At 41.6% G+C, this 83344-nt stretch carries 70 protein-coding genes, 1 tRNA gene and 3 pseudogenes; 41 read left to right on the plus strand and 33 right to left on the minus strand.

From position 1 onward, the window contains the following. Positions 1 to 191: 191 nt before the first annotated feature. From cysS to HWQ40_RS07675, 3 genes are all read left to right on the plus strand, one after another. The gene (cysS, locus tag HWQ40_RS07665) at positions 192 to 1637 is read left to right on the plus strand and encodes a cysteine--tRNA ligase (protein ID WP_292776208.1); all 1446 of its coding nucleotides are present in this window, start codon (positions 192 to 194) and stop codon (positions 1635 to 1637) included. An 81-nt stretch (positions 1638 to 1718) separates the two neighbouring features. Then, positions 1719 to 3158: a TldD/PmbA family protein gene (locus HWQ40_RS07670; protein WP_292776210.1), complete on the plus strand. Its 1440-nt coding sequence runs from the start codon at positions 1719 to 1721 to the stop codon at positions 3156 to 3158. 459 nt (positions 3159 to 3617) lie between these two features. Beyond that, the gene (locus tag HWQ40_RS07675) at positions 3618 to 4964 is read left to right on the plus strand and encodes a TldD/PmbA family protein (RefSeq protein ID WP_292776212.1); all 1347 of its coding nucleotides are present in this window, start codon (positions 3618 to 3620) and stop codon (positions 4962 to 4964) included. A 146-nt stretch (positions 4965 to 5110) separates the two neighbouring features. On the opposite strand, the gene HWQ40_RS07680 is transcribed toward HWQ40_RS07675, so the two are convergent. The 4 genes from HWQ40_RS07680 to coaD form a co-directional block, all read right to left on the minus strand. Then, complete coding sequence (locus HWQ40_RS07680; RefSeq protein ID WP_292776214.1) at positions 5111 to 5725, minus strand: hypothetical protein; 615 nt, start codon at positions 5723 to 5725, stop codon at positions 5111 to 5113. A 50-nt stretch (positions 5726 to 5775) separates the two neighbouring features. Next, positions 5776 to 7308, minus strand: coding sequence for an AAA family ATPase (locus HWQ40_RS07685; protein WP_292776217.1), 1533 nt, complete (start codon positions 7306 to 7308; stop codon positions 5776 to 5778). 292 nt (positions 7309 to 7600) lie between these two features. Continuing rightward, positions 7601 to 8269 carry a DivIVA domain-containing protein gene (locus tag HWQ40_RS07690; RefSeq protein WP_292776219.1) on the minus strand — a complete coding sequence of 223 codons (669 nt, stop codon included), beginning with the start codon at positions 8267 to 8269 and terminating at the stop codon, positions 7601 to 7603. After that, the gene (gene coaD, locus HWQ40_RS07695; RefSeq protein ID WP_292776221.1) at positions 8179 to 8730 is read right to left on the minus strand and encodes a pantetheine-phosphate adenylyltransferase; all 552 of its coding nucleotides are present in this window, start codon (positions 8728 to 8730) and stop codon (positions 8179 to 8181) included. Before coaD ends, HWQ40_RS07690 begins: the two co-directional genes overlap by 91 nt. Before the next feature lie 295 nt (positions 8731 to 9025). Between coaD and lgt the strand changes: the two genes are divergently transcribed. Together lgt and cobM are read left to right on the plus strand one after the other, a co-directional pair. Further along, the gene (gene lgt / locus HWQ40_RS07700) at positions 9026 to 9901 is read left to right on the plus strand and encodes a prolipoprotein diacylglyceryl transferase (protein WP_292776223.1); all 876 of its coding nucleotides are present in this window, start codon (positions 9026 to 9028) and stop codon (positions 9899 to 9901) included. A gap of 234 nt (positions 9902 to 10135) precedes the next feature. Further along, the gene (gene cobM, locus HWQ40_RS07705; protein WP_292776225.1) at positions 10136 to 10960 is read left to right on the plus strand and encodes a precorrin-4 C(11)-methyltransferase; all 825 of its coding nucleotides are present in this window, start codon (positions 10136 to 10138) and stop codon (positions 10958 to 10960) included. 73 nt (positions 10961 to 11033) lie between these two features. Here the strand turns inward: cobM and HWQ40_RS07710 are convergent, their stop codons facing one another. Then, complete coding sequence (locus tag HWQ40_RS07710; RefSeq protein WP_292776228.1) at positions 11034 to 12005, minus strand: DMT family transporter; 972 nt, start codon at positions 12003 to 12005, stop codon at positions 11034 to 11036. An 898-nt stretch (positions 12006 to 12903) separates the two neighbouring features. On the opposite strand from HWQ40_RS07710, the gene HWQ40_RS07715 reads away from it, so the two are divergent. The 6 genes and pseudogenes from HWQ40_RS07715 to HWQ40_RS07740 all read left to right on the plus strand — a co-directional run bounded on the left by HWQ40_RS07715 (position 12904) and on the right by HWQ40_RS07740 (position 17816). Further along, positions 12904 to 13992: a DegT/DnrJ/EryC1/StrS aminotransferase family protein gene (locus HWQ40_RS07715; protein WP_292776230.1), complete on the plus strand. Its 1089-nt coding sequence runs from the start codon at positions 12904 to 12906 to the stop codon at positions 13990 to 13992. After that, positions 13992 to 14942, plus strand: a complete 951-nt coding sequence (locus HWQ40_RS07720; protein ID WP_292776232.1) for a hypothetical protein — start codon at positions 13992 to 13994, stop codon at positions 14940 to 14942. The genes HWQ40_RS07715 and HWQ40_RS07720 overlap by 1 nt, the downstream gene beginning before the upstream one ends. Before the next feature lie 44 nt (positions 14943 to 14986). Next, positions 14987 to 15085: pseudogene (locus tag HWQ40_RS07725) on the plus strand (phenylpyruvate tautomerase MIF-related protein); the annotation flags it as partial. 79 nt (positions 15086 to 15164) lie between these two features. After that, positions 15165 to 16256, plus strand: coding sequence for a 23S rRNA (adenine(2503)-C(2))-methyltransferase RlmN (gene rlmN, locus HWQ40_RS07730; protein WP_292776234.1), 1092 nt, complete (start codon positions 15165 to 15167; stop codon positions 16254 to 16256). Between the two features lie 144 nt (positions 16257 to 16400). Then, positions 16401 to 17066 carry a bifunctional 2-polyprenyl-6-hydroxyphenol methylase/3-demethylubiquinol 3-O-methyltransferase UbiG gene (locus HWQ40_RS07735; RefSeq protein WP_292776236.1) on the plus strand — a complete coding sequence of 222 codons (666 nt, stop codon included), beginning with the start codon at positions 16401 to 16403 and terminating at the stop codon, positions 17064 to 17066. 288 nt (positions 17067 to 17354) lie between these two features. After that, on the plus strand, positions 17355 to 17816 hold the full coding sequence (locus HWQ40_RS07740) for a hypothetical protein (RefSeq protein WP_292776238.1): 462 nt from the start codon (positions 17355 to 17357) through the stop codon (positions 17814 to 17816). Positions 17817 to 18251: 435 nt separating this feature from the next. On the opposite strand, the gene HWQ40_RS07745 is transcribed toward HWQ40_RS07740, so the two are convergent. Beyond that, entirely contained in the window at positions 18252 to 18449 is a 198-nt protein-coding gene (locus tag HWQ40_RS07745; RefSeq protein WP_292776241.1) for a replication restart DNA helicase PriA, read from the minus strand. Positions 18450 to 19004: 555 nt separating this feature from the next. Beyond that, positions 19005 to 20882 (minus strand): excinuclease ABC subunit UvrC, encoded by a 1878-nt coding sequence (gene uvrC / locus HWQ40_RS07750; RefSeq protein ID WP_292776243.1) that lies wholly within the window; start codon positions 20880 to 20882, stop codon positions 19005 to 19007. Positions 20883 to 21543: 661 nt separating this feature from the next. On the opposite strand from uvrC, the gene HWQ40_RS07755 reads away from it, so the two are divergent. Then, a complete protein-coding gene (locus HWQ40_RS07755) occupies positions 21544 to 21723 on the plus strand; it encodes a hypothetical protein (protein WP_292776245.1) in 180 nt (59 codons plus the stop codon). 21 nt (positions 21724 to 21744) lie between these two features. On the opposite strand, the gene HWQ40_RS07760 is transcribed toward HWQ40_RS07755, so the two are convergent. From HWQ40_RS07760 to HWQ40_RS07795, 8 genes and pseudogenes are all read right to left on the minus strand, one after another. Beyond that, the gene (locus HWQ40_RS07760; protein ID WP_292776248.1) at positions 21745 to 22167 is read right to left on the minus strand and encodes a response regulator; all 423 of its coding nucleotides are present in this window, start codon (positions 22165 to 22167) and stop codon (positions 21745 to 21747) included. Positions 22168 to 22723: 556 nt separating this feature from the next. Next, the gene (locus tag HWQ40_RS07765) at positions 22724 to 24346 is read right to left on the minus strand and encodes an NF038130 family PEP-CTERM protein (protein ID WP_292776251.1); all 1623 of its coding nucleotides are present in this window, start codon (positions 24344 to 24346) and stop codon (positions 22724 to 22726) included. A 554-nt stretch (positions 24347 to 24900) separates the two neighbouring features. Continuing rightward, positions 24901 to 25547: pseudogene (locus HWQ40_RS07770) on the minus strand (transposase domain-containing protein). Positions 25548 to 25957: 410 nt separating this feature from the next. Next, positions 25958 to 27190 (minus strand): LL-diaminopimelate aminotransferase, encoded by a 1233-nt coding sequence (locus tag HWQ40_RS07775; protein ID WP_292776253.1) that lies wholly within the window; start codon positions 27188 to 27190, stop codon positions 25958 to 25960. A gap of 52 nt (positions 27191 to 27242) precedes the next feature. Then, positions 27243 to 27578, minus strand: a complete 336-nt coding sequence (locus HWQ40_RS07780) for a co-chaperone YbbN (protein ID WP_094349563.1) — start codon at positions 27576 to 27578, stop codon at positions 27243 to 27245. 181 nt (positions 27579 to 27759) lie between these two features. Beyond that, positions 27760 to 28536 (minus strand): PspA/IM30 family protein, encoded by a 777-nt coding sequence (locus tag HWQ40_RS07785; protein WP_292776256.1) that lies wholly within the window; start codon positions 28534 to 28536, stop codon positions 27760 to 27762. A gap of 163 nt (positions 28537 to 28699) precedes the next feature. Next, positions 28700 to 29452, minus strand: coding sequence for a PspA/IM30 family protein (locus tag HWQ40_RS07790; RefSeq protein ID WP_292776258.1), 753 nt, complete (start codon positions 29450 to 29452; stop codon positions 28700 to 28702). Positions 29453 to 29791: 339 nt separating this feature from the next. Next, positions 29792 to 31147: a hypothetical protein gene (locus tag HWQ40_RS07795; RefSeq protein WP_292776260.1), complete on the minus strand. Its 1356-nt coding sequence runs from the start codon at positions 31145 to 31147 to the stop codon at positions 29792 to 29794. A gap of 258 nt (positions 31148 to 31405) precedes the next feature. Here HWQ40_RS07795 and HWQ40_RS07800 point away from each other — a divergent pair, with 258 nt between their 5' ends. Next, the gene (locus HWQ40_RS07800) at positions 31406 to 31960 is read left to right on the plus strand and encodes a DciA family protein (RefSeq protein WP_292776262.1); all 555 of its coding nucleotides are present in this window, start codon (positions 31406 to 31408) and stop codon (positions 31958 to 31960) included. A 428-nt stretch (positions 31961 to 32388) separates the two neighbouring features. Continuing rightward, positions 32389 to 32703, plus strand: a complete 315-nt coding sequence (locus HWQ40_RS07805) for a hypothetical protein (protein WP_292776264.1) — start codon at positions 32389 to 32391, stop codon at positions 32701 to 32703. 128 nt (positions 32704 to 32831) lie between these two features. Here the strand turns inward: HWQ40_RS07805 and menB are convergent, their stop codons facing one another. Then, positions 32832 to 33665, minus strand: a complete 834-nt coding sequence (menB, locus tag HWQ40_RS07810; RefSeq protein WP_292776266.1) for a 1,4-dihydroxy-2-naphthoyl-CoA synthase — start codon at positions 33663 to 33665, stop codon at positions 32832 to 32834. A 141-nt stretch (positions 33666 to 33806) separates the two neighbouring features. Between menB and HWQ40_RS07815 the strand changes: the two genes are divergently transcribed. Together HWQ40_RS07815 and HWQ40_RS07820 are read left to right on the plus strand one after the other, a co-directional pair. Next, positions 33807 to 34679, plus strand: coding sequence for an Rpn family recombination-promoting nuclease/putative transposase (locus HWQ40_RS07815; RefSeq protein WP_292776268.1), 873 nt, complete (start codon positions 33807 to 33809; stop codon positions 34677 to 34679). A gap of 26 nt (positions 34680 to 34705) precedes the next feature. Further along, positions 34706 to 35032 (plus strand): annotated as a pseudogene (locus tag HWQ40_RS07820) (DUF4351 domain-containing protein); the annotation flags it as partial. A gap of 288 nt (positions 35033 to 35320) precedes the next feature. Here the strand turns inward: HWQ40_RS07820 and HWQ40_RS07825 are convergent. Beyond that, entirely contained in the window at positions 35321 to 36454 is a 1134-nt protein-coding gene (locus HWQ40_RS07825; protein ID WP_292776271.1) for a PIN domain-containing protein, read from the minus strand. After that, the gene (locus tag HWQ40_RS07830; RefSeq protein WP_292776274.1) at positions 36454 to 36783 is read right to left on the minus strand and encodes a helix-turn-helix transcriptional regulator; all 330 of its coding nucleotides are present in this window, start codon (positions 36781 to 36783) and stop codon (positions 36454 to 36456) included. Before HWQ40_RS07830 ends, HWQ40_RS07825 begins: the two co-directional genes overlap by 1 nt. Before the next feature lie 171 nt (positions 36784 to 36954). On the opposite strand from HWQ40_RS07830, the gene HWQ40_RS07835 reads away from it, so the two are divergent. Then, entirely contained in the window at positions 36955 to 37230 is a 276-nt protein-coding gene (locus tag HWQ40_RS07835) for a hypothetical protein (RefSeq protein WP_292776276.1), read from the plus strand. Here HWQ40_RS07835 and menD read toward each other — a convergent pair. After that, positions 37202 to 38962 carry a 2-succinyl-5-enolpyruvyl-6-hydroxy-3-cyclohexene-1-carboxylic-acid synthase gene (gene menD / locus HWQ40_RS07840; RefSeq protein ID WP_292776278.1) on the minus strand — a complete coding sequence of 587 codons (1761 nt, stop codon included), beginning with the start codon at positions 38960 to 38962 and terminating at the stop codon, positions 37202 to 37204. The two genes, HWQ40_RS07835 and menD, sit on opposite strands and share 29 nt — an antisense overlap. Positions 38963 to 39129: 167 nt before the next feature. Here menD and folB point away from each other — a divergent pair, with 167 nt between their 5' ends. The 3 genes from folB (at position 39130) to HWQ40_RS07855 (ending at position 42742) form a co-directional block, all read left to right on the plus strand. Then, the gene (gene folB, locus HWQ40_RS07845; RefSeq protein ID WP_292776281.1) at positions 39130 to 39498 is read left to right on the plus strand and encodes a dihydroneopterin aldolase; all 369 of its coding nucleotides are present in this window, start codon (positions 39130 to 39132) and stop codon (positions 39496 to 39498) included. 969 nt (positions 39499 to 40467) lie between these two features. Then, on the plus strand, positions 40468 to 41751 hold the full coding sequence (locus HWQ40_RS07850) for a diguanylate cyclase (RefSeq protein WP_292776284.1): 1284 nt from the start codon (positions 40468 to 40470) through the stop codon (positions 41749 to 41751). Between the two features lie 430 nt (positions 41752 to 42181). Next, positions 42182 to 42742 (plus strand): sugar O-acetyltransferase, encoded by a 561-nt coding sequence (locus tag HWQ40_RS07855; protein WP_292776286.1) that lies wholly within the window; start codon positions 42182 to 42184, stop codon positions 42740 to 42742. Positions 42743 to 42745: 3 nt separating this feature from the next. On the opposite strand, the gene HWQ40_RS07860 is transcribed toward HWQ40_RS07855, so the two are convergent. Together HWQ40_RS07860 and HWQ40_RS07865 are read right to left on the minus strand one after the other, a co-directional pair. After that, positions 42746 to 43126 (minus strand): calcium-binding protein, encoded by a 381-nt coding sequence (locus HWQ40_RS07860; RefSeq protein WP_292776288.1) that lies wholly within the window; start codon positions 43124 to 43126, stop codon positions 42746 to 42748. A gap of 452 nt (positions 43127 to 43578) precedes the next feature. Then, complete coding sequence (locus HWQ40_RS07865) at positions 43579 to 44562, minus strand: DUF1517 domain-containing protein (RefSeq protein WP_292776290.1); 984 nt, start codon at positions 44560 to 44562, stop codon at positions 43579 to 43581. 1110 nt (positions 44563 to 45672) lie between these two features. On the opposite strand from HWQ40_RS07865, the gene HWQ40_RS07870 reads away from it, so the two are divergent. Continuing rightward, positions 45673 to 46890, plus strand: a complete 1218-nt coding sequence (locus tag HWQ40_RS07870) for a glycosyltransferase family 4 protein (RefSeq protein ID WP_292776292.1) — start codon at positions 45673 to 45675, stop codon at positions 46888 to 46890. Between the two features lie 13 nt (positions 46891 to 46903). Here the strand turns inward: HWQ40_RS07870 and HWQ40_RS07875 are convergent, their stop codons facing one another. The 4 genes from HWQ40_RS07875 to HWQ40_RS07890 form a co-directional block, all read right to left on the minus strand. Beyond that, positions 46904 to 51139: a trypsin-like peptidase domain-containing protein gene (locus tag HWQ40_RS07875; RefSeq protein WP_292776295.1), complete on the minus strand. Its 4236-nt coding sequence runs from the start codon at positions 51137 to 51139 to the stop codon at positions 46904 to 46906. After that, on the minus strand, positions 51123 to 51461 hold the full coding sequence (locus tag HWQ40_RS07880; protein WP_292776297.1) for a CU044_2847 family protein: 339 nt from the start codon (positions 51459 to 51461) through the stop codon (positions 51123 to 51125). Before HWQ40_RS07880 ends, HWQ40_RS07875 begins: the two co-directional genes overlap by 17 nt. Positions 51462 to 51654: 193 nt before the next feature. Beyond that, positions 51655 to 51867: a sulfur carrier protein ThiS gene (thiS, locus tag HWQ40_RS07885; protein ID WP_292776299.1), complete on the minus strand. Its 213-nt coding sequence runs from the start codon at positions 51865 to 51867 to the stop codon at positions 51655 to 51657. Positions 51868 to 51965: 98 nt separating this feature from the next. After that, a complete protein-coding gene (locus HWQ40_RS07890; RefSeq protein WP_292776301.1) occupies positions 51966 to 53021 on the minus strand; it encodes a thiamine phosphate synthase in 1056 nt (351 codons plus the stop codon). Between the two features lie 585 nt (positions 53022 to 53606). Here HWQ40_RS07890 and HWQ40_RS07895 point away from each other — a divergent pair. Then, complete coding sequence (locus tag HWQ40_RS07895) at positions 53607 to 55583, plus strand: DUF1565 domain-containing protein (RefSeq protein WP_292776303.1); 1977 nt, start codon at positions 53607 to 53609, stop codon at positions 55581 to 55583. Between the two features lie 27 nt (positions 55584 to 55610). Next, positions 55611 to 55787 (plus strand): hypothetical protein, encoded by a 177-nt coding sequence (locus HWQ40_RS07900; protein WP_292776306.1) that lies wholly within the window; start codon positions 55611 to 55613, stop codon positions 55785 to 55787. Positions 55788 to 55835: 48 nt separating this feature from the next. On the opposite strand, the gene HWQ40_RS07905 is transcribed toward HWQ40_RS07900, so the two are convergent. Next, positions 55836 to 56165, minus strand: coding sequence for a putative toxin-antitoxin system toxin component, PIN family (locus HWQ40_RS07905; RefSeq protein WP_292776308.1), 330 nt, complete (start codon positions 56163 to 56165; stop codon positions 55836 to 55838). 108 nt (positions 56166 to 56273) lie between these two features. Next, positions 56274 to 56498 (minus strand): hypothetical protein, encoded by a 225-nt coding sequence (locus tag HWQ40_RS07910; protein WP_292776310.1) that lies wholly within the window; start codon positions 56496 to 56498, stop codon positions 56274 to 56276. 321 nt (positions 56499 to 56819) lie between these two features. Between HWQ40_RS07910 and HWQ40_RS07915 the strand changes: the two genes are divergently transcribed. Beyond that, positions 56820 to 56999 (plus strand): hypothetical protein, encoded by a 180-nt coding sequence (locus HWQ40_RS07915; protein WP_100899738.1) that lies wholly within the window; start codon positions 56820 to 56822, stop codon positions 56997 to 56999. Between the two features lie 158 nt (positions 57000 to 57157). Here the strand turns inward: HWQ40_RS07915 and HWQ40_RS07920 are convergent, their stop codons facing one another. Both HWQ40_RS07920 and HWQ40_RS07925 read right to left on the minus strand, forming a co-directional pair. Further along, entirely contained in the window at positions 57158 to 60721 is a 3564-nt protein-coding gene (locus HWQ40_RS07920; protein ID WP_292776312.1) for a TIR domain-containing protein, read from the minus strand. Positions 60722 to 60868: 147 nt separating this feature from the next. Beyond that, complete coding sequence (locus HWQ40_RS07925) at positions 60869 to 61162, minus strand: hypothetical protein (protein WP_292776315.1); 294 nt, start codon at positions 61160 to 61162, stop codon at positions 60869 to 60871. Positions 61163 to 61285: 123 nt separating this feature from the next. Between HWQ40_RS07925 and HWQ40_RS07930 the strand changes: the two genes are divergently transcribed. Continuing rightward, positions 61286 to 61657 (plus strand): hypothetical protein, encoded by a 372-nt coding sequence (locus HWQ40_RS07930; RefSeq protein WP_229462270.1) that lies wholly within the window; start codon positions 61286 to 61288, stop codon positions 61655 to 61657. 95 nt (positions 61658 to 61752) lie between these two features. On the opposite strand, the gene HWQ40_RS07935 is transcribed toward HWQ40_RS07930, so the two are convergent. Next, positions 61753 to 62982, minus strand: a complete 1230-nt coding sequence (locus tag HWQ40_RS07935; RefSeq protein WP_292776319.1) for a TetR family transcriptional regulator — start codon at positions 62980 to 62982, stop codon at positions 61753 to 61755. 173 nt (positions 62983 to 63155) lie between these two features. Between HWQ40_RS07935 and HWQ40_RS07940 the strand changes: the two genes are divergently transcribed. From HWQ40_RS07940 to HWQ40_RS07955, 4 genes are all read left to right on the plus strand, one after another. Continuing rightward, the gene (locus HWQ40_RS07940) at positions 63156 to 64037 is read left to right on the plus strand and encodes an acyl-CoA desaturase (RefSeq protein WP_292776321.1); all 882 of its coding nucleotides are present in this window, start codon (positions 63156 to 63158) and stop codon (positions 64035 to 64037) included. A 121-nt stretch (positions 64038 to 64158) separates the two neighbouring features. Continuing rightward, complete coding sequence (locus HWQ40_RS07945) at positions 64159 to 64992, plus strand: Rpn family recombination-promoting nuclease/putative transposase (RefSeq protein WP_292776323.1); 834 nt, start codon at positions 64159 to 64161, stop codon at positions 64990 to 64992. A gap of 205 nt (positions 64993 to 65197) precedes the next feature. Beyond that, on the plus strand, positions 65198 to 66253 hold the full coding sequence (gene dusB / locus HWQ40_RS07950; protein WP_292776325.1) for a tRNA dihydrouridine synthase DusB: 1056 nt from the start codon (positions 65198 to 65200) through the stop codon (positions 66251 to 66253). 158 nt (positions 66254 to 66411) lie between these two features. Then, positions 66412 to 66966 (plus strand): Uma2 family endonuclease, encoded by a 555-nt coding sequence (locus tag HWQ40_RS07955; RefSeq protein WP_292776327.1) that lies wholly within the window; start codon positions 66412 to 66414, stop codon positions 66964 to 66966. A 54-nt stretch (positions 66967 to 67020) separates the two neighbouring features. Here HWQ40_RS07955 and HWQ40_RS07960 read toward each other — a convergent pair whose 3' ends face one another. Together HWQ40_RS07960 and ald are read right to left on the minus strand one after the other, a co-directional pair. Continuing rightward, a complete protein-coding gene (locus tag HWQ40_RS07960; RefSeq protein WP_292776329.1) occupies positions 67021 to 67497 on the minus strand; it encodes a surface-adhesin E family protein in 477 nt (158 codons plus the stop codon). A gap of 402 nt (positions 67498 to 67899) precedes the next feature. Then, entirely contained in the window at positions 67900 to 68991 is a 1092-nt protein-coding gene (gene ald, locus HWQ40_RS07965; RefSeq protein WP_292776331.1) for an alanine dehydrogenase, read from the minus strand. Between the two features lie 481 nt (positions 68992 to 69472). Between ald and HWQ40_RS07970 the strand changes: the two genes are divergently transcribed. From HWQ40_RS07970 to HWQ40_RS08005, 8 genes are all read left to right on the plus strand, one after another. Beyond that, complete coding sequence (locus tag HWQ40_RS07970; protein WP_292776333.1) at positions 69473 to 69643, plus strand: hypothetical protein; 171 nt, start codon at positions 69473 to 69475, stop codon at positions 69641 to 69643. A gap of 364 nt (positions 69644 to 70007) precedes the next feature. Then, positions 70008 to 70301, plus strand: a complete 294-nt coding sequence (locus HWQ40_RS07975; RefSeq protein WP_292776335.1) for a hypothetical protein — start codon at positions 70008 to 70010, stop codon at positions 70299 to 70301. Between the two features lie 77 nt (positions 70302 to 70378). Further along, positions 70379 to 71446 carry a WD40 repeat domain-containing protein gene (locus HWQ40_RS07980; RefSeq protein ID WP_292776337.1) on the plus strand — a complete coding sequence of 356 codons (1068 nt, stop codon included), beginning with the start codon at positions 70379 to 70381 and terminating at the stop codon, positions 71444 to 71446. A gap of 796 nt (positions 71447 to 72242) precedes the next feature. Continuing rightward, the gene (locus HWQ40_RS07985; RefSeq protein WP_292776339.1) at positions 72243 to 73295 is read left to right on the plus strand and encodes a permease; all 1053 of its coding nucleotides are present in this window, start codon (positions 72243 to 72245) and stop codon (positions 73293 to 73295) included. A gap of 119 nt (positions 73296 to 73414) precedes the next feature. Then, entirely contained in the window at positions 73415 to 74188 is a 774-nt protein-coding gene (locus HWQ40_RS07990) for a TIGR03943 family protein (protein WP_292776342.1), read from the plus strand. A 59-nt stretch (positions 74189 to 74247) separates the two neighbouring features. Further along, on the plus strand, positions 74248 to 75747 hold the full coding sequence (locus HWQ40_RS07995) for an Ig-like domain-containing protein (protein WP_292776345.1): 1500 nt from the start codon (positions 74248 to 74250) through the stop codon (positions 75745 to 75747). A 283-nt stretch (positions 75748 to 76030) separates the two neighbouring features. Next, entirely contained in the window at positions 76031 to 76210 is a 180-nt protein-coding gene (locus HWQ40_RS08000; protein WP_292776348.1) for a hypothetical protein, read from the plus strand. Positions 76211 to 77014: 804 nt separating this feature from the next. After that, positions 77015 to 78541: a hypothetical protein gene (locus tag HWQ40_RS08005; protein WP_292776350.1), complete on the plus strand. Its 1527-nt coding sequence runs from the start codon at positions 77015 to 77017 to the stop codon at positions 78539 to 78541. 81 nt (positions 78542 to 78622) lie between these two features. On the opposite strand, the gene HWQ40_RS08010 is transcribed toward HWQ40_RS08005, so the two are convergent. After that, a complete protein-coding gene (locus tag HWQ40_RS08010) occupies positions 78623 to 80797 on the minus strand; it encodes a flavin-dependent dehydrogenase (protein ID WP_292776354.1) in 2175 nt (724 codons plus the stop codon). Between the two features lie 160 nt (positions 80798 to 80957). Here HWQ40_RS08010 and HWQ40_RS08015 point away from each other — a divergent pair, with 160 nt between their 5' ends. The 4 genes from HWQ40_RS08015 to HWQ40_RS08030 all read left to right on the plus strand — a co-directional run bounded on the left by HWQ40_RS08015 (position 80958) and on the right by HWQ40_RS08030 (position 83240). Then, positions 80958 to 81191, plus strand: coding sequence for a hypothetical protein (locus HWQ40_RS08015; protein ID WP_094349603.1), 234 nt, complete (start codon positions 80958 to 80960; stop codon positions 81189 to 81191). A 485-nt stretch (positions 81192 to 81676) separates the two neighbouring features. Continuing rightward, entirely contained in the window at positions 81677 to 82801 is a 1125-nt protein-coding gene (locus tag HWQ40_RS08020; protein ID WP_292776360.1) for an alpha-hydroxy acid oxidase, read from the plus strand. 106 nt (positions 82802 to 82907) lie between these two features. Next, positions 82908 to 82991: transfer RNA gene (locus tag HWQ40_RS08025), tRNA-Leu, on the plus strand. A 33-nt stretch (positions 82992 to 83024) separates the two neighbouring features. Beyond that, positions 83025 to 83240 carry a hypothetical protein gene (locus HWQ40_RS08030; protein WP_292776362.1) on the plus strand — a complete coding sequence of 72 codons (216 nt, stop codon included), beginning with the start codon at positions 83025 to 83027 and terminating at the stop codon, positions 83238 to 83240. Positions 83241 to 83344: the final 104 nt, after the last annotated feature.

Below are 83344 nucleotides of genomic sequence, written 5' to 3' on the forward strand. Positions count from 1 at the left end.
AGAAAACACTAGCGCCGCTACGCGGAATTCAAAATTCAAAATTCAAAAACCCTTGATTTATGAGCTTTCGAGATTTTGTCCAAATAGTATGTTGATTTCCGCCGTGACGTACTAGCATAGGGATGCTGGACTGTCATCCCAGCTGCTTTACCCTATTATTACGTATCTTCTTATTTCAGCATTACTCTGTTATGACCCTAACTCTTTACAATACCCTCACCCGTCGTCAAGAACCGTTTGAAACAGTCGAAGCAGGCAAGGTTAAGATGTATTACTGCGGCGTGACGGTATACGACTACTGCCATTTGGGTCATGCTAGAGCTTGCATCGTTTGGGACGTAGTGCGCCGATACCTCCAGTTTATCGGCTATGAAGTGCGATATATCCAAAATTTTACCGATATTGATGACAAGATTCTCAATCGCGCCTGTGTTGAACATTCATCAATGGAAGCTGTAGCCGATCGCTTTATCAAAGCATATTTTGAGGATATGGCGCGATTGGGAATCAAAGAAGCTGATGAATATCCCCGCGCTACCCATACGATGAATGGCATTCAACGGTTAATTCATGAGTTGGAAAATAAGGGTTTTGCTTACCCTGCTGACGGCGATGTGTATTATGCAGTGCGGCAGTTTGCTGAGTATGGCAAGCTTTCGGGACGCAGGTTAGAAGATATGCAAGCCGGAAAAAGCGATCGCGTCAATGTAGAAGATCCAGAGTACCAGAAAAAGAAAGACCCCTTCGATTTTGCTTTGTGGAAAGCAGCCAGACCAGGAGAACCCTTTTGGGAATCACCTTGGGGCGCAGGTCGTCCGGGGTGGCATATAGAATGCTCGGCAATGGTGCGCGATCGCTTGGGTGATACCATAGATATTCATGCTGGTGGTGCTGACTTAATTTTTCCTCATCACGAAAACGAAATTGCCCAATCAGAGGCTGTTACAGGAAAACCCCTGGCGCGTTACTGGTTGCATAACGGCATGGTGAAGGTAGATGGTGAAAAAATGTCCAAATCCTTGGGCAACTTTATCACTATTAGAGAATTGCTGGATCGAGGAGTTGACCCGATGGCAGTGCGGTTGTTTGTACTGACCGCTCAATATCGTACACCGATAGATTTTACCGACGAAGCGATCGCCGCAGCAACTAACGGTTGGCACACCATTAAAGAAGGTTTACTCTTCGGCTACCAGTACGGCAAAAAACTAGGATGGGCAGTGGGGAATGCTTCACTACTTCCTGAAACTGTTGAACGCTTTCAAGAAACTGTAAATAACGACTTTAATTTTCCTGGTGGGTTAACAGTGCTGTTTGAATTAGCTAAAGAACTGCGCCGTGAGGGAAATATTCTTGTGCATGAAGGGAAAACCGAAACATCAGCACAGGAGTTACAACTTCAATGGCAAACTCTCGTTACATTAGCTGGAGTTTTAGGTTTAGAAGCCGAGATAGAAGCCGAAACTCAAACAAGTAATGGTTTAAGCGATGCGGAAATTGAGGTGAAAATTCAGCAAAGGCAAGAAGCACGTAAAGGCAAGAATTTTGCCGAAAGCGATCGCATCCGTGACGAACTCCAGGCACAAAGTATTACGCTAATTGATAGCCGTGATGGCACGCGCTGGCACCGAAATTAGAGGGGACTGAGAACTAGAAATTGAATTCTTCCCAATGCCCAATGCCCAATGCCCAATGCCCAATTCCCAATTCCTTAAATTATGTGGTCTGAACTTAAAAAAGCGATCGCTAGTTTCGATATACCCGCTGATTGGATTGGTATTAGAGCCGTAAAGGAGACTTCTACTACCCGTTCAGTCCGTGACGGCTTACCCCAGCTAAATGGCAAATCCTTCACTGTCGGAGCCATGCTGGAAGTTTTGGTCAATGGTTGTCTGGGTTATGCAGCTACTAACTCTCTACAACTGTCTTCCCTGCAAACCGCCGCTCAAACAGCCTATAAACAGGCACTAGCAGCCAGTGAATGGTGGATACATCCCTTCCGTGAAAGTGAGCGTCCTAAAGTCGTTGGTGAATATAAATCTCCATTTCTTGAGCCATTGGATGCTCTGAGTCCAGGAGAAATCAACGATTTACTGGTTCGTATTTGCCAAACACTCAAAGTTGACGACAAAATTGTGCAAACCATAGCCAGTGCCAGCACCACTGAGAGAGAATCTTGGTTTGTCAGCAGCAATGGCTCAGAAGTCTATCAAAAAATACTATCTATAGGCACCAATTACGGAGCCACTGCCCAAGATGGAGCAATTGTACAGCAACGCAGCAACAACGGCTCGCAAGCAAACTGTTACCAAGGTGGACTCGAATTATTAAAACAAGAAAACTTATGGCATCGGGTGCGGCAAATAGGCGAACAAGCAATAGAACTCTTGACAGCAGAAGAATGCCCAACCACCCGTACCAATTTAGTTTTAGCCCCAGATCAAATGATGCTGCAAATCCATGAAAGTGTCGGGCATCCTCTAGAAATTGACCGAATTTTGGGAGATGAGCGTAACTATGCTGGGGGCAGCTTTGTTAATAAAAGTGATTTTGGCAACCTAGTATATGGTTCGGCGTTGATGAATATTACCTTTGATCCCACAGTGCCTGGTGAATTTGCTAGCTATGGCTTTGATGATACGGGTGCTGTAGCAACAAAGGAATATTTGGTTAAAGAAGGTGTACTGCAACGGGGTTTAGGCAGTCTAGAGAGTCAAGCCAGAGCAGATGTACCAGGAGTTGCCTGTGCCCGTGCTTCCTCATGGAATCGACCAGCGATCGATCGCATGGGTAACTTGAATTTAGAGCCTTTAAACGGCACTTTTGAAGACATTATTGGCGGGATAAAACACGGCGTTTACATGGAATCTAACCGTTCCTGGTCAATTGACGATCGCCGCTACAAATTCCAATTTGGTTGTGAGTACGCTAAATTAATTGAAAACGGTAAACTTACCAAAACCCTCCGTAATCCCAACTACCGCGCCACAACACCAGAGTTTTGGCATAGTTTAATTAAAGTCGGAGATGCCACAAACTGGCAAATGTATGGTACTCCTTATTGTGGTAAAGGAGAACCAAATCAGGCCATTTGGGTAGGACACGGTTCACCTGTCTGTGTATTTGCTAATGTCGAAGTTTTTGGTGGAGGAACTTGAAAAATACAATAGTTAGGAGTTGGTAGTTAGGAGTTTTGAATTAAGTAGGTAGGTATAATTAAACATCAAATAAAATCTTAGCTTGTAGTGAGCGATTCATCGCTCAAAAAAAGGATTATCAGGACTAAAGCTCCTTACCCTTCTCCTAACGGAGACGCTGCGCGAACGGGTGACGCTCGATGACTCGCTAACGCTGCGCTATCGTTAGTCGCTCATGGGGGAAACCCCCTTCTCTACGAGACGCTCCGCGTTCGCGTAGCGTTCCGAAGGAAAGGCGCTAGCCTCTCCCTTTGGGAGAAGACCGCGCTAACTCACTACAAACTTTAATTTATTTACGCCAGCTACTTACAAAAATTCTTTTAACTCCTAACTCCTAACTCCTAACTCCTAACTCCTAACTCCTAACTCCTAACTCCTAACTTTCTCCTTCTCACTATTCCCTATTAATATTTAATATCTATGAAAATTGAGGAATTATCTGCGTTAGAAGTCAGCTTTAATCGACTGATTGAAAGTCTGCTGATCAAAAAAGCAGAAGATGAACAATTCACTGTGAGACTTAGCAGTGAAATAAGTCAATTTACTCGTTTTAATCATGCGAAAGTGCGACAAACTGGTTGTGTTGCTGATGGTTGGATAGAACTGACTTTGATGAAAGAGCAGCGCAACAGTGTTCGGCAGTTTCCCTTTACTGGAAATTGGGAGGTAGACTGGCAGTTAGCATATACTGCTTTGCAAGAACTACGTGACGAACTTATTCTACTACCCATCGATCCATATCTAGTTTTGCCATCAGGAAATAATATCAGTAGAGAAATACATTCTGGAAATTTATTGGCGGCTGAGGTAGTAGTCCCAACTGTGCTAGAACTAGTTGCTGAATTGGATTTTACAGGGATATACGCCGGGGGAGTGGTAATTAAAGCTTATGGTGATTCTAGCGGTCAAAAACACTGGTTTGCTACTGATTCTTTTACCTTAGATTATTCTCTATTTTCCCTATCTGGACAAGCAGTTAAAGGTACATTTGCTGGGAGTGATTGGAATGAATCGAAATATATAGCCAAAATTAACGAAGCTAAAAAACAACTAGAATTGCTTGCTCACCCAACTAAAGAACTGCCACGTGGACAGTACAAAACTTATTTTGCACCTGCTGCTGTTGCAGATTTATTAGTAATGCTTTCTTGGGGAGCGGTAAGCGAAGCTGATATCCAACAAGGAAATAGTGCTTTAGCTGCTTTATCGCGTCAAGAAAAACAACTTTCTCCAAGATTTAGTTTAAAAGAAAATTTTCAGCGGGGATTAGTGCCGCGATTTAATGAATTGGGAGAAATGGCAGCACCGGAGTTAGCTGTAATAGAAAAGGGATATTTGGTAAATACTCTGGTGAATTCTCGCACTGCTAAGGAATATCAAAAAATTGCCAACGGCGCTAATGGTTCAGAGACTTTACGAGCGCCAGAAGTCAGTCCGGGAAATTTAGTATTTGAGCAGATTCTTCCGAGTTTAGATACAGGATTATATGTATCTAATTTGCATTACTTGAATTGGAGCGATCGCCACACTGGTAGAATCACAGGTATGACCCGTTATGCTTGTTTTTGGGTAGAAAATGGAGAAATTATTGCCCCTATTGAAAACCTACGTTTTGATGAAAGTCTCTATCGTTTCTGGGGAGAAAATCTAATAGATTTGACTACTTTTCAAGAATTCATTCCCGAAGTAGGTACTTATGAAAGTCGCCAACTTGGAGGTAGTTTAGTTCCCGGTATGTTGGTGGAAGATTTTACTTATACTTTGTAAGTACATCGTGCAAAGATGCAGATAAATTATTAGCTTATTTGCCTCTTGGCATGAGATTAACTTAATAATTTTGATTTGATGATTTTAATTTTACTATTCTTGAATATAATGCAAATGCTCGAATCATTTAATATTAATTATTATAGTTAATTATCTTCTAACTCAAAACACCAATCTTGTATTTCTATAACTTCTTTAATTTCAGTTTCCAATATTTGAAAAGCAGACAAAGCCCGTAACGCTGAAAAATCATTGATGATTTCTGCTAGTCTGTGAACACATCCATTAAGCTTATCCGACGAGAATTGCTTAAGCCGGCGACCTGTTAACCCACTAGCTTTGCATAAAAGTTCATGAAGAATATCTTTAGGATCAGGTAATTGTTCAAGTTTATGAATATTTGGCAATTCTAATGGCTCACGCCCACTAGGATTACCCGCAGCTTTCCGTAGAGCAGCTTCGTCAAATAAAAGCCACGCTTCCTGCATACGTACAGGAATAACACAAACATGAGGTGGTACTGCCAGTGATTGTTTAACTACTTCTACTGCTTCTCGAATTTCAGCCACACGATTTTCGCGTGATTCTTTTTCTGCATCTCGATGAATAAATAAAAGATCACAAGGATAGAGTTCTACGCTCTCGATGATACGTGGCAATAACTTTTTAGGTGGTTTGGGTAAGCGTCGCAGATCAGCCCAATTAGATTGAATAGCACACTCAACCTGATTTACCCGTAATAACCAATTGAGAATAGGCATCAGTGCTTTGTCTGAGCTACCGTCAGACAGAAAGGTGTAGCAAAGTTCTTTTATGTCAATTGAGTAGGGAAACCAGGAATTAGTGGTTGAAGATCATTTCTATCTATAACTCGGCGTTTTGGGGTTGGTATTAGTTTTGATTTTTGGGAGCTTTTTACCTCTCCATTGCTATCAGGCTCTAATTTCTCAATTACTACCGGATTTAGATAAGCAAGAAGTTTCCCTTTAGGGACAACATTTGTTTCTTCTGGCTCTTGCTCTCGCCAAGTATCAGGAAGACAACCAAAAGAAACACGCTTAAACCGTTTTCCTGAAAGTACTGTTTCCTTTAATTCAGCAACTAATAAGCTTTCATCAGGTACTTGCATCACTACAGATGGTGAGTGAGTGTTAATAATCACTTGGCGGAGTGGGTTATCTATACCAATAGCTTCATTAATATCAGTGGCGATGTCTTGAAGCAATTTCAGTATTTTGGGAATACGCTCAGGATGAATGCCGTTTTCCGGTTCCTCTAAACACAAAAGACCTTGTGCTTGTGAGTCTAATTCTAAAACTGCCAAAGCCAAAAATCGTAGGGTTCCATCTGATAACGCCCTCGCTGGATGTGAAGTACCATCTCTACCAATCACCATTAATGTGAGGAGTTCCCTACGTTCATCTCGATCAATCCCTACTTCACCCACATCATCAATTAGTTCTGCTAAAAGATTAGCAACTTGGCTGTAAACTTGTGCTTCAGCCTCATCCTCAGAAACTCCATCTAGAGAATAATTTTTATTTAACCTTGCTAGGTGATAGAGTGTTGCAGCCAAGTGAGAACCATCCATGTCTAATTTTGTAGGCGCTGTAAATTCGTCTGGTTGACGTAGGGCTGAAGGTTCTAATTGAAGTAATCGCCAAGATTGCATTTCTCTTCGCGCTAGTAAGGCTGTTGGACTTTCAGCAGCATTAGCAACAGAAAGTACTGTTCGAGGCAGATTTGCAGCTAGTCGAGATAGAGGTTTTCCTTTGATACCATCTTGATGTAGCTTAATGACAGTCTTATCTTTATCAGTCTCAGTTGAAATAAATGGTGAAGTTCTTTTTCCCTTAACTGCGGATTTACGCCACTCAACACTGTGAGGAAACAATAAGTTTTTTCTTGCATCACCAAGGTTGATATGAACTAACTCTTCTTTGAGAATTTCCAACGACCCTAAAGACCGTAAACTATCATCTGAACGATAAGCTAGAGTCAGAGAGTAACGAAGAAAGGTAATACTAGCTTTTGCCTGTTGTCCCAAATCATCTACGCCTTCCTCTGGTACGATCATTTCTGCCTCAAAAGATATTTTATCTGTATATTCATGACTAACTCGGTGAAATAGACTACGCACATCCGCTGTTCGTCCCTCTTCATCTCGCACAGATAAGGCAGCGTCAATTAGGGTTCGATCGGCGATCGCACTCAAAAACCTAATAGCATCAAATAAGTTAGATTTACCCACCCCATTAGCCCCGGCTACACAAGTAAATGGCCCGAAGCGCACATCAACATCGACGAGGTTCTTAAAACCAGAAACTTTCAACCTAGTTAGCATAATATTCCTCTGTTGGCAGAAAACATTGCAGAAGTGCCAAGCAGACGTGGCTCACAAACAGAGTAGACCTTCTTCTTCTAGTTTGACTGTACAACCTGAGAAATTTTGGATCTGGTTGGATAAAACCTGCTTATATTCTGATACTCGCAACGAGCTCAATCAGCTGTTGCGCCTCTAGCAAAGCATCTTTTGTACAAACGCGATGTGTACATTGCCTCTCTATGAGAAAAATGCATCAAACCATCTTTCTACAATCCCGTCAGTCCAAACTGGTAAATGCTAGGACTACAGTTTATCTTTTCTTACCAGGAGGTGAATTACGCTGGGTGAGGTTATCAATTTGCAATTGTTGCCGTCCGTTGGTGATAATTCGCAACATATCTTTGAGATCCTGCTCGATATTTCCCAAAATGCCATCGGCATAAGCATCAGCACCATCTTCAATTTCTTGAGCTTGAGCGATCGCATTTTGTCGCATCAGCTCTAACTCTTGCTGACAAGCATACCGCTTGCGGTCAATCTCGGCGAGGGTTTCTTGCATTATTCCCTCACACTCTTGTTGCACTTGTCGCCGCAGTCGTTCAGCTTCTTGTTCTGCCTGGTGAATAATATCGCTTTCAGCTAAAATTTGCGCTCTTTTGGCTTGTGCAGCCTCAACTACCTGCTGTCCATACTCTTCCGCCTCCAGCAGAATTTCGTCCTTTTGGTTGAGAACTGCTGCTGCTTCTTGAAAAAGTGATGGTAAAGCCAGCCGGATGTAATCAAGTTGATCTAGCAGCTTTTCTTCATCTATGAGTGTGCGTCCCGTCAGCGGAATCCTGAGACTAGAGAGAACCATTTCCTCTAGGCGGTTGAGTTCCTGCTGAATATCTATGCTTCCCTCTCCACCGAGATACTCTTGAGAGGGGGGATTGCTTCCGTTGAGATTGGGTTCAACATTGGAGATTTCTGATTGTAGCATTGGTATATATCTAGGGCAATGTGTGGGGGAACGAGATGATCGATAGAGCCACCAAACCTTGCAATCTCTTTTACCACACTACTACTTAAAAAACTATACTCATTTGAGGTTGCGAGAAAAACTGTTTCTATTTGGGTAGAAAGAGTTTTATTGGTGTGAGCCATTTGCAGTTCCACTTCAAAATCTGACACAGCCCGTAAACCCCGGATCAAAACTTGTGCTTGTTGCATTTGAGCATAATTGACGGTAAGACCATCAAAGCTGTCTACTTCTACATTAGGTAGATGTTCTGTAGAAAGACGGATCTGATCTAGCCGTTGCTCCACACTAAAAAGTGGCATCTTGTTAGGGTTCCGTAGTACAGCGACAATCACCCGCTCAAACAGCCGACTACCGCGCCCGATGAGATCGAGGTGTCCTAAGGTAATGGGGTCGAAGCTACCAGGATAAATAGCAATCACAATTTTAAATATATCAAAGTTGTTTAGGTGATTATATTGAAACCATTTTGTGTAACTTACTCAAATCTACCATCTTGCGCTCTCGGTAAGGATGGTAAAGTCAATTGTTTTAGTGGCACAAGTTATGCTCAACTAAGCGTTAGGAACTAGACTCCTAAATATGAATACTGGATTTTTACCTACGTCCCCACAATGTTGTGGAAGATTCAAGTGTAGTTACAGTATTCGAGACACAAGAAACTCCGTACTTAGCATAGTGCGCGGGTAGTTAACGAACTTTTCTAGGTAATTTTTCATGGCACTGGATTTTCCCACTTTGCCCTTGGCGTTTCAATTTACTTCTCCAGGACCGATTCTGGTGAAAATAGGGCCACTAAGTATTCGTTGGTACGGCTTGTTAATTGCCACAGCAGTTTTAATTGGCGTCATCCTTTCCCAGAATTTGGCAAAGCGGCGCAATGTTAATCCTGAGTTGCTAGGCGATTTGTTCTTTTGGTTGTTGATTGGGGCAATTCCTGGCGCACGTCTATATTACGTTTTTTTTGAGTGGTCAAAATATGCCCCAACTCCAGGAAAAATTTTTGCGATCTGGGAAGGAGGTATTGCCATTCATGGAGCGATTCTTGGTGGCGTTGTGGCTGCGTTAATCTTTGCCAAAATCAAGCAGGTTTCTTTCTGGCAACTGGCAGATTTAGTAGCACCTTCCCTGATTTTAGGGCAGGCGATCGGACGTTGGGGCAATTTCTTTAATTCTGAAGCTTTTGGCGATCCTACTAATTTACCCTGGAAACTCTATATTCCAACAGACCATCGTCCTTTAGACTATGTTAGTTTCGATTACTTTCATCCCACCTTCCTCTACGAATCTCTATGGGATTTAATGGTATTTACGCTACTAATAACGTTGTTTTTCCGGTCTTTATCCGGTAAGCCACGCCTGAAGGTAGGCACACTGTTCCTAATTTACTGGCCAGCCTACAGCTTAGGACGCTTGTGGATTGAAGGCTTTCGCACTGATAGCTTGATGCTGGGGCCATTACGGATGGCGCAAGTAGTCAGTAGTCTAGGAATTCTATTGGGATTAGTTGGATTAGCTTGGCTTTACTTACTCAAACGCCCTTTACCCGATGTAGTTCCTACTCTTAAGGGAAATGGGGAGAGAGGGGCATGAGGGAGAAATCAATTCAAAATTCAAAATTCAAAATTCAAAATTAAAGAACTTCTGCCTCCTGCCTTCTGCCTTCTGCCTCCTCTTTCCCAATGCCCAATGCCCAAAAATAAAAAATGCCCCAGAGTATTCTCTAGGGCTTAACCAGGGTGCATCTACCATTACTCTCTACTAGGGAAAGAGGGTGAATCCGGAAAGATACTGAGAAAATGCCAAAAAATTTTTTGAGGGATTGCCGTGTGTTCTTTTAAAAGTGAATATACAGAAAGCCTAAGCTATAAAAAAACACTACATACTGTAGAACCATCTGTATATATTGTCGGAGCAGGCCCTGGAGATCCTGATTTATTAACGGTGAAGGCTCAGAAACTACTGGCTGTTGCTGATGTGATTTTATTTGCTGATTCTTTAATACCCAAACAAATTTTAGAACTTTGCCGAAAAGATGCGGAGATAATTAGGACTGCGAATCAAACTTTAGAAGAAATTTTGGCGATTATGATCGATAGGGTGCGATCGCAGCACAAATCTCTAGTCCGTCTCCATTCTGGCGATCCTAGTCTTTACAGCGCCATCCACGAGCAAATGCACCTCCTCGCAGAGGCAAATATTCCTTTTGAAGTCATCCCTGGTATCAGCGCCTTTCAAGCTGCTGCTGCCAAACTCAAACTAGAACTGACTGTCCCTGGTTTAGTTCAAACCATTATTTTGACACGCATCAGCGGACGTACAGAAGTCCCTGCCACCGAAGAATTAGCTACTCTTGCAGCACATCAGGCTAGCCTCTGTCTGTATTTGAGTGCCCGTCACGTCGAAAATGCTCAAGCCAAACTACTCGAACACTATCCAGCCGAAACCCTGATTGCCATTTGCTTTCGCATCGGCTGGCCCGATGAAAAAATTAAGGTTGTCCCTCTAAATCAAATGGCAGACTGCACTCATCAAGAAAAACTAATTCGCACTACACTTTACATAATCAGTCCAGCGCTTTCGACAACAACAGGGCGATCGCGTTTATATCATCCCGAACATAATCACCTATTTCGCTCATCTCATCACTAAATGGTGGGCATCGGGCATTGCGTGGACATTAGCGGAAAGTATAAGTTCCTTAAAGAGATTTAGAGTAAGTAGCTTATTGTTTATCCGCTCCTTTACCAGTTTTTGCAAGATATATGCCTTGTAATATTACGCTAAGAGCCAACAAGTTAAGCAGACTTAAGCTTTCCGAAAAGATGAACCAAGCAAGAATTGCAGTCATTACTGGCTCAAGCAGAAGAAATATAGTGACCAAGGATGAAGAGAAATACTTGAGACTATAGACTACCAATCCATGTCCTAAAGCTTCACAGATAGCAGCTAAACCAAATACTGCTAGCCAACCCAACCAGGAAATCGGAAAAATTTGGTCTTCGACTGTCAGCACTACTGGTAAGATAAACAAAGTACCTAAAAAGCAGCGCCATAGGAGTATATTTTGTACAGGCAATCTGGTTCTTAGTCGTTCTATGATTAAGAAACTTGCTGCATAAAACACCGAAGATAACAAAGCAGCTGCATCACCAATAATGAGAGTTTGGCTGTTTAAGCTATTGCCAGATCCTAGCAAATCATCTAATCCGAGAGTAAATGCCCCTGCTAAGGCAATTAACATACCAGTCACAAATCTGCGGTCAAAACGTTGACCTAATATCAGCCAAGCTCCCAAGGTGGTGAATAGTGGAGGCATATTAGACAGTACTGTAGCATTAGCAGCACTGGTTTGAGTCAAAGACCAAGTCCAGAGGAATCGACCCACCACATGAACAACAGCTACTGCGACTAAAAGTATAATGTCCCTAGATTGGTAGCGTTCTTTAGCTATGGGTTGGTCTTCTAAATTTTTGGTGCGTAATTCGTTGAATCCATTCCACAGTCCAAAAATAATCGTAGCTATCCAAAGACGATTAAATACCGTAGCATTAGCGCTAATTTCGCGAACCGATAGCTTGATAAAGATTGCTGTAAAGGAAAGAGCAACTAGGGCAACAGATAATAAAATTAATGCTATCACATTTGGCGATCGCTCTACACTTGACTCTGTTGATTCGAGTTTATTTGTTGTCATGAATACCAAGTTATGTTTCCTGAAGAAAGCTGTAGTGAATTAAATCTTTAAGTGTGTTGTTACCTTTAAAGATCGAGGGTTATAAGGAGACTTTTTACGACTCCAAGTTTTAAGTCCGTGCCACAAACCAAAGGCGATTGTAGCGAACCGGTGGTGATGAAATGCTACGACATTTGCACCAATTTCGCGTTCACATAATTTCACCAAGACTGGCCCCAAAGATTCGATTCATCCTCCCAGGCTCAAAACGATGTCTGTCTTGAAAAGTGACGCTCCTGCGTCGCTAACGCTGCGCTAACAGAGACGCTCTCTACGAGACGCTGCGCGAACGCGGACACGAGAAAGCGTGGCGCTCACGGCCCAAGCCGCCGCTCCACGCCAGTTCGCACAAGTCTCTTAACCCTTTCCCTTGCGCCTGGCTCGACTTTTCGCTACAACGGGCTACACCTACGCCTAAATTTTTGTCAATAAGTAGGAGTTAATGAGATTACCTTCGGCTCTATTGAGAAGATAATAGTCTTGTTGACATGAGGCGGACACCCTCCAACCATTGGGAAAAAGTTCTCTCTATTCAACTTTTTTGCAAGTGGTTTGTACTATGGTATATTCATTTTAACTGAGATTTAATCGGTTATTAACCTAATAGTTCAATGCAAAGTGTTTTCAACCTATTGTTAATATTTATACAATTAGGTTGGAATTCTTGTATTTACATCACCCTGAAGTTTCAGATAGCTAAATTTTGAAACGCCAGAGGTGAAGTAAGTGCTCTATAAAGATATTTGCATGAACTCACATCGGTTTGTAGTACTCTGATTGAGGTCTAAAACCGAAATGTTTCAATGATAACAAAAGAGGAAGAATCCTCTACTGCACAAAATAAAAGTATTGACCACAGATGATTCCTCAAATTGAACCTTGGATTGATGAAAAAGAGTTGGATCAATTAAAGCGGGTTATTGACTCTACATATCTTACGGAAAACAAGATTACTGCTGAATTTGAAGAAGGAATAAAACAATTAACGCAAAGCAAGTATAGTATAGCAACTTCAAACGGAACGACAGCTTTATACTGTGGACTAAAAGCATTAAATATTGGTTATGGTGATGAGGTAATTGTACCGAACTTAACATTTGCAGCCTCATCCAATGCAGTCATTATGGCAGGGGCTAAACCTGTCTTTTGCGAAATAAAAGAAGAGACGCTGTGTATTGATGTTGAGGCAGCAGCAGCATTAGTTACTGAGCGCACAAAAGCCATAATGCCAGTTCATTTATATGGGCAAAGTGCTGATATGGTAGCTGTAGAAGAATTTGCTCATAAGTTCAACCTGAAAGTAATTGAAGACGCGGCCCAAGGAATTGGGGTAAAGTTTAAAGGAGAACAGGTAGGATTAAGAGGCGATGTTAGTGCTATTTCATTTTCTGGTAACAAAACAATTACTTGTGGTGAAGGAGGAATAATACTGACCCAAAGCGACACAATCGCCCAAGCTTGTCGTCGGTTAAAAACACAGGGACGCGATCACAGAGGAACATTTGTACACGAACATATAGGATTTAACTTTTCTATTACTGAACTACAAGCAGCAATTGGTATTGCACAGCTCAAAAAACTGCCAGAAATTATTCGGCGTAAGCAGGAAATTTATGATACTTACAGCAAAGGGCTAAGAGATATACCTCAATTACAACTGCTCCCAGTAGATGAACGCTGTGAACCTGTATATTGGTTTACCTCCTATTATGCAGAAAATCGAGATGAATTAGAAAACTACTTGTTAAATAACGAAATTCAGACACGGGGCTTTTTCTATCCGCTTCATATGCAGCCTTGCTACAAAGATTTCGTTAAGCCAAATGTTGAATATCCTATAAGTACCAAGGCATACGAGCAAGGGATTTCATTACCATCAGCTTATGGATTAAAGCCGGAACAGCAAGCATACGTCATTGAAAAAATCCGTCAGTTTTATTTAGGGTAATGAGTACTTTTAAATTTCCTCAGTACCTAGAAAAACTTGTTTCTAAGCTTTCAGATTTGCCTGATGGCAAAATTTTAGCTGAAGCTTTGGCAACAGGGAAAGATTTTATTACGCTACTTCAGCACCAGGAAGTTAAAGGCATTACAGATATTCGGACAATTGAAGGGCAAGCTCCTCAAAATATTATAGGAGAGCCTATTAATACTAACTTTTATGACTACATAGATAATATTATTCGGCCGCAAATTGCATCAGGAGAAATTTCTGATGGTAAACAAAGTAAATATGATGATAGAAAAGTCAGATGGTCTGGAGCAGGCGTAAAGGGAAACTGGTTCCGAAGAAATGAAGTTTTATACTTAGAAGTTGGGCCGACAACTTATCCAAGATATCGTCAAGACATTGAGAGAACTAAAGCAGAGTCTTTACAGTTGATGCTCAAAGGATTAGAAAAATATAACGAGCCCTTCGGATATTTTACACGGACAATCGGCGTCACTGTAATTCCTATATCTAAGCAGGGCAGCGTTTATATTGGAGAACGTTCGCCAAATGTTGATTGTCCGGGATTATTAAATTTTGTAGCTGGTCTTGCCACATTTAATGAAATACAAGCAAATATCAACTTCTATGCTGATGCTCAACGAGAGTTAGAAGAAGAACTCGGCATTTGTATGGAACTTAATAATTCTAATACTCAATTTATTGGTATTGCTGGAAATCCTTTTACTAGCGAAAACGATCTAATTTTTATAGTTCAAACTTCTGTTTCTGAAGATCATTTTGAATCTCAAATATTGACTGAACACTCGCGGCTTGTACGTTTAAAGAATAAGTCTGATGCTGAAAACCTGCTTGACCAAGGATTGTTACCTGGGGAAAATACAAAAAAAGCGATCGCCTACGCCTCTAGAATAGGACTAGAATATTTGGTTAAATATATTTTTTAAAAATTTATACTAAGTATCACAATTTTCTTTATATTAGGACTCACGTCAACCAAACTCTAGGTGTGCCGAAAAATCGCATTTACATAGAGTTTGCAGATGCTAAGGGTGCAATGTGGGGCTGGAACGGCACAACTTTTGGCTAATTTCCCGTCTTCTTTAGTCAAGACTAACTCGATCTAGCAGGTGTAGGATAGAGATCCAACATCAACTCGTGATTTTTTTATGTCTGCTACGCCTCTTGTATCTCAGGTTGACTTCAACTCAGAAAAATCAGAATTAATCCCTCCCCTTCTAGGCGCTTCTCTGGCGGAGTTAAGCACTTGGGTGCAGCAACAAAGACAACCTGCTTACAGAGGAAAGCAACTGCATGAATGGATATACGACAAGGGGGTGCGATCGCTAGCTGATATTTCTGTCTTCTCCAAGCAATGGCGTACAGAACTAGCAGAAGTTCCGATTGGGCGCTCAATTTTACATTACCGCTCTGAGGCTCCCGATGGTACGGTCAAATATCTTTTACGATTAACAGACGGGCAAATTATAGAAACTGTAGGCATCCCTACCTTCGCAGAAAGGGGAGAAGGCCCAAAAGCCCGTCTGACAGTTTGTGTTTCTACTCAGGTGGGTTGCCCAATGGCGTGTGATTTCTGCGCTACTGGTAAGGGAGGCTACAAGCGCAACTTAGCACGGCACGAAATTGTCGATCAGGTGTTGACTGTGCAAGAAGATTTTCAGCAACGGGTTAGCAATGTGGTGTTTATGGGACTGGGTGAACCGTTGTTGAATACTGAGAATGTCCTAGCAGCCCTAAAATCCCTGAATCAAGATGTCGGTATTGGGCAGCGATCGCTTACAGTTTCTACAGTGGGGATTCGCGATCGCATCCGTCAGTTCGCGCAAAACAATTTGCAAATCACTCTGGCTGTGAGTCTCCACGCCCCCAACCAAGCACTACGAGAAAAACTCATCCCCAGCGCCCGCGCCTATCCTCTAGAAGATTTACTGGCTGAATGTCGGGAATATGTGGAAATCACTGGACGCCGCGTTACTTTTGAATATGTTCTTCTCGCTGGTATTAACGATTTACCAGAACACGCATTGGAACTCTCAAAATGCCTGCGAGGATTCCAAAGTCATGTGAATTTGATTCCTTACAATCCCATCCAAGAAGTAGACTATAAACGTCCCAACCGCGATCGCATTCAAGGTTTTGTGAACGTTCTCAAGCAGCAAAATACTGCTGTTAGTGTCCGTTATTCCCGTGGTTTAGAGGCTGATGCTGCTTGTGGACAACTCAGAGCAAGTAAAAACTAAAATTTTTACACAGAGTTTTTTGAGCAACACGTAGCTACAAGTTTAGGTTAAAGGAATCGTACTATTATACTTATAGTGCTTCCAAGTACGTATTTATATTTCTGCTTTTTTGTTTCTTACTAAGAATTTAGGGCTGCTATACCAATGAATGAATCTACACTTCTTTACGATGAGAATTTTTTTAATAGCAAATATTTTCAAACTGATTATAAAACTATAGCTACGACGATTTTCAACTTGTATCAACCAAAAAAAGTTGCAGATTTTGGTTGTGGCCCTGGCCATTTAAGTAGAGAGTTAGCAAAATTAGGTGTTAAAGTAACTGCTATTGATGGTTTTTCTCAGCCGGATTTTTCTGATTTAAATGTTGAATTTCATCTTGTAAATTTGAACGACTCAATTGCCATAACTAATATATTCACTAACAGAACATTTGATATGGCAATTTGTTTAGAAGTAGCGGAACATTTAAATCCGTCAGTCTCATCAGAGTTAGTTACTTGGTTGACAAAAGTAGCGCCAGTAGTAGTATTTTCTGCCGCAGTTTTGGGACAGGGTGGAGTTGGACATATTAATCTACAACCCCGTGATTTTTGGCATGGTCAATTCACCCAACACAGTTTTTTATGTGCTGATAGAATACGAGAACAATTACGTTTAGTGCCTAGTATTGCTCCTTGGTATCTTTATAACATTTTGGATTATGTTCACACACACCATCCTTTAGTACCGCAAGCAGAGGATGTAATTCAACGCTTAATTGCATCTGAATCGGCAGCAACTAGTGCCTATTTTGGTTTATGGCGTTGATGATTGCAGTATGAATGTAACTAAACAAAGGAATAAAAAGGAGTCAGCCCCAACTCTTGGAGACGCTACGCGAACGGGGAAGTCAAAAGTCACGCATTCAAAAGTCAAAATTAATAATCCCCATAAATAAATTTCGGGGCAAGTAAACGGACGAGGAGTATCGTTATTCGCCCGCTATTTATCCCACGCTGCCCTATCGGGTCAGGGGTGGGACTTCTGTCGGTTCAAGCTAAAATAGATACTTCAGGATAAAGCGATCGCTCAACCCAACCAATCACAAATAACTATATGTTGAATCGATCATTGACGCTTAAACTATGGCTACTAGCGATTGTTCTTGCAAAAGCTCTGCCCATGAATTCTCCTGCTTATGGACAAATAATTAAACCGATTCCTCAGCAACCTGAGTTCTTTCAAGAAAGAATGAGACAACAACAAGAGGAACGAACTCAGCAAACACAAGAGCAATTGAAGGAAACATGGCTACGCCAAAACCTTCAACAACCACGACAACAACAACAACAACAGCAAGAATTTACACGACAACGGCAAGAACTAATACGCCAGCAACAATTTAGACTACAACAGCAAGAAACAAGACTACAACAGCAACAATTTACACGACAGCAACAATTGAGAATACAAGATCAACAACTCAGACAAGATCAACAAATTAGACAACAGCAACAATTTAGATTACAAGAACAGAGACGACAGCAAGAACTTAGACAACAGAAAGAAAACCTGTGAAGTGTTCAAAATTTCTGTTGAAGAAGAATTCAGGATCCAGAATAAGAAAGTCGGGAATACCCTGCGGCATCTTGCTACTGAGTCGCCACTAAGGTAAGTAAACGGCTAAATCTTCTTTTTCAGAGACGTGCAAAGGACGACTTAGCGTATTTATTAAACATATTTCTTCAGAAGCTCTCTATGAGACGCTGCACTATCCACTAGTACTTCGACCCTTCTCTACGTTCGCGCAGCGTGTCGCAGACAGACGCTGCGCGTAGCTTGCTTCCACGTTCGTGTAAATGTCCCGTAGGGAAGTGGTACAACAAGCTCAGAGCATCGCAAGTTCAGTAACCTTCCGACTCCAATTCATACTGAATTCTGACTTCTGACTCCTGAATTCTGTTTTGATAAATAACTTTTTTATTAAAAATTAGAGAAAATCTTCTCCAATTTTTAATTTTTTCTTATTAGCTCGCGGTGTGCATGAATGCCAGGGGCATACGCTTCAATTACTTTGCCAGTGCGAGTGCAACTAATCATCAAATAGTCACAACTTGGGCATTGTGTCCGAGTTAATTGACTATCAGAAATATAATAACGCTCCGCATGACTACCACAATTCGGGCAGTAAATCTTTTGTACTGTCTGCATTTTAAAACCCCTGGTTGTAATTATTTTTTATTTGGTAAAGCTACTAGTTAAACCAGGAAAAAATCTGGTTCGACCCAATTTAACAAACTGCTGTAATATTGGCTGATTATTTTAAACAAAACTTCAGGTTTGATAACTTTCCCATATCTTTATCTATTATTCTAGAATTTCAGTGATTTTACCCTCCTACTTTAGATACATAAATTGTTTTTCAATTAAATGCTGCTTAGAGATTTACTGATCCCTATGATTAATGCCTTGAGAGAGCTTTGTTTATAGTCATTTCAGACGAATACAAAAAAAGCCGTTCTTGTATTCAAAAATTAAACAACATAAATTACTGTATATTTAGTCACAAAATCTCTATCTTAAGATTTAGTTAATATTTGCTGGCAATATTTGTGAGATTAAATTCTGGTGAGATAATTTAATCAAAACTTCCAAACTTCAGAAGTAAGGAGCGGCTTCCTTTACTCAAAACTTCAGGAGCCGCTCAAAATTCTCTTCAAATTTTGTTTTCACCTCTTCTTCAAGGTGACAATGGGAGTTGTCACTTCAAGCAGGATGAAAATAATCGTAAATTTCTTGAGCCAAACGCGGCCCAATTCCTGCTACTTCAGTGAGTTGCGTGGTTGTCGCTTGCCGAATATAGTCAACTGAGCGAAAATGCCCTAGTAGCTGTTTTTGTCGATGATGTCCTAAGCCAGGAATTTCATCTAAACGCGATCGCTTCAATTTATCACTGCGCTGCTGACGATGGAAACTCACTGCAAACCGATGCGCTTCATCCCGCAGCCGCCGCAACAACTGTACCCCAGGTTGTTCTGCATCAGTTGTTAAGGGTTTAGATTCTCCTGGTAAAAAAATCTCTTCTCGCTGCTTTGCTAAACTTACAACTCGCAAGTCTTCTAATAAATTCATCTCTTGCAAAACGGCGACAACCGATGATAACTGACCTTTACCACCATCGATCATGATTAAATCAGGCCAGTCAGGATTACCCAAACGTGTTAATTGCTGATTTTCCCCATATTTACGGAACCGCCGCTGGATGACTTCAGCAAGACTAGCAAAATCATCTGAGTGTCCTGCTGTCACCGTAGGATTTTTAATTTTGTAGTGGCGATAGTGCTGCTTTGCGGGTAATCCGTCGATAAAAACAACTTGCGAAGCTACTGCATTTGACCCTTGAATATGGGAAATGTCATAACCTTCAATGCGGTGAGGTACATCTGGTAAATCGAGAATGGCGGCTAAATCTTGCATTGCTTGGTGATTGCGATCGCCAAATTTCTGCATTCTTTGCAATTCATACTGAGCATTTCGCTCTACCATCTCAATTAATTCTGCTTTAGTTTGGCGTAAAGGAGTCAATATTGTGACTTTTTTGCCTTTACGTTGAGTTAAGACATCCGCCAATATCTCAGCATCTGGTAAATCATGCTGTACCAAAATCTCTAAAGGTATTTCTACGGAATCAGCAGTTTGGTAATGTTCCTCTAAAGCTCGTTGTAAAATAGCTCCCGGTTCTGCGTGAGCATCCGCCACAAAGGCTAAACGTCCAACCAATTGCCCAGCGCGAATCTGGAATAGTTGAATGCAGGCGTGCTGTTCGTCGGCTGCCAGTGCGATCGCATCCCGCGAAACTGTATCATCTGGTAAGGAAACTTTTTGGTCAGCTGTCAGCGACTTTAACCCAGAAATTTGATCGCGAATCCGCGCCGCTGACTCAAAATTCAAGTTCTCAGATGCTGCGTTCATCTGTTGGGTCAAAATATCAATCAGTTCCTGAGTTCGACCTTGAAAAACCATCGCTATTTTTTGGACAATTTTGCGATATTCTTCTGGTGAAATCATCTGTTGACACACACCTGGACAACGCCCTAAATCAAAATTCAAGCAAGGACGGTCTTTAAAAAGTGGTTGAGGTCGTTGTCGCTGTGGAAAAATGCGCTTGCAGATACGGACGATTTCTCGCAATAAACCAGCATCAGTATAAGGCCCGTAAAATTTATCCTTTTCTTTACCGAATTGGCGTTTACGGGTAATAAAAATTCGCGGATAATCTTCTGACCAGGTAATGCAGAGATAGGGATATTTTTTATCATCTTTGAGCAGCACGTTAAAGTATGGTTGGTGCTGCTTGATCAAATTGGCTTCTAGCGCTAAAGCTTCGGCTTCTGTATCAGTGACGATGAATTCAATTTCTGTCACCAACTTGACCATTGTGGCGATACGTTCACTCTTGTTGTAGCCATCCCGGAAATAGGAACGGACACGCGATCGCAACTTACGTGATTTACCTATATATATAATGCGATCGCTCGTGTCCCGCATGAAATAAACCCCCGGTTCCGGTGGAATTTCGGCTAGACGGTTTTCTAGTCGTTCTAGCTCTTTAACCAGTGGTAATATTTGAGTAGATATTGTCACAACCAAAATTAGGTAATCTTTCTCTATTCTAAGAAAAATTATTTTTTCGTGCCGATTTAACAAATTATTTATCAAGTAAATATAAAGTAGCAGCCATGAGTGGCATATACCAGAACAGATGAAAGAGGGGCCGGGGACTGGGGGAGAATAATAACTCCTAACTCAGCACCGATCAAGCCCTAGCTATCCGCTAACAGCATCAATCCAGGTAGGCTTTTAGTCCGCACAAAAGTCTGCTGTAGTCACTTATTCGGCTTCCAAGCTAGAGGCTCGCCAGAAAACTTACTGCAAGCATTAAAACTTTGGAGCCGACGAGAGTTTGTCTAGCTGCAACCTTAGTCATTGGCTGCTACTGTCAGAATAAAAACTTTGCTTTTTGAATTTATAATTAATATTTTTAAATTCATAATACATTATTATCTGAAACTTTATATTTTAGATTCGATGATAATATTTTTGTATTGACATATATTTTTTATTAATAAACAATAGGCTTGTATATTGCTTGTATAAATATCACATAAGATTTTTATTTATTGATACTATTTATGTTTATTTTTTGAATTTGTAATATTAAGCGAATTAACTGATTTAGTCAGTTAAATTTACGATTATGATTGAGAATATATTTATTATGATGATTTCAGACGAGAGCTAAATTATGAATTTACAAGATTTTGAAATCCAGTATCGTGAGGCTATGGCTGAAACTCTCAATGAACTCCAAACAGCAGTTTTGTTATTAGCGCAAGTACAACAGAGAATTTCAACAATTGGCAGTTCTGTACAAACTCTTAGCGAGTGCGTTGAAGAGTTTATTGCTGACCAAAAAGCGGAATAAATACACGCCTAGCAAAAAAGCTTATCTGTGGCGATAAGTAAGCTGTTCTTCAATTGCAAGGATGAGATCCTTGAGTTTTAAAGGTTTGACAAAATAGCTACATGCACCCAAACTCAGAGCTAGTTCTTGATCTGCTTTAAAAGCAAAGGCTGAAACCACAATGATAGGTATTTTTGACAAATCAGGTTTTTGCTGGACTTGTTTTAAGAGTGAATAACCGTCAATATCTGGCAATTTCAAGTCTAATAACATTAAATCTGGCTCGAATTTCTCTATGGTTGAGAAAAAAGCAGAGCCTTCTGATAAACTTTCGACTTCATACCCACAGTAACTTAGATAGTCACTAAGTAACATCCGATTGAGGTAATGGTCTTCAACTAGTAAAATTCGTCTAACTTTGTGTGACTGCAATGGCTGATTTATATTGAGTAATTGTACTGTCATTGCTACCTATTATCTGATTATCTTAATTAAAAGCCAACAATTATTACCATAAACTAAAACAGTAGTGCATTTAAACAGTGAAACAAATAGAAATTATACTTAGTGTAATCTAATCAAAGATATGAATAAATCAAATTTAGCTGCATTACAAAACTAAAACAATAGTATCATTAAATACAATTAAATCAAAAATTCAGCTTTTTTTTAGGAATTTTTTATAATTTAGAGTATTCAGTTAACATCTGTTTTTACAAATTTAATTGCCTAAAATTTATAAGTAAAACTACTTAAGTAATACTGGAACTAATATTATAGTAATTGCCCTTCCTAAGGATGTGAGGGTAAGTAATACCATTGTACGAAATCTATATTAAAAACAAATCAAGTTGGTAGAGGCATACTGATGTAAAATCTTGCAATCGATTTATTTGTTGCAAGTATTTTTAGAAACAGTATAATCTAGAAGATTAAATTATCTTATAGCTGCAAGGAATTATTCATCAAAAAAGGGAGCTGTTAGCTCCCTTACTTATTTTTTGGAATGGAAACCAGAGTTTCAACCAGATACTTTTTTTAACTTGCGTTGTGTAACAAAGATACCAGCAACACCTAAAATACCAAATACTACTGAGGGTTCTGGTACTGAGTGAGGGACATACTTAGGTGTTCTCCAAGTATAAATTGCACTGTAAGATACACCATCATCAGAAGCAGTAATACCGGATGCAGTGGGGTTAAAGCTATAGGCATAGTAAGTTTGACCACCAGTAACTACCTTAGCAATTTCACTAGCTGCGATTTCACCTTGATATACATTTAACGCAGCTTGCAGCGTCAGTACATCTTTAAATGATGTGAGTTGAGAAATTTGACCCGGTAGTTGATTTTTGAGAGTATTCAGTTGAGAGATTTGACCTGGCAGTGTCACATTTTTGAAAGTATTCAAGTCAGTAATTTGACCCGTCAGTTGAGTTTTAGTGGTATTCAGTTGAGAGATTTGACTCGTCAGTTGAGTTTTGCTGGTATTTAGTTGAGTGATTTGACCCGTCAGTTGAGTTTTGCTGGTATTTAGTTGAGTGATTTGATTCGTCAGTTGAGTTTTGCTGGTATTTAGTGGAGTGATTTGATTCGTCAGTTGAGTTTTGCTGGTATTTAGTACAGTGATTTGACTCGTCAGTGTTTGCCTTTTTACTGCATTGGCTGGAGTGTTAGGAGTTGTATCTAGTTGTTTTTGCAGTGATGCAATTTGTCCAACAGTTGTATCCAGTTGTGTTTGCAGTGGTGCAATTTGTCCAACAGTTGCGTTCAGTTGTGTTTGCAGTGGTGCAATTTGTCCGGGAATTGCGTCCAGTTGTGTTTGCAGTGGTGCAATTTGTCCGGGAATTGCGTTCAGTTGTGTTTGCAGTGTGGTAATCTGTCCGGGAATTTTGTCCAGTTGTGTTTGCAGTGGTGCAATTTGTCCGGGAATTTTGTCCAGTTGTGTTTGCAGTGGTGCAATTTGTCCGGGAATTGCATCAAGTTTTGTTTGTAGCTGTGGAATTAAACTTTCAACTTGTGAAAGGGTTGGTGAAGTTGTTTGTTGAGGAAACTGTGATTTAATTGCATTCCACTTTTCATCAACCTTAGTAGAAATAGTTGTTGCAAGTTTAGTCTTTACATCCAAGTGACCAACCAACTTCAGTTCCACACCGCCATTCTGACCGAATTGGAAACCACCAATGTTAGGATCTCCCATTCCCAAGGAAGGAAAATAACTAGTTACTAGTGATTTGCTCTCAGCTGAAAACCCGTTCCATACTGGTTGAAATGGTGTGTAGCTACTCAATAAATCGCCTAGCCATTGCGAACCAAAATTATTCCAGTCATCAGCAGTGACACTGCTAACGGTGGCTTTGTAGGTTCCTTTTGTGGCGGTGAAGCCAACGTTAGAATCTGGGGTTTCGCTACTATACCAAAGCTCGACGTTAGAGCTGGGGTCGTTATCTGTCAAAGCTTTGATGGCAGCTTTAGTACCACCTTGTGCATTCCCGTTAATGAAGGTACCATTTGAGCCACCAGTGTAAGTGTTAATTTCTCCTGTATTATTGAAGTCAAAGGATGTAGCGTGTGCTGGGGCAGTGGCAAGAGCGCTCACACCAATGGCCATTGAGGCACCAATTACAAGTTTGTGAAAAGTCATTTTCATTGTTTTCAAGTCTCTGTCAGTTTGGAAGTTAAGTTTTAAACTACTGTCGTTTTTAGGCTTGGGCTTTCTTGACCACAGGCTTTTTGGCAATACAGATGCTTACCTGCATTGTTAGCCGTCTTTGGTATCTGAGCGTACAAACCCAGTTTAAGAAACGAGGAGACCTGATTGGGTAAAGTTACCCCTGATTATCAATAAAAAGATGAAGAATGTTTTGATATTTTTATACGTTTAATTACTTGTTTTAACTAAAACGTATAGTTACAAAAAATACAGTATTTACTTTTTAGTTCAGTACAATACGGTGATTAGTAGGGACGTACAAATGTCATTGGTGTCAACTTAAGCTGAAACTCCTTTAAAACCCAATACGGTTTAGTTAAGGCTGAAAGACTGATTAGTGATATGAAATTTAAGAGCTTCAACTGGTTGTCCAGTACCTCTGTGTGTTGGCTTTTTAGAACGAAACTTTGATACAGGTTTTTTCACAACTCTGGGGTTATTACGTGAAACTCGTTCAGGTAATAAGGTATCTAAAATCTCTAGGGTTAGCCAATCGAAAAAAAAGGGAATTCTTCTGGTTGTAAGCGTTGAAACTTAGGAAGGGCACGACGGATGACTCGTAATGTTCCTGTAAAACCCAGACGTAATGGTGGAACCTCAGCACTGGTTGCAGCTTGAAACATTAATACCCTGACTGACCAATGCCCCAACAACCAGCCGTATACCTCTTGCACGACTTCCCGGCTTCTACTAATATGACTAATCTAACTTTGGGAAATGCTGCTTGTGTACCTGGACGACTACTGGGGCGACCAAAAACTCTTGCATTTTCATCGCTGTCTGGGACATCGAAAAAAGTACCATCAATGACTACAATTCTTAGCCCATTGAGAAACGCTCCTAATGTCTCCTGTGTCGCCATTGGTCGTATTAACTGATGAAATAATTGGCTCATTACCCTTGCACCTAATCGCTGTCGGGCTTGTGTAATGGCTGACTTACAAGGTACTCGCCAATATTTACCAACCTTAACCCATGATTCACTTAGTCCATCAATCAAGTTTTTCAGTACATCACGCATCGAGTCTTTAGACCAAAGACTCATTGCTATTACCAGACTAACCACTAATTGTGCTGGTAGCGATCGCCTGCGTTCCTCTTCGGTTTTGGTATTAGCGATCGCCTGTTCGATGGCAAAAGCTGGAATCGCTGTCTCGATTGCTTTCAGTACGTCACTACTTTGTATATCTGGAGACACCAATAAGAAATCTTTGAGATGCACCACACGCTCATTTTCATTCTTGGGACAATGCTTAATTTACACGACTTTCAGCCTTAACTGAACCGTATTGCTTTAAAACCTCGTTTCCAGTCTCTTGCTGGAAATGCTGCTCTTGGCGGCAGAGCCGCCAGCAAGGGAGGCGGAGCCTCAATGAGGGGCATTCCCAGTCGGAGACTGGGAACGAGAGAATATCTAAAAGCTTGTTTTAGGGCGGCTTTCACATTAAGTTGACACCAAATGCACAAATGTGAACCCCTACCGTGTGTTCCATTGGTAAACTTTGCCACCAAAAATCCTTGGCGTTCAGCTTGAGAAGAAATTTAATGAAGAAACTCAGCGATTCTTTCTACAGCAATTTCTAACAAAGGTGGCTCATGCACCAAGGCAAAACGGACATACCCTTCTCCAGATTTGCCAAAGCCAGCACCTGGAGAAACTGCTACACCAGTTTGTTTGACTAGCTGGGTACAAAATTCTACAGAGTTTTCACTCCAAGGTGAGGGCAATTCTGCCCAGATGTACATTGTGGCTTCGGGAGTGGGAACATTCCAGCCAATGCGGTGTAAAGCATTGATGAAAGCATCACGTCGCCCCTGGAAGGTAGCGACAGCAGATTTTACGCCAGATTGAGGGCCAGTTAGGGCAGCGATCGCACCATTCAAAATTCCCCGATACTGATTAAAATCAACTGCGGCTTTGACCTGGCGTAAGGCGTTAATTAACTGGGCATTACCGATGGCATAACCAATACGGAAGCCGCCCATATTGTAGGACTTGGAAAGGGTGAAAAATTCAATCGAGACGCTTTTCTCTAGATCGGCTTGCAGAATTGAAGGGACTAAGGATTTTGGATTTTGGATTTTGGATTTTGAATTGGGAGAAGAATTTATCCACTCCCCAGTTTCTTTAAATACCAAATCTACGTAGGGGAAATCGTGAACCAGCACGAGATTGTGTTTTTGACAGAAGGCGACAGCTTCTTGGAAGAAAGATAAAGGTGCGATCGCAGCAGTAGGATTATGAGGATAACTTAAGACCATCATCCGCGACTGGGCCAAGACTGGGGCGGGAATATCAGCAAACACTGGTAAAAAACCGTTTTCTGCCAGTAGTGGCATCGGGTAGATTTGACCACTGGCTAGGTAGACTCCCCCGGCATGGGAGGGATAGCCTGGATCGAGCAACAGGGCAAAATCTCCTGGATTGAGTATTGCTAGGGGTAAATGGGCAGTGCCTTCTTGAGAACCAATTAGAGGTAGTACCTCTGTTTGAGGATCGACTTTGATGCCAAATTTTTGTTCGTACCAGTTGGCCGCGGCTTCGCGGAATCCGTGGGTACCGTTAAACAACAGATAGCCGTGGGTACTGCGATCGCCAAGAGATTGGGCGATCGCCTCAATAACATGGGCCTCGGCTGGTAAATCAGAAGACCCCAACGACAAATCAATTACCTCTCGTCCAGCGGCCAAAGCGACTGCCTTGGCTCTGTCCATATCAGCAAATACATTAGATTTTAGGGGTTGTAAACGTTTTGCAAACTGTATGTTAGTCATTAGTCATTAGTCATTAGTCATTGGTCATTGGTCATTTGCTATGAACTATTGACTAATTACTATTTAAGTGGGTATCTAGGAGAGCAAATAATTTCTCTTTGCCGATGACTCCCTCGGTGGATATCAAAACTTCCTGGCCTTGAAATAGTCTGAGGGCGGGTACACCTTCGACTTGGTACTGCTTAACAGTCAGTGGGTTGGGGTCAATTTCCATTTTAACGACTTTGAGGCGATCGCTATATTCGCTGGCAGCAGAGTTAATTGCGGGCGACATCAATTGACAAGGCCCACACCAGGAAGCCCAAAAATAAACTAATACAGGCTGCTCGGCTTTTAACACTTCGGTTTCAAACTCAGCATCGGTTATGGTGATTACAGCCTTACTCATTGCAGTCTCCATCAGGTGGCGATCAAAGTTGGCACACACAATACTTTATCCCAAAGTCGTCAATAGTCCATAGTCAATAATTCATAGTTATTAGGACTGTTAACTGTTAATTATTGACTAATGACGTAAAATCCCACAGCCAACAGGCGTGGGACTGGTTCAAATAAGTTTTATGCAAATTTTACAGCTGATCCAATTGCTTGCGTAAGGAATCCAACTCGGCATCAACCACCTCATTAGACTTAGCAGCAGTGGTTTCTTGTTGCGGTGGCAGTTGGGCTTGACTTTGTGGAGTTGCGGGTGGTAATATTTGCGCTTTCAAGGCTGCTAATTCATCATCAACATCGCTACTACCTTCCAATCGGGCAAATTGGCTTTCTAAATCTGCTCCTGCTAACTCTCCTTGTGCTTGGGCCCTGGCTTCTTGCATCAACACCTTTTCTTCCATCCGCTCGAAGGCAGACATTGCACTGCTGGTATTCATTCCACGCACCATACCTTGGAGTTGCTCTTGGGCTTTGGCAGTGGTGATTCTAGCTCTGAGCATTTCTTTCTTGGTTTTAGCCTCAGAAATTTTGCTTTCCAGCTGGATTAAGTTGCGCTTGAGGGTTTCAACTTGGGTACTTTGGGTATCTAAACTAGCTTTGAGGGCTGTGCTGGTGTCAGTATAGGTTTTTTTACGCTCTAGAGCTTGTCGTGCTAGGTTTTCATCACCTTTTTGCAGCGCTAGTTGGGCATTGCGTTGCCACTTATTGATTTCATTTTGGGCATCATTGTACTGTTTCTCACTGCGTTTTTGCGAGGCAATCGTCTGGGCTACTCCCTGACGCAGCTGCACCAAGTCTTCCTGCATTTCCAGGATGGCTTGCTCTAGCATTTTTTCGGGGTCTTCGGCTTTGTTAACTAGGTCGTTGAGGTTAGAACTAACTACTCGCTTAATGCGATCGAATAATCCCATAACTTTGTTTTTCCTTGTGTGATTTACGCTTTTTGTTGGACAGTTAGCTTTTTTACTTTTTTATAGCTACCTATTTCAATGTAATCTTTCCAGTTTGAATCAGTACCTTCTAACAACTCTTAATTGTTAAGATATCGCCAAACTGGGGTAATTTAGTAGAACTTCAAGAATCCTGAGTTTTGGGTAACTGCTGTTGGGGAGGCTGCTCTGCCTTTTGGCTCTCCTCAGTTAGGAGACTTTTGATCTGTGTGTTTTCTGACTGCTTGAAAACCTGCACCTTCATCGCTGCCAATTCGGTATCTACATCATTAGATTCCAAAGAAGTAAATTGTGTTTCCAAGTCGTCGCTACTAAGTTGAGCTATGGCTTCTGATTGAGCTTCTATCTGTGAAACTTTTTCTTCCATGCGCTCAAAGGCATTCAGACTGCTAGTGGCAGAAACTCCGCCGAGCATTTCTTGGAGGCGATAAGACGCTTCAGCAGAACGGGCGCGAGCAATATACATATCTTTTTTTGTTTTCGCCTCGGAAATTTTTAACTCTAGCGATCGCATATCCTTTTTTAGCCTAGCAACTATCTCGTTTTGCTGCTCTATTTGCGAAAAGAGGGCTGTAGTGGTTTCTTTATAGGCTTGGCGCTTAGTCAAAGCTTCACGTGCTAGAGGTTCATTGCCTTGTTGCAGCGCCAATTGGGCGCGGCGATACCATTCTTCCGTTTGCGACTGAGCGGCCGCTGCTTGTCGTTGGGTGCGTTTCTGGGTAGCGATCGCTTGTGCTACACCCTGCCGCAACTGCACCAGATTTTCCTGCATCTCCAGGACAGCTTGCTCCAAAATCTTTTCTGGATCTTCTGCACCACCGATCAAACTATTGAGATTAGCGCGAATCACCCGCAGGATACGCTTGATTAATTCCATGTCGGCTCTCCATTCACGAAATCCAGTTCTGAGTGCTGTTAGCGGATAGCTAGGGTTTAGCCCGTGCTGAGTAATGAATTTAGTTATAGAGTGCTGAGTGCCTAGTTAAAGTCCTGAGTATAATAATATTTTTTGTCATAGAGCAGTTATGGAGTGCTGAGTGCCTAATTAAAGTTTTGAGTATAATATTTTTTGTTGTAGGGTCGTAAACAAACAATATTTTGTCTCTACCACTCAGCACGGGCTAAACCCTAGCTATCCGCTAACACAACTCAGCACTTAGCACTTATTGACTCAGGACTGTTATCTCATAGTATCGTAGATTTTTGCAATTCATGGCTACTGAACTCGTGCCTTGATTCCCTTCGCTTCTAACAGTTTCATCTGTTGTTTTACTTGCTCTTTAGTTTTAAAAGCACCCAGATAAATCAATTCTTTGTTGGGCGATAAATAAGCATCAGGAATTACTTGCCGTGCTGAGGCAAAAGCTGCGCCTTTATTATCTATCACGACATGATAAAACCCATCTGTTCCTGGTTTGATTTCTGCATTTGGCTGTGGTGAGGTTGTGATTGGCTTAGGTGAGGTTTTTGTCGGTGAAGTGGGAGGTAAATTTAGGGGAGGCAAGGATTGTAGTGTCGGTACTGGTGCTAAGGCGATCGGGTTGGTCGGTTTTAGGGGTGTATTGGGGTCAGACAATGGCGCTTGAGGATTTGCGGGGTTTTGGGGAACAACTGGATTAGGCACTACTGCGGGGGTTGGTTGGACTTTAGGTTTTAAGCCAACTACATCATTGGGATCTCTTACTTCAGGAAACTCTTCAGTAGCTAGATTGGGATATTTGGGCATAGATGTGCTTGGTGGCTGGATTTGAGGTTGGACATTACTCCCAACTTCCTCAGTATTTTCTGGTGTGGGAGAGGAGTTGCCGTTAAATAAATTGCCTAAATTCCATTGTGGCAAGCTTTTAGGATTGAAGACTACATAACCCAAGGTAAGACTTGCCACTAATAGCAGCAACATGGAGCCAATACCCAAAGGTGATAACAGACTGTCGCTAGAATTGCTTGGTTTTTTGGTTTCTGGTTGTTCTTCTGTCAGACTTCGCAGCAGTGCTTCACTAGATTCTAAATAGTCATCTGGGTGCTTGGGGCTATCATCTGGCTGCAACTGATTTTCGCTTTTAGTATTTTTAACGATTGCTGGCACGATGCTGCTACTAAAGTTGGGTGGGGGTGGTGGAAGTTGAGTTTGTGTTTTAGCTGCATTGGAGGTGGAGGACACATTAAGATTATTCAATTCCTCAATTTTTGCCGTAGCTGGTGCTGGGTTCATCTCAGGATTCACAACAGATGCGGGTGGTACATCAATTTTTGCTGTAGCTGGCGCTGAGTTCATCTCAAGATTCACGGGTACAGATGCAGGCGGTACGTTAGTTTTAATTTCCGTTGCTGATGACTGAGTTGCGCCCAATATTGTCGGAATAGCAGTTAACGGTTGGGGTTGTCCGCTCATGTAACTTGCAACACGCGATTGGTTCGATGACACCAAACCAGTTCGCGTGCGTCGGTATCGAGCTAATTCTTGATCTAGCGGCACCTCTAAACTTGCTAGTGCTGCTGCTAGTAATGGTTTCAACCCAGGCGTTTTAGACGATTGATGAGTACCGGAGTCGTTCAGGGGGTTTTGAGTCATTGCTTTTCTGCCTCAAACGTAGATTACTGGAATCAACTTTTAGATATATTTTGTGACAATAGTAGCGGAAATTATTTAAATAGATAGAGTGGGCATTGGGCATGGGGCATGGGGCATTGGGCACAAGAGGCAGAGGTGCGGAGGAGCAGAAGGGCAGAGGGGAAAGACTTACTGCTACTTCTCCTCTGCTCCCCTTCTCCCCTGCTCCCTTGCTCCCTTGCTCCCCTGCTTTCCACTCTTCACTCCCCACTTTGAATAATGTCGTTGAAATCAATTAATGATGTTTTAAGGATTCTAGAAAAGCAGGCTAAATGGCAGGAGCAACCATTTCAACGCCTGCTCAAGTGTTGGGCAGAAGTTGTTGGCCCAGTGGTTGCCGCAAATACTCGACCATTGTCGATTCAGCGCGATGTTTTGTCGGTAGCAACTTCTAGTGCTGCTTGGGCGCAAAACCTGACTTTTGGTCGCACATCTCTACTTTTAAAGTTGAATAAAAAGCTGCCAACGCCTTTGGTTGATATTCGCTTCTCTACAGCTGGCTGGCAGAATCCGTCGGTGGAGAGAAAACAGCAACAATCGGTTTCGCCCTATGAACATCCCAGTTACCTTGGTGATGAGGTTAACCGCCCTGATGCTACACCCACCAAGGATGTAAATGCGGCTTTTGGACATTGGACAAAGATTGTGCGATCGCGATCGCATGGCTTACCCCTTTGTCCCCAGTGTCAATCTCCCACGCCACCTGGTGAACTCCAGCGCTGGGAAGTCTGTTCTGTCTGTGCTGCTAAACAGTTTTCAAAGCAAAATAGTTGAACTATTATCCGTTGAGCAGAATTTATCCTGAAGTAACTTGCTGCCATTACATCAAATAGTTCTGAATCTTGAGAAAAGATATTATTTTACTGATAAAATCTGCCGAATGTGGTAAGCAAAGCAGACTATTTATCTAAAATTCTATGCCTTAAGGATGGCTTAAGGAGGAAATTAAAAGGCTAGATAAATCAAAAGCTTTAGTTTTAGTCTTGATCCCTAATAAGTTTTAGACAATATCTGTATGTAACCGCTTTAACGATTATTTAAATATATAACAAGATTATAAAAATATCCTGAAGTTTATTTTTTCCTTGGGATCGCTGAAACCTATAGAAAATAATGACTTTTTGGCTTTTCTCCGTCTTTATATATAGAAGCAGAATATAAAGATGAAATTCAGCCAGAAACGACACTAAAGATGAATCCGAATGAAACCCATTAAAGTTTTAGCATCTGCCTGTAGATATTGTCGTCATTACCAGCCAGAAGGTCGCCGTGGTGGAACGTGCCAGCAATTGGGCGCACCAGTTCAAGCGACTTGGAAAGCTTGCTCTTTGGCACTTCCACCTTTTGCACCTTCTTGGGAAACCTTGGAAGATGCTTGGGGTTTACCAGATGCAGCTCCAGTTTTAACATCTTGTCAATCTTTAGCCTCAGATTTAGACAATGCTGCTCTTGCCCCTATAGAAGAAATAACGGCCTCTATATCTGAACAGGTAAAAACTAAAGCAGTGGTCATTTAGTCATCCATTATTACTGGACTGAGTTTGTAGTCTGCTTAAAATAAGATTTGTTTTTAAGATTTTTAGTGCTGTAAAAGTTGATATCTACAAAAATCGCCCCCCTTAAATGAGGTGCGATTTTTGCAATTCTAAGGTAGCCAAGGAAAAGAGCGAAAATCTGGTGGACGCTTTTCAAGAAAGGCTTGTTTGCCCTCAGATCCTTCTTCTGTCATGTAATAAAGTAGGGTGGCATTGCCAGCGAGTTCTTGTAAACCAGCTTGTCCATCACAATCAGCGTTAAAGGCGGCTTTAAGACATCGAATTGCGATCGGACTTTTTTCTAAAATCTCTTGCGCCCATTGAATCCCTTCAGTTTCTAGTTCTTCGACTGGGACGACGCAATTAATTAAACCCATTTCTAGCGCTTGTTGTGCATCATATTGGCGGCATAAAAACCAAATTTCTCTAGCTTTTTTTTGTCCCACGATGCGGGCGAGATAGCTGGCTCCAAAACCACCGTCAAAACTGCCGACTTTCGGGCCAGTCTGTCCGAAAATGGCATTATCGGCAGCGATGGTAAGGTCGCAAATTAAGTGTAAAACGTGTCCACCACCGATCGCATATCCAGCTACTAGAGCAATCACCACTTTCGGCATGGAACGAATCAAACGCTGTAAGTCCAGCACATTCAAGCGAGGGATGCCAGTATCATCCACATAACCTGCATGTCCGCGCACACTTTGATCGCCACCAGAACAGAAGGCATATTTGCCATCAGTGTGTGGGCCATAACCAGTAAATAGGACAACACCAATAGTAGTATCTTCACGAGCATTACAGAAAGCATCGTACAGTTCAAAGACGGTTTCAGGACGGAAAGCATTGCGTTTATGGGGACGGTTGATGGTGATTTTCGCAATGCCATCAGTTTTTTGATACAGAATATCTTCGTAGGTTTTGGCAGTTTGCCAGTTAATTTGCATTGGTATGGAGTGCGCTGTTGTGCTTGAGAATTTTATCGCGGACGTAGGGACATGCGATACCTGCGGTGGGCTACGCCTACGCTAAAATTGGTATCTCAAGCCTTTACGATCTGGTAATTGTCTGGGTGTTGAGGAATAAAAATGCGACGTGACACCATCTTCTACAAATTATTTAAGCAATTTCCCGGTTTGCTGTTTGAATTAGTAGATGAACCACCTCCAGAAGCGGAAAACTACCAGTTTGAATCGGTTGAAGTGAAAGAAACCGCGTTTCGGATTGATGGAGTGTTTTTACCTCCCGCTAATGCAGTTTCCAAAACCGTCTTTTTTGCAGAAGTGCAGTTTCAGAAGGACGAAGACTTATATCACCGGTTCTTTAGTGAGTTGTTTTTGTTTCTCTACCGCCACTCTATCCGTTACGATGACTGGTTTGGAGTCATAATTTTTGGTTCTCGCAGCCTGGAACCTTCTAACTCAAGGATTCACCGCGCTTTGTTGGAAAGCAGTCAAATCAGGCGGGTTTATCTGGATGAGTTGGGGGATTTGCGAGAACAACCTTTAGGATTAGGTTTGATGTTGCTGACAAATGTTACTTCTGAAACTGAAGCAGTGGAAGGGGCGCGGTTTTTACTGGAGCAAGCACGGCAACAATCGGAGCAAGCGATAATTGATTTAGTGACGACGATTATCGTCTACAAGTTTTCTAACCTTAGTCGAGAGGAGATTGCAGCGATGTTGGGACTGAATTTGGAAGAACCACGGGCGATTCTGGAAGCAAAGGAGGAAGGAAAGGTTGAAGGACGAGAGGAAGGAAAAGTCGAAGGAAAGGTTGAAGGAGAAAGAACGATCATTTTACGACTATTAAATCGGCGTGTGGGTAATATTCCTGATACGCTTCTGTCTCAGATTCAACAGTTATCGGTGGAACAGTTGGAAGCTTTGGGTGATGCTTTGTTGGATTTCTCTACTCTTGCTGATTTGGAAGGGTGCTTACAAGGTGAAATAAGCGGGTAAGTTTCACCCAGAGAGGCAGAGAAGAAGAGCGATCCCTAAAATTGGTATCTCAAATTGATTTAGTGACGACGATTATTGTCTACAAGTTTTCTAACCTTAGTCGAGAGGAGATTCAAGCTATGTTGGGACTGAATTTGGAAGAACCACGGGCTATTCGAGAAGCGAAGGAAGAAGGAGAAAGAAAGGTCGTTTTACGACAGTTAAACCGACTTGTGGGTGCAATTCCTGATGCGCTTCTGTCTCAGATTCAAGGCTTATCGGTGGAACAGTTAGAAGCTTTAGGTGATGCTTTGTTGGATTTCTCTACTCTTGCTGATTTGGAAGGGTGGTTACAAGGTCAACTAAGCGGGTAAGTTTTACCCAGATACGTAGAGGAAGAGGTTGATCGCACTCCGTAAAATAATTATGGCTACAAATAAAGTTTCCCGAACTGAAGAAGCATTTGTAGACACGCGGGTATATCAGAAGTGGTGAAAGAAAAAGTGCGATCGCTCGTCCTCCGACTGTTAAAACGACTATTTGGTGAAATTGCTGAGGAACGTTGGAAGCGTTAGCTTTGGCGTTGTTGGAATTGAGATTGCGATCGCTTTTAACCTTCTAATTGATCTTGTAAGTTTAATAACCGAACTTTGAACCTAATTCTAAAACAGATTTAACTGCTGGATAGACATATCTAGCTCTAGCTGTTGAATTGCAGTTTCTTCTAATAACTTTCCTTTCTGCTTCCCTTCATTTGCCTTTATTGGTATTGTGACTGTCTCTTTATTGTTTTTTTCTAGTATCCCCGTAAATAATAACCACCCTAGCATTCTGCTGACATAATCTCCAGCTGACTTCGTAGCAATTGAATCAGGATATATATCAAATAGTAGTGGTAAATAATTTTTAAACCGCTTACTTTTATATTTATCTTCAGGATATACTTCCTTTATTAAAGTCTTTAGATATTCTCTACTAAAAGCCTCATTTGGTTTAAATTTTTTATAAAGTTTTTGTACTACAATGTGTTGATTGAGAAATTTAGCCAAATAATTAGCTATAATCATGTTTTCTGAATTTGCTAAATTTTGTAGTATGCTAACTTTTCCATCTTTAACTGTCACCATTTTAAAAAATTGCAAATCTGACAGTATATTAATAATTTTGCTTTCAGAATATTTATATTTTTTTTCAAACTTTCTGTAAATTATATCTTGGCAACCTTCTTTTTTTAAAAGTTCAAAAAACTCAATAACTACAGTAATTGAGTTTCTAATTCTATATTCCATAATACCTACAATCTCCAAAGGATGGAACGAAGGTGTATCTAAATTCGATAAATATTGACTTTCTAAATAATTAACTCTTAATGGAAAATGTAGACATTTATCCAACTGTAAGCGTGTTGGTAAATTCTCTAATAACCAGATAGGAAAGTCTATACCATGAAAATTTTGGTGGTTGCGTGTGAGGACTGCACTACACCTCATAGATGTTGCACAGGCAATCTCTAACGCAGATTCAAAGTCTATCAAATTGAATGAGTTTGCCTGCTCACTTAATTCATAGTTTATAGCGCAGACTGTGATTTTTTTATATATGGCAGATATCAATTTTTTAGCTATCTCTGGGGAATATATATTCTCTGCTAAGGAAATAATTTTATCAAGCCCAGATTGTGTGATAAAAAATTGACATTGTTGATTTTCGATAATATTTCCTAACTCTTCTACTTCTTCTCGTTGTAGTAGTAAATAATCTATTACCAAGTCAGCATCAAGTATCACCTTCATCATTAGTGCGCCCTCGACTCCAAAGATTGGTCACGATTTTGTTGGTTTACTGAGACTGATTTAGGAGGATTTAAGCGGGCACGTATTTCTGCCAAAGAATCTGTTTTTACTGGTTTGGTATCTGCAACATACTCAATAAGCTCCTCTGGTGTACAAGCAAAAATTTTGCACAGTTTGACTACTCTATCAATCCATTCCACGCTACTCCTGCCTGTTTCCCAATTGGCGACCGTATTCTCAGTAATCTCTAAAAGGTCAGCTAGTTGGCGCTGGGTTAAGTTTTCTTTCTCACGAAGTATAGCTAGTCGTGAGACTGCTTTCATGTGTTCCATACACTTACTTATTGTGCTTACAACTCTTATTTTAGCACTTTTCCCTAAAAAAGCTTAGGCAATACTTGTTAACCTGTCCGTTTTAGGCTAAATTATATTCATGCCTAAAAAAATAAGCCTAAAAAGCTTTAGGTTATTTTAACTAAGTATTAGCAAAATTAGGAGTAAACTATGTCTAGCTATGACAAGATGCAATGGTCAACCTATCAAGAACATCACTATCAAGCTCGATTGAGCTACGTTTTATCTTGTGTAGCGATTGCTGCTTCCATTAGCATGAGTTTATTAGCTGGTTTTCTCATGCTGTCAGGCAACGCTACTCAAGCTAATGTTACAGCAGTAACTGGACTTTTCTCTACTGGACTATATATTCCTCTATCAAGGGATGCAAATAGAAAGATCGAACGGTTGACAAAACTTACGAAGGATTACAGGTCACTTCGCTAAATTTACGCAAATTATCCTGTCGCCACTTGGCATCTTTTTTGCGATTTGTCTGCAATTCCAAAACCCGAATTCCTGTATTTGGTAATGGGTTTAATCTTTGCTGCAATTGCTGCCAAGAAGTGATTAATTCATGCTGCACATTATAAGTAGCGCACAACTGTGCAAAATTAATATCCTGGGGAGTGCCAAAAAACTCTTCAAATGGTGGGTCAAATTTGGCAATGGGTAACATTTCAAAAATACCACCGCCATTGTTGTTGATTAACAAAATTGTGAGATGTCCGACAAACTTATTGCGGATTAAAAAACCATTGGTGTCATGCAACAGAGCTAAATCTCCCGTTAACATCACACTACTTTGCTGGCGATGGGCAATTCCTAAAGCTGTGGACAATGTGCCATCAATACCATTTGCACCCCGGTTAAAATACGATCGCACTTCTAAATTATTCGGTTTCCAGAAATATTCCACATCCCGCACAGGCATACTATTGGCAATAAACAGAGGCGTTCCAGCTGGTAAAATCTGAGAAATTAACCAAGCTGCTTTACTCTCAATGACTTCATCTATTTTCCCCATCGTCTGGTCAACAACTAACCTGACTTTAGCTTCCGCATCACACCATTGCTGCAAATAGTCTGAGGAGAAAGATAAATTTATCTCCTCTGCTTTTATATCTTCTACAGATATCCGTAAATGCGTTGTCCTCCCGTGCAAAGGGTCGAGGTTTTGATCGCTCTTGTCGATTACCCAGCGTCGCGGTTGGGTTGCATTTATCCAGGTACGCAGTTCTTTACTCGTAGGCATTTCTCCCACCTGAATCACCATTTCGGGCGCTAGCTGCTTTGCTAGTTGCTGATTTCGCAAAATCAGGTCATAAGTGGAAATCAAATAAGGGTTGAGTTCGGCATAATTTCTCACTGGGGAAAGTCCCTCAGCTAGCACAGGCCATTTGAGAGTTTGGGAAAGTTGCGCGATCGCTCTACAATACTCTTCTGGTTGCGATGGTTGGGCAACACCTGCAATAATGATGCCGCGATCGCATTCTTTCCATTCTTTGGGCATGGGGCATGGGGCATGGGGCATGGGGCATGAGTTTGTTATTGCTGCGAAAAAGTCTTCTGGGTGAAACTGTGATTGCAAATAGCTCAAATCAGTTCCATCAGGCAGAGGCGCTAAGGGATCGCGAAAGGGAATATTCAAATGTACTGGCCCCTTTGTAGGAGTTTGCGCCCTTTCCCAGCTATGAATTACCGTTTGTCGCAGATAAGCTAGCATTCCCAGATCGGCGGAGGGTAAGGCTAACTCTGTTTGCCAATTTGGGTAGTTTCCATATAATCTCAATTGATCTACAGTTTGCCCAGAGTGACAATCTCGCAATTCTGGAGGTCTATCGGTGGTTAATATCAACAGTGGTACGCGACTATATGAGGCTTCAATGACTGCTGAATAAAAATTTGCCCCTGCTGTACCAGAAGTACAAACTAGTACCACCGGGCGTCTGGTTGCTTTAGCTTGTCCCAAGGCAAAAAAGGCGGCGGAACGTTCATCGAGAATGGAAATCGCTTCAATCTCAGGTGCTTGTTGAGCAAAAGCGATCGCTAGGGGTGTAGAGCGCGATCCAGGACAAATGATGGCACAAGTCAATCCCAACCGCTTTAGCGTCTCTGTTAAAATGTAAGCCCAAAGTTGATTAACATTCCTATAAGCGATCGGCATTAAATCAAACATAGCTATAAAACAATCTTAAATTTTAGATTTTGTCTAGGGAAATTCAATTTAAAATCCATCAATACGGTGATGGAATCCAACACCGCCACGCGAGTTTCTAGGAAAGAAAATCTCCAAGCAAACTTGCTTCACTTTCTACAAAATGCACAATTTGCTCTCAAATTTTTATGGACTGCATTCATTTAACGGGAATTCGCGGCTATGGCTACACTGGGTATCTACCAGAAGAACAGGTGCTAGGGCAATGGTTTGAGGTGGATGTGAGGTTATGGTTGGATATCTCCACAGCGGCCAAGACTGACGCGATCGAAGACACTTTAGATTATCGCAGCGTCATTAGCTTGATACAACATCTGATCAAAACGTCTAAATTTGCTTTGGTGGAGAAATTGGTAGCAACGATCGCAGATTCTCTCCTCCAAGAGTGCGATCGTGTAACAAAAGTCCAAGTCACTCTCAGCAAACCTGCTGCACCTATTCCAGACTTTGGTGGCAAAATTAGCATTGAACTGACTAAAATCAAGTCCAATATTTAATTCACAAAATGTGTTTTTTTTCAATATCTATCAGCTAGCAAAGAACAGGGGGTTTACGTGGAGCTTGGAAGTGTCTCACAATGAGAATCTTTCCTGCCATTGTCCTTAGCACCTGCTAACTATCAAAAAGCTAAAAAATAGTGCGATCTGCTGATGAGCATTTAACTTGCATATTTTCAGAGGACAGGAATTGTGATTAAGTATTAACCAGAAGCTATAGGGCTAGTATTTGATTTGTAAAATATGCGTAGTGGCATGGCAAGGTTAAAATAGTGCATTAAAAATGTATCAATTATTGAGATTTGAGAAACATAACTAGTTTTTCTATTGCACACATTTAGGCTTGCCAGGCTATTACAAGACTACTGATATTTTAAAAAAAACACTTTACGATTTTTATCTGAATATTTCTAAGTAATACGAGTTCACTCATCATTCAAGATTTCAGACATTTTTAGACCGGAATCTAGACCTAATCTGATATAAAAACTATTTGTAGGTAAAGCAGCATTAAACTCTTTAATTACAGGTAAAAATTAATTATTAATAATAATTTAGTGAGTGTAGATTATTGTATTACATACAACACACTCTAGATTTTTTAACTTATATTAAAGTAATATACTGGAATTTTATAAAATTTTCTTCTTGATTAATTTGTATATAGATATTATACTTAGTGTTTATACTTTGCCAATACAAAATTATTGTATACATTTTAAAATCAGTTTTTGAGTGCTTGATAATTACATTCTAATTTGAATTTGATGTTAGTAGCATCATATTAGCTACATAAATTAATCAAAATTAGCTTTGACAAGCATAGAAATTGTCGTTACTCATTAGTCAGTATTAATATCAAGCAAGAATACAGGGTAGTTAGAAATTGTTTATGATAAGATAAGCACTTTTAACTTGAGTTGACACTGACAACAAGAATCTGAACCTTAGCAAACAGGTTATCGTAACATGTTCGCCCGCAAAATCCTAGTTGTTGAGGATGAAAAAAATATAGCCTCAAATATTAGAAAAAGTTTACAAAAATTAGGTTATTTAGTATCAGAAATAACTGAATCTGGTGAGGAGGCAATAAAAAAGGTAGCAGAAACTCATCCACATTTAGTATTAATTGATATCTGTCTAGCTGGAGAAATAGACGGTTTCCACGTAGCGGATATTATTCAGAATCACTTCCATGTGCCTGTAGTATATCTAACGGAGTGTTCGGAATATAAAGCATTACATAAAAATCAGCTAAGTGAGCCTTTTAGTTACGTAGTCAAACCGTTTATTGAAAGTGATTTACATTTTATGATTGAAATGACCCTGTACAAACATCAGAGCAAAAAAATATTATACGAAGAAAAACAGAGGTTGATGGCAATTATTAATAGTATGGGTTGTGCAGTAATTGTGACGTATGCAAATGGTTGTATTGAAATGATGAATCCCATAGCAGAACTAATCACTGGTTGGAAGCAAAGTGAAGCGTTCGGGAAAGATTTAATAGAAGTCGTTAACTTAGTCAATAAAGATGTAGGAGAAAAAATTGAAAATTTGGCCACTTATGTAATCGAAACAGGTGAAGTTTTCAATTTACCAGAAAACTGTACATTGATTACCAAAGATGGCAAAGAAATAGCGATTGGGGATAATGTTGCACCTATTTGCGATCGAGATGGGAATATTACTGGCGCAGTTTTAGTTTTTCAAGACATCACCAAACGTAAGCAGACAGAGGTGCAACTGATCCGCAATGCATTTTATGATGGGCTAACAGAATTACCGAATCGTATTTTATTTTTAGATCGGCTCAGACAAACCATTGAACGTAGCAAACGCAGAAGCGATTATTATTTTGCAGTTTTATTTTTGGATTTAGATGGCTTCAAAGAGATTAACGATCGCTTTGGGCATGGAATAGGGGATGATTTTTTAGTAGCGATCGCTAGACGTTTAGAGTCATGCTTACGTAGTGGCGATACTGTAGCACGATTTGGTGGTGATGAGTTTACTGTTCTTTTGGAGGATATTAAAGACATTACCGACGCTACCAACGTTGCCAAACGTATTCAAGATTCCTTAAGATTGCCAGTTAACCTGAATGGATATCAATTATCTACTACAGCTAGCATTGGTATTACTTGGAATTTTAGTAATTATGAGGAGCCTGCAAGTTTGCTGCGGGATGCTGATATTGCGATGTATCGAGCTAAACGGCAGGGAAAAGCTACTTATGCCATATTTAGTTAATTAGTAATTTCTGCTGCCACTTCAACCTGATTTCGACGTAAGAAAAAGTCTGAAAACTAGATAGAGTAACCTTTGTAGTAATACAGTCCTGTGTGTCTGTATGTCAATAAACTTTGATAAATGAGAATAAGTCTGGATTTAGGCACAGTTCGTACTTCAAGGAGTATGATGAATTTGTGATAAATTCATTAGTGATGAGTTGGTTGATTTTTAAGGAGATTAATATGACTCAAATTATCTTGAAAAGGCTCAATCCCATCATTATAGAAAAATAGCAATCCTATTTGACTTGCTCTCTACCAAGAGGCTCAGATCCCCGACTTCTTCAATAACTCGGGGATCTTTTTGTTGTTTTGATATGCATGAAATATGCTACTCTAGCCGCTACTAAGATATATCATGCACAACCAAGAAGCCCGATAATTCTGTCATGGAAAAAACCGAAAAACAGAAAATGCTCGCAGGCGAATTATATTTGGCCGAAGATCCAGAATTGGCTGCCGAAAATAAGCTAGACAATCGTCTGTTGCGAAAGTACAATTCTACAACCGAAGAACAGCAAGAGCAACGGCAGCAAATTTTACAAGAATTATTTGGAAAAATCGGTCAAAAAGTAGCAATTGTGCCACCCTTTCACTGTGACTATGGCAGTAATATTTTTGCTGGCGACAAATTGTATATGAACTATGGCTGTGTAATTTTAGACTGTAATACAGTTCACATTGGTGAAAATGTTTTGTGCGCTCCTTATGTGCAAATTTATACTGCTTATCATCCAACAGAGCCAGAAATTCGTCTTTCTGGTAGAGAATTAGCTGCCCCAGTTAACATTGGTAATAATGTCTGGATTGGTGGCAATACAATTATTTGTCCAGGTGTAACTATTGGTGATAACACAACCATTGGTGCTGGTAGTGTAGTTGTCAAAGATATACCTGAGAATGTTGTCGCTGTTGGTAATCCCTGTCGCGTCATTCGGTACTTATCCTAGAGTTTAAAATTTATAACCTCTAGCAATCCAATAGAGCCAGTCTGCGATCGCTTCTTGAGTTTCACTATCAGCATCAATGACTGCTATTTCAGATAATTTGGCAGAATATACATCATCATCCTTACCATTAATATAAGCTACTTCGACAAACATATCTTTTAAGCACTCATCGTCTGGGGCCATTCCCAATACTTCGACTTGTTTCTCCTCGACAGTACCTGATTTGCGTCCCTTCTTAGTCCATCTAGCCAAAAAGGGAAAATTTAGAGTCTCTTCGAGGTAGTAGTACCAACCCATAGCCCGGTCTTCTTTATCTTCAGCATCTACAATAATCTCTGTTTTTATGCGATGCTCTCGATTTTCGTCGGCTTCAATACTAGGCATAAGATAACACTTTGCGTATAATTCATTTTGATAATACTATCAAAATGTTTCTAAAATCATAGTTAAATATATCTATTATGTCCGCATAATTACTTATTCACCTCCCAGAACCCCACACGCCAGATGCTCCACTTGGGGAGACCCCAGACGCTCTCTACGAGACGCTAAAAGCGAACGCGGACTCGCTAATGCTGCGCTATCGCCCTTGGCGTCTCCCCTTCTCCCAAAGGGAGAGGCTAACGCCAAGGGAGAAGACCGCACTGGCTCCCCTTAATCCCCTCTTTGCAAACTCTTAGGGCAAGGTGGGGTGCAATGACTGTGGGAATAATAACTAATTATCTGGAAATGATATAAATTCTACAAAAAACCGCTTGTCAATGACAAGCGGTTTTTTAGTTATTGTTCTTAAGGGGAACTTATTCGTTGCACTAAGATGCAATATTCTTCAGAGATTAAACAAGTCTCAAATCAGGATAATTTGCTAACACATCATCAGATGTCAGAGTATCATTTTCAGCTTGTGGAGTCCAAAGAACTTCAATTGCTAGAAGCTTGTCGCTAGGGATACTACCAATTTGCCGCAAAGCTTGACGTAAATCATCAGCACTATTAATCGCTGTGGGGATATCAAACTTACCTAGTGTCGCCGCCAGCAAGGTGACGATAATGTATTCACCAGCGCCTTCGGTAAATAGGCGGGTGGGGTTGTCGAGTTCACCAGCCGGAGGTAAAGCATCTTTGGCAAGGGCTGCTCTTAGCTGATTGTTGACGTTAGAAAGAGTTTCTTCGCTAAACTTGCTGCGTTCTGCCAATGACAGCCGATTAAACTGACCCTCAGCTGAATTTAAACTGGCTTGTTGAGTGCCACCACCTGCATATACAAAGTATTCGGGATGGCGGAGTAAAGCGAGACTGGCTTCTTGGAGAATTTCTGTTCTGCCTTCTGGGGTGTTAGTATCAGCAGTTTCAGCAATGTGGTTGAGTTCATTTTGCAATTCACGAGCTTGAGCTAACAAACCTACTTGCAAACGAGTTACAGAAACAGGAGAGTTACTGCTGTAATCTGCTTCTCCAGTTTCACCGCTAGAGACGCGGCGGAAAGTTTGCAATAAGAAATTAGCGATCGCCAAGAAAATTAAGATGGTAAATATACCACCAAATCCTCCTCCAATACCCCAGAAGGGAAGTAGGAAGGGAAAGCCAAAGCCACCACCAAAACCACCACCAGGATAGTATCCGCCCCCGCCAGGAGGTGCATAAGTGCGCGGTGTATAGGTGCGGCTAGAAGGCGCTCTAAAGGAGCCACCACCGATGCGACCCCCACTGCGGGCTGCTAATGCGCCGTCAGCATGACCAAGAGCCAAAGCTAACACCAAGCTTAGGGCTAAGAAGGTTTTTAACAGCGGTTTGATGGTTTGTTGTAGTTTTTTACGCATAAGATTATCGCTTGAAAAACGGAATTATTATTTATGATTTTTCCCCATGTTGGAACCAGTGTTGCAGGATGTCACTAACACTAGCCCGTAACAAGCAAGTTTGTAGCATTCACGTAGCATACCCTTTTAGAGGCTACATATTTAATTTACCGCGTCTTATCTTCGGTAAGTAGCGATCGCAGGGGGGATTTCTCGACTGGGGAACCGTACCTGAAGACATGTTTATCCTTAGAGAAATTTGCGATGTCTACGATGGGCTACGCCTACGGGCAATTGTTTGCTATGCCTTGGACTAGGAGTCTCACACTACAGTTTTGAATTATACAGATGATTTTAATTTTTAGTGATTATTTTGACTAATTTTTTTAATTATTCACTGGAACAGTGTTGAGTAAAAATAGGACTTACGTAAACATCCGAGTAGCGAGTGAATCTGACTTTTCACGGAATTTGGAAAATCTCTCTTTTTCATATCTCTCCCTTCTAGCAGAGAGACTTTAAATTTTCTCTCTTCCCGACACAGCAAGGAGGTTAGGTTTTTTCTGGGCTTTTCCACATCACGTCAAAAGTCAGGAATATTTATTATAAGTACTCCTTTTTAACTGATTACTCATGATTTAGCACTGGCTCAACGACCTGCCCCCATTAATAGCATTATTTAGTACATTCGTAAGCTTTAAATGTACGCGTACGTATAATAATAAGTGCCTGTGATGCTTGTAATTCATCCCAGACAGACACTACCTTGCTGCTAAAAAGTTATAAAAATTTTTATCATTTTGGCACAATAGTTCAGGTATTTAGGATATTCTATTGAACGTAGCTAAATTTAGGAATTTTCGCAACAGTTGTTCACTGAGCAATTTCGCTACAAGTGCTAGCTTTTATTTATTGTTCATCATGCACATAAATTATCAAGTAATGAGAAATTTGCAACAAAAATAAAATCAACACAATTAAAAAACAATTTTCCCGGCTAATCTTCTAAAATAGGCTTCAAATTTGTCTACCAAATTCGTTTTAAAAGAAATAAAATAATAATGATGGCTTTGAAAGTAATCCTAATTGTAAATATTAAAAACTATTTGAAATATAGTCATCAACTTTATTATGGAACATATTTCTCAACTAACAGCCGAAATCAGAGACAAAGCTGCATACCCAGATATCCTAGTCATATCCCGGATCTTTCTGCCGAAAGAAGCTGTAATTGGGGAATATATCTACAATCGCTGTCTCCAAGATCCAGAACGAATAATTGTGCTGGCAGCTAGTTGCTCAGGAGATCAAGTATTTGATAAGAGTCAACAGTTTCCTGTGTATCGCTGGTATTATCCTAAATATTGGCGTAGTGGCTATGTAGGAAATATCCTGAAGCCTTTGCTCAATATCGTCTGCTCATTTGTCCTAGCAATTAAACTCTATTTTCGCTATCACTATCGTTACATAGAGTGGGCCCACGGCTATGATTTTCCTTCACTGTTGCTATTGAGCTATTTGTTACCTATTCGCTTTTTTATCTATCTGCACGGCAACGATCTTCTTTCTACTTTACACAATCCCGTGCTGCGATCGCTATTTAAATTAACACTCAAACGCGCCGAAGGTATTGTTTGTAACAGTTATTATACAAGAGACTACCTTAGAACTGCTTTCCGATTAAATACTCCTACCCACGTCATTAACCCAGTAATCAGACCAGAAAAATTTGGTAATAATGTAGTCAGTCCCAGTAGCCTTGATGATTTACGGGTTCGCGTGCGTCAGACGTACAACATTCCCGACACAGCAATAGTTATTCTCTCCATCGGCAGGGTAGTAAAACATAAAGCTTTCGACCGAGTAATTGATAATATCCCAATACTGCTAACTTTTGGGGTTGATGTCCACTATATACTCTGCGGTCAAGGGCCAAGTGAGTCGGAACTGAAATCTCTGGCGCATCGTTTGCGAGTAAATAAGCGCGTCCACTTTGCTGGATATGTGCCAGAGCGAGAATTAGCAAGTTATTATGCAGCTTGCGACATATTTGCCATGCTGACTTTATCGGATACTAAACCTAATAATATGGAAGGTTTTGGTATGGCTTATTTAGAAGCAAGTTACTTCGGTAAGCCTGTAATTGCCCCTCGTTTAGGCGGTGTTCTAGATACAGTTCAGCATGAAGAAAATGGCATACTGGTCAATCCTAATTCTGGTTATGAAGTGTTTCAAGCTTTCAATCGGTTGTGCCAAGACCAGCAACTACGCGAGCAACTTGGTCGCAAAGGTAAAGAATTAGCCAAGCGTAGAACCCTTCATCGATCGCTTTACAAGTCTGATTTGTAAGACTTTATTACATTCAAGGGCATACACTCAGTTTTTTCTTTTCATCAGGGTTAGTTACAAGGTAATCTTTAAGGCGATCGCACCCTTCATCCAGCAGTTCATTTAGTCCCCGGATACGCCACACAATTACCGTCTTGTCTTCACTGGCTGTAGCCAGCAGTTTACCATGCGGGCTAAAATCTGAACTATTAATATTGCCTTGATGATCTGTAAATTCTGCTACCTGTTGTCCTGATGATAAATTCCACAGCCGAATTTTGTTAGTAGCAGAAGCTGTCGCTAGGATTTTACCGTCCCATGTGAAACGTAATTGTGTAACCCTGCCTTGATAAGTCTTAAATTGTTTTAACTTATTTCCGAAATAATCCCATAAGATAACCGTCCCATCGTCTCCAGCTGTAGCCAGTTTATTTTCTTTGAGACTAAAATTGACTGTGTTAACATTGCCATTATGACCGATCAATTTTATAGACAACTTCTTGCTCTTGCTACTAATATCCCATAGAAATGCCTTCGTATTTTCTCCAACTATAGCTATAAGCTTGTCATCTGGACTAAATGTAACGCCGTTAACTTTGCCTTCGTGCGGAACTTCTTGCAACTTGTTTCCGTTGAGATCCCACCGTATCGGTTTGCCATCATCTCCAGCACTAACAAGCTCATTTCCTGCGGTATTAAAATTGATACTCCATATTGCTTGAGAATGCCCCTCAAAAGGTTTCCGACTATTTAACCAATCCCCAGTGCGCGTCCAGAGCTTTATTGTGCCATCTTTTCCACCTGTAACAATTAAGTTTTTTGCTTTGTCTGGGCTAAAACGTACAGTATTGACACCACTTTGACCGGCTTTGAATTTTTTTACCAGCTTCTCTTCGAGGTTCCAAATCCTAATATAGTCATCATCTGAAGCTGTAACCAGTAAGTTGCCTTCTGGGTTAAAACGAACACTACCAACAGCTTTTTCATGCCCCTCTAGTTTGATTAAGGGATTTTTGGGTTTGATTAATGATTTTCCTGGAACTGCCCAAAATTTCACCGTACCATCATCTTTTCCAGCAGTAGCAAGAGTATCGCCCTTCGTATTAAAGCGAATGCTGACAACACTGCCCTGATGACCCTTAAATTCTGCTTCCAGTGTTCTATTGAAATTTTTCCACAGTCGGACTTTGCCATCGCTACCTGATGTAGCAATCAGTTCATCATTGCTAATACGAACTGTCTCCACACCTTCAGGGTGAGCCTCAAATTTTTTTTCTGCCAGTTCTTTTCCTGAAAAATCCCACAGCCTGACGGTACCATCATCTCCAGCTGTCGCAAGTTGTTTTTCTTTGGGGTGAAACCAGACGCTGTTAACACTACATTTTTTAGTGTCTTTGACATTGCATTGATGACCTTTAAATATTGCTATCGATTCTGTCTGATTGATATCCCAAAGCTTTGCCAGTCCATCCTCTCCAGCTGTGGCAAATTGCTGGTTATTATAAGGGTTGGGATTAAGGCTTTTGATACTACTGCTGTGAGCAGGTATTGTTTTAAAAAGTTGTCCTTGGAGAGTCCATAGTCTGACGTAGCCATCATCTCCAGTTGTTGCCAACAGGTTTATCTTGGGAAGAAAACGAACATTGTTAACACTACATTTATCACCCTCTTTTGCTAAGTCGTATTCTTTTATTTCACATTGATGATGTATAGATGTTATGGAAGGTGGAGACCAATTTTGATCTGCTGATAAAAAATTCCACATCTGTGAGACATCCCACAGTTTTACCCAACCATTACTTGTAGCTGTCGCCAATATTGTTTGATCTTCGTTAAAATCGATACTCTTGATACTGTTGTTGTGCAGTTTAGAATTTTTCAATGTTCTCAATGGCTTTCCCAGGAAATCCCGCCATGTGACTGTGCCATCTTCTCCACCGACAACAATTAATTCCTGTTGGTTATCCTTTTGAATAAAACGGATACTATTTACACCTCTTTGGTAAGTATTGATTTGATTTGTTTGATGAATATTATCCAGAATCTTTTGCAAAGCTAGCAGAGGACTTGTAGCTGGACAGTCTTGCAAACATTGACTGTTCCAAAAAGCCATCTTTTTAACTTCTTGTCCGGCTTCCATTGCTGACATTAAAGCCTCCATTTCTCCAGCGCCAGACTCAAAATTTCTTAAAGCGGTGACTCCAGAGGCTTCAACTTCGGCTGTCCATCGCAGCCAAAATGCAACCATAGCTAAGATTGAGACTACTACTAAACCACCTGTCAGCCCAAATAGAGTCAGCTTGCGGCGGCGTTCTTTTTGCTGACGATCGCGATCGCGCAGTGCCGAACTCTGCTGGATGAAACCTTGCTCTGCTTGGCTCAACTCATCTCGGCGCTGCTTGAGCCAATTTTCTGCCTCCGCTAGGGGGACACCTCGCAGCAATGGCCCCTCATCTTGTCCGGCATTTTCCCACTGACGTATTCTTGTTCGCAATAATTCTTGCCAAGTGCGGAAAGAGCGATCGCTCTCCATCCAAACGTGCAGTCGTCCCCATTCCCGAATCAAGGTTTCATGGACAATCTCTACTGTTTCTTTACCAGCAGTTTCATCACGTCCAGTTACTACTAGCCGCGCATCAGCCAAACGCCTCACCAAATCCCAATTATTGTCTCCCACCTCATTTTTGGTAGCTAGTCTGCGGGTGTCTTCTGTGCCTTCCCCAGGCCGCACCAGTTGAACAAATATTTGCTGTGCTTGTTGTTGCTCCTCTGGATTGAGCCTAGTAAACTCAGCTTCTGCATGGTTCGCCAACGACTTTTCTACACCGCCGATCACTTCGTAAGCAGCATGAGTCATTTGGCGATTTTGCTGTTTTGCCCACAGTTGCGTCAAAGTAAATTCCAGTAATGGCAAATTGCCTGGTGAATCCGCCACTGCTCTGAGAATCCGCTCTGCAAGACCCTCTTCTAACCTTACTCCTTGCTTGTTTGCAGGTCGAGCGATCGCCTGCTGCAATTCTTCTCGGTTCATCGGAGCAAGTTTTAAATCAGCATTCTGCAAAGCATCGGCGAAACGACGATCAGAAAGTGCATATCCCAGAAAGTCAGCCCGCAAGGTCAGCAAAAGGGTAAAATTCTGTACCAGTTTAGCCGCTTCTAGTAATTGATTTAAAAATAGCTGGCGCTCTTTAACATCTGAGCAAGAAGTATAAAGTTCCTCCAATTGATCGACCACCAGTAACAGGCGGTTATCCTCATTCTCCGACAAAACCTGCGATAAAAAAGTATGTCCTAGTTCTCCCTCTCGCAACGCACCAGCTAATTTTCTGGCATCAATATCTTGTTGTATCTTCGTTTCCTTTGGTTCACGCAGGCGCACAATTACTGCTGTTAATTCATCTACAGGATGAGTTTTTGGGCGAAAAGATTCGATCAGCCAATTACCTTGCTGGCGTAGATGCGGAATTAAACCCGCAAACACTACGCTAGATTTACCACTACCAGACGATCCAATTACCGCTACCAATGATTGTTTTTGGACTGTATCTACTAGTTTTTGGGTGAAAATATCCCGTCCAAAGAAAAACCGTGTATCTGCTTCCCGGAAAGGAAATAAACCGCGATAGGGACAAGAGGCAATAGCTTGGTCACGCAACACAGACCATGCACTCACCAACACTTGTGTGGGAATCATAAACCCAACTTTAGCTTCTGGTCGGTTGATGTCTACTGCTACTGCTATACCTGCTATACCCTGAAGCTCACCATCCCATATAGGCGCACCACTGAAACCAGGCTCTAGTCTATAACCTGGTTGTTTCACATCCTCTAGCTGCACCCAACTTTTAGCTGTGCGTCCACGTAAAACGCCAGTAGCCCAAACACCATCTGGTTGTCCTGCTGGAAAACCTAATACTCTCAAAGGATGTCCCGCCCAATCATCAGATGTAATTAATGGTGCGAGTAGAGCTTTATCTGGAGGAGAATGTTTTAATTCCAATCCAGCAATATCTTCTAGTGCCATACCAGGATTTACAGGTAGCCAGAAAACAACCTTAGCTTGGAGGAGTTGTTTAGCTGCCACTAGGGGAAAATCCAAGGTGATTTCTGCATCTGGCATTTGGACAGTATTCCTTGGAAGTCCCAAGGCATCAGCTACTACATGGGCGCAGGTGAGGATGTACTTTTGGGAAACTAAGAAACCAGCACCAATTACTTTGCCACCATTGGAGTAAATCCTGACAATAGATAACTCAAGGGGTGCTGCCATTTTGTGAATCTCTTTTCCACTTCAGGGTGATTTCATAGTTGACTTCACTATTACCAGAAGCTACAACTGCTCCAAGTTGAGCGCTAATCTTGATGCCAAACTTGACTTCCACTTCATCTGCCGGTTGTTTGATGCTGCCTATTTTGGTAATAATTGCATTAGTGATCGGCTTGACGGTTTCTAGGGCTGACTCGAAAGTTTGTGTAGCTTTATCAACCACTTGGTCTCGCAAACCGATGCGATCGTCGATTTGTGCTGCTTCGTCTACTTCAACAAGAATGGATTCGCCACTTTCAAGAGGAAATTCTACTATGCGTTTCACAACAAACTTATAAAATTGGGTATAAATACGTAAAAATCAATTTACATTGATTGTAGAAGGTTTTTTATTACTTGAGGTTTCCAGATAATGGGACTTTTAGAATCTAACGACAATTTTGCAACCCCAAATAGGTTGATCAGAAATATGCCGAAAACCCTGGAGGTTGAAACAGATTAAAACTGGCTCAAATTAACTAACCACCACCAACGATAGTTACCACTTCTAAGCGATCGCCTGGTTGCACTTTTGTTTCCGGCCAAAATTGGCGGTGTAAAATTTCGCCGTTATACTCCACAGCTAACAAGCGGGGGTTAAAACCCAACTGTTGGAGTAAGTCGGGTAAAGAAGTTTGAAACGAACAGCTATGGGTTTCCCCATTTACCTGAATCGTAATCTCGTTAGACATAAATGTGGGGAATTGGGACTAGGGAATGGAGTATTAGGTATTGGTTACTTACTTTGGACAAATGACAAATGACGAATGACAAATGACAAATGACTCTTTTAGAGTTCTGGTTTAATGCGATTGAGTTGCGAGAGCAAATATTGTGTCACGAGGGTAGGCTGTTCGGCTTGCATGAGCGATCGCACCACCGCTACACGTTCGGCTCCGGCATCGATCACATCATTGATATTATTGGCATCTATTCCCCCAATTGCAAACCAGGGAATTGAGCAATTTTTGGCTGCATAGCTGACATATTCTAGCCCTGTTGCTGCTTTACCTACTTTGGTGGGAGTTTCATAAACTGGCCCCACGCCAATATAATCTACACCTTCAGCAATTGCTGCTTGCATTTCTTCTTTATTTGTGGTAGAAAGCCCTATCAGACGCTGCGAACCCAGTAATTGTCGAGCAACAGCAATAGGCATATCTTGTTGTCCCAAATGCACCCCATCGGCATCGACAGCTAAAGCTACATCCACGCGATCGTTAACAATAAACAAAGCACCATAGATGTGGCATAACTGCCGTAATTTTCTCGCTTGTTCCAGACGCAAAGAATCATCGGCGGTTTTGTCGCGGTATTGTAAAAGCGTTAATCCCCCTTTGAGTGCAGCCTCGACATTGTTCAACAAATTTTCACTAGGGGAAGTCACAAGATACAAATGCGATCGCCACAACAATTGATGGCGCTGATGACCCATTAAATTACTTTCTAGGGTATAAACCTGATAGCGCATCTGCTTACAAGCTTTAGCCATATTTGGCAGGGTTAGCTTGCTGTATTCTTCCAACACCCGTAATGCTTCTTCTATTCGGCAAAAGTTAGCTTGCAATACCGATTTTATACTAGCTCGTTGTTCTTCTTGAGGATGGGTTAACTCAGTCCCCGGATCGCCTGGTGTATCTCGCGCCGCCCGTAATTCTGGGGTATGCCACTTGGCTACCTCTTGTCGCAGCCGCTTGCATTCAAGAGCCAACTGGGCATTATTCAACCCAAACCGACACCATTCCTCAATAATTCGCAAGCCCTCACGAGCGCGGTCTAAATTGGCATCTAAAATGCGGTAAACAACTTGCTGTATTTGCTCTTTTTGGCTGTATGGCTCGACCATTACAACAACCCCATTAGTGCTTTCATCGAAGTGTGAATTATCATAAGTCCTAGTAACCATAAGTTAATTAATTTGCTTTTTTTTACTAATTTTTGCGGAATCTACGCAAAAAAACGCAGTAGTGAGGGTTACGGTAAATTATCCCATGTTCCTATAAACAGTGATAAGGGTAGTTTGAGGCTACAGTTTCGCACTGAGCTTAGTCAAGTATTTTACGGTAAACAACAAGCTTGCAAAGGACTGCCAAAAGGTAATACACCAGAAAATCCACAATAGATATATATATTAGTGAAAATCATGTAAAGACTAGCAGTGTTACCTCTCTACAAGGGTTTTGGATAACGCATATTTAATTTAACTCTTATATCTATTTAGATATGGGAGTTAAATTGACGTAGGCAAAATTCATGAATTGTGCGTACAAATGATTTTGGGCAACGCACAATTAATTTCTGGAGATGTTTAATATCATTTATTACTATGTATTAAATATCGCCAATCGGTCAATATATGAGTAATATTATCGACATAATACCTCTAGAGAGTATAAGAATTTATGATTACTTATAAGGAGTCGTGTTAAATATGATTCTCCCTCGTGTGTTTCCTGGGTACCGTAGAGTAGATGTTCTGTTTGCAAAGCTGAAGTTTCTGAAATCAGCAAGGCTTTTATTTTTTAATTTTTCAGTATTATCTTTTACTGTAAGTATGGGGGCGGCAAGTATAGCATTCCTGGGTATAAGCCTCGATAGTGCGTTAGCAAAGCTCGCCGTTGGCGTACCCTTACAGGGAAGCAAGCTACGCGTTAGCGTCTCTGAAAGAGAAGCCTCTCGTAGAGAAGGCATCGCTCAAATTCCATCAACACCAGATTCAGCGCCTCTGAATCAGAAAACACCTTCTCAGGCTAATATACTATTTGTCAATCCTGGTGTTGGAGATGACAAGGCAGGCAATGGCAGCGAATCCGCTCCTGTAAAGACGATTACCCAAGCGTTGCGATTAGCTAACGCCAATACTGTAATTATGCTTTCCACCGGCACTTATAGCGCCGAGACAGGGGAGGAATTTCCCTTAATACTGAAACCGGGTATTTCAATTCAAGGCAATCCCAGCAATCAAGGTAAAGACATTATCATTCAAGGAGGCGGTGATTACCTAAGTCGGAGCTTTGCTGGTCAAAACGTCACAATTGTAGGGGCCAATCAAGTCTTGCTGACTGGGGTAACGGTGACGAACTCTAATCGCCGTGGTTACGGTTTATGGATTGAATCTAGCAATCCGGTAGTCGCGGAAAATACATTTACTGGCAGTACTCAAGATGGGATTTCTGTCTGTGGTAATGCTGCACCCACCATTAGCAAAAATTACTTTGATCGCAATGGAGCCAATGGCATCACAATTGCTGGTAACTCTAATCCCCAAGTGAAGGAAAATGTCTTTCACCAAACAGGTTTTGGCATTAATATTGCCCAAAACGCCGCTCCTATAGTCATAAGTAATCAAATTCAGAACAATAGATCGGGAATTGTCGTGCAAGCAAATGCCCGCCCGATTTTGCGGAATAATATTATTCAAGATAATAAAGAAGATGGTTTAGTTGCGATCGCTCAAGCAATGCCAGATTTGGGTAGTGCATCGGAACCTGGGGGTAATACATTTCAAAATAATGCCCGCTACGACATTAACGCCAGTGCTGCTAAACAGGTGATTCCTGCTGCTGGTAACAACCTTGTGAGCGATCGCATCACTGGCAAGGTAGATATTAATGGTACAACAGCACTAGCAACCCAAAATTCCCAACCCGCTCCCAACAACGTATTACGAGAAATACCACCAACCGGGGAAATCACCTTCTCATCTCCTGAAATTTCTGAAACTGCTAATAGGCAAACCAGCAACAGCATTGCAGCAAATAATCCTGTTTCTACACAATTAAACAGTCAACTGCTGCCATTAATCCCAGCCAATAATGTACCGCTTTCCCTGCCTATATCCAAACAATCACCCACTTCTAGAGTTGCCGGATTTCCTACTCCTAGCAGCTTGTCAGGTAGACAAATACCAACTAACACTCAAATTGCAACTTCCAGTCCAGCACAGCCACCTGATACACCACAGTTAAATTATGTGCGGATCGATCCTAATACCATTGAGTTTACTGCCCCTGAGTCCCCATCCAATTCAGTTGGACAGAGGGATCAAACACAAAGGCCATTACCAATATTAGAAACTGCTGCTCCAGGTGCTTCAGAACTTTTACCACTTCCCGATCGCAATATCCCCATTGTTAATACTCGCAATCTGCAAACAAGTTCTGCAAGTATTCCCTATAGTGGTAAATCTGCAACACAATCTGGTGTGCGTTATCGCGTAGTAGTGCCACTTGCAACCGATAAAGATCGAGATTTAGTACGATTCCTTGCTCCTGGCGCGTTTCCCACAGTTTGGCAAGGTCAAAGAGTTATGCAAGCAGGAGTATTTAATAGTGAATATAACGCTAAAGAAATGCTCAAAACACTCTCTAATAATGGTTTAAGAGTCATTATGGAGCCGTTGAATTAATTGGGCATTGGACATAGGGCAAAAGGGGTGGAGGGGAAAGACTTACATACCCTCCAGTCTTTTTCCTCAATTTTGAATTTTGATGTCAGGGCGATCGCGGGTCAAAATGATATCAATCGACTTGAGAGAGCGATCGCTTTCCTACTGTGGGAAGGCATCGCTCTTTTAGTCAAGGGGGTGAGATCGCGATTAGGCATAAGTTGAATTAGCGATCGCGTTCTTGTTTTAGAGAGCGATCGGGGAAAGCATCCTTTATCCATCACCTTCATCTAGATATTTCAGGAAAGAATGAACACCCAGTAACTGAATGCTATAGCTTGCCATTACTGCTCTTAAATCATCATCAGCCCGCAAGTCATCATCTCCAGATACGATAATCCCCGCTTTGCCATCAATCGCTGTAGCCAACACAGGTAAATCTTTAGAATCTCGACAATTAGGCGGAACAGTTTTCAACTCAACCCATAAGGTGCGGTACTGCAATTGTTGTTCTAGGCGAATCGCCTGACTAGAATCAATCCGCTCTCTTAAACGGGGGCGATTCCAAACAAGATGGAGTTCTTCCATAAGGGGTTGACTCATATACCAACTGGAATTTATCCTCATTAAATGCTGCCAAAATCGGCAATGTAACTCGCCCTTTCAGCAAAATGCGAATCCAAATGTTGGTGTCGATGACCACTCGCAACATTAGACCTGCTGGGATTGCTGACGCACAGCTTTAATTTCAGCCCTGATTTTATCGTCTGTAATCTCATTCACGGGGGGTTCGGCATAAAGTTCTTGAATTAAAGCCGTCAAATCTGAACGTAAATCTATTTGAATCAAGGCTCTAGCGACTTTTGCTCGTTCGTCTGGCTGCAACTGTTGTACCGCCGTAATGAGTTGTTCCAAAGTAATTGGGATCGATACCATGTCAGTACCCATCATGATAGTTTCTTAAATTTTAGTGCGTTTGTGCGATCACTATCAGTCTTTTCAGCGGAATTTATAATTGACAAAAGCAATGTTATCCTAACTTGTCACGAATGAACCGATTTAATTTTATTCAATGGTAAAAGGTATGGAACCGACCATCGAACAACTTAAAGCATTCTTTGACTTTTGTGTTCGGGCTAGTAATTTGTTTAGAGATATAGCATTGGTTAGATTTGATGAGAGGACAAGCCGAATCGTGATTTTGATAGGCGAAACCATCCAAGTAGAAATTCTTATTAATGCGGAGAACATTATCCGATGACAGACTATTTAACTCTTAATGAGCAAGAATTAAGACAATATGTGATATCAAACCCCCAGGATGAGGAGGCATTTCAGCATTACCTCAGCATCATGAGAGCGAAACCGGGGGTAGTGGTCAGCACTCCAGAACAATTAGAGGCTGAGTTAAAACGGCGTATTAATCAAGCTAGTTAACATAGAACCCGTTACTGACATTCCAGTAACGGGGTTTTTTCAATTTAGCAGCTTGACTCAATGTGAATTTTGGGACTTGCCTTTATTCAGCAACGCCGATATTCCCGCGATCGCACACCCTTATATCTGCGCTGATTTGGCGACTTGCGTCTGGATATTTAAGATTTTCGTTCATCTGTAATTCCCCAGATTAGTTGCTTCATGGGATCGGGTTCTGACTGGCGGAAATCAACCCACATCATGCCTTCTAGAAAAATTGGTAATTTTGGAGTTTGAACACAATCTGGAAGTAGTACAGGAATAACGGGACATCGTCGTCTAACAAATTCCCGCAAAAAAGCATCTAATTCTGCGTCTTGCCAGGGGCCAGTATTATTCTTTCCAATAAAGACAGCCGCAGCTTTTATATTCCTGATCTGTTCTTCCAATGCTCGTTGCCAGGGTAAACCGGGTCGGAGTTCCCATTCATCTAGCCAAGGCAAAATCCTAAATTCTTTAAGCTCTTGGCCAATGAGCTTGACATTTGGCTTATCATCGCTATTGTGGCAGAGAAATACGTCGAAGTCTTTTGTTGCAATTTTCCCTTGAACTGAAGAAGTCGCAGTTTCACGATTGCGTTGCAAGTTGGCAGTTTTATCCATTTCTGCAAGAGTGGATGCCTGTGTTTCTGTTATTTGCTCTGCCTGTTCTTGATCTATCAAAAAAATAGGAGTTTCACCACAAACGCTACAACCAATCCAGTCAAAACCACGTTCACGCCGCATCTGGATATGCTGTTCAGGAATTGTTGCACCACAATTATGGCAAGCAAGAGTGCGCCGCTGTTTGATACTTTCTGCTAACGCCCGTCGCTTCAAATGAATCAGGATGTAATCTTCAAATTGAGAGCGAGTTTGTTCATTTGCCGCTCTGTCAAAAAAGAGTGTTAATTCTCCCTTACCCTCTTGAACTTCCCGTAAGAACATACCGCATAATCCACCCACTTTTGCTTTGTAAGTTGCGGCATTTTTCCATAAGTCTTGTTTGATAAAAAATCCACTTCTTGTGAGCCTCACGGCTAAAGTTGCATAAATATTGAGAACTGCACCTTCAAATTCAAAAATTACTGTTTGACCTTCTGGATTAGGTGCATCGGGCCATTCACGGGTAAATTGTGATGGAAATACCAAATACGCGACATCGTCCGCCGATTGGCGTAACACTAACTCGTGGTATAGTAACTCTTCAACCGTTGCAATTAGCAGTAGTTCTTCGAGCGCTTTATCCTTAATTCGCTCATCTTCTGACATCCGAAAACGCCCGTGTCGTGCATCTTCTTCAGCGATACTGCCTAAACCATCAGGTTCATCCTTAGCAGCATTAATTAGGGCAGAAGCGTAAGCATCTAGCAATTCGGGTTGCAGTAAAACATAATTTCCAAAAGAAATTCGTCGGATTAAGTCCCTCGACTCGACTCGTCCAATACAGATATCAAATTGGGAACGCAACTTTTCTGTCTCGGTAGGAGCGTTTTCAGACTTTAGGAATGCACGATATAAGTCATCTACTGTAGATAACAATCGCTCGGCTTTTTTTTCTGCAATTAAGAAATCTTTGATTTGCTGGAAGAGTTTTGTTGAGCTGACGCTTGGCAAAGCTTTCCAATTAATAGCGTTGCGAATTGCATCGATTAGTTCTGGAATTTTCCACCCCTCTCTGGCGCTAGTTTCAAAGTATCCATCAAAGCCTAATTCTTTTACCCATGTATCGATACGCTTTTGACTAACGCCGATACCACCGCGATCTGCACGAGCAGCAACCAGAAATTTCTTTAATGAAGAAGTACTAGAAGACTGAAGCCGTTGTGCTTGAGTGAGCGCCCGATCCCAGTGACGCACTCCAGCGAAGGGATCAGTTTCACTACGAGTATCGAAGATAATGAGAGCAACAGCTACTTCGTTTAGGTGCAATTGATGAATCAAACGATAGCCTGGTTGCCCTGCCAGATCCCATAGCATAGTTTCACGAGTCTTTGCTTGAGAACTTTCTACAATGCCTTGTTTATCGAACGTCCAAACTCGCCGTCCGTGAGTTGATTCCGTTGGCTGGAAGTGTTCGCCACTTAGCACTAAACCAAGTCCAGATTTTCCTACTCCGCTATCTCCTACTAAAACAACTTTGGCATTAGCATAATGAACCGAAGATGAAACCGAAGGAACAGTCAATAAGGTAGGAAAGTCTAACTCCCAAATATGGATGATCGTGTCCTTTTCTCCAAGTGTGGCAAGAATAGGCAGCTTTGGATTGAAGGCAACGCTGGAGAGCCATTTAGCCGAAGTGGATTCATGGATAACTGCTATAGTTTCCCAAGTTTTGCAATTCCAGAGTCGAACAGAGTTATCCAGAGATTTAGATACAAGAAATTTACCGTCGAAGGAAAAAGAAACATCAGTCACTGCATCTGCATGTCCTTCAAGAACCCTAGTTAGCGATCCAGTGGCAGTATCCCAGAGCATGATCGTACCATCAAGAATTGCTGATGCCAACACTTGACTATCCGGCGACCAGGCTATAGCAAGAAATTTGCTATTTTTTAAATTTATGGACTTGGAGGATGTTTGAGTTATGTAAGAAGCTACTAGCTGTAATTCATTTGTTTCGGCTAACTCGGCGTGCAACTCCCTTAACTCTGTCATTTGAACTTCTATACTTTCCTTGTTTTCAATCTCTTCGAGATTACTCAATATCTCGTTCCATTCTCGTTCTAATTGTTGCAGCTTTTCTAGCTGTTCTAGGTGCTTTTGGTGAGCAGCATGAATCTTGTAAAGACTAATGCTAGTTAGATTTTGATCTAATAAGGCTAGCATTTGCCCGCTTGAATCCCAAACAAGATTACCTAATCTTTTGTTTTCTAGTAATTCATCTAATAGCTCATCAAAAGATTGACGTTTATAATAATATGTTTTTGGAAATTTATTATTAATAATATTAATATCATTTCTAGAAAAAAACTGTAAGCTCTCATTACTATCAGAGTATATAACAAATGTTTCTTTATCAGGTCTATTGACCTTGTTGTCGCTAAAGAGATTCGCTATCTTTTTAGAAGTAAATTCTATTTTTCTAGAAAAACTTTTAAGTTTTTCCTCTATATCCTCTATTTTTTTTTCTGTTTGTGCATCCCAAAAATTAATTTTTGTAGGAAAAATATTTTTTTTATTTATATATTTTTCTGTTTGTGCATCCAGCCACTCAAATTTTGCAGAAATTGTTTTAAGTTCTTTCTCCATTATTGTTTGTATTTGTGTACCCCCCAAAACCTTAATTTCTTTATTATTATAGTAATCGCTATTTCTTGATGCAAACATTTTTCCAGATGGACACCATGCGATCGCATTACTGTTCTCATTTTCAATTGCAGATCGTAGATCGCCTGTGTTGGTATTCCAAATCTTTATTGTGTCATCGCCAGAGACTGATGCTAAAACTTCTCCATCTGGCGACCATGCTATTCCAAATATAGTGTCTGTATGTCCTTCAAGTACGGACATAAGCTCTCCAGTTTCTGTATTCCAAAGCTGGATTGTATGGTCTTTGGAGGCTGAAGCAAGCTTTTTCCCATCTGCTGACCATGCAATTTGAGTGATGATGTCACTGTGTCCTTCCAGGGTATAGCGCAGCTTGAAACCTGAAGGTGGCGAGAGAACCGAATTTTCCTGCTCTGAACTTGCTACTTCAGACATACTGTTACTCCGTTCGGCACTAACTAAAGGATTCTAGAAGATTAAGGTCTACTGAGTTTTTTTCACGCAATCAAATAGGACTCCTATAGTTGAATTATATTTATAATACTTTTGAGCGCGATCGCCTTTGCCGTAAGTTGGGTTGAGCTAAGGAAACCCATCATCTAATACTCCAACACGATGTTGAAGTACCTCAACACGACTTTGGAGTACCTCGACACGATGTTGAAGTACCTCAACACGACTTTGAAGTACCTCGACACGATGTTGAAGTACCTCGACACGATGTTGAAGTACCTCAACACGATGTTGAAGTACCTCAACACGACTTTGAAGTACCTCAACACGATGTTGAAGTACCTCAACACGACTTTGAAGTATATGTCGCTTATTTAAAGTAATTTTTTTGACAACCTGAATAAAAACTTCAGTACAATCCACTAAAAATAATTAGGTCGATCTTAATTTGCTTTAATTTTTCCGAATTATCTCTCAGAGAAGTTTATTGTTGCATTGGTTAGAGTACATGCAGTAATCCTATAACTTCCTTCAGGAGCGCATTTTATGGCACGACTAAAACGCAGTTCACCGACTCTCGAAAAGGCTCTCCGTCGAATTGCAGGAATGCGATCAATTAGCCCGACGCTAGAATTTGGCAACGGATTAAATTTGACAGACTACGACAGCCGCATCCAAACCTTGCAAACCCAGCTATCTACCTACAACACTTTACTCTCTAGCATAGATGAAATGGCAGGTCGCCTCTCTCTAATTGAAGAAGAATTGGGCGGCTATTCTGAAAAGATGTTAATGAGTGTGGCAACGCATTATGGCAAAGACAGTTTGCAATATGTCCAGGCGGGAGGCAAGTCACGCAAGAAATTATCACGCCGTTCGAGCAACACCCAATCCCCATCTGATACCGTTTCACTTTAAGACTGATACAGATGGCAGGCAGGGGAGGCAGGGGAAGTAATTTGTATCAATAATTTAGTGAAATGGTATGAGAGTACAGCTAATCTCTCCACTCCCTATCCTGGCTTATGATCCAAACGAGTCGCTTGCTCTAGGGCGGCTTTTTCTTTGGCTCGGCGGACATAGGGTTGTAACTGAGTGCGATCGCAAGCTGTAAAAATACTCAGGTTTTCCAAGGTAATCCCCCGCATTAACATTTCTACGCGCCAGGTTTGTTGTGCTTGGGCGATCGCTGGCGTTTGTCCTTGGGGAGTTAACAATCTCTCGCTCCATACTTGCCAACGTGTCTCAAGTTCTGATTCTGAAATAGGTGTGCCTGTATCATTTAGAAACATGGCTGTTTGAGCATCTTTACGACTTTTCAACCATTTGATTAAGGGATTATTAGTAAAGGAACCGTAGCGTTTGCCCAAAATCCATTGATTCAAAGGCACTTGACGGACAAATCCGGGAATTGTGATTTGCAGGAAGTGCCCTTGAGTATCGTAGATTTGGTGCGATCGCTCCAAGCTAATTATTTCTGTGGCGGATAACCCAGACCCAAATAATACGTAAGCTAAGGCATAATCTCGTACTCCGAATTTCCTGGCTTGTTGCAGAATTTCGTGAACTAAAGTAGCTGGTAAATCAGCTATTTCTGTGGTGGTGAACCCTCCTTGTAAGGAGTTTATTGCTGATTCTGTTGAAGATGACATGGCTCCATGTAAAAACAACTCCACCAAATTTTCCAGAAAATCATCCCGATCTTCCCAAAGTTCGTGAAATTCGCTGGTGAACTCAATTACTGCATATCCCAAAATCATCCCATTCAGCAAACTGGCTAATTTTTCTGCGGGTAAATAGGTATTTAGGTGTCCTTGCTGGATTACAGTAGCTAAATACTGAGCTACATAACGGTTTGCCTCTGTTACTCCCCTGCCTAGTGCGCGGCGATTTTCTGCCGGGAATTGGTCGGCTTCACCTACCACAGATCGGACGAACTCTGGTACTCGTTCTAATGCATGTAAGCTATCACTTGCATAATCTTTAAGAGCTTGGTAAACATTGCCGGGAGGTGTTGCCCGCCGTACCAGCGATTCACCTAAATCCTTGAAGGCTGCGGACTCTTCCAGCACAGCCAAAAGCAGTCCATGTTTATTGCCAAAATTCCGAAATAGAGTCACTTCGTTGACTTCGGCTTTTTCAGCAATTTGGCGGGTTGTGGTAGCGCTAACACCCTGAGCAGAAAACAACTCAAGTGCAGCTTGAATCAGGCGTTGACGAGTGGAAATGAGTTGAGATGACATAGAAAAATGCAAGTGGCACTTGCAGGAAGTATCAGAGTTCTGCTAGCATAACAAATGTAAGTGATACTTGCTTTACTCTACTGTAACGAACTAGTATACAGGGCGGGTAAATCTCTGTGGGATTATGCCCAAGAAAAAGCAAATCGCTTTCTCATCCATCAACAGGAATTTTTATGACCGCAAATTTTGGGGCGTTCGCTAAAAGCGTTGGCGAAGCCATCGCCCCTGAGAGAGGCAACTCACCTCGACTCAGTTGGACAAATGTAGTATTTTTTACTACATTTCATGCTTTAGCACTTCTGGCTCCTTGGTTTTTCTCCTGGCCAGCATTAGGTTTGCTAGTGTTTCTCCACTGGTTATTCGGGAGCATTGGTATTTGCCTGGGATATCACCGACTACTAAGCCATAAAAGTTTCCAGGTTCCTAAGTGGTTAGAGTATGCGATCGCCCTGATCGGAGCGCTGGCTTTGCAAGGAGGGCCAATTTTTTGGGTAGGTGGACACCGCCAACATCACGCCCACACAGAAGATATCAATTTAGACCCCTATTCTGCTCAAAGAGGATTTTGGTGGAGCCATATATTGTGGATTTTCTACCCACGTCCAGAATTTTTTGACTATGACACCTATAAAAAATATGCTCCTGACTTAGCCAGACAACCCTTTTATTGTTGGCTAGATCGCTACTTCTTGCTATTGCAAATACCCTTCGGGCTGCTGCTTTATGCTCTAGGAGGATGGTCTTTTGTATTCTACGGAGTGTTTCTCAGATGTGTCTTGCTTTGGCATTCAACCTGGTTTGTGAACTCAGCATCACACCTATGGGGTTATCGCACCTTTGATGCTAATGATGGCGCTCGTAATCTTTGGTGGGTATCCCTCGTCACTTATGGAGAAGGATGGCACAACAACCATCATACTTATCCCCACATGGCGAAATCTGGGTTGTCTTGGTGGGAAATTGATGTTACTTGGTGGAGCATCTTAGTGTTGCAGACTTTGGGTTTAGCTAAAAAGGTTGTCTCGCGTCCTCCTCAAGGTGCAACTCACGGCTAAATTGCAACCAAATTATCATAAATTTGTTATGCCGATTGCTTCTTGCAGTCGGCTTACTAATTTTTATCAGTAGTATTTCACGGTAAAATCTAACGGATTCAATCACCGTAGTGCATCAAGTGTGAAAACTGACAGCATTTTTTATCGCCTTTTTCAAGAATTTCCTGGGATCTTTTTTGAATTAATTGGCAATCCACCCCAAACGGCAGAGACTTATAAATTCTCCTCAATTGAAATCAAGCAAACTGCATTCCGTATAGATGGTGTTTTTATCCCAACACAAGGAGAAGAAAATCCGATTTACTTTGTTGAAGTCCAGTTTCAAACTGACACAGAAATTTATTCACGCTTATTTTCAGAAATTTTTTTATACTTACGCCAAAATAAACCTCAAAATTCTTGGCGAGGAGTAGTTATCTATCCCAATCGCAGTTTAGATACAGCAGATATCAAGAATTACAGTGAATTTTTCACTAGCCAGCGCATCAGTCGCATCTACCTTAATGAATTAGGTGAAACTGCATCATTGCCAGTTGGAATTGCTACGATGAAATTAGTCGTCGATGAAGAGGAGACAGCAATTATAGCTGCTAGACAGTTAATAGACAGAACCCAGCAAGAAATCAACATCGAACCACAACGGCGGCAGTTACTAGAATTGATAGAGACAATATTAGTTTACAAGTTTCCGACGATGAGTCGAGAGGAGATTGAAGGTATGTTTGGGTTAAGTGATTTGAAACAAACACGAGTTTATCAAGAAGGTAAACAAGAAGGCAAACAAGAAGGCAAGCAAGAAGGCAAGCAAGAAGGAGCGCGTGAACAAAAGTTTAGAATGATACCTTTGTTGTTGAGATTGGGATTGAGTTTTGAAGAAACTGCGAAAGAGTTAGGTTTGAGTCTAGAAGAGATTCAGCAAGAAATACAAAAACAGCCTCCAAGTCAGGATACGTAACCTACAATTACAGCAGAATCCAGAATTCAGGAGCGGAGCCGGAGACGCTCCGCCCCGCTGCGCTAACAGAAGTAAAACAGGCTTTATACTTGGCTTTGAGACTTAGCTTGTGTACCTCACTAACTTGAAATTCGCTGCATCCTTTATCAAAGATTTACCTACATATTCTTGCTATTTTCCATTCCCATAATTTTTAATTTTTTCTATGATTTCGCTCTCTCCTATTCTTCAAGCTAGACTCTCCCAACCCTTAAAGATTGGCTCTTTCGAGGTAAAAAGTCGGGTTCTCCAGTCGCCTCTATCCGGAGTGACAGATATGGTGTTTCGCCGTCTTGTGCGTCGCTATGCACCAGATTCAATGATGTATACCGAAATGGTGAATGCTACAGGGTTGCATTATGTCAAGCAGTTACCCAAAATCATGGAGGTAGATCCAAATGAACGCCCAATTAGCGTTCAACTATTTGATTGTCGTCCAGATTTCCTGGCAGAAGCAGCAATAAAAGCAGTTGCCGAGGGTGCTGATACTGTTGATATTAATATGGGTTGTCCGGTTAATAAAATCACTAAAAATGGTGGTGGTTCTTCATTGTTGCGGCAACCAGAAGTAGCAGAAGCAATTGTGCAGGAAGTGGTAAAAGCTGTTGATGTACCTGTGACAGTAAAAACCCGTATTGGCTGGAATGATAACGAAATTACTATTCTCGACTTTGCCAAGCGAATGGAAGATGCCGGGGCGAAAATGATTACGGTACATGGACGCACCCGTGCCCAAGGGTACAATGGTAATGCCCGTTGGGAATGGATTACCCGTGTAAAAGAAGTGCTTTCTATCCCAGTGATTGGGAATGGAGATATTTTTTCCGTTGAAGCGGCAGTGAAATGTTTAGAACAAACTGGCGCTGATGGCGTCATGTGTTCCCGTGGGACTTTGGGTTATCCGTTTTTGGTGGGAGAAATTGATCGCTTCCTAAAAACAGGGGAGATATTACCGACACCTACACCGATTGAGCGTTTGGAATGTGCAAGAGATCATTTACAAGCCTTGTGGGAATATAAAGGCGATCGCGGTGTACGTCAAGCCCGTAAGCACATGACTTGGTATGCTAAGGGTTTCGTTGGTGCTGCCGAACTCCGAGGACAGCTAAGTTTAGTTGAAAAGGTAGATCAGGGTTTGGCAATGATTGATCAAGCAATTGAAAAATTGGCTAATGGTTATGAACTAGAGGAAGAAGCAGAAGGTAGTTTGGTAATGCTTTAAAAAGTTGATTTTATCACTAGCTTGGGGTGATATTGCTGCTTCCTAAAAGTTACGCGATCGCTTGGATACTACTATTTCAGTTAGGGTTTAAATCTTCTTATGTAACTCTTTTGAATTTTGAATTTTGAATGTTTAACTAGCCAAAATGGAGGCTCACAATGTTAGTTTCCAAACACAATGATGTTGTAATCATCCCCGAAATTCTCTCATTAGAAGACTTCATGGCAAATCCTCCAGAGGGGATGGAGTGGGTAGACGAGCAACTAGTAGAAAAAACAGGGATGACATTAAAACATAGTGAAATTCAAGGCAACATCTACTTTTACTGGAGAAGTTACATCAATTCCAATCAACAAGGCGGGAAAGTTTACACTGAAGTACCTTGTCGTACATATAAACAGGGTCGTCGTCCTGATGTAGCTTATCTAACGCCTGAGTTGGTAACTGAGTTTGGCGATGTTCCCACTTTGCCACAGAGTTTCCCGTTGATTGCTGAGATAATTTCACCCACCGATTTAGCTGAAGAATTATTTCTCAAAGCGCAGGAGTATTTACAGTCCGGTTGTGAGGAAGTTTGGCTGGTATTTCCTGAAAGTCGGTTAGTTTTTGTCATTACTGATAATCAGGTTTGCGGGTTTAAAGCTGGTGATGTGGTTAGCACTCAAAAAGTACTACTGGGTTTTAGTGTAGCTGTAGACGAATTGTTGGGTTGAAAAGGCGATCTATCTAATAAGGATATGAATATTGTTACAATAATGTACAGATAATCACTTATACATATTTGCGACAGACTGCATCGCCTTAGTAATTGCTTCCGCGTTTGTTTGCGCCCTTCTTGTTAATGCTGCTAACTGCGGGTCTGTAGAAAAACCAGTGCAAACAGCATTTACTAACTGACTGTTTACTGTCCCCGACTGAGCTTGTATTGCTGGCATATTCAATCGCTCATTTTTTGTTACCTGCCCGCTTTGATTGGCTTCGATTATCCAAGCGTACTGAATTGCATCAGTACCACAATCAGCCGCCATATATATCCGAGTCGCAGATATGTTTCCTTGAGTGTGATCTATATGCACCCAAAAGCCATAAGCGGAACCACTCGACTGAATATCATTTTTATCAATGGAAAAAATCTCACCTTGCGCTCCTTTGGCTACAGGTATCCATTGACTAGCGATCTGGGCATTAACGGGAAGGCAAACAGCAGAAGGCAAAAGACACAAAGCAATCAATTTCTTAATCACTGCTCTAAGTTAAATTTGATACCTCCATTATCAAAGGCAATCGCGCTCTGAAGCATCGGTAACTTTAGCAATTGATTGTAAAGACTTGAAAAACTCGTTTCAATCCCTAATAGGGATTTTATTGAATTGCAATTTCAAGGTTTAGTTGTGCGAATGAACGAATTCAAAACAAACAGAATAGTCATATCACAAGATGCAAATCGCTGAAAACCACTCCCCATAAGGTGCGCGGATGGTTTGAAAGTACCATTGCCCTCAAAGTCTTGTATAGATGGAGCCTACAGCCTTTTTTGCCCCTTCTCATTTTGTACATCTACCCAGCCGCGCATTTGGTAAGAAAATTAGTCTGATTGGCGATCGCTACCACCATTAAAATAAGCGATCGCCTAATCCTTGCACACCTTAATTTACCAAATCGGGGAACACCTCTTGCACAGCAGGATGCACTAAGCGATGGTTCTGCACGTTTACACCCTTAGCTAATGCTGGATTAACCTCCAGTGCCATAATTCCAAAATTCGCCAACTGGACAACATAAGGTAATGTACTATTATTAAGTGCCTGAGTTGCTGTCCAAGGTACTGCTCCTGGCATATTGGGAACGCCATAATGCACCACACCCTCTTCAATGTATACCGGATTTGTGTGAGATGTCGGGTGTAAGGTTTCTATACAACCGCCTTGGTCAACGGCTACATCAACTATTACTGAACCAGGACGCATTTGTTTGACCAATTCGCGGGATACTAGTATTGGCGCTCTACGTCCTAACACTAAAACTGCACCGATGAGCAAATCGGCTTCTTTAACGGCGGCTTCAATATGAGCAGAGTTGCTGTAAAGCAATTCGACTCTAGAGCCAAAGAGTGTTTCTAAGTAAGATAAGCGCTCGACACTCACATCTAAAATCTGGACACTAGCACCCATGCCTACGGCAATTTTAGCTGCTTCTGTGCCGACAACGCCGCCACCTAAAATTACTACTTTACCTGGTTGAACTCCAGGGACACCGCCCAAAAGCACACCTCTACCACCTTGTTGACGTTCTAAGAATCTCGCCCCAAATTGTACTGCTAGCCGACCAGCAATTACACTCATGGGGGTGAGCAAGGGTAGTCTGTTTGCCCCAGGTTGTTCTACAGTTTCGTAAGCGATCGCAGTTGTGCCACAATCAATTAAATGCTCTGTCAACTTGCGATCAGCTGCTAAATGTAAATAAGTAAATAATATCTGCCCTTTTTGCAAAAATTTATACTCAGATGTTAGAGGTTCTTTGACTTTAACAACCAATTCCCGATTCCAAGCCGTTTCTGATGTGGGAACAATTTCGGCTCCAGCACTTCTGTAGTCATCATCGGAGAATCCAGCACCATTACCTGCTTGTGTCTCGACGAAGATACTATGACCATTTTCTCGCAGTACCCGCACGCTAGAAGGACTTAACCCTACCCGAAACTCTTGATCCTTATTTTCCTTGGGAACGCCGATTTCCATATATCGCCTCTGATAATTTTTTTGTTTAACTGTAGCCTGGCAATCTCAAGCTTGCTACTTCTATCTTTCTAGTTCCGTATTAGAGATAGCTGGATTAGAGATACCTAATTTCTGTTCTAACTTTCTTAATTCAATCTGAGTAGCCCAAACTCTTACCCTTGACTATTGCCCCAGTATTTATACAATATATAAAGAATAGTAACAATTTATTAAAAGAGTGATTGTATAGCTCCCTACTAAGAAGCTATTGCAGAATTTCTCAAGTCATCTTGGCATTCCAGCATTGCAATCAGCTTTTAAGTTAACTTGACTTTTCAACGTCATCTGAAAAATTCAAAGTCTTTTTCCTTCTAAGAGAGAGATTTAGAGAAAGGTTTTCCAGATACCAGGAAAAGCAAGTAGCGATTATACCCACTTTCTGCGACTTCTACCAGAAGTCTGATATCAAGTCCCATCTGCCAAAAATAAGGTTTCTTAAAAGATGACACAAACACAACCAACAATTACACCTAAACTAGCAGAGCCGAAATTTGGCTTTAACGAATACGCCGAACGCTTGAATGGTCGAGCTGCAATGATTGGCTTTGGTTTACTGCTGGTGATTGAATATGTCACCAATCAAGGGGTGCTATCATGGCTGGGTCTGAAGTAGTGCCATCAACAAGCACAATCTTGAAGTTGTAAGCTAGTAATTAAAAGAGTTTCAACCAGCTGGAACAACCAGTTGGTTTTGACTTCAATAATTGATAGCGGAGTAGTTTGCCCTACATAGATTAATTATACTTATTCATAAATAACTGCCCTAGAATGTAAGCAAGAGAGGAATCGAAATACCTATTAGTGATTGAAATATCATAGACTTGCAACTAGTATATGCAAGGCGATTGATGAGTAAATTTCCTCCCCTACTAAAAAAATCATAAATTAGTGTCTGCCTTGAATGAGAAAGGCAAATTATGGGTGAGGTATTCTTGGTAAATATACACAAAAGGTGAACTGGAACCAACCAAGCTGTGATGAATGCTGTATTACCTCGTTTTTTGAAGTCAACCTACCGAAAAGAGCCACTAATCAGTGTATTGATGACAATGGGTGTTATGGATGCCCTGATTGGCGGATTGAATGATAGCTGGTCGTTGTTTGCTTTTGGTTTGGGAACGGCAGGGATAGCGCTAGGCTTTAAGTTGTGGCGTCTCCAGCAGCGTCGTTCTTTACCAGAGGAGCCTGTAGTGCAACATTATTTGCCCTCTCGTTCTTCTAGTGCGCCTTTACCAATGTTAAGCGTTTCTAAGAAAAAACCACCTCTTTAAAATGTGCAGAGTTATTTCAGTAATAACTCTGCAAAATTTATTGGGTTTAATTGTATCTATAAAAGTGAGGAAAAAGAGTGAGTAGTGAGGGAAGAGGTGGCGGTAATTTTCTGCGGCCGTATATTATCCTGGCATTTATGGCAGCTGTTGCCCTTCCAGTGATTACCAGGGAAGGGTTTTATATTCATCAAGCTCATGCTGCCATTGAAGTAACACCAAACTCCCCAGGTAACACTAACTTTGCTAATGCTCAACTACTTTACACACTCATCGGACATAACGGAACCATTAAATCCCTCGCTTTCACTCCAGATAGCAGAATTCTTGTGAGTGGAGGTGCAGAAAACGAGGGTGTAATTCGCCTGTGGAATTTAGCAAAAGCCAAAAAGTTGGCGACTATTAACAAAGCGCACAAAGCAGCCGTAGAATCTTTAGTGATTTCGCCAGATGGACAAACCCTCGCTAGCTGTAGTGATGACAATACGATTAACCTCTGGAGCCTGAAAAATTTAAAATTTAGCCGCTCTTTTGTCGGACATACCAGTAACGTATTATCTTTAGCTGTGTCTCCTGATAGTAAAGTTCTCGTCAGTGGAGCTTTAGATGGGATTCGTCTCTGGGATTTGCTACAGCAGCGGCCTCTAGGGACTATAGTACGCTTTGATAATTTGATTTATACTCTCGCTATTAGTCCTGATGGACAGACCTTGGCTAGTGGTGATAATAAGGGTGTAATCAAGCTGTGGAATTTGAGTACTGGTAAATTAATCAGTGAATTGGCAGCTCATTCTAGTGCTGTTAGCGCTGTGATCTTTACACCAGATGGACAAACATTAGTCAGTGCTAGCCACGATCGCACCATAAAACTGTGGAATATTAATACTGGAGAATTAGTCCGCACCCTTGCAGGACATAATAACTGGGTAAATGCGATCGCTCTTAATCCTGATGGACAAACTCTTGCTAGTGCTGGTAGAGATGGAATTAAATTGTGGGATTTAACTACAGGCGAGTTAATAAATACACTGAGTGGACATACAGACTGGGTAAGTGCGATCGCTTTTAGTCCAAATGGTAAAATTCTTGCCAGTGGTGGATTCGATCGACAAATTAAGATTTGGGGGATTCCAACAAAACGTAATTAACAGCGATCTCACAAAATAATCGTCAAAGAGTAGACTATATCCCCGACTTCTGAAAAGAAATTGGGGATATCATGTTGACCGAAAACGAAAAGGATACAAGCCCCTAAATTTATTTATGGGTGTCTTTAATTTTGAATTTTGAATTTTGAATTCGGAGCGTACCCCTTTGGGGAAGCAAGCTACGCGCAGCGTCTCGTAGAGAAGCGACGTGACGCTCCTTTCAAGGCTTTGTGAATCGCCATAGCTCAAATTCTCACGTCATGTAGAAAGTCACGCTATCACTAACGCCGAAAAATTCCCCCAATCATTTCCCGTATCTGCTAAACTTTGGTCTTGCCTTTTTAGAGTTTTTGTAGTAAAAAATCAACCAAAGCTCAGATCAAATTTTGCTATAACTAGTCAAAATCAATGATGGTAGCAACCAATAACGATCCTAAATCTTGAAGAACTGTGAATACTTGATGAAAATACAGCCGAACTAATATCTTATCCAGCAAATTACTGTAAGTATAAACATAGGTAATTTAAAATCATCTGTGCAGTTACTTGCCCTCTAGATCGGAACAATTTCTGAACTTAGACAATCTTAGAAATGGTCATCGTCAGTAAATGCACTCAGTTAAAAGTCACGAACTCGTTTGAAGTCAAGGTTTGTAGCGCTTAACCGCTATTTTAAAGGTAGGATAACTTGCTACTTAAATGATGTTTAATTTTCCCGAACTGCTTTTGATCCCCATTTCGATAGAATGACTAGGCAGAACCCTAAAACTAAAAACCGCTTTTGACTGCGACGCTCATGAATCAACTGAACAATGGTTTTACGCTATTTTTAAGTCTGCTAGTCGAGGCGATGCCTTTTTTGCTTCTTGGGGTTTTATTCTCCAGTTTGCTGCTGTTTTTTGTTGATGAGCGCAAACTAGTAGAAAAAATGCCCAAAAATCCGCTGTTGGGTGCTTTAGTTGGCAGCATGATCGGCTTTTTGTTTCCGGTGTGTGAGTGCGGGAATGTACCGGTAGCGCGGCGATTCCTGATTCAAGGAGTACCCACACCAGTGGCAATTGGTTTTTTGCTAGCAGCACCAACAATTAACCCAGTTGTAATTTGGGCCACTTGGACAGCATTTCGAGATCAGCCAGAAATAGTAGTCTTACGAGTCGTATTTTCCCTAACAATTGCCACAATTATCGGGTTTGTTTTCAGTTTTCAAAAGGACTTAAATCCCATAGTCCAACCTGCGATCGCTCGTTATATGAAGTTTAATCCACCCGCACAGCCTGAAACCAAACGCCGTGGTAAGCGTTACCAAGGACAACAGGAAGAAACAGTACCAAATCTGTTGCAATCGGGGACTTATATCTTAGGAGGAAAAGCAGGTATACCTCTACGGATAGATCCTAATTTAGTACTGCCTACCTCAGTCTCTACTGCTGATAAACCGCTGGCAGCTAAACTGCGCCTAGTTGTGGATAATAGCATTCAAGAATTGCGGGAATTGGGCGGAGTAATGGTTTTAGGAAGTGCGATCGCTGCTGCTATTCAAGTCCTAGCTCCCCGTGAATTAATTCTCAGTTTGGGTGCTGGGCCCATTACCTCAATTGTGGTCATGCTGATATTAGCAGTAATAGTATCAATTTGTTCTACAGTCGATTCTTTCTTCGCCCTATCTTTTGCCTCGACCTTTAGCAGCGGTTCATTGTTGGCATTTCTGGTGTTTGGGCCAATGATTGACATCAAAAGTGTTGGTTTGATGTTATCGATTTTTAAACCCAAGACCATCTTTTACTTATTTGCTTTAGCAGCACAATTGACATTTGTCTTCACTCTTTTCCTGAACTTGCACGTCTTTTAAGAAAATATTTGTCATTAGTCATCTGTCCTACCCTGCGGGAAGCCGCTGGCGCGTCTATGTCCTTTGTTTAATGACCAATGACCAATGACCAATGACCAATGACCAATGACCAATGACTAATGACTAACAAAAATCCCAAATCTAAAATCCCAAATCTGTTACTCCCTTGGCTGGATGCTCTAGCAATTACTGCTTGGGGCATTTTGATGTTGAAATATTGGCTAACTAATAAGTTGAATCTGTTGATTCACCCAAATTACTTTTGGTTAGTGATTGTGACTGGTATCAGCTTCATCATTATTGGTTTGTTCAAGATGCAGGAACTTTGGCAACGGCGTCGCCGTGATGTGACGCCAAACACCCAGCATATTAGTTTATTTCCCCCCGGTTGGGGCAGTGCTTTATTGTTGACTACAGCGATTCTAGGTTTTATGATTACACCGCAAGTTTTTGCTAGTGACAAAGCACTCCAAAGGGGGGTGACGACTGATCTATTGGGAAGCACACGTGTCAAACCCCAAGCCTTTCGAGCTACTGTTCGTCCAGAGGAGCGATCGCTTGTAGACTGGGTACGCACCGTCAATGTCTATCCTGAACCAGATACATATACAGGACAAAAAGTCAAGGTGCAGGGATTTGTGATTCACCCGCCCGATATAGGAAAAGAATATTTGTTTTTAGCACGATTTGTCTTAAGTTGCTGTGCAGCAGATGCTTACCCTGTGGGATTGCCCGTCAAACTACAAAATAATCAAGAGCTTTACTCTGCTGATACATGGCTAGAAGTAGAAGGACAAATGGTGACAGAAAATTTGGCAGGTAAACGCCAACTTACCATTGCCGCTACCTCTCTCAAAAAGATTCCTCAACCCCAGAATCCTTATAGTTATTAGTCATTTGTCATTTGTAGATGCCCCATGCCCCATGCCCAATGCCCAATGCCCCATAACCAATGACTAAATCTAAAGCATTTATCCAACCACTGGATCGTATAGCGATCGCACTAATGCTACTGCTGAGTGTGCTGATTGGGTTAATCATCTTGCAAGGTGATGTGGTAACTGCTCGTGTCCGGGAATTTACTTGGCAAAATCAACAAATTGGGGCAGAAGATAATTCCTTCACCCTCACCTTCAGCCGCCCAATGGAAGTAAAAAGCGTCGAGGATAACTTGAAAATCGAGCCACCCCTAGCAGGTAAATTCAGTTGGGCAGGGCGGCGGATGGTTTATACACTGGTGACACCAGCACCTTATGGCACAAATTATAAAGTGCAGTTACAAGGAGCTAAAGATAAATTTGCGGAGCAAGAGGGCAAAAATCGGCTGATACAGCCCTTTACAGGTAGCTTCCGTACACGCGATCGGGTCATCCTTTATATCGGAACCGATCGAGAAGAACAGGGACGGCTAGTTCTTTACAACTTAACCCAAGAGCAAAAAAGGGTACTTACCCCCAAAGACCTAATAGTAATTGACTTTGAGTCATTTCCTAATGGAGAGAAAATTTTATTTTCTGCTCGCGCTGCAAACAATCAAGACTTACTTTCAGCCCAACTGTATACAGTGACAACAGGCGTTTCTGCTAAATCTGGACAGAAAGCAGAACCAGAAGGCAAAGTTGACCTGACTTTAGATAGTAAAGATTATCAAAACCTGAAATTTGACTTATCACCTGATGGGCAAACTATTGTCATCCAGCGGGGAAATAAAACTAATCCTGGTGACTTTGGACTATGGTTTATGCCAGCAACCAGTGATGCTTCAGCAGAAAAACCCACCCCCAAACGTCTAAAAAGCCAGCCGGGAGGAGACTTTATGGTGACACCAGATAGTAAAGCCGTAGCAGTTGCTCAAGGACAGGGAGCAGCGATTTTACCACTGCAAGGTGATGCCAGTAAACCTTTGGATTTTCTACCGCAGTTTGGTTTGGTACAAGCTTTCTCCAAAGATGGCTCTCAAGCAGCGATGGTAAAGTTTAATACAGATTACACGCGGGATTTATTTTTGGTGACAAACCAAGGTGTGCAGAAACAACTATTAAAAACAACAGGTTCAATTCTCAGTTGCCAATTTGACATCGCCTCACCCACGCTCTACTGCTTGCTAACACAGCTAGTATCCAAAGAACAATACATAGAACAGCCATATGTGGTGGCAATTGATCTGAAAACTGGGCAACAGAAACCACTGTTAGTGTTGCCTCCCGCTCAACGGAATGTGCAAATGAGTTTATCTGCCGACGGTTTGGGCTTGTTATTTGACCAAGTAGTACCGCAGACAAACACGACAGCATCATTACCCACAAACACTTTGAAAACTGATGATGGAGATGTTATTGCTACCAGTAGCCTGTGGTTAATGCCTCTGTTGCCCATCGCTGATGCTGCGACTGTTGAAATTAGACCAGAACAACTCCCCTTAGCCGGATTTCATCCCCGATGGCTACCTTGAGCGAATAATTCGTAAGTCGTAATGACGCTCGTGACGCTCGATGACTCGCTAACGTAATTCGTAATTCTGAGTAGCGATTGCCTGAACGGGAGTATAACCTAGTGTGACTTGAAAGCCAGCCTATAACAAGCTTTTAGATATTGTCTCGTTCCCAGTCGGAGACTGGGAATGCCGTCCTATAGGCCTCCGCCTCCCTTGCTGGCGGCTCTGCCGCCAGGAGCAGCATTTCCAGCAAGAGGCTGGAAACGAGGTTTTAAAAGAGTTTCAGCTTAAGTTGACACCAATGGGCATTGCCGTGCCCCTACTGCCATATATTTTTTGGCGAGAAAAAGAGGCGAGACTAGCTGTTTATCGCTGTCCAAACACCGGTTATCTGATCTTGTGTGTAGTTGGGCAAATAGTGAGACAATCCGTTTTTAGCTATTTGAGCGATCGCATTTATAAAGCGATCGCAATCTTCTAATGTATTATATACAGCAAGGCTGGCTCGGATAATACTAGGAATGTTACGTCTAATTCCTCTATCTACTTCCTGAGCAATCTCACAGTCTTGCTCGTCTAAAACATTCTTGAGTTTGCGAATGTATTCATAAGTGCAGAAAGCCCCAGCCCGAACGCCAATGCCGTATTCTTATGCCAAAATTTCTGCTACTAAGCATCCGTCAAATCCATCAATATCAAAGGGAATAACATGGGCTAAATTATCTCCGGGAATATGTATTTTGACACCAGGAATCAGCCCAAGCCGTGTATATGTAAATTCAACTAGAGAGTGTTCATACTGAGCAATGCGATCGCTTAGGATTAGAGAATTATCATTGAAGAGTAAATATTTGTACGGATGTCTATATTTAAGTACTCAATAAGGCATTACAAAATGTATTTCAGGAGACAATCATAATTTATCTCTTAAGACAGATGCGATTATAAAAAATAAAGTATAAGGTTAGGCAGTTTTTTCATCTAAAAAAACTTCATCAGCCAGCCAATACAGTTTAATTTTTAACGTATCGGGTTTCTCCTCTCTCTCGCCTATCCTCAAAGGCGGCCAGAGTTCCCCTTCTACCTCTTCTTGACGGGGCAGAGCATCATAGTGTTATAACGGCATCAGTCTAGATACAAAATGGGGAACATCAATTGATGATTAATTGCTGGTGCTTGGAGAGAGTTAAACTTAGCTTCTAGAGCAAACCCTGATTAGACACAGTTTATAAGCAATGCTAATGCCAGCACTGCTGAATATTTTTAAGCAGGTGAGTCAAGAGTGATGAATGAAGCTGACACCTCAAACAAGGGAGCTGTGATGGAATCCCTAAATTCTGTCAATTCGCCACAATCAGAGCAGGCGAGTTGTCCTTTTTACTCAGTTGTGCCTAATGACAATATGACAGTTAGAAAACTGCCACTCCTCATGCCAGCTGAAGATACACAATTTTTACAAGATACCACCCAGCAGGACTGGGTTGCAGAGCCTGAAAGCGGCAAACAAGCACTTATTGACTCGGAATTTCAGAACCTGCTGGCATTGAACGAAGAATTACGTGCGGCTAATAATAACTTGTATGAACAAGTGGAGCAGCTAAAAGACAACCTAGCTGAGTCAGAAAAGGTTTTGCAGTGGCAGAAAACGCGTTCTAGCGTTAGTGAGTCGATGCTCAACCAACACACTCAGGAACTAGCTGCGGCTCAAGAACAGATAAAATCTTTATTTCAACAATTAGAAACTGCTGTACAAACTGTTCAACGTCAGGAAATTTTCACTGATACTTATAAAGCACAGCTACAAATTAGCCAACAACGCCTTGCCCAGTTAGAGCGAGAATGTACGTTGCTACACACTAATAACAACGAACAATCTCAGCAGTTATTGCAGTCAGAAAATGTTTGTCGGGAATTACGTACTAGACTGATGCGACAACAACGCCAGACGCTGCAATTCAAAGCAGCTTTGGAAAAATGTCTAGATACATCGGTTCCTAGCTATGACTCCTTAGAGGATGCTGCAAAACATCCTAAAGACATAACTAGTAGCCAAGGAAGATTTTCTAGAAAAGCTCGGTCTTTGTTTCCTAACGCACAGCCAATTCAACCTTGGTCAGCAGAAGAAGAATCCTTAAGTAATGATCTAGATAATTCTTGGGGTGAACCCTCAGCACCAATCCCATTCCAAAGAAATGAAGCCCCTGCGACACCGCCATCATCTCCTTGGAACTGGACAGTTAAGAAAGACACGCCAACACCAACACAACCCACGCCATCTCCAGAAGTTGATGATTCTCCAGATACAACTGAAGTGGTTTCACCTTCGGGTTCATCAAATTTAGATCAGCAATTAGATAGTTTAATCCAAATGTTTTTCACCTCCCAGCCTGCATCTATATCACCACCACCTGCTGCGAAAACAGATGTTAGTGATGCTCCTATTTGGGAGACTTTAGCAACAATCTTAGAAGACGATGAGGAACTAGAAAATCCACAGGAGGAACATTTGGAAGCAGAAATTAATCCTCCTGCAACTACGTCTACTTCTTGGACGACGGATTCTGTGCTTTCACCAGCCAATGACTTACTGGTTTCCTCCACTTCACCTCACACCGAAACGCCTGTTGGAGAAACTGAAGACTACTGGTCAGAAGTTTCACAATTATCAGCAAGTGATTTGTCCTCAGAGTCATTAGGTGATAACACCAATGATGACAATTCACCTTCACCAGTAGTTTATCCCCAGCGTCCACCCAAGGGGCGTAAATCATTGGCATCTGTAGAACTGCCGAATTTTCGCCCCAAGAGTTAGGAGTTGGGAGTTAGGAGTTAGGAGTTAGGAGTTAGGAGTTGGGAGTAAAGTGATTAATGCCCAATGCCCAATGCCCCATTCCTAATTCAGAATCCTTGCTTCTGACTTCGGAATTATGGCTTCTGGGTTTGATTTTGCCACCTGACTTGGCGATCGCGGTTTGCCTGTGGCGATCGCATAATTAATTGCCAATAACCACAGCCACAAGCCTGGATTCCGGGGTTCTAGCCAAAAACCTACCCGGTTTAAGAAGCGCGAGAACCACGGACTTAATAAAGCACTAATCAGGGCATGACGACCGAAGTTGAAATAACTACCAAGCCATCGCACTAAATCTCTAGGGCCAGCAAGTTCCCAAATCCATAAAAGCAAGGCAGGATTTTTCCTAGCTGCTTTTAGTGCTAAACGGTTAAAGGTTAACCAATCACACCGATCTTTGATGAAGTTATCTGCCACCTCTGGCGGTTCGTCTGCTAACAGCCCAAAAAAGGTATTGAGCATGGCGTTAATCCGTTGCGGTGGTAAAAATTTCCCAGTGGGCACCATCATGCCTTTGGAAAATAGCCAAGTCACGGAAACGTTGCTTTGGTAGGCGCGAATTTGGTTCAAGTGGCGGAAACTCAACAAGTCATGTTTGAGGGCAGTATCCAACAGCGTTGTTAAGCGCTCTAAGTTGCGAACTAGGGAACCAAAACCGGTGAAGACGAGGGGAGACTGGAGTGATGCCGCATCACCGATCGCAATCAATCGATCGAAGGCAACTGTGCGATCGCGACTTCCCACACTAAAATGCCCTGGTATATACCCAAATGTCGGCTTCTTCCACACCAATTTGTCCATATCGCACCTGCGATACTCTGGCAAAATTGTGAAAAAGTCCTCGTACATCTCCAGCAAGGAACCAGGATTTTCAGCATTGACTTCGTGGTAATGAAATAAATAAATCGTCAGTTCATCATCTGCTGCGGGAAACAATTCCCAAATCAACTGCCTTCCCCGCGAAATATCCCCATGACTGTAAAGAACGTCCCCATATTGGGAATCCCATACCCCTGGCTCAAATCCGCTCTCAATTGCCGCTCCCACTGTTGGACAGACACTATCAAATGCACGACCACCGTTTAATTGCCAAGCGATGGGGGACGCAGTTCCCATTGCATCTATTAGCAGTCGTCCACTTACTTGCTTCTCAATCTGACTGGGCAAGTGCTTGACTTGCAAAACTACTTGTGATATATCAATATCTGCACGGATAAATTCTGTTTCATCCCAAATTTCACCACCTGCCGCTTGCAGTTTTTGCCCACACATTTGGAGCCATTTTTCGGAATCCAAGCCTAAATTTAGGACTGTGGGTGTGTGGAGTACGGGCGATCGCAGTTTGGATGGATTATTAGCATCAAAAAATTTATTGAATCCGTCTTTGTATTCCCTGGCAATGATGGTTTCTAACTCAGCGGGGGTGACTAAACCCAAGTTAACTAAGCTTTGAATCTCGTCGCGCGAAATATTCCATTCTCGGTTCATCCGACCAAAGGGCATTCGTTCCACCAGCAAGACTTTATATCCGAGTTTTGCCATCAGTGCTGCATGGATTGCGCCTAGTGCGCCGCCAATATAGATGATGTCGTATTGGGCATGGGACACAAGAGGCAGAGGGGCAGAGGGGCGGAGGGGCAGAGGGGAAAGACTTCCTGCACCTTCTCCCCTGCTCCCCAGCTTCCCTGCTCCCCTGCTCCCCTGCGAAAACACTACTTGACGCGGCTGCTGCGGATTCCGCACTCCTTCGCGCCATCGTTTTTCCCACCAATAGGCACGAGTTAGGTCATATTCACCGTTGGGCATTTTCTGAAAATACTTGACGGTAAGGGGGTAAGTCGAGCCTAGTGCGGCAAATATTGATTGCTGGGATAAATCAATTGCTGGCGGTTCTGGGTAATGATGCGGAAAACGGCTTCTGATTTCCTTGGCCAAGCGTTGCAGAATTTGTCCTTCACTGGGAAAAGGTTGTTCTGCCCAGCGAAACACTTTCAGATAGGTAGTTCGTTGCACCGACCAGACAAATACCGAAAGTTCTGTAGGCAAGTTTTGGGAAAGACTCACTCCAGGAAATGTAGTAGCACTGGGTATTTGAAGGCGAAAACCTTCTGAGGTAAGGACTTTTTGTCCATTTCCAGGTTCAAAATCTGTTTGTAACCAACTACGCACAGTTTCTATATCTGGAGTTGGAACTTCTAAATAAAGTATTTCTTTCATTTTTTCCTGACATCTCCCATCAATCTACTCACTAAGACAGATTTTCTTAAGGCATAAAGTAAGGTAAACTCCGCCCTATTAGTTTCGTAAAGATTCAGTGAAGAAATTTTAAGAGTTTGTCAAATTTATTGTTCATTTTGTATTTCTGTAAACCCACGCCATGAATTATCCCATTCCAGACAGTCCCCAAGAAATTATTGCTCTGCGACAACAGCCGATTGATGAAGAACTAGTTGCCAGTGCGATCGCTGGAGTAATTAAAATTGTCCGCGCCCAGGGTCAATCTTTGGAAGAATTGACTGCTCAGTTGTTAGCAGACGATCCACTGCTGGATCAGCAACAACGCCGCTGGTTAAGCCAATTAGTTGCCCAATCCTGGGAAAAGTTCTCCTAAAACCTTGTGTATGATGAAGTTTTGGTCGCAGCATTAGATTTCTAGGTCTGTACCTAAATATTGGCGATGCCTGCGGCGGGCTGCGCCTACGCATTTTCGGTATACAAGTAATAATAATGGTCAGTATGGGATTGGCAATTGGGTTGCTATTTTTGCGTTCATGGCACAGAAGCCACTAAATTAACCATATCAGCGTTTTACATTGCTTATGAATTTTACAATGTTCTGAAACAGAAAGACCTCTGGCGCAAAGTAGAGGTCTTTTTTTTTGGGAGCAATCTTCGTGCTGTTTGAGCAACGCCTCGGCACATAACTTCCGTTGAGCGATCGCTAACTAAGTAAGTAAAAATAAATACAACTATGCTACAAATCCATTTGAAAACCTTGACAATGAATAATCGTAGTTAGCGGCTCTAGCCATTTAAAATCTTATGCAGAGCGATAAATCGCTTACTACGAACAAAAGTTTTATCTTAGATTTAATTATGTCTACCTACTTATCCACTGACGATCGCTTTCAACCCATCAACCTTTTTGAGTACGAAAAGCTAGCAAAAAAACATCTGTCTCAAACGACACTTGATTACTATAGCAGTGGTGCTTGGGACGAAATCACATTGCGAGATAATCGTGCTGCCTTTGAACGAGTCAAGCTGCGACCTCGGATATTAGTCGATGTGAGCGATCGCAATCTAAGTACCTCTATTTTAGGACAACCCCTGCAACTACCTTTGTTAATTGCACCAATGGCTTTTCAATGTCTAGCCCATCCAGACGGAGAAGTTGCCACGGCTTTAGCTGCTGCATCAGCTGGTGTGGGTATGGTGTTAAGTACAATGGCAACAAAAAGCATTGAAGAAGTGGCGACTGCATGTCATCAGTTTCCAGATTCTCTAAGATGGTTCCAGCTTTACATGCATAAAGACCGAGGATTAACTCGTGCTTTGGTAGAAAAAGCCTATAAAGCAGGCTACAAAGCACTTTGTCTAACTGTAGATGCACCTGTTCTCGGACAGCGTGAAAGAGATAGACGTAATGAGTTTGCCTTACCCCAAGACTTACATCTGGCTAATCTTGCTAGTATCTCAGGGCTAGATATTTCCCATGAAAAAGGCGAATCTGGGTTATTTACCTATTTTGCCCAACAGCTAAACCCAGCAGTCACTTGGGACGATTTGGAGTGGTTGCAGTCTTTATCTGGGCTACCTTTAGTCATTAAAGGAGTTTTACGCCCAGACGATGCTGTGCGGGCTGTAGAATATGGAGCCAAAGCAATTGTTGTTTCTAATCATGGTGGCAGACAACTCGATGGTGCGATCGCTTCTTTAGATGCCCTCGCTGAAATAGTAACCGCAGTGGATAGTAAAGTAGAAGTGGTGTTGGATGGAGGCATTCGTAGGGGCACAGACATTCTCAAAGCTCTGGCATTAGGAGCAAAAGCAGTACTGATCGGACGACCCATACTGTGGGGACTAGCGGTAGCAGGACAAATCGGCGTATCTCATATCATCTCACTGCTGCAAGATGAGTTAAATGTGGGAATGGCCCTTAGCGGCTGTGCCAAAATACAGGATATTGACCCTAGTTTATTGAACCTGCCACGCCTTTAAGTTGGAGATTCTTAAAATTGTTATTCCAGCAAAACTTTGAGAAATAATTTTCAGACTTGTTACAAAATCTCTTAATTTAGAGTATATTAGTTAAGGTTAGATATAGGGGCGGGTGGCGGAATTGGTAGACGCACCACACTCAAAATGTGGCGGCCTTACGGTCATAGGAGTTCGATTCTCCTCCTGCCCACTACCAAACAACTGCTAAAGAGGTTAAAAACTTATGCGCCTGAAAAGATGGGAATCTCCCCGTAAAGAAGGCAGAAATGATAAAGGTAGAGGCGGTTCTGCTAGGAAGCGTCAACTGAAAAAACAAAGGCAAATGTTACGCCAAAGACTTAAAGAAAGTAACAAGTCAGACAATAATAAAAACCAGAGAGCAGGGAAAGATAAATTTATCTTTCCCTTATTTTTTGGGCTTTTATTTCAGAAAAAATAAAATCTAGAGATTTTTCATCAATAGACCCGTCCTAAAACTTGCAAGCCAATATTTACAAGGCTTTGAGACCAATCCTTGCAAATTCTCTTTAAACGTAACAATTA

The sequence above is a fragment of the Nostoc sp. NMS9 genome, from assembly GCF_017114995.1.
Taxonomy (GTDB): Bacteria; Cyanobacteriota; Cyanobacteriia; order Cyanobacteriales; family Nostocaceae; genus Nostoc.

What these genes read in the sequence shown, in the direction of transcription:
- HWQ40_RS07875 (WP_292776295.1), bottom strand. Translation starts at nt 51,139, where the DNA reads ATGGCAGCACCCCTTGAGTTATCTATTGTCAGGATTTACTCCAATGGT.
- HWQ40_RS07775 (WP_292776253.1), bottom strand. Translation starts at nt 27,190, where the DNA reads ATGACTAACATACAGTTTGCAAAACGTTTACAACCCCTAAAATCTAAT.
- HWQ40_RS07870 (WP_292776292.1), top strand. Translation starts at nt 45,673, where the DNA reads ATGGAACATATTTCTCAACTAACAGCCGAAATCAGAGACAAAGCTGCA.
- HWQ40_RS07815 (WP_292776268.1), top strand. Translation starts at nt 33,807, where the DNA reads ATGCGACGTGACACCATCTTCTACAAATTATTTAAGCAATTTCCCGGT.
- HWQ40_RS07830 (WP_292776274.1), bottom strand. Translation starts at nt 36,783, where the DNA reads ATGGAACACATGAAAGCAGTCTCACGACTAGCTATACTTCGTGAGAAA.
- HWQ40_RS07755 (WP_292776245.1), top strand. Translation starts at nt 21,544, where the DNA reads ATGAATTTACAAGATTTTGAAATCCAGTATCGTGAGGCTATGGCTGAA.
- HWQ40_RS07685 (WP_292776217.1), bottom strand. Translation starts at nt 7,308, where the DNA reads ATGCTAACTAGGTTGAAAGTTTCTGGTTTTAAGAACCTCGTCGATGTT.
- HWQ40_RS07735 (WP_292776236.1), top strand. Translation starts at nt 16,401, where the DNA reads ATGAATGAATCTACACTTCTTTACGATGAGAATTTTTTTAATAGCAAA.
- HWQ40_RS07940 (WP_292776321.1), top strand. Translation starts at nt 63,156, where the DNA reads ATGACCGCAAATTTTGGGGCGTTCGCTAAAAGCGTTGGCGAAGCCATC.
- HWQ40_RS07680 (WP_292776214.1), bottom strand. Translation starts at nt 5,725, where the DNA reads ATGCCTATTCTCAATTGGTTATTACGGGTAAATCAGGTTGAGTGTGCT.
- HWQ40_RS07975 (WP_292776335.1), top strand. Translation starts at nt 70,008, where the DNA reads ATGAATGCTGTATTACCTCGTTTTTTGAAGTCAACCTACCGAAAAGAG.
- HWQ40_RS07745 (WP_292776241.1), bottom strand. Translation starts at nt 18,449, where the DNA reads ATGCAGACAGTACAAAAGATTTACTGCCCGAATTGTGGTAGTCATGCG.
- HWQ40_RS07890 (WP_292776301.1), bottom strand. Translation starts at nt 53,021, where the DNA reads ATGGTCGAGCCATACAGCCAAAAAGAGCAAATACAGCAAGTTGTTTAC.
- ald (WP_292776331.1), bottom strand. Translation starts at nt 68,991, where the DNA reads ATGGAAATCGGCGTTCCCAAGGAAAATAAGGATCAAGAGTTTCGGGTA.
- cysS (WP_292776208.1), top strand. Translation starts at nt 192, where the DNA reads ATGACCCTAACTCTTTACAATACCCTCACCCGTCGTCAAGAACCGTTT.
- HWQ40_RS07910 (WP_292776310.1), bottom strand. Translation starts at nt 56,498, where the DNA reads ATGGTATCGATCCCAATTACTTTGGAACAACTCATTACGGCGGTACAA.
- HWQ40_RS07740 (WP_292776238.1), top strand. Translation starts at nt 17,355, where the DNA reads ATGTTGAATCGATCATTGACGCTTAAACTATGGCTACTAGCGATTGTT.
- HWQ40_RS07955 (WP_292776327.1), top strand. Translation starts at nt 66,412, where the DNA reads ATGTTAGTTTCCAAACACAATGATGTTGTAATCATCCCCGAAATTCTC.
- HWQ40_RS07835 (WP_292776276.1), top strand. Translation starts at nt 36,955, where the DNA reads ATGTCTAGCTATGACAAGATGCAATGGTCAACCTATCAAGAACATCAC.
- HWQ40_RS07915 (WP_100899738.1), top strand. Translation starts at nt 56,820, where the DNA reads ATGACAGACTATTTAACTCTTAATGAGCAAGAATTAAGACAATATGTG.
- HWQ40_RS08010 (WP_292776354.1), bottom strand. Translation starts at nt 80,797, where the DNA reads ATGAAAGAAATACTTTATTTAGAAGTTCCAACTCCAGATATAGAAACT.
- HWQ40_RS07920 (WP_292776312.1), bottom strand. Translation starts at nt 60,721, where the DNA reads ATGTCTGAAGTAGCAAGTTCAGAGCAGGAAAATTCGGTTCTCTCGCCA.
- HWQ40_RS07785 (WP_292776256.1), bottom strand. Translation starts at nt 28,536, where the DNA reads ATGGGATTATTCGATCGCATTAAGCGAGTAGTTAGTTCTAACCTCAAC.
- HWQ40_RS08005 (WP_292776350.1), top strand. Translation starts at nt 77,015, where the DNA reads ATGAATGAAGCTGACACCTCAAACAAGGGAGCTGTGATGGAATCCCTA.
- HWQ40_RS07690 (WP_292776219.1), bottom strand. Translation starts at nt 8,269, where the DNA reads ATGCTACAATCAGAAATCTCCAATGTTGAACCCAATCTCAACGGAAGC.
- HWQ40_RS07760 (WP_292776248.1), bottom strand. Translation starts at nt 22,167, where the DNA reads ATGACAGTACAATTACTCAATATAAATCAGCCATTGCAGTCACACAAA.
- HWQ40_RS07795 (WP_292776260.1), bottom strand. Translation starts at nt 31,147, where the DNA reads ATGACTCAAAACCCCCTGAACGACTCCGGTACTCATCAATCGTCTAAA.
- lgt (WP_292776223.1), top strand. Translation starts at nt 9,026, where the DNA reads ATGGCACTGGATTTTCCCACTTTGCCCTTGGCGTTTCAATTTACTTCT.
- HWQ40_RS07765 (WP_292776251.1), bottom strand. Translation starts at nt 24,346, where the DNA reads ATGACTTTTCACAAACTTGTAATTGGTGCCTCAATGGCCATTGGTGTG.
- HWQ40_RS07995 (WP_292776345.1), top strand. Translation starts at nt 74,248, where the DNA reads ATGACTAAATCTAAAGCATTTATCCAACCACTGGATCGTATAGCGATC.
- HWQ40_RS07670 (WP_292776210.1), top strand. Translation starts at nt 1,719, where the DNA reads ATGTGGTCTGAACTTAAAAAAGCGATCGCTAGTTTCGATATACCCGCT.
- HWQ40_RS08000 (WP_292776348.1), top strand. Translation starts at nt 76,031, where the DNA reads ATGGGCATTGCCGTGCCCCTACTGCCATATATTTTTTGGCGAGAAAAA.
- rlmN (WP_292776234.1), top strand. Translation starts at nt 15,165, where the DNA reads ATGTCTGCTACGCCTCTTGTATCTCAGGTTGACTTCAACTCAGAAAAA.
- HWQ40_RS07990 (WP_292776342.1), top strand. Translation starts at nt 73,415, where the DNA reads ATGACTAACAAAAATCCCAAATCTAAAATCCCAAATCTGTTACTCCCT.
- HWQ40_RS07855 (WP_292776286.1), top strand. Translation starts at nt 42,182, where the DNA reads ATGGAAAAAACCGAAAAACAGAAAATGCTCGCAGGCGAATTATATTTG.
- HWQ40_RS07675 (WP_292776212.1), top strand. Translation starts at nt 3,618, where the DNA reads ATGAAAATTGAGGAATTATCTGCGTTAGAAGTCAGCTTTAATCGACTG.
- folB (WP_292776281.1), top strand. Translation starts at nt 39,130, where the DNA reads ATGGACTGCATTCATTTAACGGGAATTCGCGGCTATGGCTACACTGGG.
- menB (WP_292776266.1), bottom strand. Translation starts at nt 33,665, where the DNA reads ATGCAAATTAACTGGCAAACTGCCAAAACCTACGAAGATATTCTGTAT.
- HWQ40_RS07985 (WP_292776339.1), top strand. Translation starts at nt 72,243, where the DNA reads ATGAATCAACTGAACAATGGTTTTACGCTATTTTTAAGTCTGCTAGTC.
- HWQ40_RS07860 (WP_292776288.1), bottom strand. Translation starts at nt 43,126, where the DNA reads ATGCCTAGTATTGAAGCCGACGAAAATCGAGAGCATCGCATAAAAACA.
- HWQ40_RS07710 (WP_292776228.1), bottom strand. Translation starts at nt 12,005, where the DNA reads ATGACAACAAATAAACTCGAATCAACAGAGTCAAGTGTAGAGCGATCG.
- HWQ40_RS07905 (WP_292776308.1), bottom strand. Translation starts at nt 56,165, where the DNA reads ATGAGTCAACCCCTTATGGAAGAACTCCATCTTGTTTGGAATCGCCCC.
- HWQ40_RS07895 (WP_292776303.1), top strand. Translation starts at nt 53,607, where the DNA reads ATGATTCTCCCTCGTGTGTTTCCTGGGTACCGTAGAGTAGATGTTCTG.
- HWQ40_RS08015 (WP_094349603.1), top strand. Translation starts at nt 80,958, where the DNA reads ATGAATTATCCCATTCCAGACAGTCCCCAAGAAATTATTGCTCTGCGA.
- HWQ40_RS07805 (WP_292776264.1), top strand. Translation starts at nt 32,389, where the DNA reads ATGAAACCCATTAAAGTTTTAGCATCTGCCTGTAGATATTGTCGTCAT.
- HWQ40_RS07930 (WP_229462270.1), top strand. Translation starts at nt 61,286, where the DNA reads ATGGCACGACTAAAACGCAGTTCACCGACTCTCGAAAAGGCTCTCCGT.
- dusB (WP_292776325.1), top strand. Translation starts at nt 65,198, where the DNA reads ATGATTTCGCTCTCTCCTATTCTTCAAGCTAGACTCTCCCAACCCTTA.
- HWQ40_RS07790 (WP_292776258.1), bottom strand. Translation starts at nt 29,452, where the DNA reads ATGGAATTAATCAAGCGTATCCTGCGGGTGATTCGCGCTAATCTCAAT.
- HWQ40_RS07800 (WP_292776262.1), top strand. Translation starts at nt 31,406, where the DNA reads ATGTCGTTGAAATCAATTAATGATGTTTTAAGGATTCTAGAAAAGCAG.
- thiS (WP_292776299.1), bottom strand. Translation starts at nt 51,867, where the DNA reads ATGTCTAACGAGATTACGATTCAGGTAAATGGGGAAACCCATAGCTGT.
- HWQ40_RS07780 (WP_094349563.1), bottom strand. Translation starts at nt 27,578, where the DNA reads ATGAGTAAGGCTGTAATCACCATAACCGATGCTGAGTTTGAAACCGAA.
- HWQ40_RS07720 (WP_292776232.1), top strand. Translation starts at nt 13,992, where the DNA reads ATGAGTACTTTTAAATTTCCTCAGTACCTAGAAAAACTTGTTTCTAAG.
- HWQ40_RS07935 (WP_292776319.1), bottom strand. Translation starts at nt 62,982, where the DNA reads ATGTCATCTCAACTCATTTCCACTCGTCAACGCCTGATTCAAGCTGCA.
- HWQ40_RS07970 (WP_292776333.1), top strand. Translation starts at nt 69,473, where the DNA reads ATGACACAAACACAACCAACAATTACACCTAAACTAGCAGAGCCGAAA.
- HWQ40_RS07825 (WP_292776271.1), bottom strand. Translation starts at nt 36,454, where the DNA reads ATGATGAAGGTGATACTTGATGCTGACTTGGTAATAGATTATTTACTA.
- HWQ40_RS08030 (WP_292776362.1), top strand. Translation starts at nt 83,025, where the DNA reads ATGCGCCTGAAAAGATGGGAATCTCCCCGTAAAGAAGGCAGAAATGAT.
- HWQ40_RS07850 (WP_292776284.1), top strand. Translation starts at nt 40,468, where the DNA reads ATGTTCGCCCGCAAAATCCTAGTTGTTGAGGATGAAAAAAATATAGCC.
- HWQ40_RS07715 (WP_292776230.1), top strand. Translation starts at nt 12,904, where the DNA reads ATGATTCCTCAAATTGAACCTTGGATTGATGAAAAAGAGTTGGATCAA.
- HWQ40_RS08020 (WP_292776360.1), top strand. Translation starts at nt 81,677, where the DNA reads ATGTCTACCTACTTATCCACTGACGATCGCTTTCAACCCATCAACCTT.
- menD (WP_292776278.1), bottom strand. Translation starts at nt 38,962, where the DNA reads ATGTTTGATTTAATGCCGATCGCTTATAGGAATGTTAATCAACTTTGG.
- HWQ40_RS07865 (WP_292776290.1), bottom strand. Translation starts at nt 44,562, where the DNA reads ATGCGTAAAAAACTACAACAAACCATCAAACCGCTGTTAAAAACCTTC.